98 protein-coding genes and 3 rRNA genes (2 of these 101 only partly in view) are annotated in these 113083 nt (G+C 64.9%); 56 read left to right on the forward strand and 45 right to left on the reverse strand.

Annotated features, from left to right (window positions below; all coding sequences use genetic code 11):
• The 3 genes from ACZK4H_RS01565 to rrf (ACZK4H_RS01575) form a co-directional block, all read left to right on the forward strand.
• Positions 1-2012 (forward strand): 23S ribosomal RNA (locus ACZK4H_RS01565); it begins 869 nt to the left of the window's first position.
• Between the two features lie 125 nt (positions 2013-2137).
• Positions 2138-2252, forward strand: a 5S ribosomal RNA gene (gene rrf / locus ACZK4H_RS01570).
• 133 nt (positions 2253-2385) lie between these two features.
• A 5S ribosomal RNA gene (rrf, locus tag ACZK4H_RS01575) occupies positions 2386-2500 on the forward strand.
• A gap of 358 nt (positions 2501-2858) precedes the next feature.
• Here the strand turns inward: rrf (ACZK4H_RS01575) and ACZK4H_RS01580 are convergent.
• Together ACZK4H_RS01580 and ACZK4H_RS01585 are read right to left on the reverse strand one after the other, a co-directional pair.
• On the reverse strand, positions 2859-4568 hold the full coding sequence (locus tag ACZK4H_RS01580) for a M28 family metallopeptidase (protein WP_099551648.1): 1710 nt from the start codon (positions 4566-4568) through the stop codon (positions 2859-2861).
• A gap of 86 nt (positions 4569-4654) precedes the next feature.
• Positions 4655-5317, reverse strand: coding sequence for a DUF4097 family beta strand repeat-containing protein (locus tag ACZK4H_RS01585; protein ID WP_099551647.1), 663 nt, complete (start codon positions 5315-5317; stop codon positions 4655-4657).
• A 95-nt stretch (positions 5318-5412) separates the two neighbouring features.
• On the opposite strand from ACZK4H_RS01585, the gene ACZK4H_RS01590 reads away from it, so the two are divergent.
• Together ACZK4H_RS01590 and ACZK4H_RS01595 are read left to right on the forward strand one after the other, a co-directional pair.
• Entirely contained in the window at positions 5413-6714 is a 1302-nt protein-coding gene (locus tag ACZK4H_RS01590; RefSeq protein WP_099551646.1) for a murein hydrolase activator EnvC family protein, read from the forward strand.
• Between the two features lie 108 nt (positions 6715-6822).
• On the forward strand, positions 6823-8307 hold the full coding sequence (locus tag ACZK4H_RS01595) for a S41 family peptidase (RefSeq protein ID WP_099551645.1): 1485 nt from the start codon (positions 6823-6825) through the stop codon (positions 8305-8307).
• A gap of 84 nt (positions 8308-8391) precedes the next feature.
• Here the strand turns inward: ACZK4H_RS01595 and ACZK4H_RS01600 are convergent, their stop codons facing one another.
• Positions 8392-9084: a rhomboid family intramembrane serine protease gene (locus ACZK4H_RS01600; RefSeq protein WP_099551644.1), complete on the reverse strand. Its 693-nt coding sequence runs from the start codon at positions 9082-9084 to the stop codon at positions 8392-8394.
• 225 nt (positions 9085-9309) lie between these two features.
• On the opposite strand from ACZK4H_RS01600, the gene ACZK4H_RS01605 reads away from it, so the two are divergent.
• Both ACZK4H_RS01605 and pnuC read left to right on the forward strand, forming a co-directional pair.
• Positions 9310-10662: an outer membrane protein transport protein gene (locus tag ACZK4H_RS01605; protein WP_049417761.1), complete on the forward strand. Its 1353-nt coding sequence runs from the start codon at positions 9310-9312 to the stop codon at positions 10660-10662.
• 142 nt (positions 10663-10804) lie between these two features.
• Positions 10805-11377, forward strand: coding sequence for a nicotinamide riboside transporter PnuC (gene pnuC, locus ACZK4H_RS01610; RefSeq protein ID WP_099551643.1), 573 nt, complete (start codon positions 10805-10807; stop codon positions 11375-11377).
• 116 nt (positions 11378-11493) lie between these two features.
• Here pnuC and putA read toward each other — a convergent pair whose 3' ends face one another.
• Positions 11494-14712: a bifunctional proline dehydrogenase/L-glutamate gamma-semialdehyde dehydrogenase PutA gene (gene putA, locus ACZK4H_RS01615; protein WP_099551642.1), complete on the reverse strand. Its 3219-nt coding sequence runs from the start codon at positions 14710-14712 to the stop codon at positions 11494-11496.
• Positions 14713-14986: 274 nt separating this feature from the next.
• On the opposite strand from putA, the gene ACZK4H_RS01620 reads away from it, so the two are divergent.
• Genes ACZK4H_RS01620 through ACZK4H_RS01645 form a run of 6 tightly spaced genes read left to right on the forward strand, consistent with a single transcriptional unit; the run spans position 14987 to position 19819 of the window.
• Entirely contained in the window at positions 14987-15463 is a 477-nt protein-coding gene (locus tag ACZK4H_RS01620; protein ID WP_004153894.1) for a DUF2244 domain-containing protein, read from the forward strand.
• An 11-nt stretch (positions 15464-15474) separates the two neighbouring features.
• Positions 15475-16431 (forward strand): cytochrome c oxidase subunit II, encoded by a 957-nt coding sequence (gene coxB, locus ACZK4H_RS01625; RefSeq protein WP_099551641.1) that lies wholly within the window; start codon positions 15475-15477, stop codon positions 16429-16431.
• Positions 16432-16490: 59 nt separating this feature from the next.
• Positions 16491-18098 (forward strand): cytochrome c oxidase subunit I, encoded by a 1608-nt coding sequence (gene ctaD, locus ACZK4H_RS01630; RefSeq protein WP_005407790.1) that lies wholly within the window; start codon positions 16491-16493, stop codon positions 18096-18098.
• An 8-nt stretch (positions 18099-18106) separates the two neighbouring features.
• Positions 18107-18343: a hypothetical protein gene (locus tag ACZK4H_RS01635; protein WP_099551640.1), complete on the forward strand. Its 237-nt coding sequence runs from the start codon at positions 18107-18109 to the stop codon at positions 18341-18343.
• Complete coding sequence (locus tag ACZK4H_RS01640; protein ID WP_099551639.1) at positions 18340-18930, forward strand: cytochrome c oxidase assembly protein; 591 nt, start codon at positions 18340-18342, stop codon at positions 18928-18930. The genes ACZK4H_RS01635 and ACZK4H_RS01640 overlap by 4 nt, the downstream gene beginning before the upstream one ends.
• Before the next feature lie 13 nt (positions 18931-18943).
• Positions 18944-19819 carry a cytochrome c oxidase subunit 3 gene (locus ACZK4H_RS01645; RefSeq protein ID WP_099551638.1) on the forward strand — a complete coding sequence of 292 codons (876 nt, stop codon included), beginning with the start codon at positions 18944-18946 and terminating at the stop codon, positions 19817-19819.
• 20 nt (positions 19820-19839) lie between these two features.
• On the opposite strand, the gene ACZK4H_RS01650 is transcribed toward ACZK4H_RS01645, so the two are convergent.
• Complete coding sequence (locus ACZK4H_RS01650) at positions 19840-20058, reverse strand: twin transmembrane helix small protein (RefSeq protein ID WP_099551637.1); 219 nt, start codon at positions 20056-20058, stop codon at positions 19840-19842.
• Positions 20059-20115: 57 nt separating this feature from the next.
• Between ACZK4H_RS01650 and ACZK4H_RS01655 the strand changes: the two genes are divergently transcribed.
• The 5 genes from ACZK4H_RS01655 to ACZK4H_RS01675 all read left to right on the forward strand — a co-directional run bounded on the left by ACZK4H_RS01655 (position 20116) and on the right by ACZK4H_RS01675 (position 24455).
• On the forward strand, positions 20116-20853 hold the full coding sequence (locus tag ACZK4H_RS01655) for an SURF1 family protein (protein WP_099551636.1): 738 nt from the start codon (positions 20116-20118) through the stop codon (positions 20851-20853).
• 13 nt (positions 20854-20866) lie between these two features.
• Entirely contained in the window at positions 20867-21436 is a 570-nt protein-coding gene (locus ACZK4H_RS01660; RefSeq protein WP_099551649.1) for a hypothetical protein, read from the forward strand.
• A gap of 10 nt (positions 21437-21446) precedes the next feature.
• A complete protein-coding gene (locus tag ACZK4H_RS01665; protein ID WP_099551635.1) occupies positions 21447-22610 on the forward strand; it encodes a COX15/CtaA family protein in 1164 nt (387 codons plus the stop codon).
• Between the two features lie 4 nt (positions 22611-22614).
• The gene (cyoE, locus tag ACZK4H_RS01670) at positions 22615-23508 is read left to right on the forward strand and encodes a heme o synthase (RefSeq protein WP_099551634.1); all 894 of its coding nucleotides are present in this window, start codon (positions 22615-22617) and stop codon (positions 23506-23508) included.
• A 137-nt stretch (positions 23509-23645) separates the two neighbouring features.
• Complete coding sequence (locus ACZK4H_RS01675) at positions 23646-24455, forward strand: TraB/GumN family protein (RefSeq protein ID WP_099551633.1); 810 nt, start codon at positions 23646-23648, stop codon at positions 24453-24455.
• A gap of 58 nt (positions 24456-24513) precedes the next feature.
• Here the strand turns inward: ACZK4H_RS01675 and ACZK4H_RS01680 are convergent, their stop codons facing one another.
• The 6 genes from ACZK4H_RS01680 to rpsU form a co-directional block, all read right to left on the reverse strand.
• On the reverse strand, positions 24514-25485 hold the full coding sequence (locus ACZK4H_RS01680; RefSeq protein WP_049457760.1) for a bile acid:sodium symporter family protein: 972 nt from the start codon (positions 25483-25485) through the stop codon (positions 24514-24516).
• Between the two features lie 28 nt (positions 25486-25513).
• Entirely contained in the window at positions 25514-26014 is a 501-nt protein-coding gene (locus ACZK4H_RS01685) for a protein tyrosine phosphatase family protein (protein WP_099551632.1), read from the reverse strand.
• 29 nt (positions 26015-26043) lie between these two features.
• Positions 26044-27783 (reverse strand): DNA primase, encoded by a 1740-nt coding sequence (dnaG, locus tag ACZK4H_RS01690; RefSeq protein ID WP_099551631.1) that lies wholly within the window; start codon positions 27781-27783, stop codon positions 26044-26046.
• A 60-nt stretch (positions 27784-27843) separates the two neighbouring features.
• On the reverse strand, positions 27844-28788 hold the full coding sequence (locus tag ACZK4H_RS01695; protein ID WP_099551630.1) for a YihY/virulence factor BrkB family protein: 945 nt from the start codon (positions 28786-28788) through the stop codon (positions 27844-27846).
• Positions 28789-28891: 103 nt separating this feature from the next.
• Positions 28892-29335 carry a GatB/YqeY domain-containing protein gene (locus ACZK4H_RS01700; protein ID WP_049426948.1) on the reverse strand — a complete coding sequence of 148 codons (444 nt, stop codon included), beginning with the start codon at positions 29333-29335 and terminating at the stop codon, positions 28892-28894.
• 133 nt (positions 29336-29468) lie between these two features.
• Positions 29469-29684 (reverse strand): 30S ribosomal protein S21, encoded by a 216-nt coding sequence (rpsU, locus tag ACZK4H_RS01705; protein ID WP_002808376.1) that lies wholly within the window; start codon positions 29682-29684, stop codon positions 29469-29471.
• A gap of 166 nt (positions 29685-29850) precedes the next feature.
• Here rpsU and tsaD point away from each other — a divergent pair, with 166 nt between their 5' ends.
• Positions 29851-30876, forward strand: coding sequence for a tRNA (adenosine(37)-N6)-threonylcarbamoyltransferase complex transferase subunit TsaD (gene tsaD, locus ACZK4H_RS01710; RefSeq protein ID WP_099551629.1), 1026 nt, complete (start codon positions 29851-29853; stop codon positions 30874-30876).
• A 33-nt stretch (positions 30877-30909) separates the two neighbouring features.
• Here tsaD and ACZK4H_RS01715 read toward each other — a convergent pair whose 3' ends face one another.
• Entirely contained in the window at positions 30910-31575 is a 666-nt protein-coding gene (locus tag ACZK4H_RS01715; RefSeq protein WP_099551628.1) for a hypothetical protein, read from the reverse strand.
• A gap of 359 nt (positions 31576-31934) precedes the next feature.
• Between ACZK4H_RS01715 and folB the strand changes: the two genes are divergently transcribed.
• The 4 genes from folB to ACZK4H_RS01735 all read left to right on the forward strand — a co-directional run bounded on the left by folB (position 31935) and on the right by ACZK4H_RS01735 (position 36631).
• Positions 31935-32288 (forward strand): dihydroneopterin aldolase, encoded by a 354-nt coding sequence (folB, locus tag ACZK4H_RS01720; protein WP_099551627.1) that lies wholly within the window; start codon positions 31935-31937, stop codon positions 32286-32288.
• Between the two features lie 91 nt (positions 32289-32379).
• A complete protein-coding gene (locus ACZK4H_RS01725; protein ID WP_099551626.1) occupies positions 32380-33651 on the forward strand; it encodes a mechanosensitive ion channel family protein in 1272 nt (423 codons plus the stop codon).
• A 128-nt stretch (positions 33652-33779) separates the two neighbouring features.
• The gene (locus tag ACZK4H_RS01730; RefSeq protein WP_099551625.1) at positions 33780-35954 is read left to right on the forward strand and encodes a glycoside hydrolase family 3 N-terminal domain-containing protein; all 2175 of its coding nucleotides are present in this window, start codon (positions 33780-33782) and stop codon (positions 35952-35954) included.
• A gap of 131 nt (positions 35955-36085) precedes the next feature.
• Positions 36086-36631 carry a hypothetical protein gene (locus tag ACZK4H_RS01735; protein ID WP_099551624.1) on the forward strand — a complete coding sequence of 182 codons (546 nt, stop codon included), beginning with the start codon at positions 36086-36088 and terminating at the stop codon, positions 36629-36631.
• Between the two features lie 66 nt (positions 36632-36697).
• Here ACZK4H_RS01735 and ACZK4H_RS01740 read toward each other — a convergent pair whose 3' ends face one another.
• Entirely contained in the window at positions 36698-37867 is a 1170-nt protein-coding gene (locus tag ACZK4H_RS01740; protein WP_099551623.1) for a PQQ-dependent sugar dehydrogenase, read from the reverse strand.
• 168 nt (positions 37868-38035) lie between these two features.
• Here ACZK4H_RS01740 and yiaA point away from each other — a divergent pair, with 168 nt between their 5' ends.
• Entirely contained in the window at positions 38036-38491 is a 456-nt protein-coding gene (yiaA, locus tag ACZK4H_RS01745) for an inner membrane protein YiaA (RefSeq protein ID WP_099551622.1), read from the forward strand.
• A gap of 44 nt (positions 38492-38535) precedes the next feature.
• Here yiaA and ACZK4H_RS01750 read toward each other — a convergent pair whose 3' ends face one another.
• The 6 genes from ACZK4H_RS01750 to ACZK4H_RS01775 form a co-directional block, all read right to left on the reverse strand.
• Entirely contained in the window at positions 38536-38859 is a 324-nt protein-coding gene (locus ACZK4H_RS01750; RefSeq protein ID WP_099551621.1) for a hypothetical protein, read from the reverse strand.
• A 110-nt stretch (positions 38860-38969) separates the two neighbouring features.
• The gene (locus tag ACZK4H_RS01755; protein WP_049444533.1) at positions 38970-40271 is read right to left on the reverse strand and encodes an APC family permease; all 1302 of its coding nucleotides are present in this window, start codon (positions 40269-40271) and stop codon (positions 38970-38972) included.
• On the reverse strand, positions 40268-41029 hold the full coding sequence (locus ACZK4H_RS01760; protein ID WP_099551620.1) for a L,D-transpeptidase family protein: 762 nt from the start codon (positions 41027-41029) through the stop codon (positions 40268-40270). The genes ACZK4H_RS01755 and ACZK4H_RS01760 overlap by 4 nt, the downstream gene beginning before the upstream one ends.
• Before the next feature lie 15 nt (positions 41030-41044).
• A complete protein-coding gene (locus ACZK4H_RS01765) occupies positions 41045-41893 on the reverse strand; it encodes a MurR/RpiR family transcriptional regulator (RefSeq protein WP_099551619.1) in 849 nt (282 codons plus the stop codon).
• A 520-nt stretch (positions 41894-42413) separates the two neighbouring features.
• Complete coding sequence (locus ACZK4H_RS01770) at positions 42414-43508, reverse strand: dipeptide epimerase (RefSeq protein ID WP_099551337.1); 1095 nt, start codon at positions 43506-43508, stop codon at positions 42414-42416.
• Positions 43505-44944 carry a C40 family peptidase gene (locus ACZK4H_RS01775; RefSeq protein WP_099551340.1) on the reverse strand — a complete coding sequence of 480 codons (1440 nt, stop codon included), beginning with the start codon at positions 44942-44944 and terminating at the stop codon, positions 43505-43507. The genes ACZK4H_RS01770 and ACZK4H_RS01775 overlap by 4 nt, the downstream gene beginning before the upstream one ends.
• Positions 44945-45076: 132 nt before the next feature.
• Here ACZK4H_RS01775 and ACZK4H_RS01780 point away from each other — a divergent pair, with 132 nt between their 5' ends.
• The 9 genes from ACZK4H_RS01780 to hglS all read left to right on the forward strand — a co-directional run bounded on the left by ACZK4H_RS01780 (position 45077) and on the right by hglS (position 56360).
• Positions 45077-46549, forward strand: coding sequence for a transglutaminase-like domain-containing protein (locus ACZK4H_RS01780; RefSeq protein WP_099551336.1), 1473 nt, complete (start codon positions 45077-45079; stop codon positions 46547-46549).
• Between the two features lie 51 nt (positions 46550-46600).
• A complete protein-coding gene (locus ACZK4H_RS01785) occupies positions 46601-49624 on the forward strand; it encodes a TonB-dependent receptor (protein WP_099551335.1) in 3024 nt (1007 codons plus the stop codon).
• Between the two features lie 55 nt (positions 49625-49679).
• Positions 49680-51233 carry a serine hydrolase domain-containing protein gene (locus tag ACZK4H_RS01790; protein ID WP_099551334.1) on the forward strand — a complete coding sequence of 518 codons (1554 nt, stop codon included), beginning with the start codon at positions 49680-49682 and terminating at the stop codon, positions 51231-51233.
• A complete protein-coding gene (locus ACZK4H_RS01795) occupies positions 51166-51879 on the forward strand; it encodes a M15 family metallopeptidase (protein ID WP_099551333.1) in 714 nt (237 codons plus the stop codon). Before ACZK4H_RS01790 ends, ACZK4H_RS01795 begins: the two co-directional genes overlap by 68 nt.
• Before the next feature lie 576 nt (positions 51880-52455).
• A complete protein-coding gene (locus ACZK4H_RS01800) occupies positions 52456-52827 on the forward strand; it encodes a hypothetical protein (protein WP_099551332.1) in 372 nt (123 codons plus the stop codon).
• 232 nt (positions 52828-53059) lie between these two features.
• Positions 53060-53476, forward strand: a complete 417-nt coding sequence (locus ACZK4H_RS01805) for an EF-hand domain-containing protein (protein ID WP_099551331.1) — start codon at positions 53060-53062, stop codon at positions 53474-53476.
• Positions 53477-53560: 84 nt separating this feature from the next.
• Entirely contained in the window at positions 53561-54313 is a 753-nt protein-coding gene (locus tag ACZK4H_RS01810; protein ID WP_049397778.1) for an HAD family hydrolase, read from the forward strand.
• A gap of 31 nt (positions 54314-54344) precedes the next feature.
• Positions 54345-54833 (forward strand): hypothetical protein, encoded by a 489-nt coding sequence (locus ACZK4H_RS01815; protein ID WP_099551330.1) that lies wholly within the window; start codon positions 54345-54347, stop codon positions 54831-54833.
• A 165-nt stretch (positions 54834-54998) separates the two neighbouring features.
• Positions 54999-56360, forward strand: a complete 1362-nt coding sequence (gene hglS / locus ACZK4H_RS01820) for a 2-oxoadipate dioxygenase/decarboxylase HglS (protein WP_099551329.1) — start codon at positions 54999-55001, stop codon at positions 56358-56360.
• Positions 56361-56446: 86 nt separating this feature from the next.
• Here the strand turns inward: hglS and ACZK4H_RS01825 are convergent, their stop codons facing one another.
• Positions 56447-57961 (reverse strand): acetyl-CoA hydrolase/transferase family protein, encoded by a 1515-nt coding sequence (locus tag ACZK4H_RS01825; RefSeq protein WP_099551328.1) that lies wholly within the window; start codon positions 57959-57961, stop codon positions 56447-56449.
• A gap of 427 nt (positions 57962-58388) precedes the next feature.
• On the opposite strand from ACZK4H_RS01825, the gene glnE reads away from it, so the two are divergent.
• The gene (glnE, locus tag ACZK4H_RS01830; RefSeq protein WP_099551327.1) at positions 58389-61184 is read left to right on the forward strand and encodes a bifunctional [glutamate--ammonia ligase]-adenylyl-L-tyrosine phosphorylase/[glutamate--ammonia-ligase] adenylyltransferase; all 2796 of its coding nucleotides are present in this window, start codon (positions 58389-58391) and stop codon (positions 61182-61184) included.
• A gap of 249 nt (positions 61185-61433) precedes the next feature.
• Here glnE and ACZK4H_RS01835 read toward each other — a convergent pair whose 3' ends face one another.
• The 6 genes from ACZK4H_RS01835 to ACZK4H_RS01860 all read right to left on the reverse strand — a co-directional run bounded on the left by ACZK4H_RS01835 (position 61434) and on the right by ACZK4H_RS01860 (position 65372).
• On the reverse strand, positions 61434-61994 hold the full coding sequence (locus ACZK4H_RS01835) for a queuosine precursor transporter (protein WP_099551326.1): 561 nt from the start codon (positions 61992-61994) through the stop codon (positions 61434-61436).
• Positions 61995-62069: 75 nt separating this feature from the next.
• On the reverse strand, positions 62070-62585 hold the full coding sequence (locus tag ACZK4H_RS01840; protein ID WP_099551325.1) for a hypothetical protein: 516 nt from the start codon (positions 62583-62585) through the stop codon (positions 62070-62072).
• Positions 62586-62617: 32 nt separating this feature from the next.
• Positions 62618-63112 (reverse strand): hypothetical protein, encoded by a 495-nt coding sequence (locus ACZK4H_RS01845; RefSeq protein WP_099551339.1) that lies wholly within the window; start codon positions 63110-63112, stop codon positions 62618-62620.
• Between the two features lie 19 nt (positions 63113-63131).
• The gene (locus tag ACZK4H_RS01850) at positions 63132-63983 is read right to left on the reverse strand and encodes a DUF2145 domain-containing protein (protein ID WP_099551324.1); all 852 of its coding nucleotides are present in this window, start codon (positions 63981-63983) and stop codon (positions 63132-63134) included.
• A 48-nt stretch (positions 63984-64031) separates the two neighbouring features.
• Complete coding sequence (locus tag ACZK4H_RS01855) at positions 64032-64262, reverse strand: hypothetical protein (RefSeq protein ID WP_099551323.1); 231 nt, start codon at positions 64260-64262, stop codon at positions 64032-64034.
• 150 nt (positions 64263-64412) lie between these two features.
• Positions 64413-65372 carry a mitochondrial fission ELM1 family protein gene (locus ACZK4H_RS01860; RefSeq protein ID WP_099551322.1) on the reverse strand — a complete coding sequence of 320 codons (960 nt, stop codon included), beginning with the start codon at positions 65370-65372 and terminating at the stop codon, positions 64413-64415.
• A gap of 126 nt (positions 65373-65498) precedes the next feature.
• Here ACZK4H_RS01860 and ACZK4H_RS01865 point away from each other — a divergent pair, with 126 nt between their 5' ends.
• Both ACZK4H_RS01865 and ACZK4H_RS01870 read left to right on the forward strand, forming a co-directional pair.
• Entirely contained in the window at positions 65499-66089 is a 591-nt protein-coding gene (locus ACZK4H_RS01865) for a malonic semialdehyde reductase (RefSeq protein WP_004139510.1), read from the forward strand.
• Positions 66090-66175: 86 nt separating this feature from the next.
• Positions 66176-66883: a YceI family protein gene (locus ACZK4H_RS01870; RefSeq protein ID WP_099551321.1), complete on the forward strand. Its 708-nt coding sequence runs from the start codon at positions 66176-66178 to the stop codon at positions 66881-66883.
• Positions 66884-67673: 790 nt separating this feature from the next.
• Here ACZK4H_RS01870 and ACZK4H_RS01875 read toward each other — a convergent pair.
• Positions 67674-68075, reverse strand: a complete 402-nt coding sequence (locus tag ACZK4H_RS01875; protein WP_099551320.1) for a hypothetical protein — start codon at positions 68073-68075, stop codon at positions 67674-67676.
• A gap of 209 nt (positions 68076-68284) precedes the next feature.
• Here ACZK4H_RS01875 and ACZK4H_RS01880 point away from each other — a divergent pair, with 209 nt between their 5' ends.
• On the forward strand, positions 68285-69106 hold the full coding sequence (locus ACZK4H_RS01880) for a hypothetical protein (protein ID WP_099551319.1): 822 nt from the start codon (positions 68285-68287) through the stop codon (positions 69104-69106).
• A 73-nt stretch (positions 69107-69179) separates the two neighbouring features.
• On the opposite strand, the gene ACZK4H_RS01885 is transcribed toward ACZK4H_RS01880, so the two are convergent.
• Entirely contained in the window at positions 69180-69977 is a 798-nt protein-coding gene (locus ACZK4H_RS01885) for a siderophore-interacting protein (protein WP_099551318.1), read from the reverse strand.
• A 59-nt stretch (positions 69978-70036) separates the two neighbouring features.
• Complete coding sequence (locus ACZK4H_RS01890; protein WP_099551317.1) at positions 70037-70597, reverse strand: PadR family transcriptional regulator; 561 nt, start codon at positions 70595-70597, stop codon at positions 70037-70039.
• Positions 70598-71144: 547 nt separating this feature from the next.
• Between ACZK4H_RS01890 and aceE the strand changes: the two genes are divergently transcribed.
• The 6 genes from aceE (at position 71145) to ACZK4H_RS01920 (ending at position 86715) form a co-directional block, all read left to right on the forward strand.
• Entirely contained in the window at positions 71145-73832 is a 2688-nt protein-coding gene (gene aceE, locus ACZK4H_RS01895) for a pyruvate dehydrogenase (acetyl-transferring), homodimeric type (RefSeq protein WP_099551316.1), read from the forward strand.
• A 257-nt stretch (positions 73833-74089) separates the two neighbouring features.
• A complete protein-coding gene (locus ACZK4H_RS01900; RefSeq protein WP_099551315.1) occupies positions 74090-74446 on the forward strand; it encodes a very short patch repair endonuclease in 357 nt (118 codons plus the stop codon).
• Positions 74447-74470: 24 nt separating this feature from the next.
• A complete protein-coding gene (locus ACZK4H_RS01905; RefSeq protein WP_099551314.1) occupies positions 74471-75778 on the forward strand; it encodes a DNA cytosine methyltransferase in 1308 nt (435 codons plus the stop codon).
• Positions 75779-75876: 98 nt separating this feature from the next.
• The gene (locus ACZK4H_RS01910) at positions 75877-78855 is read left to right on the forward strand and encodes a hypothetical protein (RefSeq protein ID WP_099551313.1); all 2979 of its coding nucleotides are present in this window, start codon (positions 75877-75879) and stop codon (positions 78853-78855) included.
• A 15-nt stretch (positions 78856-78870) separates the two neighbouring features.
• The gene (locus ACZK4H_RS01915) at positions 78871-85044 is read left to right on the forward strand and encodes a DEAD/DEAH box helicase (protein WP_099551312.1); all 6174 of its coding nucleotides are present in this window, start codon (positions 78871-78873) and stop codon (positions 85042-85044) included.
• Between the two features lie 3 nt (positions 85045-85047).
• Positions 85048-86715 carry a nuclease-related domain-containing DEAD/DEAH box helicase gene (locus ACZK4H_RS01920; RefSeq protein WP_099551311.1) on the forward strand — a complete coding sequence of 556 codons (1668 nt, stop codon included), beginning with the start codon at positions 85048-85050 and terminating at the stop codon, positions 86713-86715.
• Positions 86716-86764: 49 nt separating this feature from the next.
• Here ACZK4H_RS01920 and ACZK4H_RS01925 read toward each other — a convergent pair whose 3' ends face one another.
• The 4 genes from ACZK4H_RS01925 to ACZK4H_RS01940 form a co-directional block, all read right to left on the reverse strand.
• The gene (locus tag ACZK4H_RS01925; RefSeq protein WP_099551310.1) at positions 86765-87556 is read right to left on the reverse strand and encodes an HNH endonuclease; all 792 of its coding nucleotides are present in this window, start codon (positions 87554-87556) and stop codon (positions 86765-86767) included.
• Between the two features lie 398 nt (positions 87557-87954).
• Positions 87955-88323, reverse strand: a complete 369-nt coding sequence (locus tag ACZK4H_RS01930) for a hypothetical protein (protein WP_099551309.1) — start codon at positions 88321-88323, stop codon at positions 87955-87957.
• 453 nt (positions 88324-88776) lie between these two features.
• The gene (locus ACZK4H_RS01935) at positions 88777-89202 is read right to left on the reverse strand and encodes a TonB family protein (RefSeq protein ID WP_099551308.1); all 426 of its coding nucleotides are present in this window, start codon (positions 89200-89202) and stop codon (positions 88777-88779) included.
• 91 nt (positions 89203-89293) lie between these two features.
• Positions 89294-89503 (reverse strand): hypothetical protein, encoded by a 210-nt coding sequence (locus tag ACZK4H_RS01940; RefSeq protein ID WP_197577855.1) that lies wholly within the window; start codon positions 89501-89503, stop codon positions 89294-89296.
• A 134-nt stretch (positions 89504-89637) separates the two neighbouring features.
• Here ACZK4H_RS01940 and ACZK4H_RS01945 point away from each other — a divergent pair, with 134 nt between their 5' ends.
• Positions 89638-90300 carry a DUF6988 family protein gene (locus ACZK4H_RS01945; RefSeq protein ID WP_099551338.1) on the forward strand — a complete coding sequence of 221 codons (663 nt, stop codon included), beginning with the start codon at positions 89638-89640 and terminating at the stop codon, positions 90298-90300.
• Positions 90301-90518: 218 nt separating this feature from the next.
• Here the strand turns inward: ACZK4H_RS01945 and ACZK4H_RS01950 are convergent, their stop codons facing one another.
• Positions 90519-94331: an XVIPCD domain-containing protein gene (locus tag ACZK4H_RS01950; RefSeq protein WP_099551306.1), complete on the reverse strand. Its 3813-nt coding sequence runs from the start codon at positions 94329-94331 to the stop codon at positions 90519-90521.
• Position 94332: 1 nt separating this feature from the next.
• The gene (locus ACZK4H_RS01955) at positions 94333-94842 is read right to left on the reverse strand and encodes a hypothetical protein (protein WP_099551305.1); all 510 of its coding nucleotides are present in this window, start codon (positions 94840-94842) and stop codon (positions 94333-94335) included.
• Between the two features lie 503 nt (positions 94843-95345).
• On the opposite strand from ACZK4H_RS01955, the gene ACZK4H_RS01960 reads away from it, so the two are divergent.
• The 4 genes from ACZK4H_RS01960 (at position 95346) to ACZK4H_RS01975 (ending at position 99408) form a co-directional block, all read left to right on the forward strand.
• The gene (locus tag ACZK4H_RS01960; RefSeq protein WP_099551304.1) at positions 95346-96272 is read left to right on the forward strand and encodes an XVIPCD domain-containing protein; all 927 of its coding nucleotides are present in this window, start codon (positions 95346-95348) and stop codon (positions 96270-96272) included.
• A gap of 165 nt (positions 96273-96437) precedes the next feature.
• Positions 96438-97583 carry a YncE family protein gene (locus ACZK4H_RS01965; protein ID WP_099551303.1) on the forward strand — a complete coding sequence of 382 codons (1146 nt, stop codon included), beginning with the start codon at positions 96438-96440 and terminating at the stop codon, positions 97581-97583.
• Positions 97584-97727: 144 nt separating this feature from the next.
• Positions 97728-98303 carry a hypothetical protein gene (locus ACZK4H_RS01970; RefSeq protein ID WP_099551302.1) on the forward strand — a complete coding sequence of 192 codons (576 nt, stop codon included), beginning with the start codon at positions 97728-97730 and terminating at the stop codon, positions 98301-98303.
• 40 nt (positions 98304-98343) lie between these two features.
• Positions 98344-99408: an XVIPCD domain-containing protein gene (locus ACZK4H_RS01975; RefSeq protein ID WP_099551301.1), complete on the forward strand. Its 1065-nt coding sequence runs from the start codon at positions 98344-98346 to the stop codon at positions 99406-99408.
• Positions 99409-99470: 62 nt separating this feature from the next.
• On the opposite strand, the gene ACZK4H_RS01980 is transcribed toward ACZK4H_RS01975, so the two are convergent.
• Together ACZK4H_RS01980 and ACZK4H_RS01985 are read right to left on the reverse strand one after the other, a co-directional pair.
• Positions 99471-99887, reverse strand: a complete 417-nt coding sequence (locus ACZK4H_RS01980) for an XVIPCD domain-containing protein (protein WP_099551300.1) — start codon at positions 99885-99887, stop codon at positions 99471-99473.
• A 76-nt stretch (positions 99888-99963) separates the two neighbouring features.
• Complete coding sequence (locus ACZK4H_RS01985) at positions 99964-100443, reverse strand: DUF4440 domain-containing protein (RefSeq protein WP_099551299.1); 480 nt, start codon at positions 100441-100443, stop codon at positions 99964-99966.
• A 221-nt stretch (positions 100444-100664) separates the two neighbouring features.
• Here ACZK4H_RS01985 and ACZK4H_RS01990 point away from each other — a divergent pair, with 221 nt between their 5' ends.
• Positions 100665-101477 carry an alpha/beta fold hydrolase gene (locus ACZK4H_RS01990; RefSeq protein WP_099551298.1) on the forward strand — a complete coding sequence of 271 codons (813 nt, stop codon included), beginning with the start codon at positions 100665-100667 and terminating at the stop codon, positions 101475-101477.
• Between the two features lie 9 nt (positions 101478-101486).
• Positions 101487-101654, forward strand: a complete 168-nt coding sequence (locus ACZK4H_RS01995; RefSeq protein WP_099551297.1) for a hypothetical protein — start codon at positions 101487-101489, stop codon at positions 101652-101654.
• A gap of 139 nt (positions 101655-101793) precedes the next feature.
• Here the strand turns inward: ACZK4H_RS01995 and ACZK4H_RS02000 are convergent, their stop codons facing one another.
• On the reverse strand, positions 101794-102474 hold the full coding sequence (locus ACZK4H_RS02000; RefSeq protein ID WP_099551296.1) for a hypothetical protein: 681 nt from the start codon (positions 102472-102474) through the stop codon (positions 101794-101796).
• Between the two features lie 133 nt (positions 102475-102607).
• Here ACZK4H_RS02000 and ACZK4H_RS02005 point away from each other — a divergent pair, with 133 nt between their 5' ends.
• Positions 102608-103267: a hypothetical protein gene (locus ACZK4H_RS02005; RefSeq protein ID WP_197577856.1), complete on the forward strand. Its 660-nt coding sequence runs from the start codon at positions 102608-102610 to the stop codon at positions 103265-103267.
• A gap of 70 nt (positions 103268-103337) precedes the next feature.
• Complete coding sequence (locus ACZK4H_RS02010; RefSeq protein ID WP_099551294.1) at positions 103338-104306, forward strand: polysaccharide deacetylase family protein; 969 nt, start codon at positions 103338-103340, stop codon at positions 104304-104306.
• Positions 104307-104309: 3 nt separating this feature from the next.
• On the opposite strand, the gene ACZK4H_RS02015 is transcribed toward ACZK4H_RS02010, so the two are convergent.
• From ACZK4H_RS02015 to ACZK4H_RS02025, 3 genes are all read right to left on the reverse strand, one after another.
• A complete protein-coding gene (locus ACZK4H_RS02015) occupies positions 104310-105152 on the reverse strand; it encodes a class I SAM-dependent methyltransferase (protein WP_164145860.1) in 843 nt (280 codons plus the stop codon).
• 127 nt (positions 105153-105279) lie between these two features.
• On the reverse strand, positions 105280-105603 hold the full coding sequence (locus ACZK4H_RS02020) for a hypothetical protein (protein ID WP_099552531.1): 324 nt from the start codon (positions 105601-105603) through the stop codon (positions 105280-105282).
• Between the two features lie 69 nt (positions 105604-105672).
• Complete coding sequence (locus ACZK4H_RS02025; protein WP_099552532.1) at positions 105673-106089, reverse strand: hypothetical protein; 417 nt, start codon at positions 106087-106089, stop codon at positions 105673-105675.
• A gap of 91 nt (positions 106090-106180) precedes the next feature.
• Between ACZK4H_RS02025 and ACZK4H_RS02030 the strand changes: the two genes are divergently transcribed.
• On the forward strand, positions 106181-106465 hold the full coding sequence (locus ACZK4H_RS02030; RefSeq protein WP_099552533.1) for a hypothetical protein: 285 nt from the start codon (positions 106181-106183) through the stop codon (positions 106463-106465).
• 88 nt (positions 106466-106553) lie between these two features.
• On the opposite strand, the gene dmeF is transcribed toward ACZK4H_RS02030, so the two are convergent.
• Positions 106554-107528: a CDF family Co(II)/Ni(II) efflux transporter DmeF gene (dmeF, locus tag ACZK4H_RS02035; RefSeq protein ID WP_099604036.1), complete on the reverse strand. Its 975-nt coding sequence runs from the start codon at positions 107526-107528 to the stop codon at positions 106554-106556.
• A 50-nt stretch (positions 107529-107578) separates the two neighbouring features.
• On the opposite strand from dmeF, the gene ACZK4H_RS02040 reads away from it, so the two are divergent.
• On the forward strand, positions 107579-107863 hold the full coding sequence (locus ACZK4H_RS02040; protein WP_099485296.1) for a metal-sensing transcriptional repressor: 285 nt from the start codon (positions 107579-107581) through the stop codon (positions 107861-107863).
• Positions 107864-107940: 77 nt separating this feature from the next.
• Here the strand turns inward: ACZK4H_RS02040 and ACZK4H_RS02045 are convergent, their stop codons facing one another.
• Positions 107941-108312, reverse strand: coding sequence for a MerC domain-containing protein (locus tag ACZK4H_RS02045; protein WP_014645760.1), 372 nt, complete (start codon positions 108310-108312; stop codon positions 107941-107943).
• Between the two features lie 69 nt (positions 108313-108381).
• Here ACZK4H_RS02045 and ACZK4H_RS02050 point away from each other — a divergent pair, with 69 nt between their 5' ends.
• On the forward strand, positions 108382-109707 hold the full coding sequence (locus tag ACZK4H_RS02050; protein ID WP_099552536.1) for a GTP-binding protein: 1326 nt from the start codon (positions 108382-108384) through the stop codon (positions 109705-109707).
• 77 nt (positions 109708-109784) lie between these two features.
• Here the strand turns inward: ACZK4H_RS02050 and ACZK4H_RS02055 are convergent, their stop codons facing one another.
• Together ACZK4H_RS02055 and ACZK4H_RS02060 are read right to left on the reverse strand one after the other, a co-directional pair.
• On the reverse strand, positions 109785-111392 hold the full coding sequence (locus ACZK4H_RS02055; RefSeq protein WP_099552537.1) for an ATP-binding cassette domain-containing protein: 1608 nt from the start codon (positions 111390-111392) through the stop codon (positions 109785-109787).
• A gap of 248 nt (positions 111393-111640) precedes the next feature.
• Positions 111641-112540, reverse strand: a complete 900-nt coding sequence (locus ACZK4H_RS02060; protein ID WP_099552599.1) for a LysR family transcriptional regulator — start codon at positions 112538-112540, stop codon at positions 111641-111643.
• 227 nt (positions 112541-112767) lie between these two features.
• On the opposite strand from ACZK4H_RS02060, the gene ACZK4H_RS02065 reads away from it, so the two are divergent.
• Positions 112768-113083, forward strand: the beginning of a protein-coding gene (locus ACZK4H_RS02065) for a serine hydrolase domain-containing protein (RefSeq protein ID WP_099552538.1). It continues 863 nt past the right edge of the window; only the first 316 of its 1179 coding nucleotides appear in the window; its start codon is at positions 112768-112770; its stop codon lies beyond the right edge, outside the window.

Consider the following 113083-nt stretch of genomic DNA (forward strand, 5'->3'; position numbering starts at 1 on the left):
ATCGCGACTTACCAAACCATTGCAAACTCCGAATACCGAGACGGACTGTATGGGAGACACACGGCGGGTGCTAACGTCCGTCGTGAAAAAGGGAAACAACCCAGACCCACAGCTAAGGTCCCAAATTTTGTGCTAAGTGGAAAACCATGTGGAAAGGCACAGACAGCCAGGAGGTTGGCTTAGAAGCAGCCACCCTTTAAAGAAAGCGTAATAGCTCACTGGTCGAGTCGGTCTGCGGGGAAGATTTAACGGGGCTAAGCACAGAACCGAAGCTTGGGGTGCATAACTTTGTTATGCGCGGTAGAGGAGCGTTCCGTAAGCCGTTGAAGGTGGATTGAGAAGTCTGCTGGAGGTATCGGAAGTGCGAATGCTGACATGAGTAACGATAATGCGGGTGAAAAACCCGCACGCCGAAAGCCCAAGGTTTCCTTGCGCAACGTTAATCGGCGCAGGGTGAGTCGGCCCCTAAGGCGAGGACGAAAGTCGTAGTCGATGGGAAGCAGGTTAATATTCCTGCACCTCGCGTAAGTGCGATGGAGGGACGGAGAAGGTTAGGTGTACCAGGCGTTGGTTGTCTGCGGGAAAGGCGGTAGGTTTGGATCTTTGGCAAATCCGGGATCCTTTAAGACCGAGCACCGAGACGAGCCTTTATGGCGAAGTCACTGATACCACGCTTCCAGGAAAAGCTCCTAAGCTTCAGCTTACGCAGACCGTACCGTAAACCGACACAGGTGGGTAGGATGAGAATTCTCAGGCGCTTGAGAGAACTCGGGTGAAGGAACTAGGCAACATGGCACCGTAACTTCGGGAGAAGGTGCACCCTTTTTGGTGGCTCGTGCGAGCTATAGCTGAAGAGGGTCGCAGTAACCAGGCCGCTGCGACTGTTTATCAAAAACACAGCACTCTGCAAACACGAAAGTGGACGTATAGGGTGTGACGCCTGCCCGGTGCTGGAAGGTTAATTGATGGGGTCAGCCGCAAGGCGAAGCTCTTGATCGAAGCCCCAGTAAACGGCGGCCGTAACTATAACGGTCCTAAGGTAGCGAAATTCCTTGTCGGGTAAGTTCCGACCTGCACGAATGGCGTAACGACAGCGGCGCTGTCTCCACCCGAGACTCAGTGAAATTGAAATCGCTGTGAAGATGCAGCGTTCCCGTGGCAAGACGGAAAGACCCCGTGAACCTTTACTATAGCTTTACACTGAACGTTGAGTTCGTCTGTGTAGGATAGGTGGGAGGCTATGAAACTGTGGCGCTAGCTGCAGTGGAGCCATCCTTGAAATACCACCCTGTCGTGCTTGACGTTAGCCTGGAAGCCCATTATCTGGGTCGGGGACCGTGTATGGTGGGTAGTTTGACTGGGGCGGTCTCCTCCTAAAGAGTAACGGAGGAGCTCGAAGGTACGCTCAGCGCGGTCGGACATCGCGCACTGTGTGCAAAGGCATAAGCGTGCTTGACTGCAAGATCGACGGATCAAGCAGGTAGGAAACTAGGACTTAGTGATCCGGTGGTTCTGTATGGAAGGGCCATCGCTCAACGGATAAAAGGTACTCCGGGGATAACAGGCTGATACCGCCCAAGAGTTCATATCGACGGCGGTGTTTGGCACCTCGATGTCGGCTCATCACATCCTGGGGCTGTAGTCGGTCCCAAGGGTATGGCTGTTCGCCATTTAAAGTGGTACGCGAGCTGGGTTCAGAACGTCGTGAGACAGTTCGGTCCCTATCTGCCATGGGCGTTGGAGATTTGAGAGGGGCTGCTCCTAGTACGAGAGGACCGGAGTGGACGAACCTCTGGTGTTCCGGTTGTCACGCCAGTGGCATTGCCGGGTAGCTATGTTCGGAAGCGATAACCGCTGAAAGCATCTAAGCGGGAAGCGCGCCTCAAGATGAGATCTCCCGGGGCACAAGCCCCCTGAAGGAACCATGTAGACTACGTGGTTGATAGGTCAGGTGTGTAAGTACAGCAATGTATTGAGCTAACTGATACTAATGATCCGAGAGGCTTGACCATATAACCTCAAGTTGCCTTGGCTTTACGACAACGTCGTAAGAGCATCCAAGTGCACGCTACGTCACAAGAACTATGCGAGGCTGGCGCCTTGTCCCACAGGACGAGTGCGACTCTCCAAAAGCCTCCCTGGTGAAATTAGCGCTGTGGAACCACCCGATCCCATCCCGAACTCGGAAGTGAAACGCAGCTGCGCCGATGGTAGTGTGGCTCAAGCCATGCGAGAGTAGGTCATCGCCAGGGTTTACACCCAAAACCCCGCTGCTCACGCAGCGGGGTTTTTCTTATTAAGTGAAGGCACTGCATTTTCCGGGTGGCTTCCGCCCCAAGGGCAAGATCGCGAAGCTGGCGCTGCAAGCGCTGCTGCAACCGTCTCCCTGGTGAAATTAGCGCTGTGGAACCACCCGATCCCATCCCGAACTCGGAAGTGAAACGCAGCTGCGCCGATGGTAGTGTGGCTCAAGCCATGCGAGAGTAGGTCATCGCCAGGGTTTACACCCAAAACCCCGCTGCTCACGCAGCGGGGTTTTTCTTTGTGCGCAGTAAATGCGGGTAGTGCCGGCCGCTGGCCGGCAACCCGATGGCGTCACATCGCCCGGTAGATCCACGCCATGCGTGGATGCCCTCTGCGAGAAACCATGGCGCCAACCAAGGTTGGCCGCTACCAATCGTTTGCCGGCCAGCAGCCGGCACTACCCGTAGACCCACGCCATGCGTGGATGGGGCGCTCGCCGTGTAAAGAGGTGCCAACCAAGGTTGCCACCCACCAATGGCGGAGCGCACAAAAAAAGCGGCGCCCCGTGGGGCGCCGCTCTGCTCTCAACGATGTTCAGTCGAGAATGGCCCGGCTTACTTCGCCGAAGCCTTGTCCTTCATCATCGCGTCGCGGGCCGCCTTGAACGGGTTGCCCTCATACCAGTTAGGCCAACGATCGCCACCGGCCAGTTCCTTGCCGACGCCGTACATCAGCTGCAGGTCTTCGACGGTACCGTCAAGCTTCCAGGTGGACGCATCGAACTCGTCCTTCGGGCCGTGGTAACGGTTGGCACCGTAGTCCGCAGCGGCCTTGCGGCCGGCGTCCACGCCACCCTCGCGCAGATCCTCGCCACCATCGGCGTACAGGGCCGGCACGCCGGCCTTGGCGAAGTTGAAGTGATCCGAGCGGAAGTAGAAGCCGCTCTGCACCGAGGTCTCACCATGCAGGGTGCGGTCCTGGGCCGCAGCCAGCGGCTTGAGGATGTCTTCCAGCTCCGAGCTGCCGAAGCCGGTGACGGTCACGTCCTTGGCACGGCCGGCCACGGACATCGCGTCGATGTTGATCACACCGGCGATCTTGTCCAGCGGGAAGGTCGGGTGGGAGACGTAGTACTTCGAACCCAGCAGGCCGGATTCTTCCAGGGTCACCGCCAGGAACACCACCGAACGTTCCGGCTTCGGATCCTGGTGGGCCATTGCTTCGGCCACCTCAAGGATGCCGGCCACGCCGGTCGCGTTGTCGACCGCACCGTTGTAGATGTTGTCGCCGGTTTCACCCTCGTGCTTGCCCAGGTGGTCCCAGTGCGCCATGTACAGCACGGCCTCGTCGGCACGCTTGCTGCCCGGCAGCACGCCCACCACGTTGCGCGACTGCTTCTGCGCGATCTGGCTCTTCAGGTCGACCGCGGCGGTGGCCTTCAGTGGCACCGGCTTGAAGCCGCGCTTGCTCGCATCCTTGTAAGCCTGCGCCAGGTCCAGGCCGGCACCGGCAAACAGCGCCTTGGCCGCGTCGGCACTCAGCCAGCCCTGCACCGGAATACGGGCCTCCGGGTCATCCTTGGCCGGCAGGTCGTACTGGGGGCCAGCCCAGGAGTTCTTCACCACATCCCAGCCATAGGAAGCGCCGGCGGTGTCGTGCACGATCAGCGCGGCGGCGGCGCCCTTGCGCGCAGCCTCCTCGAACTTGTAGGTCCAGCGGCCGTAGTAGGTCATGCGCTTGCCGTCGAACAGCTTCGCGTCATCGACATGGAAGCCCGGGTCGTTGACGAACATGACGACCGTCTTGCCCTTCCAGTCCTGGCCGGCGTAGTCGTTCCACTTCTGCTCCGGTGCATCGACGCCGTAGCCGACGAACACCAGGTCGCTGGCATCGACCTTCACCTCGGCCTGGCCGGTACGGGTACCCACCACCATGTCGGTGCCGAACTTCAGTTCGGTGGTCTTGCCGCCCTGGGTGATCTTCAGCACGGTCGACGCGTCGGCCGTGGTCTCGGTCATCGGCACATCCTGGAACCAGCTGTCGCCGTTGCCGGGCTGCAGGCCGATGCGCTGCATCTGGTCGCGGATGTAGTTGACCGTCAGTTCCTCGCCCTTGCTGCCCGGGGCGCGTCCTTCGAATTCATCCGAAGCCAGTGTCTTCACCATCTCGGCGAAGTCGCCAGCGTTGATCTCGGGGGAGAACGCATGGGCCGCCGGCTTGGCAGCGGCGGTGTCGGTGGCCGGCGCGGGCGCCGGCGTGTCTTCGCCTTTGCAGGCACTGAGCGCGGCCGCAGCGGCCAGGCACAGGAGGAGTTTGCGGGGCATCGTCGATTCCTGGAAAACAAAGGGCGGCCGCACGTCGTGCACGGCCGGTATCAGCGAGTATCACCGAACCGGGCGGTCCGGTGCGCTCAGTCCGCCGGGGCGGTTTCGGTGTCGAACGGGATCGGCTCGGCGCCGGTGACCGGGCCGATACGGGCCGTGCGGTGCACGTACAGCACCACCTCGCGCTCGAACTGCAACGGGCCGTTGACCACGGCATTCGGGCCGACGATGACACGCGGCTTGCGGCTGGCGGTGAGCGAGACGCTGAAGTTCGGCTTGCGCACGTGCACACCGCCGTTGACCTGCGAACCGATGCCCACGGTGATGTCACCGTTGACGGTTTCCACGTCGTTGCCGACGCGGCTTTCGACCAGCCCGATGCCACCGTTCACGGTTTCAACGCCCCCTTCGATCTGGCTGCCGCGATCGCTGAAGATGCTGCCGTTTACGGTGCTGACGCTGCCGCGTGCAATCACCTCGCGGCCCAGGCGTACGCCGCCGTTGACCGTTTCAATCTTGCCGGTACGTGCACGGTCGGCCACCTTGACCCCGCCGTTGACGGTGTCGATGCTGCCGGTCTCGACGCCTTCACCAACCCGGATGCCGCCGTTGACGGTATCCAGCTTGCCGTAGCGCTGGCCGGGTTCGGCGCTGATGCTGCCGTTGACCTTGCTGATGTTTTCCTGTGCTGCCACCGGCGCGGTGACCAGCAGTACGCCCAACAGCAGCGGAATGGAGAGAGCTTTCATGGGGACCTCGATGGATGTGCGGCTGGCAGGCCGCGTGCGGAGATGTCACCATTCCCGGGTACCCCCTGCAACTGCCTGAAGTCACTGGAAAGCCCTTGCGCGACAACGCCTTCCCATCACGCCGACATCACATCGCCGCCGTCCGCGGCGGGCGCTGCCTGCTGTTGGGGCTGGCCATCGCCTTGGCGCTGCCGTTGCAGGGCGCCGCACAGACCACCCGCGAGACCGAGCGCAGGCTGCAGAAGCTGCGTACCGAGTTGAAGGGCGTGGCGCAGGAGCGCCGGCAGATCGAGGGCCAGCGCGGCCAGGCATCACAGCAACTGCGCGAGGCCGACGAGAAGGTCGCCCGCAGTGGCCGCGCGCTTGCGCAGACCGAAACCGCGCTGCGCGAGCAGAGCCGGTCGCTGGCCGAAGCCGAGCAGCGCCGCAGCACCCTGCAGGCCAACCTGGCCCAGCAGCACCGCGAGCTGGCCGGCCTGCTGCGCGCGGCCTATCAGCTGGGCAACCATGCACCGTTGAAGCTGCTGCTGTCGCAGGACACGGTGGCCGACGCCAACCGTGCCCTGGCCTACCATCGCTACCTGCAGCGCGAACGTGCGCAGCGCATCACTACGCTGACCGCGGACCTGAAGGAACTGGAAGTGCTGCAGGCGCAGATCGCCGAACGCCAGCAGAAGCTGCAGGGCGCACAGCGCGACCAGAAACAGCAGGCGGCCACGTTGGCCGCCGACCGCCGCGACCGCGCACAGACCGTGGCCTCACTGGACGAACGCTTCAAGGACCGGCGCGAGAAGGAACAGGCGCTGGGCCAGGACGCCAAGGCACTGGAAACGCTGCTGGCCAACCTGCGTGCCGCAGCGGCCCGGGCCGAAGCCGAGCGCCGCGCCGCCGCGCGTCGGGCAGCCGCTGAAAAGGCTGCTGCCGAGCGTGCCGCACGCCAGGCCGCCGCGCAGGGCCGCCCGCCACCGCCGCCCACCAAGGTCCCGCCTGCGGTGGCTTCCGCGCCGGCGCCGAAGGTGGGGGGCCTGGGCTGGCCGTTGTCGGGCAACCTGCTGGCCCGCTACGGCGGAAAGCTGCCCGACGGCCGCACCAGCAGCGGTGTGTTGATCGGCGCGCCCGCCGGCAGCACCGTCACCGCCGTGGCCGACGGCACCGTGGTGTTCTCCGATTGGATGACCGGCTACGGCATGATCCTGATCGTCGATCACGGCAACGGCTACATGAGCCTGTACGCGCACAACGACACCCTGCTGAAGGATGCGGGTGCCCGGGTCAGCCGCGGCGATGCGGTGGCCAAGGTCGGCAACTCGGGTGGGCAGGGCGTCACCGCGCTGTATTTCGAGCTGCGTCGTGGTGGGCAGCCGGTCAACCCGGACAGCTGGCTGCAGCGGCGCTGAATCCGGCATCGCCGCGTACGGGGCGGATTCAACGGGAATTTAGCTGTGCTTCGCGCATAATCGGTGCATGTGCCTTGGGCACGATGCCAACGTCGACAGGAGTGATCCATGCGCGCAGCCCGTACCGCCACCCTCTTGCTGGCCTTGTTGCCGGCGCTGTCCTGGGCGCAGCAGACTGCGCCCGCCCCGAGCCAGGAAACCAGCGGGCAGGCAGCGAACAGCGAGGAGGCGGTGACCTCGAAGGTGCCGCTGGAGGACATCCGCCGCTTCGTGGCCGTGTACAACGCGGTGCGTGCCGCTTATGTCGACCCGGTCGATGACAAGAAGCTGATGCAGTCGGCGGTGCGCGGCCTGTTGCTCGACCTCGACCCGCACAGCACCTATTTCAACAAGGAAGACGCGCAGGCCTTCGACGAGCAGGCCAACGGCGCCTACGAAGGCATCGGCGTGGAGCTGCAGCAGCAGCCCGACAACGCCAGCATGAAGGTGATCTCGCCGATCGACGACACGCCGGCAGCCAAGGCCGGCATCCTCGCCGGTGACCTGATCATCGCCATCGACGGCAAGCCGATCAGCGCAATTGATGCGAGCGAACCGTTGCGTGGCCCGGCCGGCAGCAAGGTGGTGCTGACCATCGTGCGTGCGGGCAAGCCGAAGCCGTTCGACGTCAGCCTCACCCGCCAGACCATCCGCGTGACCAGCGTGCGCAGCCGCCTGCTGGAGCCGGGCTATGGCTACATCCGCCTGAGCACCTTCCAGGCCGACACCGGGTCGGACTTCCAGAAGCACGTGCAGCAGCTGCAGAAGCAGTCCGGTGGCCAGCTCAAGGGCCTGGTGCTGGATCTGCGCAGCAACCCGGGTGGACTGCTGACCGCCGCCGTGCAGGTGGCCGACGACCTCCTCGAGAAGGGCAACATCGTCAGCACCCGCGGCCGCATCAGCATCAGCGATGCACGGTTCGATGCGACTCCGGGCGACCTGCTGAAGGGCGCGCCGGTGGTGGTGCTGGTCGATGCCGGTTCGGCCAGTGCCTCGGAAGTGCTGGCCGGTGCGCTGCGCGACAACAAGCGCGCGCGCGTGGTCGGCAGCCGCACCTTCGGCAAGGGCTCGGTGCAGACCGTGCTGCCGCTGGACAACGGTGACTCGGTGAAGCTGACCACCGCGCGTTATTACACGCCCAGCGGCAAGTCGATCCAGGCCACCGGCATCGTGCCGGAGGTCGAATTCAAGCCTGCCGCGCGCCCCGAAGATGACGCGTTGCCGGCCAGCCTGAGCGATTACAGCGAAGCGACGCTGCCGGGGCATCTGCGTGGCGACGATGAAGGCACCGAGGGCTACCACGCCGGCGCGGTGCTGCCGGGCGACGGCCCGATCAACGATGCGCTGGCCGAACTGAAGAATCCCGGTTCGGTGGCTGCACGGTTGAAGGCCGAAGCGGCGAAGGCAGATGCGGCCAAGGCCGCGAAGGCCGCTGCGGCGAAGCCGGAAGCCAAGGCCGAGTCGAAGCCGGAAGCAAAGCCGGAAGCAAAGCCGGAAGCAAAGCCGGAAGCAAAGCCGGAAGCAAAGCCCGCACCGGCCCCGGCCAAGCCGTGAGGTAGCGCCGGGCCATGCCCGGCGTCGGCTCAAGGGCGGAAGAAGAACACAAATGCCGGCCAGCGGCCGGCACTACCGGGGCGGTCAGAACCCGTGCCGCTTGCGCAGCCGGCGTGCGATCGCCGCACGAACGTAGACTCCGTACACCAGGCCAAACATGAAGCCGCCGATGTGGGCCCACCATGCCACCATGCCGAAGCTCGGGCCGATATGGGCGAACACCACCTGCAGCGCGGCCCACACGCCGATCAGCAGGTAGGCCGGGGCCCGCACGAACTCCAGGAACAGGCCGAGCGGGATCACCACGCCCAGCCGCGCCCCCGGGAACAGGGCCAGGTAGGCGCCGATCAGTGCCGAGACCGCGCCACTGGCACCGATGATGATCTGGTCCGGGCTGCCCATGGTGTAGATGGCCACCAGGTTGGACACCGCGCCGCCGACCAGGAACAGCAGCAGCAACCGCCACGGGCCCAGCACCCGCTCGGCGGGCAGGCCGAAGATCAGCAGGAAGACCAGGTTGCCCAGCAGATGCGACCAGTCCGCGTGCAGGAACAGGGCGGTGAACAGGCGCAGCACGCTGCCGTCCTGCAGCGTCGCCCACCAGTCGAGCGGGTGGGTCAGGCCGGTGGACAGGGCGCCCCAGTCCAGCCAGAGGCTGCCGCGGGCATCGTCCGGGCGCGAGATCGACCACAGGAACGCCAGCCACAGTGCCGCAAACAGCACGGGCGTGGCCCAGCGCAGGGCCGCCTTCTTGCGCGACGGGAGGGAGACGAACATGGCACTAGCCTAGCGTGCGGGCGCTTGCGACGGGGATTGTCCTGTTCAGCTTTTGAGACGAAAAAACCGCCTGCGCCGTTATTGTTTCATTAACGGCTCTGGGTAATACTCGCATACGGCGTCGTATGTCGGGAGGGGAATCCGGCGCGCTTCGACGGGCCCCCGGGCCTGGCGGGCGCAGGCGCACTCAGAGCACCATCACCGCTTACCGGAGAGAGAACTACGATGCAAACCGCTTCCACCATTGCCCGTCTGACCCTGCTGGCCGTCGGCGTTGCCGGTGCGCTGGCCGCCGCCGACGCCAACGCCGCTGCCTTCCAGCTGAAGGAAAACAGCGCCAAGGGCCTCGGCCGCGCGTTCGCCGGCTCCGGCAGCGCCGAAGGCGACGCCTCCATTATCGCCGTCAACCCGGCCGGCATGCGCCAGCTGGATGGCACCCTGATTCAGGGTGACCTGAGCGCCATCAGCTTCAAGGCCGAGTTCAAAGGCCAAGGCCGTAAGCCGACCGGCGCCGCGCAGACCGGCGGTGACGGCGGCGACGCAGGAATGATCGCCCCGGTTCCGGCCGCGTACTTCCATATGCCGGTCGGTGAGAAGGCCCACTTCGGTGTGTCGCTGACTGCTCCGTTTGGTTTCAAGACCCAGTACGACAATGGTTGGGTGGGTCGCTACAGCGGCCTGAAGACCGATTTGAAGGCCATCGATCTTGGCTTCGCCGCATCCTATGACGTGAACCCGTACGTCTCCTTTGGCGCGTCGGTGTTCGTCGAGCACCTGACTATCGAGCTGAGCAACAACATCGATTTCGGTACTGCGCTGGCCCAGGCCCGCGTGCCGGGTTACGCCCCGGGCAGTGCCGATGGCAAGCTGACCGTCGAAGGCGACAACAATGCAGTGGGCTGGACGGTCGGTGGTCTGTTCTCGATCGATGAGAACACCCACATCGGCCTGAGCTACCGCTCCAAGGTTACGCACAAGATCACCGGTGGCGATGCCACCTTCCTGATGCCGAACGACAATGGCCGCACCGCGACCATCCTGGGACAGACTCAGCCGGGCCAGTTCGTCAGCACCAGTGGCAAGGCAACCGTAAAGCTGCCGGCGTCGGCAACCCTCAGCGTGACCCACAAGGTCAACGACCGCTGGACCGTGATGGGTGACGTCACCCGCACCGCTTGGTCGACCGCATTCGACGCTGTCACCATCGACTATGCTTCGGCCCAGAAGGACTCTGTGCTGGACTTCGGCTATCGCGATACCACCTTCGTGTCGCTGGGTGCGGACTACAAGCTGAGCGATACCGTCACCCTGCGCGGTGGTGTCGCGCTGGACCAGACCCCGACTACCGACGCACATCGCGATGTCCGCGTGCCAGATACCAGCCGCAAGTGGCTGTCGCTGGGCGTGGGCTGGACCCCGTCTGCGAACACCGAATACAACTTTGGCTACACCCACCTGTTCACCAGCGACCCGAACGTGAACATCAAGCCGACTACCAACAACCAGGGCAACTCGCTGGCTGGCAAGTACAAGGTCCGTGGCGACGTACTGGCAGCTTCGTTCCAGTACAAGTTCTGATTCGGGCGACTGCCTGAAGCAGTACGAAGGAGGCCCCGCGCAAGCGGGGCCTTTTTTTGTGTGGGGATGGTTCGGGGCATCCACGCATGGCGTGGATCTACCGGGTTGTCCACGCAGCGCACGGATCCACGACAATGGCGCCATGAACCTGTCCGATCCGAACTTCCAGCTGGAGCTTGCCGCAAACATCGCCGTCGCCGGCTCGATCCTGCTGGCCGGCCGCAACAACGTGCACACCTGGTGGCTGGGCATTGTCGGCTGCGCACTGTTCGCGGCAGTGTTCGAGCGCTCGCATCTGTATGCGGACATGGTGCTGCAGTTCTTCTTCATTGCCATCAGCGTGCTGGGCTGGTGGCAATGGCTGCGCGGCGACCATGGTGCACCGCTGCCGATCACCGCGTTGCGACCACGCGCGTGGGCCTGGCTGGCGCCGCTGGCGGTGGTGGCGACCTTCGGCTACGGCTGGATGCTGACCCGCCTGACCAACGCCTACGCGCCCTACATCGATTCGGCGGTGCTGGTGCTCAGCGTGATCGCCCAGATCCTGATGATGCGGCGCAAGCTGGAATCGTGGTGGGTGTGGCTGCTGGTGAACACCGTGGCGGTGCCGCTGTACTACAGCCGAGGCCTGCACCTGACCTCGATCCTGTACGTGGGCTTCTGGATCAACGCACTGGTGGCGTTGCGTCACTGGCGCGGCCTGATGCGGGTGTAGCGCCGAGCCCACGCTCGGCTGCACCGTACAAGCCGAGCATGGCTCGGCACTACAGGAAGAAAGCACAAAAAACCCCGCTTTCGCGGGGTTTTTCGTTTACTGCATCAACCGGACGATCAGTCGCCCAGGGTCAGCAGCGAGGCGTTGCCGCCGGCGGCGGTGGTGTTCACCGTCACCGTCTTCTCGGTGGCGAAGCGCAGCAGGTAGTGCGGGCCGCCGGCCTTCGGGCCGGTGCCGGACAGGCCCTGGCCGCCGAACGGCTGCACGCCGACCACCGCGCCGATCTGGTTGCGGTTGACGTAGACGTTGCCGACGTGGACGCCGTTGCTGATGCGATCAACGGTCTCGTCGATGCGCGAATGCACGCCCAGGGTCAGGCCGTAGCCGGTGGCGTTGATCTGGTCGATCACCGCGTCGAGCTGGTCGCCCTTCCAGCGGATCACGTGCAGCACAGGACCGAACACTTCCTTCTGCAGCTGGCCCAGGTCCGTCAGTTCGTACGCGCGCGGTGCGAAGAAGGTGCCATTGGCGGCTTCGGTGGACAGTTCGGCCGCGGCGATCAGGCGCGCTTCGCGATCCATGCGCGCGGCGTGGTCCTGCAGGATCTTCAGCGCGTCAGCATCGATCACCGGGCCGACGTCGGTGGACAGCTGGCCGGGGTTGCCGACCTTCAGCTCCTTCATCGCACCGGCCAGCATGGTCATCACCTTGTCGGCGATGTCGTCCTGCACGAACAGCACGCGCGCGGCCGAGCAACGCTGGCCGGCGGAGGTGAAGGCCGAACCGATCGCGTCCTTGACCAGCTGTTCCGGCAGTGCCGAGGAGTCGGCGATGAAGGCGTTCTGACCACCGGTCTCGGCAATCAGCACGCCGATGGCGGCGTCACGTGCGGCCATCGCGCGGTTGATCGCACGCGCGGTGTCGGTGGAGCCGGTGAAGGCCACGCCGGCCACGCGCGGGTCGGCAGTGAGCGCGGCACCGACGGTGGCACCGTCGCCCGGCAGGAACTGCACCACCTCGGCCGGCACGCCGGCGTCGTGCAGCAGCTTCACGGCGTAGTAGCCGATCAGGTTGGTCTGCTCGGCCGGCTTGGCGATGACGCTGTTGCCGGCGGCCAGTGCTGCGGCCACCTGGCCCAGGAAGATCGCCAGCGGGAAGTTCCACGGGCTGATGCAGACGAACACGCCGCGGCCGTGCAGCTGCAGCTCGTTCGATTCACCGGTCGGGCTCGGCAGCTTTTCGGCGTGGCTGAACTGCTCGCGCGCCTGCTTGGCGTAGTAGCGCAGGAAATCCACGGCTTCGCGCACTTCGGCGATGCTGTCGGGCAGGCTCTTGCCGGCTTCCTTCACGCACAGCGCCATGAACTCCGGCATGCGCGCTTCCAGCTGGTCGGCGGCGTGCTCGAGGATGGCGGCGCGGCTGGCGGCCGGGGTGCGGTTCCAGGCCGGCTGCGCGGCCACGGCGTTGGCCAGCGCCTTCTGCACGGTGGCGGCATCGGCGGCCAGCCACTGGCCGACCACTTCGCGGGTATCGGCCGGGTTGGTCACCGGCAGCGCGGCGCCGGCCGGGTTGGCACCCGGCACCAGCGGAGCGGCCTGCCAAGGCTTCACAGCCGCGTTGATCTGCTCGGCCAGGGCGCGCAGTTCGTTGTCGTTGGCGAGGTTGGCGCCCATGGAGTTCTTCCTGTCGTGGTTCTGGCTGCGCAGCAGGTCAACCGGCAGCGGGATCTTGGGATGCGGAATCGAAGCGAACGAGGACACCATCTCGACCGGATCACGGATCAGGTCGGCGATCGGCACGCGCTCGTCGGTGATGCGGTTGACGAAGCTGGAGTTGGCACCGTTTTCCAGCAGGCGACGCACCAGGTACGGCAGCAGGTCTTCATGCGAACCGACCGGCGCGTACACGCGGCAGGGCAGGCCTAGGCGGTCGGCCGGCACCACTTCGGCGTACAGGTCGTCGCCCATGCCGTGCAGCTTCTGGTGCTCGTACACGCCGCCGTTGGCGATGCTGCGCACTGCCGCGATGGTGTGCGCGTTGTGCGTGGCGAACATCGGGTAGATCGCGTCGGCATGGGTGAACAGGCGCTTGGCGCACGCGAGGTAGGACACGTCGGTGTTCTGCTTGCGGGTGAACACCGGGTAGCCCGGATAGCCTTCGATCTGCGCGCGCTTGATCTCGGCGTCCCAGTACGCGCCCTTGACCAGGCGCACCTGCAGGCGGCGACCGGCGCGGCGTGCCATGTCGGCCAGGTGGTCGATCGTGTACGGGGTGCGCTTCTGGTAGGCCTGCACCACCACGCCGAAGCCATCCCAGCCGGCCAGCGAGGCGTCGGAGAACACCTGCTCGATGATGTCCAGCGACAGCTCCAGGCGGTCGGATTCTTCGGCGTCGACGGTGCAACCGATGCCGTAGCTCCTGGCCAGCTGCGCCAGTTCCAGCACGCCCGGCACCAGGTCGGTCAGCACGCGCTCGCGCTTGGCGTGCTCGTAGCGCGGGTACAGCGCCGACAGCTTGATGGAGATGCCCGGCGCGTTGTTGACGTCGCCGTCCGGACGGCCGCCGCGTGCCTTGTGATCGCCGCCGATGGCGTGGATCGCACGACGGTAGTCTTCCAGGTAGCGCAGCGCGTCCTTCATGGTCAGCGCGCCTTCGCCCAGCATGTCGAAGGAATAGCGGTAGCTGGCGTTGTCGCCCTTGTGCGAGCGCGACAGCGCTTCGCTGATGGTGCGGCCCATGACGAACTGGTGGCCCATGATCTTCATCGCCTGGCGCACGGCCAGGCGCACCACCGGCTCACCCACGCGGCCGACCAGACGCTTGAACGCGCTGGGCGCATCGGCGCGGGTAGCGTCGTTCATCTGCACCAACTTGCCGGTCAGCATCAGGCCCCAGGTGGAGGCGTTGACCAGCACCGAGTCGCTGCCGCCCAGATGCTTTTCCCAGTCGGCATCGGCCAGCTTGTCGCGGATCAGCTTGTCGGCGGTGTCCTGGTCCGGAATGCGCAGCAGCGCCTCGGCCACGCACATCAGCAGCACGCCTTCCTCGCTGCCCAGGTCGTACTGGCGCATGAAGGCTTCGATCGCGCCCTGGTCCTTGGCACGCACGCGCACGCGGCCGACCAGGTCGGCCGCCAGCGCCTGCACCTTGGCCTGCTCATCGGCGGGCAGGCGGGCCTGCGCCAGCAGCTCGCGCACGTGGCTGGCCTCGTCCTTCAACCAGGCATCGGTGATGGCCTGGCGGAACGGGTTGGGGGGCGCCGGCAGTTCCGGCGACAGCAGCGCGCCGGGACGCGGAGCGTCGTGGGCGGCAGGGGAGGAGGAAGGTGCGTTCATGCCGGTCCGGCCAGTGGAAAACTTGGCGATTTTAAACATTTTTGCGGCCTTCGGAAGTGCCGCACAGACACCTTCATGAAGGGCTGATAGCCCCTAACGGTGGTGGATTCGGCGTGTTCATAAAACCCGTCCATATTTGTGCCGAATTCGTCATTCGCGCCGCCGACCGCATGCTGTGTTGCAGCATGGGAAAAAGTGTGAATGCACCCTTGCTACCGGCGAGACGGCGGGGCTACCATCGAGACGTTTCCCGCGGCAGGAACGCGGTTGCGACATGATCGAGGTGCTTCCAGCTCCGGATGGGTCAGGTACGCAGCTGCGGCTGCGTCCCCCACGGGCGCTCGATGCCCGGCAGTTCGTCCTGTTGTTCACCGTGTTGTCGGGTGCGATGTGGCTGGTGTCCGCCCTCGGGTGGTTGGCCGGCAATGCATTCGCCCCCCTGTTCGCGCTGCTGTACAGCCTGGTGCTGGCGGCGGCGCTGCGTGCCTTGTGGCGCAGCGGTGAACGGCAGGAGGAGATCCGGGTAGTGCCGGCGTACGTGGAGGTCATCCCCGTACCCGGTGGATCGCCGGTGTTCCGGGCCCATCCCCACTGGGTGCGCCTGCTCACCGACGATGAGAGGGTCCGGCTGGCATCCAGCGGCCGGCAGGTGGAGGTGGGGAGTTTCCTCGCGCCGGCCGAACGTCAGACGCTCGCAGAGACACTTGAAAGCTTGCTCGCCGCCAGCGATGGCGGCAACCGACGACGCTAAGGGTCTAGGCAATGAAGCAAAGCAGCAGGTGGGGCACGAAGTGCGTGAACGCGGTTGCCGCAGTGCTGGCGACCGGGGGACTGATGCCGGCGTTGGCCTGGGCCCAGGCGGCCGATCCGAAGCCGTGGCAGCTGAACATGGGCAAGGGGGTGACCCAGACCTCGCGCCTGGCCTGGGAATCGAACAACCTCTCGTTGATCATCTGCACGGTGATCGGCGTCATCGTGTTCGGGGCGATGGCCTACGCCATCTTCAAGTTCCGCAAATCCAAGGGCGCGGTCGCGGCCACCTTCAGCCACAACACCAAGGCCGAGATCATCTGGACGGTGATCCCGGTGATCATCCTGATCGTGATGGCATGGCCGGCCACGGCCAACCTGATCAAGATGTACGACACCCGCGATGCCGAGATGACGGTCAAGGTCACCGGCTACCAGTGGATGTGGAAGTACGAATACCTCGGCGAGAACGTCACCTTCACCAGCCGCCTGGACCGCGAGTCCGACCGGGTGCGGCAGAGCGGTATCGTGCCGACCCGCGAAAGCCATCCGCACTACCTGCTGGATGTCGACAACCGCCTGGTGCTGCCGGTCGATACCAAGGTGCGCTTCGTCATCACTTCCGACGACGTGATCCACGCCTGGTGGGTGCCGGCGCTGGGCTGGAAGCAGGACGCCATTCCCGGTTTCATCAATGAAGCCTGGACCAGCATCGAACAGCCTGGCGTGTACCGCGGCCAGTGTGCCGAGCTGTGCGGCAAGGACCACGGCTTCATGCCGATCGTGGTCGAGGCGGTGTCCAAGGAAGACTTCAAGCAGTGGTTGGCGCAGCGCAAGCCGGCGCCGCCCACCGAGCCGGCAACGCCGGCGGCACCTGCAGAACCGGCTGCTCCTGCGAGCGAGGCACCGGCAGCACCTGCTGCTGCCGAAGCCGGCAGCGCACCTGCCACCGCAGCCAGCGGCGCGTGATGTAAAGCCCGCGGCCGCCAGCGGCCGTGGTGACAACCGATTCTGAGAGGTGTTTTGCAATGGCGCACTCGGCAGTTGGGCACGACGATCACCATCACCACCAGAGCTTCTTCGAGCGTTGGTTCTTCTCGACCAACCACAAGGACATCGGCACGCTGTACCTCGGTTTCAGCTTCATCATGTTCATCATCGGTGCGGCGATGAGCGTGGTGATCCGGGCCGAGCTGGCGCAGCCGGGCCTGCAGTTCGTCAAGCCCGAGTTCTTCAACCAGATGACCACCGTGCATGCGCTGGTGATGATCTTCGGCGGCGTGATGCCGGCCTTTGTCGGCCTCGCCAACTGGATGATCCCACTGCAGATCGGCGCGCCGGACATGGCGCTGCCGCGCATGAACAACTGGTCGTTCTGGCTGCTGCCGGTGGCCTTCAGCCTGCTGCTGCTGACCCTGTTCCTGCCTGGTGGCGCGCCGGCCGGTGGCTGGACGCTGTACCCGCCGCTGTCGCTGCAGGGCGGTTACAACGTCGCCTTCAGCGTGTTCGCCATCCACGTGGCCGGTATCAGCTCGATCATGGGCGCGATCAACATCATCGCCACCGTGCTGAACATGCGCGCGCCGGGCATCGACCTGCTGAAGATGCCGATCTTCTGCTGGGCCTGGCTGATCACCGCATTCCTGCTGATCGCGGTGATGCCGGTGCTGGCCGGTGCGGTGACCATGCTGCTGACCGACAAGTTCTTCGGCACCAGCTTCTTCAACGCCGCCGGTGGCGGTGACCCGGTGATGTACCAGCACATTTTCTGGTTCTTCGGGCACCCCGAGGTCTACATCATGATCCTGCCCGCCTTCGGCGTGGTCAGCGAGATCATCCCGACGTTCAGCCGCAAGCCGCTGTTCGGCTACCAGGCGATGGTGTACGCCACCGCCGCGATCGCGTTCCTGTCGTTCATCGTCTGGGCCCACCACATGTTCACCGTGGGCATGCCGCTGGGTGGCGAGATCTACTTCATGTTCGCCACCATGCTGATCTCGATCCCAACTGGCGTAAAGGTGTTCAACTGGGTCAGCACCATGTGGCGTGGCTCGCTGACGTTCGAGGCGCCGATGCTGTGGTCGGTGGCCTTCGTCATCCTGTTCACCATCGGCGGCTTCTCCGGCCTGATGCTGGCGATCGTGGCGGCAGATTTCCAATACCACGACACCTACTTCGTGGTCGCCCACTTCCACTACGTGCTGGTGACCGGTGCGGTGTTCGCGTTGATCGCCGCGGTGTACTACTGGTGGCCCAAGTGGACCGGGCGCATGTACAGCGAGAAATGGGCCAAGGTGCACTTCTGGTGGTCGATCGTGTTCGTCAACCTGCTGTTCTTCCCGCAGCACTTCCTCGGCCTGGCCGGCATGCCGCGCCGCATTCCCGATTACAGCGTGGCGTTTGCCGACTGGAACCTGATCAGCTCGATCGGTGCGTTCGGCATGTTCGTCACCCCGTTCATGATGGCCGCGATCCTGCTGTCGTCGCTGCGCAACGGCGAGAAGGCCGAAGCGCGCAGCTGGGAAGGCGCGCGTGGCCTGGAATGGACGCTGCCGTCGCCGGCACCGGCTCACACCTTCACCACGCCGCCGACCATCCGCCCGGGGGATCTGGCGCATGACGACATCACGCATTGAGGTGGCGCATGCATAACGAGAGCCCGCTGCAGACCTGTAGAGCCGAGCCATGCTCGGCTGACGAGAAGCAGCCGACCAGCGGTCGGCTCTACAACAACGAAGAGCAGCCGACCAGCGGTCGGCCCTACCAGGGCGGAAGCATCGAGCAGCAGCGCCAGCGCGCCAGGCGCACGGCGATGTGGGTCGGCGCCATCGCCGTGCTGGTCTACGTCGGCTTCATCCTCAGCGGGGTGATCGGCCGATGAGCGAGGCGCCAGCCAGCACACCGTCACGCAGTGCGGGGCTGCCGCGCCTGATCGGTGTGGCGGTGGCGGTGTTCCTGCTCACGTTCTCGCTGGTGCCGCTGTACCGCATCGCTTGCGAGAAGGTGTTCGGTGTTCGCCTGGAGCGCGGCCCCGGTGGCGAAGCCAGTGCGGGTGCTGCAGCTGGCAAGCGCACCGTGCGCGTGGAGTTCGATGGCGGCGTCAATTCGCGCCTGCCCTGGTCGTTCCATCCCGAGCAGTTGACCATGGACGTGGTGCCCGGCGAACTCAACGAAGCGCTGTACTTCGCCCGCAACGACAGCCAGCAGGCGGTGGTCGGCAGTGCGGTGCCTTCGGTGGCGCCGGCACGTGCCTCGGGCTTCTTCAGCAAGACCGAGTGCTTCTGCTTCACCGCGCAGACGCTGCAGGCTGGCGAGAAGCGCGACATGCCGGTGCGTTTCATCGTCGATCCGGACCTGCCGCCGGAGATCAGGACGATCACCTTGTCCTACACCTTCTACCGCAACGACGCGCTGTCCGATCGGCTGGCCCCGGCCGCCACCTCGGAAGGCGCGCACGCCGCCCCCTGACCCGGATACCGACATGGCCCAGACACCGACCGACGCCAACGTGTACTTCGTCCCGGCCCAGAGCAAATGGCCGTTCGTGGGTTCCATCGCGATGATGGTGACCATGGTGGGCGTGGCCAGCTGGCTCAACGATGCCAGCTGGGGGCGCTGGACGTTCTACATCGGCATCGCGATGCTGGTGCTGACCCTGTTCTGGTGGTTCAGCGACGTCGTGCGCGAATCGCAGGCGGGCAACTACAACCACCAGGTCGATGGATCATTCCGGATGGGGATGATCTGGTTCATCTTCTCCGAAGTGATGTTCTTCGGCGCCTTCTTCGGTGCGCTGTTCTACACCCGCAACCTGGGCCTTTCGTGGCTCAGCGGCGAAGGCCGCGGGGTGATGACCAATGAGTTGCTGTGGCAGGGTTACTCCGCAGGTTGGCCGACCAACGGGCCGGCCGCCATCGGCGGTGCGTTCCAGACCATCCCGGCCTGGGGCCTGCCGCTGATCAACACGCTGATCCTGCTGACCTCCGGCGTGACCCTGACCATCGCCCACCATGCGTTGAAGGCCGGCAACCGCCGCCAGCTGCTGGTCTGGCTGGGCGTGACCGTGCTGCTCGGCCTGGGCTTCCTCACCCTGCAGGCGGAGGAGTACATCCACGCCTACAAGGAGCTGAACCTGACCCTGGGTTCGGGCATCTACGGTTCGACGTTCTTCATGCTGACCGGCTTCCACGGCGCGCATGTGCTGCTGGGCACGATCATGCTGATCGTGATGTGGCTGCGCTCGGCCAAGGGCCATTTCACCCGCGACAACCACTTCGCGTTCGAAGCCGCCGCGTGGTACTGGCACTTCGTCGACGTGGTGTGGCTGATGCTGTTCCTGTTCGTCTACGTGCTTTGACCGCGCACGCATCGGTGGCTTCAGCCGCCGATGCCGTGCGGCTTGATCCAGCCCATGTAGATGCTCACGATCACCAGTACGATCAGGGCCACCGACACCGCGATGCGGCGCGTCAGTGCGTTGACCGTGCGCTTGGTCTGGCCGCGGTCGACCACCAGGTAATACAGGCCGGCGCCCAGATTCCAGACGATGACGATCAGAAACGCGATTACCAGCAGGGTCTTCAGCGAATCACTCATGCGCGGCTCGAGGGCAGGGTGGATGCGCCTATCTGACCGCGTTTGCGCGGACTTGTCATGATGCGCCAGCACACGCGCGTGATCGGATGGCTGCTGGCGGTGCTGGCAATGGCTGCTTTCACCGCATTGGGGCTGTGGCAGCTGCAGCGCATGCATGCCAAACAGGCAATGTTGGATGCACAAGGTCCAGCCGCAGCGCAGGCACTGTCGTTGGCACGGGCGCTCGCGGCGCCCGGTGCGTTGCATGGCGTGGCCGATCACGGTCGCTTCCTGCCCGGCGTGGTGCTGCTGGACAACCAGACCCGGCACGGCCGCGCGGGCGTGAAGATCTACCGCCCGTTCCGCAGTGACGAGGGCAGCGTGCTGCTGGTCGATCTGGGTTGGCGCGCGCTGCCGCCGGATCGCACCCTGCCGGAGCTGCCGGCACCCCCTTCGCCGGTGGCCGTGCGTGGGCTGCTGGCGCCGCCGCCGTCGGCCGGATTGGCACTGGGCCCTGCGTTCTCCGCTACCGACGAGGCCGGGCGTTGGCTGGCCAGCCGCTTGCCCGCAGAGGGCCTCGCGGCGGCGCTTGGCCTGCCGGCATTGCCCGAGCGGGTCCTTCGACTGGACCCGACGCTGCCGTTCGGCGACGAACGCGACCTGGACCTGCTGCCGAACACGCTGCCACCGCAGCGCCACCTGGGCTACGCCGTGCAGTGGTTCGGGCTGGCCCTGACCGTGCTGGTGGTGGCGCTGGTGCTGGAATGGCGCAGGCGACGCGCCGTGGCCCGACCGGCATCCCTTACCCAACCATGAGAAAATGCACCGCATGAACACTGCTACGTCCCCGCAGGCGCGCGGCTCCGGCCGCCGGACCCTGGTGCTGCTGTTTGCCGTGTTCTTCGGGGCGATGGCGCTGGCTGCGGTATTGCGCTTCACCGGCTGGCAGCCGACCGGGCACCGCAATGCCGGCCAGCTGCTGAAGCCGCCGGTGGACCTGCGCCAGCAGGCGCCGACCCTGGCCAATGGCCAGGCCTACCCGTGGAACCCCGAAGCCCGTACCTGGCGCCTGCTGGTGGCGCCGGCCGGAGCCTGCGACGCGCAGTGCGTCACTTTGTCGCAGGGACTGGGCAAGGTGTGGCAGCTGTTCGGCCATAACGCCGATAATGTCGAAATCCTGTGGCTGGGAACGCCACCGGCGTCGATCGCCTCGCTGCCCGCGCTGCGGCCGCTGGCTCCGTCGCCAGCACTGCGCGCGGCCCTGCCCGGCGTCGACGATCCGGCTGGCCTGCCGGTCTACGTGATCGATCCGAACGGCTTCGTGATCATGCGTCATGCCCCGGGCACCGACCTGGGTGGCCTGCGCAAGGACATGGCCACGTTGCTGAAACTGAAGTGAGTCCCGTTTGATGAGCCTTTCCGCGCGTCCGGCGCTGCACCGCAATTTCCACCGCCTGGCGTGGTTCGCCATGATCATGACCGCGAGCACGATCATGTTCGGCGCCTTCGTGCGCCTGTCCGATGCCGGCCTGAGCTGCCCGGACTGGCCGACCTGTTATGGCCAGGCCACCTGGCCGCAGCACGTGGAAGAGACCATCGGCCACCCGGCGGCGGAGATCCGTCCGCTGGAGACCCACAAGGCCTGGCGTGAGCAGGTGCACCGCTTCCTGGCCGGCGCGCTGGGCATCGAGATCCTGACCCTGGCGCTGCTGGCCACGCGCAAGCGGCGATTCGGAAGCACGGCGGTGGTGACCGCCTGCGTTCTGGTGGCCGCCGGCATACCGCTGTACATGATGGGCTGGCATGGCACGGCCAGCGTGCTGGCGCTGATCGGCGAGGCGATCCTGCTGATCGCCGCGCTGCGCTGGAGCAACATCGACCTGGCGCGCGCTGCACTGCTGACCCTGGCGGTGGTGATCTTCCAGGCCCTGCTGGGCATGTGGACGGTGACCCTGCTGCTCAAACCCATCGTGGTGATGGGCCATCTGCTGGGCGGCATGCTGATGTTCGGCCTGCTGGTGTGGATGGCCTGGCGCGCAACGCACATGCCGATCACCCTGGCCGAAGCGCCGAAGCTGAAGTGGCTGCTGCGCATCGGCGTGGCGGTGCTGGTCACCCAGATCGCACTGGGGGGCTGGGTCAGTGCCAACTACGCGGCGCTGGCCTGCGGCGGCGGCAGCGCCTCGCTGGACAACTTCCCGCGCTGCGCCAACCAGTGGTGGCCGCAGCACAATTTCGTCGAGGGTTTCACCCTGTGGCGCGGCATCGGCGTGGACTACGAAGGGGGCGTGCTGGATGGCGCCTCGCGTATCGCCATCCAGATGGCGCACCGCATGTTCGCGGTGGTGGTGGCGGTCTACCTGCTGTGGCTGGGCGTACGCCTGTTCCGGTTGCCGAGCATGCGTGGCTGGGCCAGTGCGCTGATCGCACTGCTGGTGCTGCAGGTCACCCTCGGCATCCTCAATGTGAAGCTGGCGCTGCCGCTGGAAGTGGCGGTGGCCCACAACGGCGTGGCCGTTGCCCTGTTGTTCGTGCTGGTCAGCCTGCTGGCCCGCCTGCGTGCCCCGGACTGATTCCATGTTTTCCAATTATCGCCAGTACTGGGACCTGACCAAGCCCAAGGTCGTCGCCCTCATTGTTTTCACTGCCCTGGTCGGCATGGTTCTGGCCATTCCGGGCGTGCCCAGCTGGGAGCAGGTGCGCGCCGGCGTGCTCGGTTTCCTCGGCATCTGGCTGGCGGCCTCGGCCGCAGCTGCGATCAACCAGCTGCTGGATGCGCACATCGATGCGCAGATGGCGCGCACTTCGTGGCGTCCGCTGGTGGTGGGCAAGGTCAAACCCTGGCAGGTGCTGGTGTTCGCCGGCGTGCTGATCGTGTTGTCGATGGTCATCCTGGTGCTGTGGGTGAACCTGATCACCGCGGTGCTGACCTTCGCCTCGCTGATCGGCTACGCGGTGATCTACACCGTGTACCTCAAGCGTGCGACCTCGCAGAACATCGTCATCGGTGGCCTGGCCGGCGCGATGCCGCCGATGCTGGGCTGGGCGGCGGTGACCGGCATGCAGGGTTCGTCGGACTGGGCGTACTCGTCGCTGCTGGTGCTGATCATCTTCATCTGGACCCCGCCGCACTTCTGGGCGCTGGCGATCTTCCGCCGCGAGGACTACGCCAAGGCGGAGATCCCGATGCTGCCGGTGACCCACGGCGTGGTGCACACCCGCAAGCAGATCATGGTGTATTCGGTGGTGCTGGCGCTGGTCTGCCTGCTGCCGTACCTGGTGGGCATGAGCGGCGCGTTCTACCTGGGCGGCGCGATCGTGCTCAATGCGGTGTTCCTCTGGTACGCCTGGCGCATGCTCAATCCGCCGGACGAGCTGTTCTCGATGAATATGTTCTATTACTCCATCGTCTACCTGATGGCGTTGTTCGCCTTCCTGCTGGTGGACCACTGGATCCTGCCTTGGCTGTGACCTCGGGGTCGGATCCACGAAGGGGCTCTGACCCCACCTGATCGCGCGGACATCCACGCATGGCGTGGATCTACTTGAACCGCGGTTGCTGCGTCGCCATTGCTGTTCCTGACCCCCAAGGAAAGGAAGGCGCAGGGATGCATTCGATCTTCCGCTGGACCTCCGCGCTGCTGCTGGCGCTGGGCATGGCCGTGACCGCGCATGCCGACGACGCTACCGCGCAGATCCGCCAATACGCCGCTGACCATCGCATGCTGGTGCTGGGCGAATTCCACGGCACACGCGAGACGCCACTGCTGGTGCGGCAGCTGGTGGACGACTACAGCCGCGATGGCGCGCCGGTACTGCTGGCGCTGGAATTGCCGCGTGCCGAGAACCCCACGCTGCGCGACTATCTGCAGTCCGATGGCGGGGCCGCGGCACGCCAGCACCTGCACGGCCGCGCGTTCTGGACCGTGCGCGACGACCAGCACGATGGTCGCCGCAGTCGCGACATGCTGGCGATGATCGAAGGCCTGCGCGCGCTGAAGGCGCAGGGCCGCGCGATCGAGGTGGTTGGCTACGACGTCAATCACAGTGACGGCGGCAGCCAGGCCCGTGATGACCGCATGGCCGCCGAACTACGGCGCCTGTACCGGCGCCTGCCCGATGGCGCACGCATGGTCGTGCTGACCGGCAATGTCCACGCCATGCTGCAGCGCCCCGCCGATGCTCCGCCGGACATGCAGACCCAGCCGATGGCATCGGCACTGCGCGACCTGGATATCTACAGCGTGCGGCTGGAAGCGTTGCGCGGCCACTTCTGGGGATGCATGGACCGCTGCAAGGCGCTGGCCCTGCTCGAACGGCCAGCCCGTGCGCCGGAGGTCAACACCCATGCCAGCCGCGAATACGACCTATGGGTGTGGATGCCGGAGCTGAGCGTCGGCACGCTGGTGGAGCCGTGAATCCACGCATGGCGTGGATCTACTGTAGTTCGAGGCCACGCGTTGATGGATTTCCAGGTCAGGGCTTGCGCCGCGCATACCGCTGCGCGATCACGCCGCAGACGATCAGCTGGATCTGGTGATAGATCATCACGGGCAGCACGATGGCGCCTAGGCTGCCGCCGGCGAACAGCACCTTGGCGATCGGCACGCCGGTGGCCAGGCTCTTCTTCGAGCCGCAGAACACGATGGCGATCTCGTCCTCGCGGTTGAAGCGCAGGCGGCGGGCGATGAAGGTGATCAGCGGCATGGCGATGCCCAGCAGCACGGCGGCCACGACGGCCACGGCCAGCAGTGACAGCAGCGGCGTCTTGCTCCACAGGCCCTCGGTGACGGCTTCGCCGAAGGCCGAGTACACCACCAGCAGGATGGTCGCCTGGTCGGTGTAGCGCAGCAGCGCGCGCTGCTTCTCCACCCAGCCAGCGATCCACGGCCGCAGCAGGTGGCCGGCCACGAACGGCACCAGCAGCTGCAGCATGATGCCGCCGATCGCATGCAGCGGATCGTGGATGCCGCCGGAGGTACCGGCCAGCGCGGTCAGCAGCAGCGGGGTCAGGAACACGCCGAGGATGCTCGACAGCGAGGCACTGCACACCGCTGCCGGTACATTGCCGCGCGCCATCGAGGTGAACGCGATGGACGACTGCACGGTGGATGGCAGGGTGCACAGGAACAGCACGCCCAGGTACAGCTCCGGGGTCAGCAGCCAGCCCGACAGCGGCTTGAACATCAGCCCCAGCAGCGGGAACAGGATGAAGGTGCAGGCCAGGATGGTCAGGTGCAGCCGCCAGTGCAGCATGCCGCCGATGATCGACTCGCGCGGCAGGCGCGCACCATGCAGGAAGAACAGCGCGGCGATGGCGACGGTGGTGACATCGTCGAGGACGATGGCGGCGGCGCCCTTCATCGGCAGCAGCGAGGCCAGGCCGACGGTGCACAGCAGGGCGAGGGTGAAGTTGTCCGGTCGCAGGCGCGACCACCAGCGGGTCATGGTGGGCAGAGTCCTTGGTGCGGTGGAGTCAGGGCGAAGTGGATGGCGTGGCCAGGCGCTGGCGGGTGGCGGCTTCCAGCGACTTCAGGCCAGCACGCTGGCCGAGCTGAAGGGCCTGTTCCGGGCTGGCATGTTCGTAGCGTGCATTGACCAGACCGAGCACGGCACCGGCGCGGTTGCCGGACGCGCAGTGCAGCAGCACCGGCCCCTGGCTCTGCTGCAGGGCCTGATGCACGGCGTGCACATTGGCCGCATCCAGCCCCTCGGCACCGGCCACCGGAATGCGCACATAGCGCAGGCCCAGCGATTCGGCCACGCGGGTTTCATCGAAACCGCGGTCCTCGCCGGGCTGGCGCAGGTCGATCACGGTGCGTACGCCCTGCGCGGCCAAGGCCTGCAGCTGTGCGGCGCTGGGTTGGCCACCGGCATACAGGCCAGGGCGGACTTCGTTGAGGGACGCTTCTTCGGCCAGGGCCGTCAGCGGCAGGCAGAGCGACAACAACAGCAGGCAGGTCAGGCGCAGCAGCATGGTCCTCTCCGTGAAAGCGTTCTGCCCCTCTACAGGCGCAGCCCGGCGCGGGCCTTCAGCAGCTCGCGCAGTTCGTATTTGTCAGTATCGTCCAGACCCTGCTGGCGCTGCTTTGCCAACAACTCCTCCAGACGTTGCACCAGCAGCTGTTTCTCCAGTTGGGCCACCGCGTCGTGCAGTTCCTGGGTCCAGCTGGCTTCGGTGCCGGGCAGCGTCTGTGCCGCCAGTGTATGCAGCGAGGCCTGTTCCTCGCGGCCGTCGAAGTGTTCCAGCAGGGCGCCAGTGCTGATGTCCGGGCGCTGTTCGACCAGCCCCAACAGCTCCAGCAGCAGTTCCACGCCGGGCAGGCGCAGGCCCTGGAAGTGGTGCTGGCCGCCCAGGGTCAGCGCCAGTGAGGGCTGCTGCAGCAGCACGGCGATCGCGCCGCGCACCAGGCTGCGCTTGGCCACTGGCTGGATCGTGCGCGCGGGCTGGCGCTGCGGCATTGATGCGCGCGCGGACGCGGCATTGCCGCCGAGGCCGGTCAGCTGCGCCAGCTGCTGCTTCATCAGGTCGCCGAAGGCACCGTCGGGAATCTGCGCCAGCATCGGCTTGGCGCGCTCGGCCAGGCGCGCCTTGCCGTCCAGCGTGCCCAGGTTGATCTCGCGGGTGAGTTCGTCAAAGAAGAACTGCGACAGTGGCGTGGCCTGCTTCAGGCGCTCGTTGAACGCCTCGGCGCCTTCCTTGCGCACGATGGTGTCCGGGTCCTCGCCATCGGGCAGGAACAGGAAGAAGGCCTGGCGGCCATCCTTCATGCGCGGCAGCACCGACTCCAGCGCCTTCCAGCCGGCGCGGCGGCCGGCGGCGTCGCCATCGAAGCAGAAGAACACGTCCGGCGCGTTGCGGAACAGCAGTTCGGCGTGGTCCGGCGTGGTGGCCGTGCCCAGCGTCGCCACCGCCTGGGTGACCCCGAACTGGAACAGCGAGACCACGTCCATGTAGCCCTCGACCACGATCAGCCGCTCGATCTTCTGGTTGGCCTGGCGCACCTGCCACAGGCCGTACAGTTCGCGGCCCTTGTGGAACAGCGCGGTCTCGGGCGAGTTGAGGTACTTGGGGCCGTCGTCCTTCTCGAACACGCGGCCGCCGAAGGCGATCACCCGGCCACGGCGGTCGAAGATCGGGAACATCACCCGGTCGCGGAACTTGTCGTAGACGTGGCCGCGGTCGTTCTTGGAGAACAGCCCGGCGCGGTCGAGCAGCTTCATGCGCCGCTCGTCCTTGCCCAGCGCATCGCGCAGGCCGCTGTAGCCATCCGGCGCGTAGCCGATCTGGAAGCGTGCGCGGTTCTCTTCGTCCACGCCGCGGCCATCCAGGTAGCTGCGTGCCTTGTCGCTGCCTTCCAGGTTGTTCTGGAAGAACTTGGTGGCCGCCTCCAGCGCCGAATACAGCTCGCGGCTGTCGTCCTGCTGCTGCGGGCTGCGCGGGTTCTCGTTGCGCGGCACTTCCATGCCGGCGCGCTTGGCCAGTTCATCCACCGCGTCGAGGAATTCGAGGCGGTCGTAGTTCATCAGGAAGCTGATCGCGGTGCCGTGCGCGCCACAACCGAAGCAGTGATAGAACTGCTTGGTGGGCGAGACCGTGAACGAGGCCGAGCGTTCGTCATGGAACGGGCAGCGCGCTGCGTACTCCTTGCCCTGGCGCTTCAACGGCACGCGGCTGCCCACCACCTCGACAATGTCGGTGCGGGCGAGCAGGTCGTCGATGAAGGCGTCGGGGATACGGGCCATGGGCAACAGAACGGGGCGCGGCCGCCAGGGCGCGCAGCAGGGGCGGCAGGTTCCCCTAGTTTACTCGCTGGCGACGTCGGGGCTGGCCTGTTCCGCATCGACCCCGGCCCTGGCCAGCTGCGCCCGCGCATGCAGGCGCTCGTCGATCACTGCGGTCATCAGCGCACCGACGAAGAACACGGCGGTGGCGTAGTAGATCCAGACCAGCGCGATCACCAGCGCACCCATCGAGCCGTAGGCGCTGCCCGGGGCCACGGTGGCGATATAGACGCCGATACCGTAGCGGCCCAGGGTGAACAGCACCGAGGTGATGGCACCGCCGATGAAGGCCTGGCGCCAGGCCACGCGGCGGTCGGGCAGGTAGTGGTAGAGGAAGGCGAAGGCCAGCGTGTAGAGCAGCAGCGAGGTCAGGTAGCCGATCGCCGGCAGCACCGAGGGCAGCTGCGCGAACACCACCTGCAGTGCAGTGGTGGCGGTCATCGAGAGGATCAGCAGGAAGCCCAGTGCCAGCACCACGCCGAACGAGAACACGCGCTTGCGCAGCCACGCCTTTACGCCCTCCAGGCGCTGCCCGCTGGTGTGGAAGATGCGGTTCAGCGCGTTCTGCAGCTGGGCGAACACGGCGGTGGCACCAACGAACAGCAGCAACGTGCTCCACAGTCCGGCCAGCGAACCGACGCTGGGCTGACTGTTGGCGTTGTGCAGCACGGTGTCGGCGACGCTGGCTACGCTGCTGCCGGCCACCGAACCGATCTGGCTGATCAGCGTCTGTTGTGCAGGCGGGTACAGCGAGGCGGTCAGCCACAGCAGCAGCACCAGCAGCGGTGCCATCGACAGCAGGGCGTAGAAGGAGACCGAGGCGGCCTGGGTCAGCACGTCGATTTCGACGAAGCGCTTGGCGACGGCCATCGGAAAGCTGTCCTGCAGGCGGTCAGCGTAGTGGCGAAGCCGTGCGGGGATGCCGTGGGGACGCGTGTCGGCGGGGGAGTGCGGTTGCTCGACCATGAGGGTGTTGTAACAGCCGGGGGTCGAAGGTGCGGTGAAGCGGGTGCATCAATGGGGTCGGAGCCCTTCCGCGATGCGAAAGGGATCCGACCCCGGCATTGGCTTATGCCAGCAGCTGCTTGACCAGCTTGGACACCAGGCCCATGTCGGCCTGGCCGGCGAGCTTGGGCTTCAGTGCGCCCATCAGCTTGCCCATGTCGGCCGGGCCGGAAGCACCGGTCTCGGCGATGGCGGCCTGGATGGCGGCCACGATCTCGGCTTCGCCCATCTTGGCCGGCAGGTAGGCTTCGATGACCACGATCTCGGCGCGCTCGATCTCGGCCAGGTCTTCACGGTTGGCAGCTTCGAACTGGCTGACCGAGTCCTTGCGCTGCTTGACCATCTTGTCGAGCACGGCGATCACGGCGGTGTCGTCCAGCTCGATGCGCTCGTCCACTTCGCGCTGCTTGATGGCGGCGTTGATCAGGCGGATCACGCCCAGCTTGTGCTTCTCGCCCGCCTTCATGGCGGCCTTCATGTCGTCGGTGAGCTGCTGCTTCATGCTCATGAGGAACCTCGTGGTGGTAGGTGGGGCGGGGCGGATGCCCGAACCCGGAAACGCAAAAAGCCGGCGACGCTCGCGCGTGCCGGCTTCGGCTCCATCGCGACAGGCAAGCCTGCCGCAATGAAGATGCGTCCGATCAGTACAGGCGCTGACGCTTGGTGACGTCGCGCGACGAGCGGCGCAGCTGACGCTTCACAGCAGCGGCGGCCTTGCGCTTGCGCTCCTGGGTCGGCTTTTCGTAGAACTCGCGCTTGCGGGTTTCGGCCAGCACACCGGCCTTTTCGCAAGTGCGCTTGAAGCGGCGAAGAGCAAACTCGAAGGGCTCGTTCTCGCGGACTTTGACGCTGGGCATGGAATCTCCGGGACACAGTAGAACCGGGTCACGCCCGGCGAGCCGCACATTATAGCGGCGAATAGACAAACTGCAAGCGGCCAACCCTGAATACGGGTCGGAAGTTCGAAAGCAGTGAGATCTGCACATCCCCCGAGGGGGCGGCAGGGGCGTCATAATAGCAGGCATGCGAGTCCTTGGCATCGAATCTTCCTGTGATGAGACCGGCGTGGCGGTGTATGACACCGACCTGTCCGGCAGCGCGGCCCTGCGCGCCCATGCGGTCTACAGCCAGATCGCCCTGCACGCCGAATACGGCGGTGTGGTGCCCGAGCTGGCCAGCCGCGACCACGTCCGCAAGCTGCTGCCGCTGGTGCGCCAGACCCTGGCCGAAGCCGGTCTGGGTGTAGGCGACATCGATGGGGTGGCCTACACGGCCGGTCCCGGCCTGGTCGGCGCACTGCTGGTGGGCGCCGGCGTGGCCCGGTCGCTGGCCTGGGCGCTGGAGGTACCGGCGGTGGGCGTACACCATATGGAAGGCCACCTGCTGGCCCCGCTGATGGAAGACGACCCGCCGGAAGCGCCGTTCGTGGCGCTGCTGGTGTCCGGTGGCCATACCCAGCTGGTGGCAGTGGACGCCATCGGCCAGTACCGCCTGCTGGGCGAGACCCTGGACGATGCTGCCGGTGAGGCCTTCGACAAGACCGCCAAGCTGATGGGCCTGCCCTATCCGGGCGGGCCGCAGCTGGCCAGGCTGGCCGAGCAGGGCACGCCGGGTGTCTACCGCTTCGCGCGGCCGATGACCGACCGCCCGGGGCTGGATTTCAGCTTCTCCGGCCTGAAGACCCAGGTCCTGATGGCCTGGCGCGACAGCGACCAGAGCGAGCAGACCCGTGCCGATATCGCCCGTGGCTTTGAAGATGCGGTGGTCGAGACCCTGTCGATCAAGTGCGAGCGCGCGCTGGAAGCGGCCGGGACCAACGTGATCGTGGTGGCTGGCGGCGTTGGCGCCAACAAGCGCCTGCGCGCCCGCCTGCAGCAGATGGCCGAGCGCCTCGGCGGCCGCGCCTGCTTCCCGCGGCCGGCACTGTGCACCGACAACGGCGCGATGATCGCCTTCGCCGGCGCGCTGCGCCTGCAGGCCGGCCAGCACAGCCCGCCGAAGGTGGACGTGACCCCGCGTTGGGACATGGCGACCCTGCCGGCGGTGTGAACCGGTAGCGCCGGGCCATGCCCGGCGAACGCATTACAGACGCCCTGCCAATGGCGATGCTGCCAACACCGTCGTCGCCCGCTCATGGCGCTGCAGCCAGCCCAGCGTATATGGGCAGCGGGCATGGATCAGCCGCCCGATAGCCGCCAGGTCGGCGCCGATGTCGCGCTCCAGGATGGGTTCGTGGTGCGCGACGCGGTTGCGCAGGTGGCGGATGCGGCCAATATCCGCGTGGATGGCTTTCCGGATGACACTGGGGTGGGCGCAAGGCGCATGCCGCAGGACTCCGCTGAGTGCCGGTATCCACAGCGTGGAATCGAAGCGACATGTGAATAGCTGCTGCCAGAACACCATAGGCAGGTTGGCGACGATTTCAGGTGTATCGCTTACGCGACTGGCAAGTTGTTCCAGTGCCGTGCGTGGAGAAGTACTGGACGAAGTTGGCAGCCTGCGTCTAAAGGCATCATTCCAGGGCCAACGTGGACCGTGCTGCCGAACAAGAACCATAGCCGCGGCGTTGCGGATGACCACCTCGCACAGATGGACCGGCATCATCAGTGCACCGCACAGCCGCATGTTCCAGAGGTAGAGGGATTCGGCTGTGACGTCGGGGCTGCAGGTCGATGCGATTCTCTCGTAAGTAGACAGACGCTCCGCTGACAACGCGCGCCGCAGTACATCGTATGGAGCCATCATCATGTGCGGTGGTGAAGGAGGGATCGATGTTCGCGAGAGTGGGCGGCGACTACCATCAGGGAACGTCGTTGTCCGCGCGGCTGATTTTCTGCGTTTTGCCTCGGACGAACACCTGACCCGCTCTGTCGGAACTGGCCTTGACCGGCGATCTGGTCCTTGCCTAATCTGCGTGCCTGCGCCACCGGGACTCGCGGCTGGATTCCAGCTCCCCCCGGGGACAAACGGTAGTACCAAAGGGCCCTGCTAGCGGGGCCCTTTGTCTTTTCTGGAGCCGCGTCCCTGCCGGCTACCCACCGCCTGTTCCGGGCAGGCTCACCGCCGTGCCGTTACCATGGCCGCCTGTATTCGGGCTGGTAAGCGCAATGGACAAGGTTTTCATCGAAGGGCTGACGATCGACGCCCTGATCGGCATCTACGATTGGGAACGACGGATCCGCCAGGACCTGGTGTTCGACCTGGAGATGGGCTTCGACAACCGTCGCCCTGCGGCTACCGATGACATCACCCACACCCTGAACTACAAGGCGGTGAGCAAGCGCCTGGAACAGTTCGTGCGCGAATCGGAGTTCGGCCTGGTCGAAACCCTGGCCGAGCGCTGCGCGCAGATCGTGCTGGACGAATTCGACGTGAAGTGGCTGCGCCTGAAGCTGAGCAAGCCGGGCGCGGTGCGCGGCGCGCGCGCGGTGGGCGTGATCATCGAACGCACGCGGGACTGACCCGGTCGTGCCGGCTGTTGGCCGACAACCCCGGTAGTGCCGGCCGCTGGCCGGCAACCTCAACATCAATGAAGGAAGAAGGAGACAACTGATGGTGGACGCGGTGGTGGCGGTACAGTGGCTGGAAAAGCTGCAGAACACACTGGAACCCTATCCTGGCGCCTACCTGGCGTTGATGATCTCGGCGCTGCTGATCGCAGCCGGCCTCGCCAACTGGGTGACCAAGCGCATCCTGGTGCGCGGCCTGCGGCGCCTGCTGCAGCGCCTGCCGGGCGCCGAGTCCGGGCGCGGCAGCCACGTGATGCGGGTGATTTCGCGCCTGTCCAACGTGGTGCCCAGCCAGGTGATCGCCTCGGGCGTCACCCTCATCCCCGATCTGCCGGAAGGCCTGGTCAAGGTCATCATCAAGCTGTGCATCGTGTGGGCCGTGTTGACGGTGTCGATGGCGTTCTCGCATGCGCTGGACGCGGCCAACAGCCTGTACGAGCGCAAGCCCGATGCGCGCAACAAGCCGATCAAGGGCTACCTGCAGGTGGTCAAGATCGTGGTGTTCGTGGCCGCCGGCCTGTCGATCGTCGCCACCCTGCTGGGCGTAGCGCTGGGCCCGCTGGTGACCGGCCTCGGTGCTGCTACGGCAGTGCTGATGCTGATCTTCCAGGACACCATCCTGTCGCTGGTGGCCAGCGTGCAGATCAGTGGCGATGGCCGCGTACGCATCGGCGACTGGATCGAGATGCCCAGCCAGAACGCCGACGGTGATGTGATCGACATCGCCCTGCACACCATCACCGTGCAGAACTTCGACAAGACCATCACCACCATCCCGACCAAGAAGCTGGTGACCGAGTCATTCAAGAACTGGCGGGGCATGCAGGAGGCTGGCGGCCGCCGGATCAAGCGCGCGCTGTACCTGGACCAGCACAGTGTCGGTTTCCTGGATGAGGGTGATCTGGCTTTCCTCGGCGAATTTGCGCTGCTGCGCGACTACCTGCAGGCCAAGGAGCAGGAGCTGGGGCAGTGGAACGGGCGCCTGCGCGAGCAGGGCGTGGCCGAGGTCAACAGCCGCCGGGTGACCAACCTGGGTACCTTCCGGGCCTATGTGGAGCGCTACCTGCGCAGCCACCCGGGCATCCATACCGATATGACCCTGCTGGTACGTCAGCTGCAGCCGACGACCGAAGGCCTGCCGCTGGAGCTGTACTGCTTCACCCGCAGCACTGCCTGGGGCGAGTACGAGGCAGTGCAGTCGGACATCTTCGACCACCTGCTGGCGATCCTGCCGGCCTTCGGCCTGCGGGTGTTCCAGGCCTCCAGCGACGCCATGTTGATGGCCGGGCAGCGCCAGTTGGCTGGCTCGGAGTAAGCTGCGGTGCCCCCGGCGGGGCCATACGGACCCCGCTGGTGGCTGAAACTGAATGAAGAAACCTCTCGCCAAACGGCTCGGGATCGCTAGAATGCCGGGCTTGTAAACGTTTTCATCAAGGACTGCCGGTGGCCTCCGATCGCATCGAATCCCTCATTGCCCAGATGACCGTCGAGGAAAAGGTCGGCCAGCTGGGTGTCTTCGCGGACATGGTCCGCCCGTTCGCCCCGGACGTGAACCCGGAAGCCAACGTGCGCAATGCCGACCAGGTGCTGCAGCAGGTGCGCGAGGGCAAGGTCGGGTCCCTGTTCAATGGTGTGGGCGCCGAACTGGGCCGCCGCATCCAGCAGGTCGCCACCGAGGAGAGCCGCCTGGGCATCCCGGTGATCCTGGCTGCCGACGTCATCCACGGCATGCGCACCGTGTTCCCGATCCCGCTGGGCGAGGCCGCCAGCTTCGAGCCGGAGCTGGCCGAGCGCACCGCGCGCGCCACCGCCATCGAAGCCACCGCTGCCGGCCTGCACTGGACCTATGCTCCGGCCGTGGACATCGCGCGCGACCAGCGCTGGGGCCGTGGCGCCGAAGGTGCCGGTGAGGACGTGGTGCTGGGCTGTGCGTTCGCCGCCGCCCGCGTGCGCGGCTTCCAGGGCAGCGACCTGCGCGCCGCCGATTCGCTGCTGGCCACGCCGAAGCACTTCGCTGCCTATGGCGCGGTGATGGCCGGCATGGAATACAACATGGTGGACATCTCGCCGCAGACCCTGCGCGACGTGCACCTGCCGCCGTTCAAGGCCGCCTTCGACGCCGGCGCGATCACCGTGATGTCCTCGTTCAACGACATCAACGGCGTGCCGGCCAGTGCCAATGCCGAACTGCTGACCGACATCCTGCGCGGTGAATGGAAGTTCCCGGGCGTGGTGATCTCCGACTACACCGCCGACATGGAACTGGTCGCGCACGGCTATGCCGCCGATGACCGCGATGCCACTGCCAAGGCGTTCACCGCCGGCCTGGACCTGAGCATGCAGAGCGGCTTCTACGCCGAGCACCTGCCGGGCCTGGTCGAGAGCGGCGACGTGCCGATGGCGGTGCTGGATGAAGGCGTGCGCCGCATCCTGTGGCTGAAGGAAACCATCGGCCTGTTCGACGATCCGTACCGTTCGCTGGATCCGGCGCGCGAAGCCGACACCTCGCACCTCGCCGCGCATGACGAGCTGTCGCGCGATGCCGCACGCCGTTCGATCGTGCTGCTGAACAACCGCGACAACGTCCTGCCGCTGCAGAAGACCGGGCAGAAGATCGCGCTGATCGGCCCGTTCGTGCAGGACCGCGAGAACATCGAAGGCTGCTGGACGCTGTTTGGCGACAAGCAGCGCTACGTGGACCTGGAAACCGGCGTGCGTGCCGCCATCGGCGACGAAGCGCTGCTGGAGATCGTGCCGGGCTGCGAACTGGAAGTGGCGATCCCCGGTGGCACCGAAGCGGCCGTGGCCGCCGCACTGCGCGCCGACGTGGTGGTGCTGGCGCTGGGCGAGCCGCAGCGCTACAGCGGTGAAGCGCAGTCGCGCGTGGAAATCACCCTGCCGCCGGCCCAGCAGGCGCTGGCCGAGGCCGTGGCGATGACCGGCAAGCCGCTGGTGGTGCTGCTGCGCAATGGCCGCGCGCTGGCACTGCAGGGCGCGGTGCGCAATGCACAGGCCGTGGCGGTGACCTGGTACCTGGGCACGCAGACCGGCCATGCCGTGGCCGACGTACTGTTCGGCGACTACAGCCCGTCCGGCCGCCTGCCGGTCAGCTTCCCGCAGGTGTCCGGCCAGCAGCCGTACTTCTATAACCACCCGCGCACCGGCCGTCCGGAACTGCCGACCATGTCGGAGTTCAAGGCCCGTTGGCGCGAGATTCCGAACGAGCCGCTGTACCCGTTCGGCCACGGCATCGGCTACACCAGCTTCGCCTACGGCGTGCCGCAGTTGAGTGCGGCGCAGCTCGGCTGGGAGGACACCCTGACCATCACCACCACGCTGACCAACAGCGGTGATGTGGCCGGCGAGGAAGTGGTGCAGCTGTACATCCACGACCGCGTGGCCAGCCGCGTGCGTCCGGTGCGCGAACTGAAGGACTTCCGCAAGGTGGCGCTGCAGCCGGGTGAGTCGACCGAAGTGGTGTTCACCCTCACCCGCGAGCAGCTGGCCTTCACCGGCCGCGACGGCGTGCTGCGCGCGGAGCCTGGCCAGTTCGACCTGTGGGTCTGCGCCTCGTCGGCCGCCGGTGAAGCGGTGCAGTTCGAGCTGCTGAAGGCCTGATCGAAGAAAAGGGGACGGAGGGGATTAAGTCGTTAGTGGCACAAACGACTTAATCCCCTCCGTCCCCTTTTTTGTTGTCCTCACTGGTGTGGCGCTACCATCGGCATTCTTGGACCGATGGATGCCCGCGCATGCGTACGATCGCCGTGTTGATTCCCGCCCTGCTGTTGGCGGCCTGTTCGCAGCCGGCGGCGCCGCCGGCCGCGCCTGCGGTGGATGCGCCGCCGCCGATGGAGGCCAGCGCTGCAGCGACGCCTGCGGCTGAACCGGCGACGCCGGCTGCCGAACCTGCCGCAACCGCACCGGCGGATGCGCCTGCGGAAGACGCGCGTGCGCGCATCGAGAGCGTGCTTGGTGATGCCGCGCAGTACGAAAAGGTCTTCAACGCGTTCAAGACCGCCGTGGTCGGTGGTGATCGCGCTGCCGTGGTGGAGGAAGTGCGCTTTCCGCTGAACATCGCGGATGGAAAGAAGATCACCGGCCCCGGTGAGTTCCAGCGCAACTACGAGACGATCATCACCCCGGCGGTGGTCAAGGCGGTGTCCGAGCAGGACTTCGGCAAGGTCTTCGTCAACCAGCAGGGCGTGATGGTCGGCGATGGACAGGTCTGGTTGACCGGCGAGTGCCTGGACAAAGCCTGTGCGCGTTCCGAGGTGAAGGTCGGCACCATCCAGTAAACAAGAACGGCCCCGCATGCGGGGCCGTTGGGCAGGGGGCGATGCCGGCCAGCGGCCGGCATTACTTCAGGCCTTTGGGGTGAGCTTCAGCAGGCGCGCCTTGCTGCCGTCTTCCAGCAGCCACAGTGCGCCGTCCGGACCCTGTTCCACTTCGCGGATACGCTCGCCCATGTTGAAGCGTTCGGCTTCGCGCGGGCTGTCGCCATCAAAGGCCACGCGCACCAGCGAGGTCGACGACAGGCCACCGATGAAGCCGCTGCCCTTCCACTGCGGGAACAGGTTGCCGCTGTAGATCACGAAGCCGGCCGGCGAGATCACCGGCGTCCAGGTCACCTTGGGCGCGGCGAATTCCGGGCGCGTGTCGTGGTCGGGAATGGGGCGGCCGTCGTAGTGGTCGCCGTTGGAGACGATCGGATAGCCATAGTTGGCACCGCGCACGATCAGGTTCAGTTCGTCGCCGCCAGCCGGGCCCATTTCATGCGCCCACAGCTTGCCGTTGGCATCGAAGGCCATGCCGAGGATGTTGCGGTGGCCCAGCGACCACACCTGCGCGGCCACGCCGCCCTGCGAAGCAAACGGATTGTCTGCGGGCAGGCTGCCATCGTCGTTGAGACGGATGATCTTGCCGAGATTGCTGCCCATGTCCTGCGCCGGATCGAACTTCTGCCGCTCGCTGGAACTGATCCACAGCTTGCCGTCCGGGCCGAAGGCAAGGCGATGGCCGTAGTGGCCTTCACCACTGACCTTCGGGCTCTGCCGCCAGATCACCTTCAGGTCCTTCAGCTGGCCGGCACCGTTGGCGTCCAGCGCCAGCGTGGCACGGGCCACGGCGGCACCGCGGGTGTCCAGCGTGCCTTCCTCGGCATAGCTGAGGTACACAACGTGATTACGGGCGAAATCGGGATGCAGGATGATGTCGCCGAAACCACCCTGGCCACCGTAGGCGACCTTGGGAACGCCGGTGATCTCGTGCTTCTGGCCGCTGGCCAGGTCCAGGTGCTGCAGCGTGCCGCGCTTCTCGGTGACCAGCAGGCTGCCATCGGGCAGGAAGGTCATGGCCCACGGCTGATCGAAGCGGCTGACTTCGGTCGCGGTGAACGGGCGCTGGTCGGCAGCGGTGGAGGCTGCGGGTGCCGCGGTCGGGGCGCCGTTGGCGGCCGGGTCGGCGGCATTGCAGGCGGAGGTGGCAAGGATCGGCACCAGGCCGAGGGCGAGCAGCAGGGGCATGCGGGTCATGGGTATCTCCAGGGCGGGGATGCGGATGGCCGGGCTGTCCCTTGTATACCACTGCAGCCGTGACCGTCGTGGCCCGAAGGTCCTGCAACCCCTGTGCGAGGGCGGCGGGATCGTCTAGGGTGGGCACGCCCGGGCAAAGCGTGCCCGTCTGCCTGCCAAGGATCTGCAATGAACACTGCCATGCCCCACAAGCCGTCCACCGCCTTCATCGCCGCCTCGTGGGTGGCCCTGCTGCTGGGCGCCGCGGCCTACCTTGTCGGCCTGTTCAACGCCGCCACGATGGCGCTCAACGAGAAGGGCTACTACCTGACCCTGCTGCTGTTTGGCCTGTTCGCGGCGGTGTCGCTGCAGAAGAGCGTGCGTGACCGCGTCGAGGGCATTCCGGTGAGCGCGCTGTACTACGCGCTGTGCTGGTTCGCGCTGCTGTCGGCGCTGATGCTGCTGCTGGTGGGCCTGTGGAATGCCACCCTGGCATCGAGCGAGAAGGGTTTCTACGGCATGGCGTATGCGCTGTCGCTGTTCGGTGCGGTGGCGGTGCAGAAGAACACCCGCGACCTGATCGCCGCCGGTGGTGGCGAGAGCAAGCGCGGCGCGATCGTGCCACCGCTGCCGGAACAGGAGTGAGTGTGTAGAGCCGAGCCCGCGCTCGGCTCTACAACAGCCTGGCGCTATCGTGCCAGCTGCGGATCCGCCAGCTGTGCATCTTCCCAGCCACGGCGCGCCGCATTGCGTGCCTGCGCCCATTCCAGCCGGCTGCGGCCACGCTCGCTGGCCCAGCGCGACTCCAGTTCAGCTTCGACCTGTTCGTAGGCGCGGATCACGTCCTGCGCACGCGCGGCGTGGCCGATGCGGTAGGCCGGCTCGTAGTCCTCGAAGAACAACTGGTCATCGTAATAGGGCTCGGCCGTGTAGCGTTCGCGCCAGTAGTTGCTGACCGCGTCGCGCGGCGTGCTGTCGTCCGGTACGCGGCCGGGGATCTGGTACTCGGTCATGGAAGGCTCCGTTGAGGACGAAGCCTGATCGTGCCTGCGTGGCGGTTAACAGCCCGGTCCGGCAGTGTGATCGCCAGATCAATCCGCCGGGCATGGCCCGGCGCTGCCGGTCACCCGGCGTCGGCATCCTTGCGCGGCAACTTGTAGATCACCGCGCCGATGGCGAACGCGACCAGTGCAGCGGCAATGTTCTGCCAGCTGGCACTGGCGAACAGCGCCAGGCACAGCAGCAGCGCCAGCACCGGAATCAGCGGGCCGCCCGGCAGCTTCAACGCGCCGGGGCGGTCGGCATAGCGCTTGGCCAGCACCAGTACCGCAGCGGCCGTTCCGATGTAGGCGAACAGGCGCGTGGTCATCGACAGCAGCGCCAGCTGCACGAACGAGCCGGACAGCGCCAGACCGAGTGCGATCAAACCCTGGCACAGGATCGATGCGGCCGGGGTGTGGAAGCGTGGATGCACCTGCGCCAGGATCTTCGGACCGTAACCATCGCGGGCCAGCGCGAACAGGAAGCGCGGGCCCATCATCATCGTGTTGCTGTTGGTGCCGAGGATGGAGATGGTGGCACCGATGGTCAGGATCAGCGCCAGTGCTTCGCCACCGAAGCCGGCGGCGGCATCGGCCAGCGGCGTGGCCGAGCTGGACAGGCCGGCCAGCGTGCCTTGTGCCACCACCTGCACCGCGCCGTAGATGACGGTGACGGTGATGATCATGGTGATCAGCGCGAACGGAATGTCGCGGCGCGGATTGCGGTACTCGCCGGCCGCGGCCGGAATGTTCTCGAAGCCGGCGTAGGCGTACAGCAGCAGCAAGGCGGCTTCGCCCATGCGCTGCAGGTCGTGCGGGTCAGGGCGTTGTCCGGAGAAGGCCAGCTGCGGGTCGATGTAGAACGCACCGATGGCCACGAACAGCAGCAGCGGCAGCATCTTGCCGATCACCAGCACCACGCCGGTACGCGCGGCCGAGCGCACGCCAATGATGTTGACACCGGTCAGGAAGCCCAGCGACACCACGATCACCGCGATGCGGCCCATGCCGGCACCGGCCCACGGCCAGAAGCGCGCGACGGCATCGGCCAGCGCATTGCTCAATGCGGCCGCCGAGCTGATGCGGGTCAGCCAGATCATCCAGCCGATCTCGAACCCGGCGAAGCGGCCGAACGCCTCGCGGGCGTACAGGTAGCTGCCACCGGGTTCATCGAAGTAGCTGGCGGCCTGCGCGTAGCACAGCACCAGCAGCGCGACCACGATGCCAGCAGCGACCACGCCCCACAGGCTGAAGGGGCCGAGCAGGGCGACGGTGGCGGCCGGCAGCAGGTAGATGCCGCTGCCGATCACATCGTTGATCGACAGGCCGACGATCTGCCAGCGGCTGACCGCGCGCTGCAGCTGCGGTTCGTCCTGCGCGCTCAACGGGCGTCTCCGCTCAGTGCGGGCAGCTGCCACTGCGCCTGCAGGCGCTTGTACTCGGCACGCGGCAGCAGGACGAAGCGCGGCGCGTCCTGCGGGCGCAGCCAGTTCATCAGCGCCTGCATGCGTTCCTGTGGCATGGCCGTACAGCCGGCGGTGGCCTCACCGGGCGTGCGCCACAGGTGGGCGAAGATGCAGCTGCCCTTGCCGGGCTGGTTGTCCGGGTTGTGGGCGATCACGAAGCCTTCCTGGTAGCGCACGTCGCCCTTGTTGTGCAGGTCCAGCCGCATCGGCTCGGTGGAGCCCTTGACCGCCGCACTGCCGACCTTCTTTTCATCAACGATGCGGTTGTAGAACGGCGAACCGGGTACGTCCATGCAGTAGCTGCTGTCCAGCATCGGCTGGTAGGGCATCGCGGTGCCGGGGCGGGTGACGGCATAGCCGAACGCACTGCCGAGCGCGAATATGCCGGCCGGGCTGCGACCGTCTCCTTCCTGCTTCTGCGGGCCATCGGCCTGTGCCGGATGCAGGCCCAGTCCCCAGGCGCTGCCGGTACGGCCGAGCGCGACCGGGAACGCCTGTCCGTGCGTGTGCCAGCCCCTGCCATCGCGCACATAGGCCTGCAGCTGGCCCTGGGTACTGTCCCAGCCTTCGCTGGTGACCACGATCAGCTGCCGCGCGCCATCCAGCGGCGCCGCGTGAACGGATACCGCCGCAGCAAGCAGCAGTGCAGTGGTGGCAAGGCGGACCAGCGATCTCATCAACGTGCGCTCCGGTCAGGAATCCAGCAGGTGGTCGATCCGCTCCAGGTTCACCGCAAGCTGCTGCTGACGATCCGGATTGGTGTGGCAGAGCAGCACGAACAGGAAATCGAGCAGGGCGTGCATGGCGCTACGGTACAGCAGCTGCGCGACCTGCGGCGTGCGATCGTGCGCACACACCACCAGTGCTGCATCAGCATGCGCGCGCAGCGGGTTGGCGGTGTGGCGGGTGATGGAGATCACCTTGCCACCCATGTCCTGGAACTGGCGCGACAGCTGCGAAAGCTGTGGCAGGTTGCCGAATTCGGAGAACACCAGCAGCGCATCGCCGGGGCGCGCGGCCGACAGGTTGGCCAGCATCAGGATCGGGTCGGTATGCGGTACCACCAGCAGGCCGAGCAGCGACAGCCGCATGGCGAACTCGCGCGCGAACAGGCCGTCGTCCCCCAGGCCGTACACGAACAGCTTGGGTGCGCCGTCGAGCAGCTGCACGATGCGCTCGATCTCTTCACGCGGGTTGGCCTGGCGGGTTTCTTCTTCGGCCTGCGCCTTGCTGCGGCGCAGGGCGTCGCCCAGGCGCAGGTAGTCATCGCCGCTGTCAGGTTCGCTGGGGGCCTGTTGTGGATCGGCACCGGCGCGAGCCACATCCTGGCCGATCGAGTACTTCAGGTCCGGGTAGCCCTTGAAGCCGAGCTTCTGGCTGAACTTCACCACGCTGGACTGGCTGATGCCGAGCGCACTGGCCAGCTGCTGGGACGAGTAGTCGCGCAGCAGGTGGGCGTTGTCGAGGATGAAGTCGGCAATGCGGCGCTCGATGGCCGACATCTGCCCGCGCTCGGTGCGGATTTTCAGCAGGGGCGGCATACGGGACGTCCGGGTGTCTGCAAAGGCGTTGCGGTTGGCAGCGTAGAGCGTGTCATGGAATGGGGCGGGCGGGTGGGGTTTGCAGGGGACGCCGTGAATCCGTCCATGGAGGCTTGGCCGCGCCATCCATGGCGCGGACACCCCTGCAAACCCCACCCGCCCAACCCCGGACAGATCGCGCGCGTGCCAGCCGCGAAGAGGATACGAGGTAGAGCAGAAGCAGGAGCATCCACGCATGGCGTGGATCTACCCGGAGCTGCCGTTGAGTCCGCCTTCAAGCGAGCCGAGCACCGCAGGTCCGGCGAGGGCGAAGAGGCGCGGGTGTCTGAGCGCAGCGAGTTCCGCGCCGTCCCTCGGCGGGCCGAGGAGCGCAGGGCACCGGCGTGCGCAGCGCGTCGGCTTGCAGCCGGCGGAGCGTTTCTTTTGGTTACTTTTCTTTTCGCGAAAAGAAAAGTAACGCCCGACCAAGCGTCAGTCACCCGTGGCCGCTGTAGAGTCGAGCCATGCTCGACTGCGCGGTTCAACCCAGCATCTCCAGCCCGCGCACTTCGGTGATGCCCAGCCCCGGCACGTCGCTGATGCTGATCTCCGATTCGTTGAAATGCACGCCGCCGCGGACCGGGTCGAACTGGCCCAGTGACGGGCCGTCCAGGTCGACCTTGGTGATCACATCGCTCTTGGCAACCGCCAGGTGCACGGCGGCAGCCACGCTGATGCTCGATTCGATCATGCAGCCGATCATGCATGGCACGCCGTAGATGCCGGCGATATCGGCGATGCGGATCGCGTTGGACAGGCCGCCGGTCTTCATCAGCTTGATGTTGATGATGTCCGCGGCGCGCTGCTGGATCAGGTCCATCACCTGGCTGGGGCTGAACACGCTTTCGTCGGCCATCACCGGCGTGTTGACGCGGTCGGTGACGTACTTCAGGCCGCTGATGTCAGCCGCCTTCACCGGTTGCTCCAGCAGCTCCAGCACTACGCCGGCTTCCTCCAGGGTGCGCATCGCATGCACCGCCTGCTTGGCAGTCCAGCCCTGGTTGGCGTCCAGACGCAGCAGGGCGCGGCCTTCGACGGCGGCGTGGATCGCCTTGACCCGTTCGATGTCCAGGCCGATGTCCTTGCCGACCTTGATCTTCAGCGACTCGAAGCCGCGGTCGATCGCCGACAGCGAGTCGGCCACCATCTTGTCGATGTAGTCCACGCTGATGGTGATGTCGGTGGTGATCACCGGGTCGCCGCCGCCGAGCATCTGGTACAGCGGCGCACCGTGCAGCTGCGCCCACAGGTCGTACAGCGCGATCTCCACCGCGGCCTTGGCGCTGGTGTTGCGCTCCATCGCGGTCTGCACCAGCCCGCACAGTCGGTTGAGGTTGACCACGTCCTGGCCGATCAGGCGCGGGGCAATGAAGTGGCGGATCGCTTCGATGATCGAGCCGTGCGTATCGCCGGTGATCACGGCGGTGGCCGGGGCTTCACCGTAGCCGGTGTTGCCGGTGTCGGTGCGGATCAGCACCACCACGTCTTCCACGGTCTCCACCGTGCGCAGGGCGGTCTTGAACGGTGTCTTCAACGGCACGCGCAGCATGCCCAGTTCGATGGCGGTGATCTTCATTCAGGAGTCTTGGCCCGCAGGCGCTGGATGTTGGTGATGCGGTCGATGTAGCGGACGGTATCGCTGGCCATCATCGGCTCCAGCGGCGTGACCGAAACACCATTGAGATGGGCCTGCACGCGCGTGCCGTCGGCACCGAACCAGCTGCCGCCCGCCGTATCGTGGATGACCCAGGTGCGGCCGTCGACGTGGCCGATGGCCATCATCACGTGGCCGGGGATGTAGACCAGATCGCCCACCTGCAGGTCGGCGACGGCACGGTCGCGTAATGCCTTGCCGTCCTTGCTGGTGAACGGCAGGCGATCCAGTGCGGGGCTGACCGCCTGTGCACTGGTATTGCGTGGCAGCAGCACGCCGAAGCTGCGGTAGATCTCGGATACGAACCCGCTGCAGTCGCGGGTGTCGTAGTCGTGGCCCCAGCCGTAGCGTTCGCCGAGGAACTTGAAGGCCTGCTGCAGCAGCAGGCGCGGGGTCAGCGGCAGGTAGTCGGCGGCGGTGTCCTGCGAGCGCGGCAGCAGGGCCGGTACCAGCTTCAGGCGGCCGTCGGTTTCGCGCACCGGCAGCTGCACTACCCACGAGGCATGCGCCTGCTGGCCGTTCACCGGTTCGGCGGCGGGCCAGTCGGCCAGCACCGGCAGGCGCACGCCCATGTCCAGCTGCAGGCGCGAGACGCGCGGTTCCTCTGGGGTGTAGGCGGTCTGTGCGGTGGCGCCGGTGATGATCCGGTACGGTCCCTGCGCGCCGTAGCCGAGCACCGTGGCCTTGTCGCCGCTGGCAATGGCATCGGCCTCGATCCATGCGCTGTAGCGCTCGCTGTGCACGAACAGCCAGCGGCCGTCGGCACTGCGATGGACCACGGCGACCTTGTCACCGGGGAACAGTGCCGATTCCTGGAAGCGGTCGATGTCAGTGTCACCGACGGTGCTGAAGACGCGCTCGCGGGTGGGGAAGGTGCGCAGTGCGGCACGCTTCACCACCAGCCCGTAAGCCGGTGCTACCTGGGTGGGAATCGCATCGAGGCCGAGGTTGGCTTCGATGCCGCTGCGTAGCGCGGGGGCGATGGCCTGGCCCTTGTCGTCATAGAGGGCGCGGGTGGGCCAGCTCGACAGCGCGGTGATGCTGGCACGCACCGCCGCCGCGTCAAGCTGGGCGGGCAGTGCGGCGATGTCCTGGATGTGGCTGTCCTGCGCCCGCATCCGTGCGTTCTGTGCCTCGATCTGTGCGCGATCCAGGATCGGCGCATCGGCGTTGTCCAGGCGCGCGGCCCAGTATTGCGGGGTCAGGTAGGCCTCGTGCAGGCCGATCACATAGGGCAGCGGCGCACCCTGATCGGGCGGTGGTGCCGCCTGCGCAAAGGCCGGTGCGGCCAGCAGGCACAGGGCCAGGGTCAACCGGCGCGGCCAATGCCGGTGCCGTTCGCGGGAAGCCAGGATCATGCGCAGCACACCCTCCTCGAATGCCTTTTGGAATATTTATTCCTTTTGGCATAGAAAGCAAGAATAAATTATTGACCGGCATCCCGGCCCGTGTTACACAGCCATTACCACCCGCGCTGGGGAAGTGTCGCTGTGGATCCTGCCGTTCGCAAACCGCGTCTGCCTGCCGCCGCCGGCCTGTGTGCCGCGCTGCTGCTGTGGGCGTCTGCCGCGCAGGCAACGGATGGGCATGGCAGCCAGCAGGGGGCGCGCCAGGCGCAGGTGATCGACCTGATCGACAGCGGTCGCTTCAGCGATGCCGAAGCGTTGCTGGCAACGGCAGGCGATAGCGCCGAAGGGGCCTTCCAGCGCGAGCGCATGCGCCGCATCCGCTTGGATTTCAGCCTCGACCAGGCTGCCGCCAAGGCGGCCGTGCGCCGTTGGATTCCCGACCTCACCGACGAGGAGTTCGCGCGGTGGGATCAGCTCGGCCTGATCGAGCATCTCGACATCGATGGCGAGCGTTGGTACTTCAAGCGCGCACCGTCGAACCTGTTCCTGCTCAGCGACGAAGCACGCGCACGCCGCCGCGCGGATGCACCGATGTCACCGCCGGGCCCGAACGAGGTGCTCAACGCACACCACGCGCGCGTGCTTGCCGCGGCCGAACAGAGTGGCCAGGCGTCGGTGCTGCCGCAGCGCATTGAATTCACCCAGTCGCTCACGGTGAAAGCCGATGCCGTCCCGGCCGGCGAAACCGTTCGCGCCTGGATTCCCTACCCGCGCGAGATTCCCGGCCAGCAGGAGCAGGTGCAGTGGCTGGGCAGCACACCGGGCAAGGCGCGCGTGGCCCCGGCCAGTACCCTTCAGCGCACCGCCTACCTGGAAGCCAAAGCAGTAGCCGGCAAGCCGACCCGGTTCGAGATCCGCTACGCGGTGACGGTCTTCGCGCGGCACACCGCGATCGATCCGGCGAAGGTGCAGGCCGCGCCGAATGATCCCGCATTGAAGCCTTACCTGGCCGAACAGCTGCCGCATGTGCGCTTCACTCCGGCGCTGAAGCTGTTCTCCGACCAGGTGCTGCAGGGCGAAACACGCCCCTATGAAGTGGTGCGCAGGCTGTTCGCTGCGGTCGATCGTATTCCGTGGGCCGGTGCACGCGAATACTCCACGCTCAGCAACATCAGCGATCATGCGCTGCGCGCCGGCCATGCCGACTGCGGCCAGCAGACCCTGCTGCTGATTGCGCTGCTGCGCCTGAATGGCATTCCCGCGCGCTGGCAGTCGGGCATGGTGTTCTCCGACGACGGCAGCGGCTACAACAACCTGCACGACTGGGGGCAGGTCTACCTGGCGCCGTACGGCTGGCTGCCAATGGACGTGACCACCGGCGCGCTGGTCAGCGACGTGCCGGCGCTGCGCGACTTCTACCTGGGTGGCCTCGATGGCTACCGCATCGCCTTCAACGACGATTTCGGCCAGCCCTTCGTGCCGGCCAAGCAGCACTTCCGCTCGGAAACGGTCGACTCGCAGCGCGGCGAGGCCGAGTGGGCAGGCGGCAACCTGTACTTCGACCAATGGAGCTACGACTTCCAGTGGCGGGTACTGCCGGCCAGGCAACGCTAGCGCGACACATCACATTCCACACCATTCAATTCTTGCAGGAGAGAGCAGGGGATGAAGGCTTACAGCATCAAGCGGGCGGCGTTGTGCGTCGCCCTCGGGGCGTGTCTGGGCGTCGTGCTGCCCGGCATCGCGATGGCACAGAACGTGAGCGGCGCAGTCGCCGGCCGTGCAACCGCCGGTGACCAGGTGACCGTGGTCAGCAGCAGCACCGGCCTGACCCGTACCGTCACCGTTGGCGCCGATGGCAGTTACCGCCTCGGCCAGTTGCCGGTGGGTGACTATCAGCTGCAGCTCAGCCGCGATGGCCAGAAGCTCGGCGATCAGGTGTCGGTAAGCGTTGCCGTCGGTGGTACCACCACGGTCAACCTGGCCAGCGGCGGCGGTGTCACCAACCTGGATGCATTGCAGGTGCTCGGCACCCGCGTGATCAACCGCGTGGATGTCTACTCCACCGAAACCTCGTTCAACATCAACCGCCAGGAGATCTCGCGGTTGCCGGTGGCTCAGGACCTGTCTGCGGTCGCGCTGATGGCGCCTGGCGTGGTCGGTGGCAACTCCTCATTCGGTGGCCTGTCGTTCGCCGGTTCATCGGTGGCCGAGAATGCGGTCTTCATCAACGGCCTGAATGTCACCGACATGTATACCCGTCGTGGCTTCAGCACCGCGCCGTTCGCGTTCTTCAACGAGTTCCAGGTCAAGACCGGTGGCTACTCGGTCGAGTTCGGCCGCTCCACCGGTGGCGTGATCAATGCCGTGACCCGTTCGGGCAGCAACGAATTCGAGGGCGGTGTTGAAGTCACCGCCGAGCCCAGTGCGTGGCGCGCCAGTGGCGGCGATCATTTCCACCGCGACGGCACCCCACATTCCTACGGCAGCCGCGACAACAACTCCTTCCTGAAGACCAACGTCTGGGGCTCGGGGCCGATCATCAAGGACAAGCTGTTCCTGTTCGCAATGTACGAGGACCGCAGCGACAAGGGCCACAACACCTCGTCCGATGGCAGTACCTGGTTCAAGAACGATTCCGGCAACGGCTTCTGGGGCACCAAGCTGGACTGGAACATCAACGACAACCACAGCCTGGCGCTGCTGGCGTTCTCCGACGAGGGCGACGTCACCAATGCCTCGTACGGCTACAACTGGAATGCTGATCGGATCGGTTCCTGGGGCGGCGACTCGGTCACCGAGACCGGCGGGCGCAACTGGTCGGCCACCTACACCGGCCACTTCGGCCAGAACTTCACCGCGCGCGCCATGGTCGGCCAGAACAAGCAGCGTGCCTTCACCAACTCGTCGCTGGACCAGGCCTGCAGCCCGGTGTTCACCGACAGCACCTACGGCCCGCGGCTGGGCAAGCTGCAGGGGCTGCGCGCCGGCTGCCACCCGACCGGCGCGGCGGTGGCCGAACGTGATGACACCCGCGATGTCGCGCGCCTGGACTTCGAATGGCAGCTCGGCGATCACCTGCTGCGCTTCGGTGTCGACCGCGAACTGATGACCACCAAGCAGTCCACCCGTTATCCAGGGCCGACCGAGCTGAGCTACACCGCCTACGTGGCGCGGCCCGGCGATGAAGTGTGGGATGGCGCCAACGCCTATGTACCGGCCGGCGTCACCGAGATGCTGCGTGCACGCAACCGCCGTTCGGGCGGTACTTTCGAGACCGAGGCCAATGCCTTCTATCTGGAAGACATCTGGAACATCACCCCGAACCTGATGCTGAACCTCGGCGTGCGCTGGGACCGCTTCGAGAACCGGACCGCAGCCGGCAAGGCGTTCATCAAGATGGACGACCTGATCGCGCCACGCGTCGGCTTCTCGTGGGACATGCGCGGTGATGGCAGCACCAAGCTGTTCGGCAACGCCGGCCGCTATTACCTGCCGGTCACCAACAACATCAACGTGAATTTCGCTGGTGGCCTGACCGACGAATACAGCTATTACGTGCTCAACGGCTGGGAGCAGAAGACCTCGCCGACCGGCTCGCCGTACATGGCACCGATCGTCGGCCAGCAGATCGGGCCGACCGACACCCGCATGAACACCGGCGGTGCCGACCTGCGCCAGAGCGTGGACCGCGACCTCAAGGCGGTTTACCAGGACGAGTACATCCTGGGTTTCCAGAACATGATCAACCAGGCCTGGTCGTGGGGTGTCAACGCCACCTACCGGCGCATGACCCGCGCGCTGGATGACATCCGCATCAACTACACCCCGTGCGGCCCGACCCCCAGCACGTTGTGGCCGATCGCCAACCCGGGCGAGAGCCTGACGATCTGGGGCGACAAGAGCATCGGCTGTGCCAACGAAGGCTGGATCACCATCGACACCGCCAACAGCGGCTATCGAAAGGGCGGCAGTGGCGAGGTGATCGGCTACTCCAAGCCCAAGCGTACCTACAAGGCGCTGGAGTTCCAGATCGACCGTGCCTGGGACGAAAAGTGGATGTTCAACGCGTCCTACCTGTGGTCGAAGAGCGAAGGCAACTTCGAAGGCCCGGTGAACTCCGATACCAATTACGGTGACACCGGCATGGTGCAGTTCTGGGACCACCCGGCCACCAATGAACGCTATGGTGTTCTGTTCAACGATTTCCGCCATCAGTTCAAGCTGCGTGCCGCGTATGCGCTGAACAAGCAGTGGTCGTTCGGCACCACGCTGCAGGTGCAGTCCGGTGGCCCGATCACCGCCTACGGCGTGATGTGGCCGAACGACTCCATCGCCGGTGGCAGCACGTCCAGTGAAGGCAGTGGTGGTGGCACCGGCTGGCTGTGCGTCGCCAACTGTTCGGGCCCGTACAACCAGCGCCAGTTCGAGTACAGCCCGCGCGGCGCATTTGGCCGCCTGCCGTGGACCTGGACCATGGGCGCCAACGTGACCTGGCGCCTGCCGGTGGAGGGTATCGACCTCAGCGCCCGGTTGTCGGTGTACAACCTGTTCAACAACCAGAAGACCATCAACGTGCACCAGCGCTACGAGGCGCAGCCCGGCCAGTACCGCGAGGCGACGTTCGCTACCGGCACGCGCTGGCAGGCACCGCGCTATACCCAGCTGGTGGTGACCTGGAACTTCTGAGGCCACGCTCCGCGCCGTCCATCGTGACGGCGCGGGCAATGGAGGGGCCGCCCGCATGCACCACCTGCTGATCCTCGCGGCGGCACTGGCCGCACCGTCCGCTTCGTCGGTCGACAACGCAGCCATCGAGGCCGACGTCGCCGCCGTGATCCGGGCCGAGCATCTGCCCGGGCTGGCGATGGCGGTGGTCGAAAACGGACAGGTGGTCCATCGCCATGCAGAAGGCACGCGCGGCGATGGCGGCCGCATCGATGAGGACACGCTGTTCAAGATCGCGTCCAACAGCAAGGCGATGACCGCTGCGCTGCTGGCGCGACTGGTGCAGCAGGGCAGGCTGCACTGGGATGATCCGGTGCAGCGGCATCTGCCGGGTTTCCGCATGCACGATGCGTGGGTGGGCGAGCAGATGCAGGTGCGTGACCTGTTGATCCACAACAGCGGCCTCGGCCTGGGCGCCGGTGACCTGATGCTGTGGCCGGAGCCGAACGCGTTCACCCGTGCCGACATCATCGCCGGCTTGGCGCATCTCAAGCCGGTCAGCAGTTTCCGCAGCCGCTATGCGTACGACAACCTGATGTACGTGGTGGCCGGCGAAGTGGCGGCGGCGGCCGGTGGCAAACCGTATGACCAGCTGATGCGCGAGCAGGTATTCGAGCCGCTGGGCATGACGCGCTGCCAGGTGGGTACGTGGTCGGTGAAACGCGTGGGCAACGTGGCGCAGCCTCATGCCTGGCGCGGTGATCGCAATGAGGTCGTGAACGCCGATGCTGCGATCAGCCCGGACCTGCCGTCGATGGCGGCCGGCGGCATCCGCTGTTCGCTGCGCGACATGACACGCTGGATGCAGGTGCTGCTGGATCCCGCGCTGGTGCCGGACTGGCTGGGCAGCGAGCAGCGGCGCACGCTGTGGACCCTGCACATGCCGATGCCGCTGGGTGAACGCCAGCGGCGCTGGGACAACGCGCATTTCTACGGCTACGGCTATGGCTGGCGCGTGTCGGACATGGACGGGCAGTGGAAGGTGGCGCATACCGGCACGCTGTCAGGCATGTACTCATCGCTGGCGTTGCTGCCCGACCGCAGGGTGGGCGTGGTGATGCTGATCAACGGTGAAGGCGAGGATGCACGCGCGGCGTTGATGCAGGCGATGCTGAAGCGCTTCACCGCACCAGGCGATACGCGCCCGGCGATGGAGTACCTGGCCGAACTGAAGGCTGACCAGGCAGCGCAGGCAGCATCTGGCCACCAACGGCCAGCGACCGCAGCCGCACAGCCGGCACGCGGAGACGACCTGCCGCGTTGGCAGGGTCGCTACAGCGATCCCTGGCTGGGGCCCGCATCGCTGTGCCCGGGCAAGGACGGCCTGCGCTTCAGCGTGGAAAGATCGCCGCGCCTGCACGGTGCCGTGCTGCAACTGCAGGAGCGCTGGCTGCTGCGCTGGGATACGCTGGGCGATGACGCGCAGGCGTGGCTGCAGCCAGGTGAAGGCCCGGCACCGACACTGGACCTGCGTGCAATCGATCCCGACATCGACTTCAGCTATGACTTCCAGGACCTGCATTTCACTCGCACTGGCGACTGCCCTGGCGGCGACCGCCAACGCCGCTGAACCACCGCGCGTTTCGCCTGCCACCGATGCGGCCGATGCAGGGCTGGTGGAGATCCGGTCGGTGGCGCCGCGTATCGACATGGATATCCGTTACGCCGGTGCCAACAACTTCACTGGTGCGCGCGTGCCTGGCTACGAGGCGCCGTCCTGCTACCTGTTGGCGCCGGTGGCGAAAGCGCTGGCGCAGGTGGAACAGGATCTGCGAGCGCAAGGCTTTGGCTTGCGCCTCTACGATTGCTATCGGCCGGTGCGCTCGGTGCAGGCCTTCATGGCCTGGGTGAACGATCCGGGCGAACTCACGCGCAAGGCGCTGCAGTACCCGGACCTGGACAAGCCGCGCCTGCTGGTCGATGGCTACATCGCCGAGCGTTCGGGCCACAGCCGTGGTGCGACGGTTGATCTGGGCCTGCTGGATTGCCGCAGCGGTACATGTGTGCCGTTGGACATGGGCACCGACTTCGATTTCTTTGGCCCGCGCGCGCATACCCAGACCAGCGGGCTGAGTGAGGCGCAGCAGGCGAACCGGCGGCAACTGGTGCAGGCGATGGCGCGCCGTGGTTTCGTCAACTATCCGCAGGAGTGGTGGCACTACACCCTGCAACCCGAGCCGGATCCCGGCACCGCGTACGACGTGCCGGTGCTTTAGGGGTTATCGGCAGGGCTGCGCCCTGCACCCGCTACAAGCCAGAGCAACAGCAACAGCAACAGCAACAGCGTGCATTCCGTGGGATGGCGGGGTGGGTCCGGTGGCGGGAGACGCCGTAAACCCATCCCTGGGGGCTTGGCCGCGGCATCCATGCCGCGGACACTCCCGCCACCGGACCCACCTCGCCTTCGACAGTGGGTCGCTGCTGTTGGTAGGTGTCGACCTTGGTCAACACGGCCGATCCACGCCATGCGTGGATGCTCTTCGTTCAATTCTCGAAATATTCGATTTCGATTGAGATTCATCCACGCATGGCGTGGATCTACCACCAACCGTCATCAGGAATCTGTCGGAGGTGGGGCGGTGTGGGTGGGCAGGACCGTTGGCGCCATGGATGGCGCCATCGAGCCCCCAGGGATGGGTTTACGGCGTGTCCTGCCCACCCACATCGTCCCGCCAAACCATCAACAGTCCAGAGTCGCTTTGGCTTTGGCCGTTGCCTGAAGCCTCTGCGGGTGCAGGGTGCAACCCTGCCGATACCCTTACACTGGCCGCATTCCCACCGCTGCGTACCCGATGAACCTTCCCTTGCACTTCGGCCTGCTCGGCACCCTGGAAGCCGGCGCCATCGCCCTGCTGGTCGGCCTGCTGGTGTACTTCCTGTGGTCGCGGTTGTGCCGGCTGCTGCACTGGTCGATGGGGCATGCCATCGGCTGGGCCTGCGTCATTTCGGTGGTGGCTTCGGCCGGCATCGATGCGTGGAAGCTGTTCTACATGGGCATCGTGCGGTTGGAGTCACCGCTGTACGCGCGCCTGTTCCTGTCCACCATCCATGATCCGAACGAACTCGGCAGCCGCGTGGTGCTGGAAATCGCCGGCGCGCTCGCCGGTGTTGCGCTGGGATGGGTGATGTTCAGTTCGCGGTCATCGGCCCAGACCGCGAACTGACGCAGGTTTTTCGTTCGTTGCCGGTTAAATTCCAGCGCGCTGAATGCGCAGCTTATGAGCCACTCACTCCGCGCTAACCACCGTGCTAAAGCATGCGCGGTGGCGAGTGGTTAATCGTGCGTGGTGATGCCGGTCGCGGCGCAAAATCGATTCAGAAAGGCGGTGGCAGGGTAGGTGCCGTGCGGAGACAACACGCCGCGCAACACCACCCAATCGGTAGGAGACACCCCTGATGACTATTCGCAACCGCAAGCCCCTGATCGCCCTGATCGTCGCCGCCGGCAGCGTGCTGGCCATTCCGGCGATGGCGCAGTCGGCCAAGCAGCAGGCGGCGCATGCGCAGAACGAGGCCGCGCAGGCCCAGCAGGCGGCTGCACAGGCCGGCCAGGCTGCTGACCAGGCGACCAATGCGGCCGCAGCGGCGTCGGCGCAGGCCAGTGGCGGTGGCCAGACCTGGGCCAGCATCGATACCGATGGCAACGGCACCATCAGCAAGTCCGAGGCACAGGTGAACGCGGGCCTGGCTCAGGTGTTCGACCAGGCCGACACCAACAAGGACGGCGAGCTCAGCGCCGATGAGTACAAGGCCTACGTGGCCGCCCAGCAGGCCGGCGCCGGCGGCGCAGCGCAGGGTGCGCAGGGCCGGTAAGGCCTGCATCGGGGCGTATGGGAACCCGGGCGGCTTCGGCCGCCCGGGTTTTTTTCGTCACCATGGCCCCTGTATCCTTGCGCAATGAACACCTCCACGCCTGCGCCGTCGCGCGCCATCGGCCTGGTCGGTTTTGACGGTGACGACACGCTGTGGAAGAGCGAGGACTACTACCGGAAGGCCGAGCAGGATTACCTTGACCTGCTGTCGCGCTACGTCGACGTGCATGACACCCAGACCGCGCGCCACCTGCTGGAAGTGCAGCAGCGCCACCTGGGCACCTTCGGCTACGGCGTGAAGAGCATGACGCTGTCGATGATCGAAGCGGCCATCGACATCACCGGCCAGCGCATCGAGGCGAAGGACATCCAGCGCATCCTGGACATCGGCCATGACACCCTGCGTCACCCGGTCGAGCTGATCGACGGCGTGCGCGAGGCGGTGGCGGCGATCGCCGAGCACTATCCGGTGGTGCTGATCACCAAGGGCGACCTGTTCCACCAGGAAGCGAAGATCAAGGTCGCCAACCTGGCCGAGCTGTTCCCGCGCATCGAGATCGTCTCGGAGAAGGATCCGGAAACCTACGCCCGCGTGCTGGCCGAGTTCGACCTGCCGATGCAGCGCTTCGTAATGGTCGGCAACTCGCTGCGTTCGGACATCGAGCCGGTGGTGACTCTGGGCGGCTGGGGCGTGCATACGCCGTACGCAGTGACCTGGGCCCACGAGACCCAGCACGGCGTGGCCGACGACGAACCGCGCATGGTCACTGCCGATACGGCCCACGACTGGCCGGCCGCACTGGCCGCGATCGAGGCCAAGGCCGCCGCGGCGGCCTGACAGGACCCGGCGGCTGCGGCAGAATCGGTGCATGAACGTCCGACTGCGCGCGCTGTTGTTGTCCCTGCTGCTGGCGCCGGCTACCGTGCTGGCCCAGCAGACCGCCGAGCGTTCGGCTGCGTATGAGGTGGAAACCGGTGACAGCTGGATCGATGCCCAGCTGCAGGACATCAATCACTACGCCGAGCGCTACCCCGATGCCTTCCTCGATGAGGTGTCGCGCTATGCCGACGTGCCGCGTGGTTACGTCAGTGCGCTGTTCACCACTCACGGCTGGCAGGCCGGGGACATCTACTTCGCCTGTTTCTGGGCCAAGGCCAGCGGCCAGACCTGCCGCGACAGCGTACGCGCCTTCAGCCAGGACCCGGAGGGCGGCTGGGAAGCGGTGGTGAAGCGCATGTCCGCCAAGCCGGACAACCTGCACTACCGCGTCGTGCGCCATGCCATCGTGGCCAGCTACGGGCATTGGGACCGGCCGATCACCCTGGATGCCACCCTGAAGCGCCAGCTCAAGCGGTAGTGCCGGCCGCTGGCCGGCAACTGCATCATTCCAGGCATCCGGAGATTGCCGGCCATCGGCCGGCGCTACCGATTTCCGTCATGTTGCTCTGCATATCGCCGCCGCGCCGCGCTCCGGCGACAATACGTGTCCGAGCTGTTCCCCGTTCCCGTAATCGAGTGACTGATGAGCGCCTCTTTCGTTTCGCCTGATGTGATCCGCCGCCTGTTCGCACAGGCCATGTCCCGCATGTACCGCACCGAAGTGCCGCTGTACGGCACGCTGGTGGAGCTGGTGGAGCGGATCAACGCGCAGGTGCTTGCCCAGGACCCGGCGTTGGCCGCGCAGCTGCAGCGCAACGACGAGCGTGCACGCCTGGACGAAGAGCGCCATGGCGCGATCCGCGTTGGCACCGTGCAGGAACTGGCCACGCTGCGCCGCCTGTTCGCGGTGATGGGCATGTTCCCGGTGGGCTACTACGACCTGTCGGTGGCCGGCGTGCCGGTGCACTCCACCGCATTCCGCCCGCTCACCGGCGCCGCGCTGGCACAGAATCCGTTCCGCGTGTTCACCTCGCTGCTCCGCCTGGAACTGATTGAAGACGAAGCGCTGCGTGCCGAATCGGCGAAGATCCTTGCGCGCCGCCGTATCTTCACCGAGGGCGCACTGGCGCTGATCGACCAGGCCGAGCGTGACGGTGGCCTGTCGCAGGCCGACGCCGAGCGCTTCGTCGGCGAAGCGCTGGAAACCTTCCGCTGGCACGGTGATGCCACGGTCGATCTGCCGACCTACCACGCGCTGCACAACGCGCACCGCCTGGTGGCCGACGTGGTCAGTTTCCGTGGCCCGCACATCAATCACCTGACACCGCGCACGCTGGACATCGACGCTGCGCAGGCGGCGATGATCGAACACGGCATGGCGGCCAAGGCGGTGATCGAAGGCCCGCCGCGCCGTGCCTGCCCGATCCTGCTGCGCCAGACCAGCTTCAAGGCGCTGGAAGAAGCCGTGCATTTCCCGGACAGCGAGGGCGGCGATGCCGGCACCCATACCGCGCGCTTCGGCGAGATCGAGCAACGCGGGCTTGCGCTGACCCCGAAGGGCCGCGCGCTGTACGACCAGTTGTTGTCGCAGGCACGCGACGCCGGTGGCGAAGGCAGTACCGGAGGCGACTACGGCCAGCGCCTGCAGGCGGTGTTCACCAGCTTCCCGGATGACCACGACACCCTGCGCCAGGAAGGCCTGGGCTACTACCGTTACCAGCTGACCGACGCCGGCCGTGCCGCGCCGGAGCGCGTGGCCGATCTGCCGGCCGAAGTGCTGGTGGCCACAGGCCTGGCCACCGCCGACCCGATCGTCTACGAGGATTTCCTGCCGGTCAGCGCCGCGGGCATCTTCCAGTCGAACCTTGGCGGCGAAGAACAGCGTGCCTATGCCGCGCATGCCAACCGCGAGGCCTTCGAACAGGCGCTGGGCGTGGCGGTGAACGACGAGTTCGAAATCTACGAGCGCCTGCAGGCCGAATCGCTGGCGGCGCTGCGCGGGTAAACCGGGACATCCGCCGGGCATGGCCCGGCGCTACCAAGGTGTGATGCGGCGGTAGCGCCGGGCCATGCCCGGCGAACCGGTGGCAATCAGCCCTTCATCGTGCCGGTATCCAGCCAACGCTGGTGCCACGACAGCGCTTCCGGCAGCAGGTGCGGGGTGTGCTTGCCGTAGCTCTCGCGGCTGGCGCGGTCGAAGTAATCCTGCAGCTGCGGACGGAAATCCGGGTGTGCGCAGTTGTCGATCAGCACCTGCGCGCGCTTGCGCGGGGTCAGGCCACGCAGGTCGGCCAGGCCCTGTTCGGTCACGATCACCGACACGTCGTGCTCGGTGTGATCGACGTGGCTGGCCATCGGCACGATCGCCGAGATGGTGCCGTTCTTCGCGGTTGACGGGCTCAGGAACGCCGACAGGAAGCCGTTGCGGGCAAAGTCACCCGAACCGCCGATGCCGTTCATGATGCGCGTGCCCATCACGTGCGTCGAATTGACGTTGCCGTAGATGTCCACCTCGATCATGCCGTTCATGCCGATGCAGCCAAGGCGGCGCACCAGTTCCGGGTGGTTGGAGATCTCCTGCGTGCGCATGATGATGCGCTCGCGGTAGAAATCGATGTTCTCCTTGAACGTCTCGTTGGCCTGCGGGCTCAGCGCGAAGCCGGTGCACGAGGCGTAGCTCAGCACGCCGTCGCGCAGCAGGTCCAGCATGCCGTCCTGGATCACTTCGGTGAACGCGGCCAGATCGCGGAAGCCGCTCTTGGCCAGGCCGGCCAGCACCGCATTGGGAATGTTGCCCACGCCCGACTGCAGCGGCAGCAGGTTCGGCGGCAGGCGCCCCTTCTTCACTTCGTGCTGCAGGAACTCGATCAGGTGCGAAGCGATCTGTTCGCTGGTGGCATCGATCGGGCTGAACGGGCTGTTGCGGTCCGGGCCATTGGTACGCACCACGGCCACGATCTTGTCCGGGTCGCAGCGCAGCGCGGTGTCACCGATGCGGTCGTTGGCATTCACCAGCGGAATCGGCTTGCGGTGCGGCGGCAGCGCGGTGCCGTAGTAGATGTCATGCATGCCGTCGACGCCGGCCGGCTGCCATTCGTTGACCTCGACGATCACCTTCTTGGCCAGGTCCAGCCAGGTCTTGTTGTTGCCGACCGAAGTGGACGGCACCAGCGAGCCATCCTCGCGGATGGCCGAGACCTCGATCACGGCGGTATCGATCTCGCCGTAGAAGCCGAACCACACGTGCTGGGCAACGTGGCTGAGGTGGATGTCGATGTAATCCAGCTTGCCCTCGTTGATGCGGTTGCGCGCATCCGGGTCGCTCTGGAACGGCATGCGCATGGCGATGCCATCGGCCTTGGCCAGCGCGCCATCGAGTTCCGGTGCAGTGGAGGCGCCGGTCATCAGGCTGATCTGGAAGGGCTGGCCCTGGGCGTGCACCGCTTCGATGCGGCGGGCCAGTTCGACGGGAACGGCCTTGGGATACCCGGAGCCGGTAAAGCCGCTCATGGCCACGGTTTCACCGGGCTGGATCAGCGCGGCTGCGGCCTCTGCGGAGACCACGCGGTCACGGAGACGCGCGTTGGCGATGCGATCAACAGACATGACGACACGTGTTGCTGGGGGGAATCCCGATTATCGGCCATCCTCATCCGTACGGGGGGTTCTACCTTCGTGGAATGGCTTTTCCCGCAGGGGTCACCCAAACCCGCCGGTTCTGTTTTGCAGTGCAGCGTGCAAAGTGCTTTCGGAGCCCGCACGATGGCCCTGCATCCCGACGTGGGGGAGGGAGCAGAGCCCGCTGGCAGTTCGCTGCAAGCGGGCTTTTTTATTGCCTGTCGCCCAGTATGAATACGCGGTTCCCATTATCGGTAGTGTCGGCCGCTGGCCGGCAACCCCGGTAACCTTCGGCATCATCGGATTTGCCGGCCAGCGACCGGCACTACCAGGTCATCGGATCTGCCGGCCAGCGGCCGGCACTACCGGGTCCGTTGCGTCCCGACCGGGTCGACCGGGTCGATACAATCAGGGGATGACCCTCGCCCCCGCCGAACTGTCCGCCGCCCTCCAGCCCGTTGTCGACCGCGCCCTGTCGCGATTGGCCCAGGTGCTGCCTGAGCCCACCCCGGCTGAGCTGCAGCCGCTGCTGACCCGGCTGGCGGTGGCCAGCGACTTCGCCCTGGATACCCTGGTGCGGCAACCGGCGCTGCTGGCGCAGCTGGCCGCCCCCGGTTGCCCGCCGATCCCGGCGCCGGTGCTCGACCCGCTGCAGCCCAGCGACTGGCCGGCGCAGCTGCGGCGCTGGCGCACCGCGATGTCGACGCGGCTGATCTGGCGCGACCTGGCCGGGCTGGACGATGTGGCACAGACCCTGGCCGGCGCCACCACCCTGGCCGAGGATTGCCTGCGGCTGGCGCTGGACGCCCTGCAGCAGGAATTCGCCCAGCGCCACGGCGTGGTCCGTGATGGCGAAGGCGCCCCCCAGCAGCTGGTGGTGTTCGGCCTCGGCAAGCTCGGCGGTGGCGAACTCAACTTCAGTTCCGATATCGATCTGGTCTACGCCTACCCGCACGGCGGCGAATCCGACGGCCCGCGCGCGCTGGCCGCCGAAGAGTATTTCGCCCGCCTCGGCCAGCGCCTGGCCAAGCTGCTGGATGAAACCACTGTCGATGGCTTCAGCCACCGTGTCGACCTGCGCCTGCGCCCGTTCGGCAGCGCCGGCCGCGTCGCGCTCTCGTTCGCGGCGATGGACCAGTATTTCCAGCGCGAGGGCCGCGATTGGGAGCGCTATGCGTGGCTGAAGGCACGCGCGGTGGCCGGCGACATCGAGGCCGGTGAAGCGTGGCTGCAGACTCTGCGCCCGTTCGTGTACCGCCGCTACCTGGATTTCACCGCGCTCGACGGCCTGCGCGAGATGAAGGCGGCCATCACCGCCGAAGTCGCGCGCCGTGAACTGCATGAAGACATCAAGCGCGGCGCCGGTGGCATCCGCGAAATCGAATTCCTGTGTCAGGCGCTGCAGCTGATCCGGGGTGGCCGTGAGCCGGCACTGCGCGAACGTCGCCTGTTGGTGGCGCTGGACGCACTGGTGGCTGCCGGGCAGATCGCGCCCGAGGATGGCAGCGCGTTGCGCGAGGCTTACCTGTTCCTGCGCCGGCTGGAAAACCGCCTGCAGATGCTGCGCGACGCGCAGACCCACGTGCTGCCCAGCGACGCGCTTGACCGTGCGCGCATCGCCGTCGGCCTGGGCTACCCGGACTGGGACGTGCTGCGCGCGGCACTCGCCGAGCAGCAGGAACGGGTCAGCACCGAGTTCGCCGCGCTGCTGGCACCGCGCAAGGGCCAGGCCGCGCCCGACGCGCTGGCCAACTACTGGCGCAGCCTGCCCGAGGGCAGCAACGCGCCGCTGCTGGCCGAAGCCGGGTTCCTCGATGCCAACGGCGCTGACCAGTCGCTGCGCGATTTCGCACAAGGCACCGGTGTGAAGTCCTTGTCCGATGCCGCGCGTGCACGCCTGGATCGCGTGCTGCCTGCGCTGCTGCATGCCGCCACGCGTTCGCCGCAGCCGGATGCCGCGCTCAAGCGCGTGCTCGGCCTGCTGCAGGCGGTGCTGCGCCGGACCAGCTATCTCGCGCTGCTGGACGAACAGCCCAGCGCGTTGGCGCGGCTGGTCGATGTGCTGGCGCGCAGCGCGCTGCTGGCCGAGCGCCTGGCGGCGTATCCGCTGCTGTTGGACGAACTGCTGGACGTACGCGTGTCCGGGCCGATGCCCGATGCCGCTGGCATGCTTGCCGAGTGCCAGCAGGTGCTGGCGGTGGAAGATCCCGAATCCGCGCTGCGCTGGCTCAATGAAACGCGGCTGGCACTCAGCTTCCGCATGGCGATGGCCACGTTGGACGGGCGCCAGGGCGCGGTGGACAGCACCCGGCAACTGGCCGAGCTGGCGCAGGCGGTGGTGATCACCGTGCTGGCAATGGCCGAGGCGGACATGCGCGCCGCGCACGGCGAAATCCCCGGTGGCCGCTTCGCGATCATCGGCTACGGCAGCCTCGGTGGGCTTGAACTGGGCTTCGGTTCCGACCTGGACCTGGTGTTCCTGCACGACAATCCGGCCGGCGTGGACGCCAGCGATGGTGCACGTCCGCTGGAGCCGGGGCGCTGGTATGCGCGCCTGGCGCAGAAGGTGATGGCACTGCTCGGCGCGGTCACCGCTGCCGGGCGCCTGTACGACATCGACGTGCGCCTGCGCCCGGATGGCGGCAAGGGGTCGCTGGTGTCTTCGTTGGCCAGTTACACCGAGTACCAGCGTGAGCGCGCATGGACCTGGGAACACCAGGCGTTGGTGCGTGCACGCGGCGTGGCCGGTGATGCCAGCCTGCTGGGTGACTTCGAACAGGTGCGTACACAGACGCTGGGGCGTGAGCGCGACACGGGTGTGCTGTATGCCGATGTGCTGAAGATGCGCGGCCGCATGCGCACCGAACTGGACCGCAGCGATGCCGCGCGGCTGGACCTGAAGCAGGGTGCCGGTGGCGTAGTGGACCTGGAGTTCCTGCTGCAGACCGGCGTGCTGGCGCGCAGTGCACAGCATGCGGCGCTGCTGCAGCCGCGCGATACGCCCTCGTTGATCGATGCGCTGGCGGTTGCCGGCTTCCTGCCGGAAGACACGGCGCAGGCGTTGCATGGAGCACATGCCACGTTGCTGGAGGTGGGCCTGGCCTGCACGCTGGATCGACGTCCGCGACTGGCGCCGACCACGCCCGCGATTGAAGAGGCGTGTGCCGCGATTACGGCAGCGTGCAGAGCCGCGGAGTTGCCGTTCGCCTGAGTGGCGGATGGCGGAGGTCTGCAGTTGGTACCTACCGGATCAATGATCTGACCGTTGGCCTGCTGTTGGTAGGTGCCAACCTTGGTTGGCATGAGTGCCAAGCGCCAACCAAGGTTGGCGACTACCGGATCAATGGCCCGGCGATGCCCGCTCGTGGTGGGTGCCGACCGATGGTCGGCACGCTGTCAGCGGTGATGAACTCCGATGGAGCGTGCCAACCAAGGTTGGCACCTACCAGAGCATGTGCGGTCAGCTGGTCGCGCGCAGCGGCGCCATCTTCCACAGCAACGCGCGGAACGGGGCCAGCAGGCACACGCCGATCGCCAGCTTCACCGCCAGGTCGCCTGCGGCCCAGCTCATCCACGGCAGGGCGGAACCGGCAAACGCGATCGACCAGAAAATGGTGGTATCTACCGTCGCGCTGCAGGTGGTGGCCACCATCGGTGCGCGCCACCAGCTGCCACGGCGCAGGCGGTCGAACACGGTGATGTCCAACAGCTGGGCCACGATGAAGGCCGAGCACGAGGCAATGGCGATGCGCGGCGTGGCCACCCAGATCGACAGCAGCACCGCCACCAGGAAGCCGATCCACGCCACGCGGCGCGCCGGGCCCGGGCCGAAGCGGCGGTTGATCAGGTTGCTGACCAGGAACGCCACCGGATAGCTGAAGGCACCCCAGGTCAGCCAATCGTTGATCGGGTACTGCACCAGTACGTTGGACAGCAGCACCACCGCACCCATCGCCAGCACCGCCAGCACCAGGGCGCGCGGGGTCAGCGGGGCAAACACAGGGGCAGGACGCACGGACATGGCGAGCCAGGGGGACAAAGGGGATCGCCCATTATCCGCCCGGCCCACCGCAAAGCCAAAACCGGTTGTTCAGCTTTACAGCGCTTCGCTCATCACGTCGCCAGCGGCGTAGGCGGTCGGCACATAGGCCAGCGCCTGGCCCTGCGCGCTCTTCACGGTCCAGCCGGCACCGGCCTCGGTCGGGTCGAAGCGCACCTGCTGGCCAACGACGAAGCCGACGATCGGGTCATCGCCTGCAGCCGCCGGCCATTGCAGCGTTGCGGTCTGGTCGGCCTTGCCGGGCACCTGCAGGTGCACCTGGCGATCACCGGCTGGCGTGGTAGCGACCTGCTTCACCTCCATCGGCGGCAGCGGCACCGCCGGCGTGCGTGCTGCGACCTTGCCGTTGCGCTCGCTGGCCTTGAACGGGGCCTTGGACAGTTCGGCCAATCCCATCGACGTGGCCAACGGAATCGACAGCACGATCAGCGACGTGACCAGCACGCTGGTCTGGCCGCTGTTCAACTGCGGCGCGGCGCCGGCATGGGCGGTGGGCACCAGCAGTGCCGAGAGCAGCAGGGCGGACGCGGGAACGCGCAGGCAACGGAACATGGAGACCTCCTGGTCAGGGTGGGGACGGCGGCTCAGCGCCGGGTATCGAAAATGTCGCGCGGGCCGGTGGCCTCGGGCAGGTATTCCAGCGGGCGGCCCTGGTTGTCCTTCACCTGCCAGCCCTGGTCGGTGCCGGTCGGCTCGAAGTTCACGGTCTGTCCCACGGTGAACTGCACGGCGGGATCGCCGGGGCGCTTCGGCCACTGCATCGACGCGGTGTTCTGCGGGTTGTTGGCATCACGCAGCAGCACTTCGCGGCGGCCGTCAACGGTGGTGGCGATGGCGCTCACCTGCATCTGCGGCAGCTTCACCGATGCGCCATGGCCGGGCGGCAGCCCCGCATCCTGGGCTTCCCTGGCAGCGGCGGCGCGCGCCGAAGCCACCAGGGGCGCGGACATTTCCAGGCTCGGCCCCTGCGGACCCGGGTCCTGCAGGATGATGATGCGGCGTTCGGCATGGGCGGTGCTCGCGCCGAACAGGCCGGCAACAATCACCATCGGCATCAGGGAAACCAGCAGCGGACGCATGTCGTTCTCCTTGCGGGATTCAGGGTGTGGCGGCAGCAGCACCGGCCACCGGCACATGGGGGATCACCAGTTCCTGCTGCAGCTGGCTGCGCTGGTGCAGGAAGTCGAACACCGATTCCACCGTCACCACCGAATAGTTGCCGGAGATGCGTTCGCCGGCCGGATGGTCGGTGGTGGTGGCGTTGGCTACGAACAGGCGCGCACCCACGCGCTTGCCCAGGCCGATATGCAGCACGCTGGGCTGGTACTTCTGCTGGCGCAGCCACTGCTGCGCCTGTTCGCGCTTGACGATGACCGGGGCGCCGTCGGCCTGCGCCATCGCCGCCGCCAGCACTTCCAGTACCCACTGGTTGGAGTTCTGGTAGTCGGTGGCGAAGGGGTAGGCGACCACGTTGTACCTGGTCTCGTGCAGCGCCTTGGGCTGGATCGAGGGCGACACCAGCATCGCCTTCAACGCCGCGCGCAGTGGAGCCGAGGGCACGCCGATGCGCAGGTCGGTATGCCCGCCGCTCTCGCCGACGAAGTTGCCGAGGCCTTCGTGGTACAGCTGCGAGCTGTCGGTCTTGCAGCGGTTGAGCAGGTGCATCGCGCGCCAGCGGCCATCATCCTCGCGCACCAGGAACGCCAGGTGGCTGTGACGCAGGCCGTAGCGGCTCAGGTCCTGGCCACCGCGTGCGGCGACCACCACGTCCACATCGGGCAGCGCATCCAGACGCTCGGCGGTGGTCCAGGCTACGTCCAGCATCGCTGCCTGCGAGGCGACGCTGGGGTAGCGCTCGCGGCATTCGGTGCTGTTGGCCCATGCAGGTGCGGTCGCCAGCAGGCTGGCGGTCAGCAGGGCGGCGCGGGGCAGGCGGGAGAAACAATCCATGTCGGTACCTTCAACGGCGGGCAGGCCCGCGCGCCGATCATACGCCGCTCAGCGCAGCGGGCGGTCCAGGCCCTTGCGCTGGAGTTCCTTGTCGCAGGCCTCGCTGATCGGCGCGATCGGCAGCGGCGGGCGCTCGCCCGTCTTCGGATCGCGCAGGGCCGGCTGTTCGCGGTATGCGTCCAGCTGCTGCTGGCATTGATACGAGATCGGATCCAGCTCGGTGGGCGTGGTGGAGCAGGCAGCGAGCAGGGCCAGCGGCAGCAGGAGCAGGGTGCGCATGAAGACGTTCAGCGTGATGGGGGGAAGCTGGACTCTAACCGTGCAGCCGGATCGAAATGTTCAGAAATCGCTGCGCACCCGGGCAGTGCCGGCCGCTGGCCGGCAACGGTGTTCGGTAATGCGTGCCGTGTTGCCGGCCAGCGGCCGGCACTACCCCAATGCCAGGCGCTGCTTCACCTCTGCCGCCACCCGCGCGGTCTCGCGCAGCGGCTCGATGCGGTCGTACTGCCAGTCCAGCCAGTGCGCCTGCAGCCGCCCGCGCTCGCGCAGCTGCTGCTGGAAGCGTGCCAGGCGGCCCTGCACGGTATCGGCCAGCGCCACCATCACCGGCATGCGCGTGGCGCAGGCTTCAGAGAGCAGGTTCACCGAATCGGGCGAGACCACCACGCGGTTGGCCCAGCCGAGCAACCCGCCATAAGGGTTCACACCGTCGCCGCCGTCGCCCCAGATCACGTGCGGCAGGTCGGCGAACGTCGCGCGCAGGATCTCGGCCAAGGCCGGCGGCGTGCGTCGCGAGGTGGTGGCCAGCAGGCTGCCGCCTTCGCTGCGGATCTGATCGGCCAGCACCCGGAACACGCCGACCATCCGCGCCTCGTCCCAGGGCGCCAGCGGGGTTGGCCCACCCACCAGCAGCGCGGTGCGCGGGCCGGGCAGGGTGCTGAAGCCGGCGAAGGCAGCGCGGCCCCACGCCAGCCAGTCATCGTCCACCGGGTTGAGGCTGCCGAGCAGGGTCAACACATTGCTGCCGCGCAGGGCGTCGTGTTCGGGCACCACCACCACATCCCAGTGGCGGGCGTTGATGCGCGGGTCGAGGATCTGCACCACCTGGCTGCCACGGGCGCGCAGCACACGCAGCGCGCCGGCGGCCTGGCGGCCACAGCCGATCGCCAGCGGCGGGGCCTCGGCGGCCAGTGTCGCGAAGGCCTCGCCGTAGCCATTCACATCGCCCGGCAGGCGCCGTGGTGAGACCCAGCGCCAGGGGGCGCGGGGCTGCAGCACCAGCGGCCGATGGGTGCCCTGGCGCAGCGCCGAGGCCAGCGCGACCGCCTGGCGGACATTGCCCGCGCGGCCGTCGGTGACCGTCCAGGGCGCACTCGATCGTTTCACCATTGGCATTAATTCGTTTCAGCCCTGCTGGGTGTTGCAACAGTCGCGACACTCTACACTGCGGCTCGTCGTTTCGCCCCGCGCCGCCCGCGGGCACTGACTTCCCTTAGCCGCCCTGGAGATCCACCGATGTCCCACGCGCTCGACGCTGCTGCCCTCGACCAGCTGTTCCGTACTGCCCGCACCCAGAACGCCTTCCTCGACAAGCCGGTCCCGGCCAGCCTGCTGCAGGAGCTGTACGACCTGGTGAAGTGGGGCCCGACCGCCGCCAACACCACGCCGGCCCGCTTCGTCTTCGTCACCTCGAAGGAAGCCAAGGCAAAGCTGGCCCCGGCCCTGTCCGAAGGCAACCACGACAAGACCATGGCCGCCCCGGTCACCGTCATCATCGGCTTCGACCTGGACTTCCACGAGAAGCTGCCGTACCTGTTCCCGCACACCGATGCCAAGGCCTGGTTCGACGGCCCGCAGGAAGGCCGCCACGAAGCCGCCATCCGCAACGGCAGCCTGCAGGGCGCTTACCTGATCCTGGCCGCACGCGCGCTGGGCCTGGACGCCGGCCCGATGTCGGGCTTCGATGCGGCCAAGGTGGATGAAGCCTTCTTTGCCGGCACCTCCATCAAGTCGAATTTCCTGGTCAACCTGGGTTACGGTGACTCGGCGGGCCTGTTCCCGCGTCTGCCGCGCCTGTCGTTCGACGAAGCGGCGCGCATCGCGTAAGTCGTTGTATCGGTTTCGGGCCTGCCGTCCCGTGGCAGGCTCTTGCTGCACCGTGTACCCACCCTACGATCCGGAGAGTTCCTGAGATGAGCGCCACCCGTAAACTGCTGCTGCCGCTGGCCCTGACCCTGGCCATCGCCGCCTGCTCCAAGCCGGCCGACACCGCTGCCCCGGCTGCCGATGCCGCCGCCCCGGCCACCACCGAGCAGGCCGCCACCCCGGCTGCCGATGCCGCTGCTGCCGCCCCGGCCGCCGAAGCGATCAAGATCGCCTCGGGCACCTACAAGCTGGACCCGACCCACACCGACGTGCTGGCCCAGTGGAGCCACTTCGGCTTCTCCAACCCGAGCGCGCACTTCGGCAACGTTGAAGGCACCCTGGTGTACGACGCCGCCGACGTGACCAAGTCCACCGTGGAAGTGAAGCTGCCGCTGAGCGGCCTGAACAGCTTCACCGCCAAGTTCGACGAGCACCTGAAGAGCGCCGACTTCTTCGACGCCGCCAAGTTCGCCGATGCCACCTTCAAGAGCACCAAGGTGGAAGCGGCTGGCACCAACAAGCTGACCGTCACCGGTGACCTGACCATCAAGGGCATCACCAAGCCGGTCACCCTGGACGTCACCGTCAACGGCGGCGGCGAGCACCCGATGGCCAAGGTTCCGGCCGCCGGCTTCGATGCCACCACCACCCTGAAGCGCAGCGATTTCGGTGTCGGCGCGTATGCCCCGAACGTCAGCGATGAAGTGAAGATCCGCATCACCACCGAAGCCACCGGCGAAAAGCCGGCTGCTTGATGCACCCCGCTCACTCGTCGTGAGAAGGCAGAAGGCCCGCTGAAAAGCGGGCCTTCTTTTTGGGTTCCGGGGAACACGCGTTGGTAGATGCCAACCTTGGTTGGCACACGGGCACTCCGCAGGCCAACCAAGGTTGGCCACTACCGGTTCATGCGGGGCCGGAGAGTGCTTTGGTAGATGCCAACCTTGGTTGGCACACGGGCACTCCGCAGGCCAACCAAGGTTGGCCACTACCGGTTCAATGCGGGGCCGGAGAGTGCTTTGGTAGATGCCAACCTTGGTTGGCACACGGGCACTCCGCAGGCCAACCAAGGTTGGCCACTACCGGTTCAATGCGGGGCCGGAGAGTGCTTTGGTAGATGCCAACCTTGGTTGGCACACAGGCACTCCGCAGGCCAACCAAGGTTGGCCACTACCGGTTCAATGCGGGGCCGGAGAGTGCTTTGGTAGGTGCCAACCTTGGTTGGCACACGGGCACTCCGCAGGCCAACCAAGGTTGGCCACTACCGGTTCATGCGGGGCCGGAGAGTGCTTTGGTAGATGCCAACCTTGGTTGGCACACGGGAATTCCGCAGGCCAACCAAGGTTGGCCACTACCGGTTCATGCGGGGCCGGAGAGTGCTTTGGTGGATGCCAACCTTGGTTGGCACACGGGCACTCCGCAGGCCAACCAAGGTTGGCCACTACCGGTTCATGCGGGGCCGGAGAGTGCCTTGGTAGATGCCAACCTTGGTTGGCACACGGGTAGTCCGCAGGCCAACCAAGGTTGGCCACTACCGAGTACGATCGCTCAGCGCAGCGCGCCCAACCATGCCACGCACGCTTCGCTCGGGCTCTGCTTGGCCTTCACCGTCATCCCGCTTACGCGCACGAAGGTCTGCGCGGCCTGCGCCACCACCTGGCGTGCGATCAGCGCCGCCTGCTTGGTCGCGGCCTGCTGCTTGCGCAACTGCACGATGTTGATCGAAGGCCGGCCCACCGGCGCGTACTTCTGGTCGCGGCGCAGCACATCGGCCACCTGCGCCACTTCGAACTCGGCCTGCAGGTAGCGGTGCTGTGCCTCCACCAGCTCACGCAGCGGCGTGCGCAGTGCAGCGGTGTCGGCGAACGCGGCCAGTGCCGCATCGCAGGCGGCGTCATCGGCAAAGCGGGTACGCAGCGCGTCCAGGCTGGCCAGGGTCAGTTTGGCCATGTGGGCCTCGTTGCTGCAGGAAAGGAGCGCGATTGTCGCATTGCTTGCCGGGTAATGCGTTGAACCGGGTGTCGGAATCCCTGTAGAGCCGAGCCCATGCTCGGCTCATCGCGCGCAGCGCGAGGGTTCTCCGATGGCGGAACGAAGAGCAGCCGAGCGTGGGCTCGGCTCTACAATGGCCCGCTGTATCACCCACGGAAGGAAGACCCATGCAGGACGCGCAGTACTGGTTGAACGAATTCTGGTCGGGCCTGAGCGTGCTCGATCTGGTGGGCGGCAGCGTGCTCGGTACGCTGCTTGGCCTGGTGCTGGGCATCGTCGCCTGGCGCGGGCTGCACCGCCGTGGTTGGTTGCAGCGGCGCAAGCGCTGGCATCGCTGGCTGCTGGCCAGCTACGTGGTGCTGCTGCCGTTGGCCACCGCCTTCTTCGGCCTGCAGCTGGGCTTCACTGCTGGTGCGCATCGCGCGCTGTTCAAGCAGCTCGATCATTTCCAGCCGCACCTGCAGACCCTGGTGGAAGGCTGGAGCGAAGGTTTCACCGATTCGCTGGACGACCCGCGCATGCGCGAGGCGTTGCGCAGCCAGGGCACGGTGGGCGACGTCGCCGACACCATTGCCTCTGCCTATCTGAGCGAACATCCGTTGCCCGGCCTGGATCGTCTTGGCAACGGCCCGTTGGCGCGCGGCACCGGCTGGGTGATCGGCAAGGTGCGCGAAGGCCTGCTGCGCGGCCTGGTGGAAGACACGCTGGTGGATAAGGCCGGCACCGTGGGCCTGGAGCCCAAGGTGGTGCGTGAGGCGCTGACCATGCATGTGGATGAGCTGCTGCACACCCGTGGTGTGCTGCGGCTGGTGAAGGCCCAGATCAACGGCATGATGCCCGGCGTGTACTTCGGGCTGTTGTTGCCGTTGTTGATCATCGCGCTGCTGGTGGCGCTGGAGATCTGGGCCGCGCAGCGGTTCGGGTGGACGCGGCAGGGGGTAGTGCCGGCCGCTGGCCGGCAGTTGCAGGTTCCTGCCGAGGGTTCATGAGGGTGCCGGCCAGCGGCCGGCACTACCAGTTGCAGGGCGTGCGGACCAATGGTCCGCACCCACCGTCTTTGGATCAATCGCCGTCGGTTTCGTCCGGGTGGGCCTTCCAGTAGCCGGTCGAGCGGATCCAGTCGCGCGGCACGCCCAGGTGGCCTTCGATGAACTTGCGCATCATCCGTGCGCGGCGCGATTCGGTGGCGATCCAGTAGAAGGCATCGCCGTCCGGTGCCTCGAAGTCGGTCAGCATGTCTTCCAGCAGCGTGCTGCTGGCCGCCGGGAAGCCATTGCGCTCCAGCCAGTGGATACGCACGTTCTCGTACTGCGGCAGGTCCTGGCGTTCGGCTTCGTCGCTCACTTCGATGAAGGCCTGCACCTCGGCACCGTCCGGCAGCACGTCCAGCCAGCGGGCGATGGCCGGCAGCGCGGTTTCATCGCCAATCAGCACATAGGCATCAAAGCTGTCGGCCACCACGAACGAACCGCGCGGGCCGCCGATCACCAGCGTGTCGCCGGCCTTGGCCTGTTCGGCCCACGGCCCGGCAATGCCCTGGTCGTGCAGCACGAAGTCGATGGCCAGCTCGCCGGTCTCGTGGTCCCACCAGCGCGGGGTGTAGTCGCGGGCCGGCGACGGCTCCTTGCCGGCCGGATAGCTGCGGCCTTCGGCGGTGACCACCGGCAGCACCATCTCGCCGCTGGCATTGGGGAAGAACAGCTTGATGTGGTCGTCGGCGCCGGGCGAATCAAAACCGGCCAGCTCGGCGCCACCCAGCACGATGCGGCGCATGTGCGGGGTGACCTCTTCGGAGCGCAGCACGGTCAGTTCACGGAAGCGCACATCCAGGCGCAGGCGCGTGTTGTTGTGTTCGGTCATGGGGTTACCTGCAAAGGTGTCGCGCGGGGGCGCGCGGCGTAGGGGAGACCTGGCTGGAGTCAGTCTGGCTGGGTCATTGAAATGGGTGGGCTCTCGCTACCGGCCGTACCGTTGAGCAGGGCAGACGCCCGCGTCAGCAGCGCTGCTACTTCTTCCGCTTCGCCCTCGGCCCAGCGGCCGTGGTGATGCACCAGCGCCCGCTTGAACTCGCGCAGGGCACCGGCCAGCGGCGGCGGCAGCGAGGCCTTGGTGATCTCGCGGGCACGGTCGAAGGCGCGCCGCTGCGCCAGGCGCACCTGGGTGCGCTGCACCTTCAGCTCGAACTCGCCGGCGGCGGTGATGCGGAAGATCCGCTTGCCGTCCACTTCCTCGGCCTCGATCCAGCCGGCCTGCTCGAAGCTGGCCAGCAGCGGGTACATGGTGCCGGCGCTGGGCGTGTAGGCCTGCATGAACTGGTTGCTGATCAGTTGCATCAGCTCGTAGCCATGGCGGGGTTGCTCGCCGATCAGGGCCAGCACCAGCAGGCGCAGGTCGCCGCGGCTGAGCACGCGCGGCTGGCCGTTGCGGCGCGGCACTTCCGGATGGGTGGAACGGGCTCTGGGAGAAGCGGTACGGCTCATTTCGATATATCGGTAAACGAGTGTGCAAACGATATATCGATATATCGAAGACGACAATCATCGATCCGGCCACAAGCGGGTCAGTTTTGGGCCATGGCCGGCCGCGGGCCCACAGCAAAAGGGGCGCCCTTTGCAGGGCGCCCCGGCGGTACTGTGGAAGGGAGCAGGGCCGACAGGCCCATCACTCGCGGCCCACGCTGGACCCGCTGCCGGCACCGATCCAGAGGCAGGTGCGACACGTTGTCGCCGGTTCAGTACCGCCGCCCGAACCGCCCCCATAGCGGTGCCGGAGTTGCCCTACAACCGTCATCGGCAGCGGTAACACTGCGTCCTGCACATGGGCGCAGCGGCCCGCAAGCGACAGCCCGCGCAGCCACCAAGGCCCGCCGCAGGGCCTTCAGCGGGCCCGGCAAGCCCCTTGCGGACACTGGCCGGTTGCATCCATACGCCTGCGTAGCCAAGTGACGAAAGCCCTTGGTGCGCTACACTTTGCGGTCTAGAAATCTATACAACAGTCGCGCGCGTGCGTGCGGTTATGGGAGCGCTAATGAACTGGTTGAACGAGGTGCTGAACAACGACCCGAATCCTGTGGAAACCCAGGAGTGGATCGAGTCGTTGAAGGCCGTTATTGATGTCGAGGGCTCCGAGCGCGCGCATCAGCTGCTGGAAGGCATGGTGGAACTGACCCGTCGTTCGGGCGCCTACCTGCCGTTCTCTCCCACCACCGAGTACGTCAACACCATCGAGCCGCAGCTCGAGGCCAAGAGCCCGGGCAATGCCGAGCTGGAATGGCGCATCCGTTCGATCATCCGCTGGAACGCGATGGCCACGGTGGTCCGCGCCAACCGCAAGCCGGGTGACCTGGGCGGCCACATCGCCTCGTTCGCCTCCGGCGCCACCCTGTACGACGTGGGCTTCAACCACTTCTGGCGCGCCCCGAGCGAAAACCACCCGGGCGACCTGCTGTTCATCCAGGGCCACAGCGCTCCGGGCATCTACGCGCGTTCCTTCCTGGAAGGCCGCATCAGCGAAGAGCAGCTGGACAAGTTCCGCATGGAAGTGGACGGCGGTGGCCTGTCCTCGTACCCGCACCCGTGGCTGATGCCGGAATACTGGCAGACCCCGACCGTGTCGATGGGCCTGGGCCCGCTGGCCGCCATCTACCAGGCGCAGTTCATGCGCTACCTGGAAAACCGTGGCCTGATCGAGAAGTCCGACCGCAAGGTGTGGTGCTTCATCGGCGACGGCGAGAGCGACGAGCCGGAAACCCTGGGTGCCATCGCCCTGGCCGGCCGTGAAGGCCTGGACAACCTGATCTTCGTGGTGAACTGCAACCTGCAGCGCCTGGACGGCCCGGTGCGCGGCAACGGCAAGATCATCCAGGAACTGGAAGGCGTGTTCCGTGGCGGCGGCTGGAACGTGATCAAGCTGCTGTGGGGCGGTTACTGGGATGCCCTGCTGGCCAAGGACAGCGACGGCGTCCTGAAGAAGCTGATGATGGAAACCGTCGACGGCGAATACCAGAACTGCAAGGCCTTCGGCGGCGCGTATACCCGCGAGCATTTCTTCGGCAAGTACCCGGAAACCGCTGCGATGGTCGCCGGCCTCAGCGACGACGACATCTGGCGCCTGAACCGTGGTGGCCACGACCCGCACAAGGTGTACGCCGCCTACCACCAGGCCGTGAACACCAAGGGCATGCCGACCGTCATCCTGGCCAAGACCGTGAAGGGTTACGGCATGGGCAGCGCCGGTGAAGCGCTGAACCCGACCCACCAGACCAAGAAGCTGGACGACGAAGCGGTGCGCCACTTCCGCGACCGCTTCAACATTCCGGTGACCGACGCGCAGCTGGCCGACGGCCAGGTGCCGTTCTACCACCCGGGCCCGGATTCGCCGGAAGTGCAGTACCTGCAGGAACGCCGTGCCGCGCTGGGCGGTTACCTGCCGCAGCGCCGCCGCAAGGCCGACAAGACCTTCGTGGCGCCGAAGCTGGAAGCCTACGAGCGCCTGCTGAAGAGCAGCGGCGAGCGCAGCTACTCCACCACCATGGCGTTCGTGCAGAGCCTGAACATCACCCTGCGCGACAAGGAACTGGGCCCGCACATCGTGCCGATCGTGGCCGACGAAGCGCGTACCTTCGGCATGGAAGGCCTGTTCCGTCAGATCGGCATCTACGCGCCGTTCGGCCAGAAGTACAAGCCGGTCGATGCCGACCAGCTGATGTTCTACCGCGAAGACCAGAGCGGCCAGGTGCTGCAGCAGGGCATCAGCGAGCCGGGCGCGATCAGCTCGTGGATGGCCGCCGGTACCAGCTACTCGGTCAGCAACGTGCCGATGCTGCCGTTCTACATCTACTACTCGATGTTCGGCTTCCAGCGCGTGGGCGACATCGCCTGGCAGGCCGCCGACATGCGTACCCGCGGCTTCCTGCTGGGTGGTACCGCCGGCCGCACCACGCTGAACGGTGAAGGCCTGCAGCACGAAGATGGCTTCAGCCATCTGGTGGCCGGTGGCATCCCGAACGTGCGCAGCTACGACCCGACCTTCGGCTTCGAAGTGACGGTGATCCTGCAGCACGGCACCAAGGCGATGATGGAAGATCAGATTGACGAGTATTACTACGTCACCCTGATGAACGAGAACTACACCCACCCGGAAATGCCGGAAGGCGCGGCCGAAGGCATCGTCAAGGGCATGTACCTGCTGACCGACGCCGGCAAGCCGAAGAAGGGCGAGCTGCGCGTGCAACTGCTGGGCTCGGGCACCATCCTGCGCGAAGCCATTGCCGCGGCCGAGCTGCTGGACAAGGACTTCGGCGTGACCGCCGATATCTGGAGCTGCCCGAGCTTCAACGAACTGCGTCGCGATGGTTTCGACGTGGAACGTGCCAACCGCCTGCATCCGGAAGGCGAGCAGCGCAAGGCCTACGTGACCGAGCTGCTGGAAGGCCGCCAGGGCCCGGCGATTGCCGCCACCGACTACGTGCGTGCGTATGCGGACCAGATCCGTGCGTTCGTGCCGATGTCGTACACCGTGCTGGGTACCGATGGTTTCGGCCGTTCGGATACGCGTGCGAACCTGCGTAGGTTCTTCGAGGTTGACCGGTACTACATCGCGCATGCCGCGATTGCGGCGCTGGCGAAGGAAGGGAAGATGACCGCGAAGGATGTGGCCCGGGCGATCAAGCAGTACAAGATTGATCCGGAGAAGGCTAATCCTGTTGGGGTTTGATTAGGTTTTGCATGCGAGGGCGGCCAAGTGGTCGCCCTCTCTCTATTGCAGGCCGTTATAGCCCGAGGGGTTCCACACGGAACTCAAATGCCTGTACTGTTTTCTGATGCGAGCCCCCCTATGTGATAGCAGAGTGTTCCACTGGGAGGTTCAGCTAAGGGGGGCGCTGAAGAGAACACAGTAATGTCTGACATCATTACGCCCGCACTGCGGAGCGAAAGAACGTTGCGCATCCGCAGCCGAGATGCGAGCCTGGGATGGTGGTCCGGCGTTTTCTACATGGGAAGGGATCCAGATTTCGCTTGCACGTTCGAGAACTGCCTGGCAGACCAAATCTGGCTCTGCCAAAATACGATTTGGTAGTTTTCGTGGAGGGTTGCTTTGGGTGCGGTCACTCGTGCCAGAAGAGGCGGATGCCTCACATAAATCCGGCCTTCTGGCAGTTCAAGGCGGACGTTAATAAGGATTGCGATGAGCGAATTCATTGCTCATTGAGGCGGTGGGGTTCGCGGGTCATCTGTATATGGGGGTGCCAGTCCACTAGAAATGGGACGCGGAATGTGGTCTTTGCTAGGCTGGTTCCGCGAATTATGGCTTGCGCGATTCGTGGCTAGGAATTGATACCCTGGGGGATTTGCTTGCGTAAGAACTTCTTGAGCGTCGTAGATTTGTTTGCGGGTTGCGGCGGCTTTGGCCTTGGGTTGGAACAGGCGGGCTTTACTCCGATATTCGTCAATGAAATAAACGTCGACGCGCGCGGCACGTATGTCTTCAACAGAAAAGATCGACATCCACACTTCGCTCGCGGGCTGGATGAAGAAAAATGGATAAATCCATTTTGTTCGACCGATGCGAGGAAGATGACGAAGAAGGGCTACCTTGAAAGACTCGAAAGTAGCTTCAAGTCCGAGTTCGGGATTTCCCACGGTGAGATTGACCTCGTAGTCGGAGGGCCGCCGTGTCAGGGCTTCTCAGGCATTGGACATCGGCGCTCGTATTCTGTAGCCAAAGAAGACTTGCCATCGAATCATCTGTTCAAAGATATGGCGCGTATCATCAGTCACCTCCGGCCACGAGCCTTCGTTTTTGAGAACGTCCGTGGCCTGTTGACTGGGCGTTGGACTTTTGATGGTGAAAATGGAGAGATTTGGAAGGATGTAAAGAAGGCGTTCGTCAATATAGGTGGATATAGGCTCGCTGCGGAGTTGGTTTACGCCAAGAACTATGGCGTTGCGCAAAATAGGCCTAGGATCATGCTCGTTGGAATTCGCGAGGACATAGCAGGGTCCGTTACGCGAAAGGATGAAATCGACTTGATCGATGGAACTGGCATATCAAGTGGCTTCCTGCCGGCCGGACGCCCTGGGTCGTGGCCGTCAATCGCTGAGCTATTGGGGGACCTCGTCGATCCAAACCATCAAGAAAGTGGCGGGAAGACGACCGAGTATCCCTCAAGAGTCATATGCGAAACGCAGCGAAAGTTTAGAACGTCTGCCGATGGTAAGAGTGTGGCCGGAAAAGGGGCGCCGGTAACCGAGCACGAATACAGCAAACACCACCCTAAGGTGGTCAAGAAGTTCAAAGCCATGATCGATGGCATGGATTTCGAGGCGACAAGGAAGTTCTCACAACGTGTGCTTCCGCGAGAGTGGGGAGCGACAGGTCCGTCGATCACGGCAACTTCGTTACCGGATGATTACGTGCATTACGAACAGCCCCGCACATTGACTGTTCGGGAATGGGCTCGCCTGCAAGGGTTTCCTGACTGGTACCAATTTAAGGGCAAGCGAACTACGGGCGGGCTTCGTCGCGCAGGTAATCCGATTGAAGGAATCCATTTTCGGGAACTGCCTAAGTACACGCAGATTGGGAACGCCGTTCCCGTGCCGATGGGGCGCGCAATCGGTGAACATCTAGCCAAGATTCTACGTGGAAATAGATCGTAGGTAGCCAAGTGGTGCGGATATGGATCCGCTTGTTTGGTTGTTTCGCCCAGAGATGCGAGGCGATGTTTCGCAATCTGGGGAGGGGGGATTGCTAAATCATGGATATAAATGCATTCGAAGCTTGGAACCTGCGGCTTTTGGAGTACTTCTTCTGGCCGGGGCAGATAGGCAAAGAAATCTTCATTAGTACGCCGCCTGACGTGCTGGATGAAATAGGTGATGGCTTGGGCGGCGATGTGGGATTCCTTGAGGCAGTCAAGGCAGGGCCGGATTGGAGGTGGAAGCATAAGCTGCCGACAATTGAGTCAAGATTGCGGGAGCTTGTGGAGCGACGCAAAAGGAGCGCGCCTCGAGCGTTGGGATACACGGACCCGGGCAAGCGCAATTGCGAGTTCATGCCAGGTGGGGCGATTGAAAAATCCGCCCCAACCTATCTGCCGTATCTTGCAGCACTAGCAAGAGGTGCTGCTGTCGCCGACGTAGCTGGCTACTACGCGTGTTTGCGCAAAGACCTAGGGTTGCCTCCGAACTGGGGCTCTAGCCAGATGAGCCGCACCGAAGTTGCTTGGGCAGACCTGGAGAAGTGGACAAAAGACACCGGCGAACGTTACGGAAAGTTCACTTTCCGTAGTTTAGGAGCGCACCAGTTCGTTGGTCTGGCCAAGTCCCAGATCATGATTGCCGCACGTGACATTCTGGTGTTGCACGAAATGTTCGAACGACTTGGGCTGGAGGTTGGGCGGGGGAAAGCTGTTACCAGACTCGGGGATGTTCTTGAAGAGGTTCGCGCAGATGGCTCGGGTGTATCGAGGGGGCTGCGCCAGGCGGCATCTGATCCTGACTACAAGGACGTACTCGAGGCGCGGCTGGTTGATGTCCATGGTGAGTGGAAAGGGCCCGAGATTAGTCCCGACGAAGCAAGGAGAAGTCGGGCAGGCAGGCGCACTGAGAAGAGGAGTGGAGTGAGATTTGGGCTCACGCTCGGCCCCGGTGAGTCACTTCCATGGCGGGTCATTATCGGTATTGAAGACGAGGCAATCGATCTTGCCGAGGTTGAAGACTCCCAGTCATTGGGAGAGCCGGGCGACAACGCCACACCGACGGGCTTGTCGATGCGGCGTCACCGGCTAGGTGGATGGGCCTTGCCGCTTTCCGTCGAAGAGTCGAAATCCTTCCTAATGCAGGATTCGTGGACTCTGAAGACTCTGCGCGGATCGTTTTCTGTCGAGCGGGCCGGGAAAGCCAGAGTACTCACGGAGAACGGCGACGAGAACTACGAGTTGTGGGATAGCGGATGGCCCGAGTATGGCGCGGCGGTTGTTTTGTTTCCGGACCCGAGCGATGAGGCGCATGCACTGTTCATTTCTACTTGCCCCGACGCTAGTCGGTACAAGCCTGACGAGATGGAAGGTTTGCCATCTCGCTGGGCGATGTATTACGTGGAAGCTTGCGAGCGCCTTACGGAAGAGCAGCGCGCGATCGTGGAGCCTAGTGAGAGGCGAGTCAGGTTGCTGGTGCTGCAGGGTGGGAGCAGGGGCGAGGGGGGATACTTGCACTACGACCTACCCAATGTTGTCTATAGAGGGCCACCTGAGTGGCGGGTTGGAGTTGTAGGGCGTGACGATCTTGAGTTGGAGCAAGATTCCTACACACCCCTAACAAGAGCCGGGCCGTCAGGACGTCGCGGGAATGCTGTCGTTACCAGATGCTACGGACTTCCGCCTGCGTTTGAGAGAGGCGGGGAATTCAGGTTTTTCGTACTGGATGAAACAGGCAAGGAGAGAGGCAGCTGCTCGTTGGGTGTCCGCAGTCAAGCTGCTGCATCTACAGCGGAGAGTGGCGAAATTTGCATGGATCGATTCGGAAGGATCGTGAAGGGAGTAGAGGGACTGCGTGGTGGGCTACCAGAACATCTCGTACGCGTGCACGAGAGGGGGCGAGGTAACGAAGTAATGGCGAGTTCAAGGTCGCGTCTGGATGTAGGGAAGCCGGTGACCTTTGAAGAAGTTAGGAACAACCCAGCTGTGCGGTTCCTGGATTCACTCGCCAGCACGGGCGGCTATTCATACGGGCGTGCCAAGTCAAAGCTCAACAGGCTTTTAGCAAGGGCGGGGAGCAGCCAGGCACCGTGGAAGGTGCTTCTCGATCTTTGGGGACGTGGCTATGTTGAACTTGAACGTGGCAAGGACGGCGGCATCGAGTATGTACATTCCGTGCCCGCAAGAGCCTACCTAATACCACTGAAGGTCGATGGATGGGATGTCCTGGGACTACTTGGTACGTTGAACCTAAGCCAATGGGGGGGGCTCTGCGAGGAATCTCTGGCTTGGGAAATTCTCAAGAACGATTTCGGCCTGAGTGAAGAGGGCACACTCCCGGTCTTAAGGCTGAGGAGCAAGATGGCGGCGACCTTGCTAAAGCAACGGCTGGATCCGATCGGCCTGGGGGTGTTGCCAATGCAAGGCTTAGCCATTGCTGATTGGGCTGCCACGGAACGCGACGTCCGCTCCGCGATGCTGGCTGAGACCAAGGAGCTCCGTGAATCTATCCAATTCATGGGGCTCAGGCGGTTCGATCCACTTGCCATTCGCTACATAGATATCAAGTCCGGGCATCCTTCACCTTCTGAGGGCCGAGAGGAGGCTGTTCTTTACAAGTTCGAGGATGCGCGGCGCAAGGGATGGCACAGAAGTATGTTTGTCTCGCGGCAAGGGGCGTCATTCGCACTTGACGAACAATGGTCGAAATGGATCGCGTTGGGTTATGTCGCGCGAGGCTTTGGTCGCGCCCCTATCTTCCATGATCAAGAAAAGAGGTGCTTGTATGTGCCAGCCAAGTTGCGACTTCCCATCGTGATCGATCGCGCGCTTCTGCTGTGCAGTGGCTCCCCTCCCGTCGAATATCGCCTAGATGCCTGGGAAGACGGAAAGGACATCAAGTTCGGAATAAAGCACGCTGACACGGTGCTCTTTCAGTTTGACGAACGCCTTTGTCAGGGCGTTGGAGATGGAGTCTGGTTGTGTTATGACAACGTGCCGACTGCCGTCATGAAGGCAATTTATTCGAAAGGCAAATAAGACAAGGACAATGCAATGGACAATCCAGTCAAGGCATACGAGAGAATCAAGGAAGGCATTCGCCTTTATATCCAGAGCGCGTTCAAGACCAATTCTCGAAGCTTCGAGGCGGATCGCGAGAAACTGCTTAAGAAGAGTGGCGTCCTGTTTCAGGACGCCTATTTAGAACCCGTCCCCGCATATGCCTCCGGAAAGAGTCTGAAGGATCTTGAGGCTGGAGATCTTCCGGGCATGGACGAAGCAGGTGTCGATGCATTCAAGCGTATCGTCGGTGCCGGGCTCTTCGACAGTAATTTTCCATTGTACAAACACCAGCAGCGCATGCTCATGGAATCCATGAAGGGAAAGCACTGCGTGGTGGTGACGGGTACTGGCTCGGGTAAGACCGAATCCTTCCTGTTGCCAGTGCTGGGCACGATCATTCGGGAGGGGATCGACATTTGGGCTGATTGTAAATCATTTGCCAGTCCATGGCCGGAAAGAAGTCTGCGGCATCAGGTACAAAGAAATTGCCTGCGCCGCGAGTCCCGCGCAGCTGCCGTGCGAGCACTTGTGCTGTACCCAATGAACGCATTGGTAGAGGATCAAGTGTCCAGGTTGCGAAAAGCTCTGGACTCTTCACCGGTCCGCGCGGCATTGGACGAGGTTTTGGGAGGCAACCGGATACGTTTTGGTCGATATAACGGAAATACACCGGTTTCCGGTCATCCAATCGACACAAGCGGAAAGAGGAATAGAAGCAAGATCGACGAGTGCAACGGCGCCATAGACAAGGCGATTGAGGAAAGCGAGGCGATCGATGTCTTGGTCGCCCGAAGGAAGGCCGAATATGAATCGTTGGCCGAGAAGCTGGGTGCACTCCCCGTTGGTCATCAAGACAGGCCTGCTGAGGATGAGGTGAAGGAGGCCAAGTCCAAATACGAGAAGGCACTCCAAGCTCGCTTATTTGTGCCGAACCTCTCGATCGATTCCGGGGAGATGTTCCACCGCTGGGAGATGCAGCAGAACCCTCCGGATATCCTTGTCACAAACACCAGCATGCTTTCCATCATGCTGATGCGCCATAAGCATCCGGAGTATGCCAACGATACGGCCGACGCAGATATTTTCGATAAGACCAAAGCCTGGCTCGCCGCGGACGAGCGACACGTATTCCAACTCGTCGTCGACGAACTCCATTTGTATCGTGAATCCGCGGGCACGGAGGTGGCGTATTTAGTTAGGTTGCTATTGGGTAGGCTGGGGCTGTCGCCCGGCCATAAGCAACTGCGCATTCTTGCGTCTAGTGCATCACTTGAAGGCGAGGAGGCTTACGATTTTCTCGGGCAGTTCTTCGGTATTGGTCGCGGCAATGACGCTAAAGCAGCCTTTCACATCGAAAAGGGGGAGGCCAAGTTTGATCCTGGTAGCTCGGCTGATCTTGGTGACGAAGTCGCACGGGAATTGATTGGCCTTGTATCCGCATACGACGCTGGGCAATGGAAGGAACCAGCGCTTGCTGCCAGTGCATTGCTTAAAGATTGGGAATGGCAAGAGCGATTGCTTGCCCCGTTTTCTCACGGCAACAGGCTGATAGCGACTTCGTTGGTCAACGTGGCGGGATTCTGGTTTCCGCGCTTGGGGGAGGAGGACAGATCGAAGGCCGCTGAGGGTCTTTTCCTGATGCTGGCCGAGGTTTCGCAGAAGAACACTTTCAAAAGCGCCTTGCCGCGCTTCCGGTTCCATTGGATGGCGCGCAACATCGACGGGCTGTGGGCAACGATCAGGCCAGTAGGCACCCCGGAGGACCCGCGTCGGTTAGTCGGCACGCTTTCCCCGGAGCCAAGCCTGAACGCCGGCAGCCAAGGAATGGGCCGGGTACTAGAGGTCCTGTACTGCGAGTGCTGCGGAACCCAGCTGCTTTGCGGAAACAAGACCGAATTCCGGGAGACAACGAAAGGCCCGGCGAGGAAAACCAGGACGCGATTCGAGCTAACGGCGTTGCCCTCGGACATTGATGACCTACCGGAACGCTCTACTGATGGGCGTACCGATGCCAAAGCGTATGACTCCCTAGGAGTTGTATGGATGGGCAAGGATGGCTCAGGTATCGATGGGGCTTGGGATCAAGTCGGCTTCGAAAGAGGCTCCGGGATCAAGCGGAAGGCGGAATGGAGGATGGCTAGAATCCAGCAGGATTCTGGCGTCGTCACTCTGGATGGAGGCGAGGCAGAAGGGTTGCCTTGCTATTGGCTTGACATGAAGGCTGGGGATCACGATCTCATTCCTGCCATGCCGCAGCGATGTCCAAATTGCGGCATCGACTATTCCGAGAAACGTGGCGGACGCTTGGCTCCGATTCGTGCGTTCGCGACTGGCTTGTCGAAGGTCTCGCACATGTTGGCGACTTCGCTGGTTGGCCAGCTTCCGGCAGGGGATAGGCGGAAGCTAGTGGCATTTTCGGATAGCCGTGAATCAGCAGCGAAGTTGGCCTTGGACGTAGAGACAGAGCATTGGGGCCACTTGCTCCGCAGCATGTTGCACTCCGAGTTGAGGCAAAAATCATCCTTGAGCTTGGATCTTCTAAAAAAGAAATTCTGGGATTTGATTGACGAGGGCCATGCTGAAAGGGCTGACGAAATCCTCGCGGAACTGGAAGTTCCGCAGGATGTTCGAAGCTCGCTTGACAACTTCATTGCGATTGCTGGGCGGAAGAAGAGTCGGGGCATTGACCCCGCATTCCAGTTGGAGTTAAACGGTTTGGCAAGTGCGAAGCCGGGTTGGGTACCTCTCGATTTCTTGTTCGCGCAGCCAAATCGCGATGAGATATTGCCTGTTCTGTGGAAAGTCTTCGCGGGACTTGGGACAAATCCAGGAGGCGCCTCATATCACGATCGCATCGTTGGGGACAGGAACAAGCCGCGTGATTGGACGACTGTCTTTGATATGGCCGGTAATGTACGCCGTATCGGAGGATCGCAAACCCAGGAGGAAGAGGCGAAGGAGTTGAATCGCCGACTCAAGAAGCGGGCTTGGGGTGCATTGTCAGGTCGCTTGCTTTACGACTTGGAAGCGCGTGGCATTGGCCATTTGGGCCTGAGGCCTGACGTTGGAAGCAAGGCACCTTCCGGGATGAAGGCCGAGACCTTCGCTCAGGCGTGTCATTCCGTACTTCGTATTCTGACTGAGCAGTACAAAATCGACCCCAACCCTTGGGGTAACCAGCCTGACGAGGAGTGGAAAGAAGACTCTCCGAATGACAAGTCTTGGGGTGCGGCGAAGAAGCGGGTTCGCGCCTATCTTGAAGCTGTCTCCAGGAAGTCTGGGGCTGGATTCGAGACCATCCGGGGCGCGGTACGTGCGGCACTCCAGAGTACCGGTCATCAGTGGGGCGTCGTCAACTTGATGTCGACGTACGTTAAGGTTGTCGGCGGTGATGATGGTAGTTGGCAGTGCGAGCGCTGCATGCAGATCCATTGGCACGCGTCTGCCGGCATTTGCTCCCGCTGTTGCCATGACCTGGCAGCGGAGGCGAAAGGACCAATCAGCAACGAAGTTCGGTCGGGCCACTACTACGGTGGCGAGGGTGAGCTTTTCCGTCTACACGCGGAAGAGTTGACTGGTCAAACACAAGACCAGGCCCAGCGCCAGCGGCATTTCCGTGGCATCTTTCTTGATTGCGAAAAGGTCCGCGATATTGGCGAGCGCGATGTCATGCCACTGGTGGATGAGATCGACTTCTTGTCGGTGACTACGACAATGGAAGTCGGCGTGGATATCGGCTCTCTACAAGCAGTGCTGCAAGCGAATATGCCTCCAGAGCGTTTCAATTACCAGCAGCGTGCTGGTCGCGCTGGTCGTGCAGGTCAGCCCTTTGCCGTGGTGCTGACCTATTCTCGTGGACAGACGCACGATCGCCTGCATTTCGATCATCCAGGGGAGATGACGGGGGGCGTGCCGCCGCAGCCCGGTCTAGCGATGACCAAGGGACAGCAGGTTCTAGCTGACCGCCTGATGGCCAAGGAACTGTTGCGGCAATTTTTCCTCGACGAGGATAGGGCCGCTTGGGTAGATACGGCTGAAGACCCGGATACGCATGGCGAGATGGGCATGGTTCCCGATGATCCGTCTGCTTTGGTGCAAGAGATCGCGGTCTGGATGAGCAAGGAGATGGAGCGAATCCAGAGCATTGCGAGCGTATTGAGCGCCGCAAGCGATATCAGCTCGGAAGACTTGTCAAGGCGCGTACTGGATTTGCCAGATAGGATTGGCAAGGCATGCAAGGATCCGGTCTTCACGGCAACAACTTTGGCGGCACGCCTGGCCGAGGCAGGCATCCTTCCCATGTTTGGTATGCCAACAACCGTCAAGCCCTTGTATTTTGATCTGGACCGGGCCAGCGAGAAGGCCATGGCCTTGGATAGGCAGGCTGATCAAGCCGTGGCTGATTTTGCTCCGGGCTCCGAGCGCACTTGGGACAAAAGGACCCTGCGGCCACTGGCGCTTGTTGGAGATATTCAGAAACGAGGCAGGGATTGGAAGACTGTCAATCAGGCCATACTCGGCGTATATGAGTACGTTCATTGCGAGAAGTGCAAGGTTTTGTTCGTTGAGCGCATCCGGGATGATCTGCAAGGAAACCTAAATCCTGGCCAAGTTGATTGTCAAAACTCCGCATGTGGTGGAGTTGCGTGGCGATATGCCGCCGTGGTGCCAAGGGCGTATGCCACCGACCTGAAATTCCATGAGCCAAGGAAAGGAGATTTCTCCGGTCGATCTGGCAGAACCACGATAGCGTCACCTGCGCTCTCAGATCCCAAGACAGAGAAAGTTGCTGGAGCGTACATTTCGTTCGGGTCACAGCAGCAAGTCATGCGCATCAACACGAACGGGAAGAGCAAGGCGAGCGGGAATCGACTTTTTTCCTTTGAGTTGGCTAGAGGTATCCCGTCATCCAGAGGCGAGTGGTTGAATCGAGCTGATGATGTGGAATCCATCCTCAAGCTTGATGAGTCTGGGAGTTCTGGTGGGTACAGGGTGGCCTTGTCATCGCCGAAGATCACGGACATCTTGGCGATTAGCTCGAAAGCACGTGATGGCATCGAGTTCTTTAATTGGAATTTGGACATGCCTCATGCTTCGACACGCCATCGCGCGGCTTGGTACTCCGCTGCGACGATTCTGCAGCGGGCTATTGCCCTGAAGCTTGACGTGGATTCCATGGACATCGAGATCGCGTCTATTCATGGTTTGCAGCCAGGCGATGGCGAGCTATATCTTGCCGATGCCCATGCCAATGGTGCTGGCATCGTTGCTTGGGCTAGAGAACACTGGATGGAATTGCTGGATGATTGCTTGGGCGAGGCTGGTGAATTCGGTCGCCGAGTCGTAGAGGAGAGGAAGGCGAATGAGTCTGGTGACAGTTGGCGATCACCGGACCGATTACTGAAGGGCTTCCGCAATCGGCACATACACGGATTGTTGGATTGCGAGCTTGGTCTGGATTTGCTCCGCTGCTTGAAGAACGAAAATCATGCTCCTGGCATGGAATCTGCATTTATGACGCAAGCTTTGGCATTGGCGCGTAGCTATTGCAGCGCGTTCCCGGATGCGCGACTTGAAGAAGAGGGCAAGATTGCAGGATGGACTACGGGTGACATGTTCGTTGGCATCATACATCCGCTGTGGGCGAGCCTCCCAGGGCGGCTGAATGGCGTGGCCGAACTCATCGCTGCGGCCGGTGTTAAGGGAAGCAAGCAGGTTTGCCTGGTGGACACCTTCAACCTGTCGAGGCGCATGGCATGGGTGCGCTCGCAGCTTTTGGGCGAGAGGCCCCCGTTTCTGGTCGATACGGCATTTGGCTTGACTGATGCATCTTCAACGACGGCGAGGGTGGCCAAGCCTGCCGTGCCCACGCAGGCGCGCAGGACTTTCGAAGAAATCATGGCCTTGGCACCCGGCGATGCTTTTCAATGGGGAGGCATGTCGTGGGAGAAAACAGGTCCGCAGGACGTCAATTCAGTTAGCGGTGAAACCGGTACTTGGTTGGCTACCCAGGAAGGTTATGGTGGCGTCTATCGCCTGCAGGTGACGGTTGCCGGCTCGAACCGCCGGATCAAGCGCATTGGCGTGGATGACGGACATTTGAAGTTGGTCGAAGCGGCTGTCCATGGCATTGCCGTCGTCGCTAGAAAGAAAGATGGGAGCTAACGAGTGGCAAAGGTATTTGGCAAGTTGCCCTTGAATTTCGCCGAGAAGGAAGTCGTAGTCGCCTTAAAGGGGCAGGCTCCGGCAGATTGGTTGGTTATACCCGGTGTTCGGTGGGCCAAACGCAGGGGAAATGGCCCAGTCATGGACGGGGAGGCTGACGTCGTCGTTCTGGTACCTAACCTCGGCATGCTAGTTGTTGAGGTGAAAGGATCGCGCGAGATAAGGGTGACCGAGTCGGGTTGGCAACGCCTTGAAGCTGGGCGATGGCTGGACCTTGGGCGTTCGCCGGTGGAGCAAGCAACTTCGAATGCACATGAGCTCAAGCGCCTACTTTGTGATGCCAATGGATGGAAGGACTCATTCCCTGGCTTGTTTGGTTGGCTAGTGATTTATCCCAATGGCCACGCCAACGTCGTGCCGGGTTTGGTTGACGCCACTACGCTAGCCACGAGGCAAGACATGGGGCGGCTTCAGGCTAAGGTTAAGAGTGCCTTGCTTGCCAAGGGAAGCGAGTGCATTGGCGAGAACTTCACCGTAGGCGTACAAGAAATCGCGGCTAAGGTGCTGACCAGCTCGGAGTTCCGTATAGTGCCCGCCGATGGCGCCAAGGAGGTAAGCGAAGACAAGGATGCCATCGAGCGCTTGACCCACCAGCAGTTCAGCGCCCTGAAGGGACTATTTGAGTTGCCTTCCGTCGCCGTGGTTGGACCCGCGGGATCCGGGAAGACCATTCTGGCCATGTGGCACCTGCAGTCGGTAATCGATGCTGGCGGGAGAGGGTTTTACGCCTGTTACAACAAAAACCTAGCCGAATCATTGCGGCTGAAGAATCCAGGCCTCAAGGAGCATATCCAGAGTGTCGATAGCTTTTTCGGCAAGACCTGCCCAGGTGTTGCTAGAGGGAGTGGGTCTCTAAGCGAGTTCTTCCGCACGATACTTCCGAATGCAGTATTCGATCAGGTTTCGGCATGGGACGACGATGAAAAATTCGATGTCGTGATTGTGGACGAGGCGCAGGATCTCAGTGAGGATCAGCTTATTGCCCTTCAGGCCTTCAAGAAGAATAAGGGAGGGTGGGCGGCATTTATGGATAAACAGCAGGATTTGTACAAGCGGAATGCGGAAGAGCATGTTGATGCCGATGTCTTGTACAGGCTGTCGCACAATTGCCGGAATACCGTGGCCATCAACAAGGCCACGAATGCCTGCGTCGGAAGTGAAGTTGCATCGATGCCCGGCATGCCGAACGGAGTCGCGGTTGTCGTGGAGAAGATCGGAAAGCAACAAATGGCCAATCGCGCTTTCCGGTTCGCAAAGGAGTGGAAGGAGAGTTCCAATAACAGCGTTGCTATCCTTAGCCCAAGAGTGATGGCAGATTCGGCGATGTCTGGTAGTTGGATCGGCCACGGTATCGGCTTGACTGAGGACATAGGGGAGCTTCAGCACCCCCATAAAGTACTTTTCTCCACGGTCAAGGGGTTCAAGGGAATTGAGGCCGACTGCGTGGTTGTCATGGACGCTATTTCGCCGGAAGTAGGTGAAATATACTTCACATTAGAAGATCTTTATGTTGCGTGTACGAGGGCAAGAACACGTCTGGTGATACTTGTGTCCGATGAACAGTCATTCGCGTACTTCGAACAGAAGCTGGGGAAGGCTCGGTTAAGCTGAGGCGCACATGGTGCAGTTCTTGCCTCTCAAGCCACTGAGGGTACTGCCCCTAAACCCACGAGCACTGCGAATGATGCCAAGCCAGACAGTCCGGGTTGGCGGTCTGGCCTACCGACGCCGGGATAGCTAGCGCTTTGCCCTCAAGCTCGCCATAGCTCGACCGTCGTAACTCGGGGGCCAGACACATCCGGAGTGAGGCCGGATCTACCGAAATGAGATATAGATCAAACAGCGTGTGGACGTCAGCGCGCAGTAATAGCCCGTTGCTCACCATGTTACTAGATTGGCCAGAATAGGGTCGAATATGGGCCGCCTCGAGTGCATCCGCCACATCACAACCTGTCATTGCGCAGCGACTGCCGTACGCGGCCAGCAAAGACTTGCGGAACGATGGCTGACCACGTCGCTGTATGATTGCCGCGAGCACCCGGCGCCGTTCGTCGGCCTCATCCGCTGTAGCGAATTCGCCTGCACCTTCGACATCCCTGGCCGTCCTTTGCAACAGATCTTTCGTGGGGCCGGCCACGGCTGTAGTCCCATCACCAGAAATCGCAAGCAGCTTCGCCAGCTGCAGCTCAACCTTTGTCCCAACGTTCGCAGCGGGACGAAGACCCGGCAACCAGGGCTCACCAGCTTGATCCAGTACATGGGAGATGTTCTGCATCCGGTACTCCCACGCCTTGACTGAGCGCCCAAATCGGGTAGCCAATTCTCGATAGACCTTGGCCTTACCAATGTCTGATCCGCTGGCAAGACGCTCTTCCATGCCGCGATAGGCCTCAACAGCGGCGGCCAGCTCGTCCTCGGTCCATCCAATCACAGCGTCCCCCTGACCGTTCATGATGTCTCGGGGAAAGTGTGCCGTAAACGACGTGCGGAGTCATTAACGGCCTGGCTCGTGGATGTGTTGTACCGTCAGCGCCTCCTGCAGGACGTCATGAAATGGGGCGGTTTATATGTTCAGGAACGCCGCCCAAGGGCTTCTTGTCAGGAAGACCTAGGCCGGACAAGTGGCAGACCGCAGTAAGCTAGACGGAACGCGCGCACATCTGCGAACTCAGTGCTGGGGACCTCCCTGTAAATTCGAAGATCGAGCGCCGTACTTGGCGCGCGGGGATGTACAGGCATTGTGGGCATTCACGCTAGAACGGGGGGCGATGACGAACGGAGAAGTGCTGTTAGCCGCGATGCTCCATCAACAGCGCTCCTAATTGCGATTGGTGCTGCGAACCGCCAGCGCTACTCCCGCACGTGCAACCGCTCAGTCACCTGCGCAGTCAACGCCACACAAGCCATCTTCAACCCTTCCATCACCCGATCCCCCACGTACTCCTCGGGCGCACCATTCTGCCGAGTCCGCTCCGCCGCCAGCATCAGCTCCGCCACCAGGCGCAATCCGGCCAACGCGCAATCCGCATCCGCCAGCTGAAGGCAACGCCCAGGCAGTTGATGCCGCTCCGGCCAAGGCTGGCCATCCGCAGCCGCACCGGTTCCGATGCGGTGCAGCGTGGCGACGAAGGCGTTGGGATCGACAGGCGGTTCGCGCTCGGGTTCGGCGTTGTCCGGATCGTACTGCGCGTGCAGGGAACGGAAGTCCGATGTGTTCATGGCAATGCTCCGTACAGGACAGACAGCAGCGCCACCAGTAAAGGCGGCGGACGATGCGTGGCTCGAAAACCGATCAGAGTCAGTCGGCGGACCCGAAGGCCCCCACGCACCGCCCGCCATGGAACGCGAACGGATTGCCAGCCGGCGCCACACAGAGGTGACGCCGGCTGACAAGCGTAAACACTTGACTCTGAAAAACGGGTTTTCGACGCCCGCGCCACCCTTTTCCGGTGGCACGCCAAGAGATACCCGCGCAGCAGCCAAATGCCAAGAAACTGCAGAACCGGCGACTGCCAGCCCTGACGCTTTCGGCATTGTCGCACACGGTGTTAAGCCGGCAAGCGATTGCGCCGCAATGGTCTTGAAGCGCTTGGCGTTTTTGACCTCAAGCACAGAAATGCCCGCAGCCAAGGCCGCGGTGTAGAGCCAGTTACGACAGACTGAGCCAGCGGCTCAGCCAGGAGGCGCCTCTGCCGAAGGCGCGAAGGTCAGACGTACCCGAACCCGCGCATGCAGCGCGACGCCCTCAACCACGACCGGATCAAAGCGCCACTGGCGCACTGAGGTAAGGGCCGCACGATCCATCTCCCGCAGTCCGCTGGACCGCGCCACCATCACGTTGGAAACGTGGCCCAGCTCATCCAGCTGAGCAACCAGCAGCACCTGCATGGGAGCCTGCAGGAAGGTATCGGGCGGCGTGGCAGGGGCCGTTGAATACTCAATGGCAGGCGCCTGCTGCAGCTCGAAGGTGGGGTTGTCACCGCGCTCCACGAACACTTCAGTGGAAACCTGCGGGTCTGCCGCCATGGCCATGGCGGGTGTAGCGCCCAGCAGCATCAGAGCGAGGTTCAGTGCCAGGGCGGTGTTGAAGCGGGGCATACGTGGTTTCCATTCCCGTGCGCTGCCAGCATAGCGGCCATCCTCTGGCATCGCTTGCCTTGAATGCCGCCGTGCCGGACGGCTGCGCGGTTCACACAGACACGCCCGGCCGAGGCCACAGCGCATCGTCGCGCTCCAGGTCGTAGTCGCTGCCGAACGCCAGTGCAGCCTCACGTGGCGGGAGGTCTGCGTAGCAGCCCAGCAAGTACTCATCCATGCCGGCATCGCTATGGTCGATGGCGAACATGTGGAGGAGCTCCTTGTCGAAGGCTTCCAGCCATGTGGGGTCGATCTTGGTCATGGGCATCCTCCAGTGGGGGGGAGGGGAGGATGGTCTGGAGCTGTCTCACAGCGTGGGATCAGTTCCGCATGGACTCTGGCGGACAGCTCCCTCCGCTGGATATGCTCCACCCGCCGATACCAGGAGTCATCGTCATGGAAGACCTGCTCAATCGATCCGCGCTGCTTCGCCAGGCGATCCTCTCTACGGTGGATCATCCGCTGGCGGATGACTCGCCCAGATTGTTGGCGTCACTGGACGCAGCATTGCTGAGCCTTGAACACGCAGAGGCCCTTCGCACGCTGCTGCAGGCCCGCATGGCGTCCTCAGCAATGGCATTGATGCGCTGCCAGTACGAGGCCTTCACGCGGTCCGTCTGGATCCTGCACTGCGCAGCCGACGAGCAGGTTGAACTGCTGTCCCTGCCACCGGAAGCTGGAATGAGCGAAAAGGGGCTGCCGATGCTGTCGAAGATGCTGGAGGCATTTGCGGAAGTATCGGAGCTTGGCAATCTGCTCCCGCACCTTGTTGAGCTGAAGGTGCATGCATGGTCTCCGTTGAACTCATTCGTACACGCAGGGGTGCACGCAATGAGCCGGAGTCGCGATGGCTTCCCCGCGCCATTGGCGGTCAACGTCATCCGGATGAGCAACAACCTATCGATGATGGCGGGGCAGCGCCTCGCCATCCTTACCGATGTCCCGGATCTGCAGAAGGAAGTGCTGCGGCTCGATGAAACCTTTGCCGAGTGTCTTCTCTTCGATGAAGAAAAGCGCCGGGCCATCGAGGGGAGGGCACCGGTGGAACAGTCGAGCTAGCTGAGGCCAGTAGCCTACATCGACGGCGCTGAAACCCGCTGCTGTTGCTCCTGCGTGGCTGCATGTCTGCCTGCTCGCGCGCCTGGCGGTGGCCGATTGCATCCACTTGGTTCAGGCTCTCCTGCACTGGCCGCTGGGCGGCCTCTGCAGTTGCCATGTGATCGCGAAGGGCCAGCGGTGGTCCAACAGCTGATCGCCGTGCCGGCGGATCCTCGCGACTACCACGCGTTTGCTGCCCGCACCTGGATGTCCTGCTGTGCTCGCTCGTCCTGCAGTTGCTGCTCCTGCTGATTGGCCAGTGCGCGCTGCTGTGCCTCCCTGCTGACCGAATCGAACTGCAGCAGTGAATCCTCCACAGGCGTCTGCGCTGCCTCTGCCGTTGGCATGGAAGCGCGCAGATGGGCAGGATCGTTCGCCTCGCCCTGAACCACGAAGAGGGTATGGCCGGCAGGATGCGTTGCAGTGGCGTTGCTTACGACTACATGATCAACGTGGGACAGATCATTGTCCTTGGCCAGAACCAGCAGGCTGGTGGTCATTCTCTCGCTGGTCGCATCGAAGCTTCGGCCGTGTTTGGCGTCCAGCTCCGCCACGCTCTCGCGGATCTGCTGATAGAGCGCGTGATCGGGGTGATCGGGCTGCATTGGATTGCTTTGAGCCAGAGCGGCTGGCTGCGGCTCTACACGCTCAGGGAGGTCGCGCTCCTCATCTGAAGGGGAAGAGGGAAGCGCTGCCTGATGGGTAGCCTCCCCACCAACGTCAGCCGTTCTGGGGCGAGCAGGTTCCAGCTCTGGATTGTCCCGGGCCGGTGGTGGCGGAACTGGGGGATCCAACGGGACTTCCTGCACGGTCCTTGAGGCCTGCTCGTTCTGAGAAGGTTGCTCCTCTGCTTTGTCTCGAGCTGTAGCGATGGCTGGCTGCGTCGGCAGTGCATCCGTAAGCTTCTGCGGCTCAGCACTGCCCTGGTGCGCGGGATCCTCAGCCTTGTGCTCCTTCATGTGAACTGGCTGGGTTGAACCTGCACTGGCCGCAGTGCTTACGACCGAGGCATTCCGCTCCTCACGGGCCACCTCTACAGTCGGTTCATGCTGCGAGGCACTTTGAGGGCCCACTGCTGGTGCAGTCGGTGCCGGCTCCTCCTTCCGAACGTCCTGCCGGGCGGCATCCTCTGCACGCTGCGCCGAGTCGGCTTGTCGTCCAGGGCGACTCTCCACTGGCTGCTCACTCTCACGCGAGGGACGCGTGCGCTCTGGCTCAACAATCGACACCGAGGGCGCCGCGACGACAGGAGCGGGCGCCGGAGTGGGCTCGCGAGCGGGTTCAACGGCAGCACTGGTTGCCGCACCCCGTTGCGGGTCAGTGTCGACCTTCAGCGCCTCAACAGGGTCAATCGTCACCCCTCGTGTCTCCAGTACGGCTGCAGACGCTGCCTGCTGCGCATCCACCGCCGCACTGCCTTGACGATTGGCCTCCTGCAGCGCTTGCCGATGTGCGTCCTGCTCCTTTGCAGTCAACGCAGCAATGCGTAGCTCGGGCACGTCGGGCGTCGTTGCCTGATCTGCAGGTGTAGCGCCTTGGGCAGCCAGTGAGGCCTCAGGCCGAAGCTGCGACTGAGCCCGCGTAATGTCCTCAATGGTGGTGGTGCCGGTGAGCATCATCCGGTTGCCGCCCGCATCACCGAACGTGGCGATGGCACTTTCTGCGCTGGGCGCGTGGGTACGGGGGTCTGGCATCAGTTCCAGAACCACGTCGCCCGTTCTGCCCTGCAGATTCAGCGTCTGCTCCACAGCGACGGCCGTAGCCGCAAGCTGCTGCTCGGTGCGCTCGATGCCGTGCCGCACATACAGCGCATCCACCTGGCCGCGAATACCCTCGGGTGCAAGCTGCGCGGTGTCTTTGAGCTGCTTGGCGATGTCATGCAGTCCGGCGACACCTTCATTCTGGCTTTGCCAGGTGATCTCCAGCTCGTCGCTGAGGTTCCGGTTGGCGATGCTGTCAAAGATCATGCCCTTGCTGACCCATTGGCCGTCCGCCTGCCGTGTATAGGCGCTGCCGTCGCTCGCGTTCAGCGTGTTGGCGCTAGCTTCCGCATCCTGGATGGCGCGGGGAATGGATGGATTGTTGGCGTCGCCGAAGTCGCTCCATCGCCCCTGCGCGTGGGCAACCATGTAGCGCGCAGCCATCGCGGCTTTGGTGTTTGAGGCATTCTGGGCGATGACCGTGCGTGACTGTTCATCCAGTGCCAGTGCCTGCTCCGCAGAGACCGGCAAGTGGCGGCTGTTGGGCACTCGCCCATCCACCATTTCCTTGATTTCCAGTTCCCATTGCCCTGAGCTGGCATCGCGTACAAAGGCGCGATCGGTTTCGAAGGCACCTCGCGCGGGCTCGGCCAAGCCATTGGCGTTCAGCCGGTAGGGATTCTGTGGTGGCGGCGGGTTCGACAGGCCCAACTCATACGAGGCCCGAGCCGCCTGCCAGTTCAACTGGCGCTCCAAGGTGCCGGTGGCAACGTAGCTGGTGCGGAAGGTGACGTCGTCACCCTGTGTCGTCTGCACCGGACGGACTTCGACGCCGGTGCCCAGGTCGCTGCTCTGGACCTGCTGCTGTTCACCGGCTCGCAGCCATCGCCCATTGGGGTCGGCCGGGTCGCGTGTCCAGGTGCGCCCCATCAGGTCAACCTGGGAGTAGACGCGTTCGATGTCTTTCTGCTCGGCCCAGCGTTCGCCGAGATAGGCTCCCAGGACGCCGCCACCGATACCCGTTGCAATGGCGCCGGGGCCCGTCCACGAGCCCGAAGCAAGGCCGACACCGGCGCCGCCAAGAAAGCCGCCCACTGCACCGCCGACGTTGCGGCCAGCGAAGTGTGCAGCGGTGGAATCTGCGCCTGCGGCATTGCCCTGCGAGTTCAGCTCAATCCACTTGTGTCCGGAGGTGGCGAAGTCGTGCGCAAGCAGTGCGACGCCCGCGACGCCGGCAACCTTGATGGCGGGATTGATTCCGGCATGTACGCCATGCGGTGCAACGTCGGCCACTGTCTCGGCAATGGTTGCCGCATGCGGAGGGCCGCGGGGAGCGCCCGGCTGCAGGGGCGCGTGCGATGGTGGTTCGGGCAGGTCAGCGAACAGGCGCGGTCCTGTGCCCAGGCTGGCATGCGCGGCGACCCAGTTCGCGCGGGTGGTCGACATCTCGCTCAGGTTCAACGCGCTGTAGTCGTGCAGGGGTCGTTCGAAGAGCGTCTTGCTGACAGCGTCATAGCCATCGATGGGCTTGAGATGCAGGCGCACCTGCGCGACGTCGACGGGGTGCGCGCTGTTGGTGGTGGCATGCTGCGCGAGGCTGCGCTCAAGCGCCTGGTACTCGGCGGCGGACTGGCTTGCGAAGGCCAGCGGCTCGGGCCCGAAGGCGCTTATGGGGTAGCCGTTGATGCGGACGGTGGGGTGGTCGAGGGCGGTGGCTAGCTCAAATTTGTGGAAGCCACGCTCGAGTTTGGCATTCTCCACAAATGCCACCAAGGGCTTGCCTGTGGCGATGGCGTTCTCGAAAAACTTGGGGCTGCCAGCGTTCCACATCATGTCCTGGAGCGCGCCAACGCCGTTGCCCATCGGCTTGAAGCCCCGGGCATCCATGAATGCCTGGAACTTGTCGGCAACCGAATGAAAGTCCGGATGGGCTTCAGGTTTGTCTACAATCTCTTCAATGTACTTTCCCCACGGGGTATCCCCGATGATACCTGTCCTTCCCTGTAAATTCTTACCGTAGTCCGTTGCATTGAAATAGTTTCCCTTGTCGAAGCTGTCAGTACCCGAGAACGCTACATAGTCAACGCCGGGCGGAAGTTCAGCGGGGAAGGTGCGCAGCTTTGAGTTGACGAACTCTTCGTAGCTCGTTACTCCGTCGGGCCCGGAGCCTGGGGATTTCAGGTAGCTGACCACCTCTGCCTTCTGCTGGTCGGTAAGCAGTGCCCCACTGGCCGCATCTGTGGCAGGCGTCAGGGTCGTCAGTGCGAAATTTTCAAATGAGAACTGGGGCATATCACCCTGCCTCAGCCTGCTTCTGCGGAACAAACAAGCTGCCTAGAACTACTTCTTCGTTCTGTAGCTGAATTCTGTCCGCTGGCATTGCGATGCCAAGTTGAAGCAATGAATTAATCCGAGCGACTGCGATGTAGCGAATGCTCTCAAAAATGCTGGGTTGATTGGAAAATACATTAACCAGTCCCTGCGCGACGGCGCGGATGAATGCAGAAGCTTCATCGGGATTTCCTATTTCCTCTTTGAAATCGATGATCGATTTCAGTACTTCACTGGTACTAAGGTCCAACGTGTAAATTCGCTCACGGCCGTTCTCGTCAATCGCAAGCGTTTCTGTTCCAAAGATGCCAAGCGACGCTACCCGCTCACCGTCACGACGGAAAGTGTATTGATACTCAGTGACTTCGCGTCCATCGGACAGCGTGGCAGGTAGAACCCGCGGGTAAGAAATTCTCACCGCGCTGGGTGCATCGAATGCAGAGTTGGAGTCGGGCCTGAATTCAATGGGCATCGTCTTTTCCTGGGATTGGTACTGATTGGTGCTGGTGATGAATTTGGCGCGCCTGCGCGCTGCTAGTTTCCGCCTACAGGCGCTGTAGCTGCGCAGTGCCAGGAATCACGACATGCGCCCATACACGAACTCCGGCCGAAACCGTTGCAAGGAGGTGGAGTAGGTGTCGCGTCTGTGGCCAAGGTTTGTACCCACAAAGATCCTCCTGACCACACACGACAGAGCGCATTCTGCCCGCTATCCCGTTGGGGGGCTCATCATGCTCAGATTGCGGCACGCGGACTTGCAAAGATGTGTTCATCGGCAATTCCATTGCTCTGTTTCTGAAGAATATACGACTCCCTTCCGCCGCACTTCACATCCTCGGCCTTACGCTGCCGGAATGCACGCTGGTTCACACATTCAGAAAGCCGATCCCGCAGCTTGGGCCTCTCCACCTGCCTCCCATCCCACCTATGCCATCATCCGGCCAGGACCGCAGCACCCATCAAGGCTGAACAGGCATGGAGCAGGCAACACGCTACACCGCAACGCTGTACCTGGCCGCACCCGGCACCCCGCTGAAAAGTGGGGGCATCTCGCCGCGCGGCCACATGTACCTGCAGGTGGCCGCGGGCGACGAGGCCCACAGCTACGGCTTCGCGCCACCGCGCCAGGTGCCGGGCGAAACCCGCACCGGCGTGGAGTACGCGCAGGTGCGCCACGACGATGCCGATGAGCATCTGGACCCGTATTACAGCCGCACCCTGGAAATTACCGAGGAGCACTACGGCTGCCTGCGTGATTTCGCCGAGGAACCGGCCGAGTTCGAGTTCGATGTGGATCGCCCGGCCACCATCAACCGCTGCAGTGATTTCGTATGGGCCGCGCTGCACTATGCCGGCCTGCATCCGCTGCCGGCGCCGCTGGATGGCGGCAGCAACCTGGGTGAGTTCGCGGTGTTGTTCAACCTGCCGGAAATCCAGTGTATTGCCGCGCCGTTCCCTGGTAGCGATCTGAATGCAGAAACCCACCATGCGATGCCCGAGCGCGAGGCCGAACATCATCGCCAGGGCGACCGCGCCAGCGATGAGCCGCCGCCGACGCCGATTGAAGTGGCCGGCACGCTGTTGGACCCCTCGCACCCGGACCATCGCCTGTTCTCGCAGCTGATCCAGAAAGTGGCCGAACTGGACGCCGCGCATGGCCGCCCGTTCGATGCTGCCAGCCAGCGCATCAGCGCCAGCCTGTTGGTGCTGGCCAAGCAGAACAATCTCTCGCGGGTGGATCACGTGCTGCTCAGCCAGCCGACCCAAAGCAGCCATGCCGCCGAGAGCATCTTCATCGTGCAGGGCGATCGCAATGACCCGGGGCACCGCCGCGCCAGCATCGCCACCGAGGTGGCGGCCACGACCGATGTGGCCGATTCGCTGCGCTTGAAAGAGCAGTAATCCGCGCGCCTGCCATACGCGCGCAGACGCACGCCACGTCCCCCACCTGCTACCATTCCCCCGCTACCCAGCCAGCCCACCCCGCGCAGACAGATGCAGGTCGGGCCGTCGTAGAACGGCCCAGCGAGCCAGGACACTCTCCCGTGCCCATTCAAGGACGCTCGCATGTTCCGTAATCCTCTCTTCCGCTCGGCCGCCCTGGCCGTTGCCGTTTCGCTCAGCCTCGGCGTGCCCTCCGCATTCGCCGACAACGCACCCGCCGCCAGCGCCGTCGCCGCCGTACAGCGCCAGGCCGTGGCCAAGGGCCTGTACGAGCTGGCCTACAGCCCGAAGCAGAACGCCGTGTTCGTGGCCTCCTCCGGCGGTTTCGGCGATGACGCCGGACCGGCCCAGGTGCTGCGCCTGAACCCGGCCACGCTGGCCGTGGAAACCCGCATCCCGCTGGAGCGCAAAGCCTTCGGCGTGGTGCTGGATGACGCCCACAATCGCCTGTACGTGGGCAACACCGTCGACCTGTCGGTGACGGTGGTCGACACCGCGCAGAACAAGGCCCTCGGCACCATCCAGTTGATGGAAAAGAAGACCGGCAAGGACGGCAAGGCCGCCTACACCCATGACCTGCGCGAGCTGGTGGTCGACAGCGCCGCCAACCGCCTGTATGTGACCGGCCACAGCAGCCAGCCGGACGTGAGCAGCGTGCTGTTCGTGATCGATACGAACACGCTGAAGGTGATCAACACCATTGACGGCCTGGGCAATGCGAAGGCACCGGGCCTGGCGCTGGATGCGGCCAACAAGCGCGTCTACACCAGCAACCTGCTGGCCGACCTGGTGGTGGTGGGTACCGATTCGAACAAGGTGGTGGCGCAGCACAAGATCGCCGCCGAGCAGCCGATGAACATCGCGCTGGACCCGGCCGGCAAGCGCCTGTTCGTGACCGACCAGGGCTCGGAGTTCCTGCGTGGCTACCAGGCCAAGAGCAGCGGCCTGGTCAGCAAGCACCCGGGCCAGCGCGTGCTGGTGCTCGACCGCAGCACCGGCAAGGAACTGGCCAGCATCCCGACCGATGCCGGCCCGCTGGGCATCCTGCTGGATGCGCCGCGCAAGCGCCTGTACGTGACCAACCGCGAAGCCGGTACGGTGACCGCGTACAACAGTGACAGCTACCAGAAGGTGGCCACCTACACGGTGCCGACCCACCCGAACAGCCTGGCGCTGGATGCGAAGAACAACGTGCTGTTCGTGAGCATCAAGAACGGCGAGAAGGATGACAAGGGCGCTGACGAGAGCGTGGCGCGGATTCAGCTCTGATGCGATGACGCCGGGCCACTCCCGGAGGTTTACCGCGTGAAGAAGGCAGGGTGCAGGCCCTGCCTTTTTCATTGCCCGGTTGCAGTGCCCAACGCCAACCCGCTAGGGTTGAACCCCATGGCAGGGAGCCAAAGGATCTGAATCATGCTGGGTATCCACGGCTGGCTACGTGCCGGCCTGATCTTCACGCTGGCGAGCGCACTCGGCGCCTGCAGCAGCCGCGTACCGGATGCGCCGGAGCCGCTGGATCTGGTCAAGCCGATCAACCTTGCCGAGTCCGGGCAAGCGGTGCGGTTCGAGTTCGAGACGAATGCCCGCAACTTCTATTCGGGTCGACCCTATGTGCTGGATCTCGAGGTTCAGCGACATGGGCCCGGGCCTGGCAGTGAGCCTGACATGGACAATGTCCATGTTCCCTTCCAGCTGTCCCTGCAGCGCTGGGTCGCAGATGCCTGGCAGGACGTTGCAACTTCTGATGTCTATCAGGCAAGGGCGCGCAATCTGGGGGAGCCGCTCCCCGAATGGCATGCATCGGCGAATTGGCGCTACGCGCATGAGGTATCGATGGACACCAGCCGATACAGGTTGAGCATCGTCGCCCTGCCGATGGAAACCGATGCCCGCTACCGCCTGGATGTGCGCACGGTGAAGCCCACCGCTGCGCTCCAGCATTACCCGGCGCAGCTGCGGGTTCATGCCGACCCGCTCTCTGGAAAATAGTCGCCATCCCACTGCTGGAAGGAACTGAAGGATTTCTCTTATGGATAAGCCGCGCTACACCGTAGAAATCGTCATTGCCGCACCTGGAACGCCGTTGGTGGACGAGAGAGGGGTACAGAAAATTGTGGACGGGGTTCCGCAGACATCCGGGCCCGGGCACATGTTCTACGTGCTGCATGGGCCGGACAAGACGACGCGGAGTTTCGGCTTCGCGCCTTCCGAGCATGGAAGCACGAACGGGCCGGGCGAGGTCATGAAGACCGATGCGGGCGAGTACAAGAACCCCCATTACAGCCGCACCCTCGAGATCAGCGAGCAACAGTACAGAAAACTCGAAGCCTTCGGCTCGCACCCGGACAAGTACGGTTTCGATCTTCAATACAAGGATGTGCGCCACAACTGCGTGGACTTCACTTGGGAAGCGCTGAACCACGCGGGCATCGAGCGGAAAAGAAGCATCGACGTGAACGCGCTGGGCGGCGGTATTGGCCAATTGCTTCCCGATGTCCGCATTCCCTTGGAGAGCAAGGGCGCAGGCAAGGATGGCTTCCGGCCGCTGCGCAACATCCACGGCGTGGACAGCATTGATCCGCCGTTTCCAGACAGCGAACTCAATCAGAAGAAAACCAACCCCATGCCCGCGCGCAGCTTCCAGCAGCGCATCCTGAGCGACGCCGAGGGCACCGGCGAGCGTAGCGGTGATCATCTGGCCCGGCACAGCAATGACCCGCTGCTCTCGCAGATCCATCAGGGCGTGGCTCAGCTCGATGCAGAGCGTGGCCGTGCCTTCGACGCCACCAGCGAGAACATCAGTGCCAGCCTGTACGCGCTGGCCAAGGCCAACGGTCTGACCCAGGTCAACCATGTGCTGTTGAGCGATCGCACAGCGCAGGCGGATGTGGCGCAGAGCATCTTCATCGTCCAGGGGGAGCGCAACGACCCGGCACAGTTGCGGGCCAGCATGCTAACGGCGGTAGCCGCGCAGACACCCGCAGAAATCTCCTTCGAGCGCGCTGAGCAGCTGTCGCAGTCTGGGCAGGCGCGCTCGCAGGATGAGCTGCAGCAGCGCCAGGTGCAGGAGCAGTCCGGGCCTCGCATGGCGTAGGGCGGCAAGCGTACGGCGAGCCGACGTTCTCGCGCTGGGCCGCCAGTAACACTGGAGCCGGCTCAGCCCAGGCGGTGTGCCGGGTTCTGCTGCTGCTCCTGCTCACGGGCCTGTTGTTCGGGCAGCTGCCCCATGGCGGGCTGCTGCGGGGCAATGCCCAGCGTCTGCATCGATTCCTCGACCGGCGTCTGTGCGGCCACTGCGGTCGGCATCATCGCCCGCAGATGCGCCGGATTGGCCGGGTCGCCCTGTACCACGAAGATGTTGTGTCCCGCCGGCTGGTTGGCCGTGGCATGGCTGACCAGCACGTGGTCGACCTGCTGCAGGCCCTGTTCGCGCGCGAGCACGGTCAAGCTGGCAGTCAGACGTTCGCTGGTCTGGTCGAACGGGCGGCCATGTTGCGCGTCCAGAGCGGCCACCCCCTGGCGGATCTGCTGGTTGAGGCCGTATTCGGGATGGTTGGGGGTGATCTCTGCCATGGGTCGATCTGCAGCGGTGGGTGGTGATGGACCTGGGCAGTATAGAACCGGCCCGTGAACCACCGCTTCGCGGCGCTCAGTCCGCCGGCCGATGGTCGTAGCTGATCACCCGCTCGGTCAGCCAGCGCCCGTCCACGCGGCGCCAGACCTGGATGAAGCGCGCCTGGCCGGTCCAGTGCTCGACACCCTTTGCATCGCGCTCGTGGAAGCGGTGGTCGCCGATCTCCAGGGCGCGATCGTCGTGCAGCGGAAACACCTGCAGCGAGGTCTCCACCAGTTCGCGGCGCAGGTGGGTGTGGTTGGCGCGCGTGCTCTCGCACAGGGCGGCCACGCTGCGGCGGAAGTCGTCGCGCTTGCTGGCGGACTTGCCCGCCTTGTCATGGAAGAACTCCAAGTCTTCAGTGGTCATGGCCGCGGCCTTGTCGGCGTCACAGTCGTCGAACGCGGCGGCGAACAGCTGCGCGTCGGCCTGACGGATCTGCTCACGCAGTGTTTCGGCAGCATTCGGCGTGGCGGCCAGACCGACAACAAGCAGGGGCAGGGTGAGCAGCAGCATGGCGAGGCTCCAGGGCGGGATTCGCGCAGGCTCGCACGCCGCTCTGGGGGCCGCAGCCGCTCTGCGACGAAACGGGATTTCCAGGGAGTGAATGCCCGCATTGGTGGATCGGCCGGGTGGCGTGGGCTGTGCAGAGGGTGTCATGGCCGCCGGCGATTCCATCACGACCGCGATAGGGCCCGGTCTCTAGCCTGAAATCCTCCCCTTCCACAGGAGCTCCCATGCCCGCCTCCCGCATCCGCCTGCACGTTGAAGATACCGGTGGCGACGGCCGCCCGGTGATCCTGATCCATGGTTGGCCGTTGTCTGCCGATGCGTGGAAACAACAGGTGTCGATCCTGCGCGACGCCCAGCACCGGGTGATCAGCTACGACCGCCGCGGCTTCGGTCGTTCCGACAAGCCGGCCGACGGCTATGACTACGACACGCTGGCGGCGGATCTGGCCGGGCTGATCGAGGAACGTGATCTGCGCGATGTCACCCTGGTCGGGTTCTCGATGGGCGGCGGTGAGGTGGCGCGCTACGTGGCCAACCACGGCCAGGACCGTCTGCACAGCGTGGTGTTCGCTGCGGCGGTGCCACCGTTCCTGATGCGTAGTGACGACAACCCGGACGGCCCGCTGACCGCCGAAAAGGCCGACGAAATGCGCAGTGGCCTGGAGAAGGACCGCGAAGCGTTCTTCGACGGCTTCACCCGCGATTTCTTCAGCGCCGATGGCAAGCTGATGGTGACCGAGGACGAGCGCCAGGCGGCGATCGCGCTGTGCCATCAATCCGACCAGACGGCGGCGCTGGGTTGCATGCAGGCGTTTGCCACTACCGACTTCCGCGAAGACCTGAAGAAGATCACGGTGCCAACCTTGATCCTGCACGGTGACAGCGACGCGATCGTGCCGTTCGAAGGTTCCGGGCAGCGGACGCATCAGGCGATTGCGGGCAGCGAGGTGGTGATTCTGGAAGGCGCGCCGCATGGCTGCAACACGAGCCATGCAGACCACTTCAATCTGGCGCTGCTGAACTTCCTGAAGCGGTAAGCTGCGGCCATGCGCCAGACCAGGACACCCCCGTGGAAGAAGCCCAACCCCAAGGGCCAGACTTCGCAGCCGTTGTCGCCTGCGCAGAAGGCGGCGGCACGGCAGCGTGCGGAAGAGAACGGGCGACGCTACCCGAACCTGGTGGACAACATGTGGGCGGCGAAGCTGCCGCGGTGATCCTGATCTGTAGAGCCGAGCCATGCTCGGCTCCGCACTGCGTCCATCCACGCATGGCGTGGATCTACTGCAACAGCAGCCTGGCCTGGTTCCGGTGCTGCGTGTAGTGCCGAGCCATGCTCGGCTTGCGCGCTCGGCTTTACCGTTCGGCCAGCGGCTTCCAGCCGGGTTCCCGCCAGGGTGAGATCTCGCTCTGGCGGACGGTGATTGCCTCCGTCGGCAGCCCAGCCAGGCGCGTAAGCTCCGCACGCATCACGTCGCCGTCCACAGGCACGGCCGTAGCCACCTGCAGCCGATCACCCTGATGTCTAACCTGTACCGGTAGCGTGGCGTGCGCGTCATGCTCGCCGCCGGTGCGACCGATCGGGTAGCGCATCGTTACCGGCTGTGAGAGCTGCACCAGCGTGGGCTGCCAGGCCTGCAGCACAAGCGTTTGCCTTGCTGCGGGAACATGTACTTCAGCAATGGTGGCCGGGTAGCCGGTGATGCTCTCGACCATGACCTGGAAACGCGCGCCATCTGGCATGACAAGTACGGCGGCAACCAGCGCGCAGAGCGAAACGAACACCGCCGCGAGGTTCCAGCTGCGCGGCGCGGTGGCCGGGCGAGTTGCGGTGCGCAGGCTGGGTTTGCGCCGCAGCTTGCGCGCGTAGATGCGCCGGTCCTTCCTGCGTGGGCTGCTGCTGTGTTCCGGCAGGTTCAAAGGAACCCGTGGAAGGCGCGCCACGCGGGCCTTGATCAGGCGCGACAGCAGCATCCACGCGATCACGAACGCCAGCAGCGGGAGCAGCGTTCGCACCCACAGATACAGCGTGACCATCCACAACACCTCTACATACGGCCATCCATGCTTATCCACATCCTACCGGGACCACGCGGCGGTTGTCGTATCCGCCAGCCGACAAGCACAGGGCGCTTGGTTAGGATGGTCCTTTGTTGTCATGGATGAACCGATGGCCTCTGCTGCTACCCGCTTCTGCCGTATCTGTGGTCCTGGCCCGATCCTGCTGGTACTGCAGGTGGTGGCACTGCTGGCGGTGACGCTGGCCGCCGGCTTCTTCCACTACCGCGTGGGACTGCTGCTGGAGCCGGTGGATGAAGCCTGTGGTGGCCCCGATCCTGCCGCGCGCATGCAGGTGGCCGAACAGCTGCTGGCGCGTTCCACGGCCTTGGCGCCGTGGCAGCCGCTGCAGTGGATTCCGATGGCGGGCGTGGTACTGGCGCTGCTGGGCGCGATGTCGATCTGCGTCTACCGGCTGGGGCGCCTGTCGGAGCGCCTGCGACGCGCCAATTGGGGGTTGATGGCGCTGCACGCCGCGATCCTGGCGCTGGCCCTCAGGGCATTGCACCTGTACGACATGGCGTGGACCAGCGTAGCCAAGCTGTCCCCGGCGGCATGCCTGGTGGAACTGGGTGAGCAGGGCCGGCTGCCGCTGGCACAGGCACAGCAGGTGGTGTTCGAGATCCTCACCCATGAGCACGCGCCGCTGCTGCGTAATCCCGATGACTTGGCGCTGGTGCTGGCCGCGTTGATGCTGATGGCGATGGCCGCGGGATTCATGCTGTGGCGGGCGATCGTGCGCGAGCGCCGGGCGCAGTCGTCCAGCCCATAGTGGGTGTGTGACCGGCCACGCATCCGCAATCGCGCTAAAGTCCGCACTTCGCCCCTGCAAGGAAGTGCTGATGCGTTGGTTGCTTCGCGCTGTACCGCTACTGCTGTGCTCGTTGGCGGTACACGCCGCCGAGGTGGACCGCCGGATTGCGGTGACCATCGACGACCTGCCATGGGCGCGGGTGGACGAGATCGTGCCGCCGGACCTGCAGGCACGACATGAGGCATTGATGGGCCAGCTGCGCCAGGCGGGCGTGCCGGTGGTCGGCTTCGTCAACGAGAACAAGCTTGAAATCGACGGGCAGGTGCAGCCGGCGCGGGTGCAGATGCTGCGCGATTGGCTGGACGCCGGCTATGAGCTGGGCAACCACACGTATTCGCACATGGATCTGAACGCCAAGGGTGTGCCTGCATTCCAGCAGGATTTCCTGCGCGGTGAGACGGTGCTGCGGCCGCTGCTGGCCGAGCGCGGTCTGAAACCGCAGTGGATGCGCCATCCCTACCTGCGGGCTGGGCGCACGCCGGAAGAGCGCGCGCAGATGGACGTGTTCTTCAAGGAGCACGGCTACCGCGTGGCGCCGGTGACCGTCGACAACGGCGAGTGGGTCTGGGCGTTCGCCTACGCCAACGTCATGAACGAGCAGCCCGATTCTCCGGTGCGTGAGGCGACGCTGGCACAGCTGCGAAAGGGCTATGTGCCCTACATGCTGAACAAGCTGGACTACTACGAGAAGCAGTCGCAGGCACTGCTGGGCCATGCGCTGCCGCAGGTCTGGCTGATGCACGCGAACGAACTCAATGCAGCGACGTTTGCCGAACTGGTTGCGGCGACGAAGCGCCGGGGTTATCGCTTCATTTCGTTGGACGAGGCGATGCGTGACCCAGCCTATGCACGTGGGGCCGAGGGCTACAACGGTCGCTACGGCCCGAGCTGGCTGCACCGCTGGGCGATGGCGGAGAAGAAACCGAAGGACTTCTATGCCGGTGAGCCGGTGGTGCCGGCGTGGGTGATGAAGCTGGCGAAAGTGGACTCGGAATGAAGCTCAGCGCTTGACGGCCAGCACGCCGTCAAGCGCCAGCTCGGCCTTGAAGCCGGCCTTTTCCAGGCGCTTGGCCACTTCGCGCGGCACGTCGCGGCCGCTGGTCAGCTTGTTCGGCGCGCCGGTGTAATGGAACAGGCGCCCGCCCTTGCGGATGACGCGGGCGAGGTGGTCGTAGAACACCTGCGAGTACAGTTCGCCGGCGATGCCGAAGCGCGGCGGGTCGTGCAGGATCGCGTCGACACTGTTGCTGGCCACCTGTTCGATCTGTTGCGAGACGTCGCCGTGGCTGAACTGCAGGCGGCCACCGGCCGCGGCCGAGTCCGGATCCGGCGACCACGGGTTGAGCGTGCGCAGCCACATCACGTCGGCATTCTTCTCGAACGATCGGATCTGGCCGACACCGGCCTCCAGTGCGCAGGCGGCGAAGTAGCCCAGGCCGCCGCAGGTATCGAGGATGACCTTGCCGGCCGGGGCGACCAGCTCCACCTTGCGGCGTGCATCCTCGAACGGTGACAGTCTGGAGGTCGGCAGCATCTTGATGCCGTCGATCTCGAAGGTCGGAGCGCCCCATTCGGTGGGCACCAGCTTGATCAGGGAGCCGCTGTAGCGCGAGATCGGCGCGAACTCCTCGCCGTCCCAGTAGTACAGCGTGCGGTCCTTCAGCTTGCCCGGCCACGGGTAGGCCTGGCCACGGAAGTGGAAGCCGTCGCCATCCAGCGCCACGCTGTCCTCGCTGCGGCCGAGGTCGAGCGAGCCCTGCCAGTCGGCAGCGCCCTTGTCATGGGCACGGCGCAGGGTGTCGGCGCTGTCGCGGGTCAGCAGGGGGCCGGTGTAATGGGGCACGGCGGGTACCGGGGCGGTTCGGGGGAGGGCATGGTACCGCAGCTGTTGCAGGGGCCACGTGTGGCTGCTGCAGTAGATCCACGCCATGCGTGGATGTAGACGGGAGGAGCCGAGCGTGGGCTCGACGCTATCGCTGGCGGGTGCAGCTGAAGCCGTGCGTGGTTCCTTCCCCCGAGAGCATGCCGACGCCACGCGACGGCTGCATGCCTACGCGGGCGCACGACCGACGATGGACGTCCTGGGTTTCCGGTGGCTGCCGATCAAAGTCGTAGCGCAGGCTGCCGTCTTCCTGCAGCAGCCAATGCACGGTAACGCGCTCGTGGCGACCATCACCGAGATCCCAGTCCAGGGTGCGCATGATCAGGGTCTGGTCATCGGGCAGCTGCCGGACTTCGTCATAGGCACCCTGGGTCTTCGGTGCGCTTACCGCAAGCAGCAGAAACAGCAGCATTGGCATCGCTCCTCAAAGAAGACAGGATGCGCCCATAGTGCCCTGAGCCGCCATCAGAATCATGTCGTCTTACGGGCACTTCACCGCATACACCGGCCCGGCCCCGATCAGCATCAACGCCATGTAGTCACTGTCGCTGGCCTTGCCCTTCAGCGATGCGCCCCTGTTGAAGTGGAAGATGCCGAAGCCACCGGCCATGCGGACCAGCGCGCTGTCGATCTGCTCGGCGTCATCGCGGAAATAGCGGCTGATCTCGCTGCGGGAGGCCTTGTGCAGGGCATTGGGTTCGCGCTGCCACTGGTCGCCGCGACTGAAGGAAACGAAGTACTGGCCACCTTCCTTGTCGATGCGGAAGTCGGCCGGCTTGCGCGCGCTGGTGGCGAAACAGCCCTGCAGCGGATCGGCGGAGAACGGGAGCCCGGCGTCACCCCCACAGGCGGTGAGCAGCAGGAGGGCACCGGGCAGCAGCAGGCGGAGCGTGCGCATGGGATGTCCCTACAGGGGCAGGTGCGGCTAGTGTAGGCAGCATGCGGGCACAGCCCGTACAGAAATTCGGCAAGAACAAAGGGGTTTTCGGATGGCGCAGGGCAAGGCACCGTGGTGCGGCGTGGCCAGTTGGCTGGGGATCGCTGTGGGTTGGGGGGCTGGCACATTGGCGGCGCAGGCCGCGGTGGCCGCAGGCGGCAATGGCATGGCCGCAGGGCTGGGCGTGGGCGTGCTGGGTGCGGCACTGGTTGGCGGCGGCCTGGCGGTGGCCTCGCGCGTGCGGGGTGAGCGTTGGCCGGGGATCGGCATTGCTGGCGCAGTGATCAGCGCGCTGCCGCTGCTGATGTACCTGCTGCGGATGATGCTGAAGCTCTAGCGGTAGTGCCGGCCGCTGGCCGGCACCGCTGGATTGTTTCCGGAGCCCATGAGGTTGCCGGCCAGCGGCCGGCACTACCCGGCGTGGATCACGCGCTGCGGTGGATTTCCACGGTGACATGTACCAGCTCCTCATGGATCGCCAGCGCCTTGCGCACGGTATCCGCATCCAGGCGGGCGTCGCTGGTAACCACGCTGGCGCTGACCGCGTACTTGCCGCGACCGACCTGCCAGACGTGCAGGTCGGCCAGGCGCGCCGGCCAGGGGCCCTGTTCGATCACTTCGCGAACTTCGGCCACCACCGGTGCGTCCATCTGCGCGTCGAGCAGGATGCGGCCACTGTCGCGCAGCAGGCCCACCGCCCACACCGTCACCAGCACGGCGCCGACCAGGCCCATCACCGGGTCCAGCCAGGTCAGGCCCAGCAGCTTGCCGCCGAGCAGGGCGACGATGGCCAGCACCGAGGTGGCGGCGTCGGCCAGCACGTGCACGTAGGCCGAGCGCAGATTGAGGTCGTGACCGTGCGCATGGCCGTGATCGTGGTGTTCGTGGTCATGCCCGTGATGATGGCCATGGTCATGCCCGTGGTGGTGATGCGCGTGGCCCGGGCTGTCGTGCAGCCACCATGCGCAGAGCAGGTTCACGCCCAGGCCGACCGCAGCGATGGCGATGGCTTCGTTGTAGTGGATCGGCGCCGGTACCCACAGCCGTTGCAGTGACTGCACGGCCATCAGCGCGGCGACGCCGAGCAGGGCGATGGCGCTGGTGTAGCCGGCCAGGATCTCGATCTTCCAGGTGCCGAAGGCGAAGCGCGGGTCGTGCGCGTAGCGGCGCGCGCAGCGGTAGGCGAACACCGCCAGGCCCAGCGCCAGCGCGTGCGAACTCATGTGCCAACCGTCGGCGAGCACGGCCATGGAGTTGAACCACCAGCCGCCGACGATCTCCACCAGCATCATGCCGACGGTGAGCCACAGCGCGCGGCGGGTATTGCGTTCGGCAAGCGGGTTGCCGTCGTCGAAGCGGTGTTCGTGGCGGCGGGCGGCGGCGAGGGCGTCCAGATGCATGGGCAGACCATGGGATGGAAAGATACCCCCGTAGGGTATACGATCCCGCCATGGCCCATGTACACAAGAATCGAAAGCAGCTGCTGACCCGGGTACGCCGTATCGGCGGCCAGGTGGCGGCGTTGGAACAGGCGCTGGACAAGCCCGAGGGCGAAGCGGGCGACTGCGCGGACGTGCTGGTGCAGGTCGCGGCGGTGCGCGGTGCCGCACACAGCCTGCTGATGGAGCTGCTGCACGAGCACCTGCAGGAGCACGTGGTGGGTGCCGATGACCCGCAGCAGCGGGCGGACGAGGCCGCGGTGCTGGTCGAGCTGCTGCGCCGCTACGGCAAATAGCAAGGGTAGTGCCGGCCGCTGGCCGGCAACCCCATGAATTCCGCAATCAACCTGCAGTTGCCGGCCAGCGGCCGGCACTACCCGTGCCGGTGCCGCGCATTCCAGATATGCGTCGCCGCCAGCAGCAGGCTGCCGGTGACGGTCATCGGCGTTTCCCAGTCATGCGAAGGTAGCGCCAGCGCGCCGGCCAGCAGCAGCCCGAGTCCGGCGCCAGCGGTGGCCCAGGCCAGCACGGGCAGCGGATGACGGCGCTCGGCCCGCCACAGCGCATAGCCGGTCAGCGGCAGGGCGATGGCCACGAACAGCAGGTGGACCCATTCCGCTTCGGCCCAGGTGCCGAACAGGGGGAGCGCAGCGGCCAGCAGTGGCAGCGCCAGGCAGTGCAGCAGGCACAGGCTGGACAGGGCGACTGCGCCGGCATCAAGCAGGGCGGCAGAAGGCGACTTCATCGGGGGAGGTTCCTTGCACAACAAGTGTTATACAGTAACATTTCTGTTCCGCAGCCAACCCGCTCCGACATGAACACTGTTTCCCGCGCCGACCGTCGCCTTCCGGTCACCGTGCTGTCCGGCTTCCTCGGGGCCGGCAAGACCACCCTGCTCAACCAGATCCTGCGTAACCGCGAGGGCCTGCGCGTGGCGGTCATCGTCAACGACATGAGCGAGGTCAACATCGACGCACAGCTGGTGCGTGAAGGCGGCGCCGAACTGCGCCGCACCGAAGAGACGCTGGTGGAGTTCAGCAACGGCTGCATCTGCTGCACGCTGCGCGATGACCTGCTGCAGGAAGTGCGGCGCCTGGCCGATGCGGGTCGCTATGACTACCTGCTGATCGAATCGACAGGCATCGGCGAACCGATGCCGGTGGCGGCCACGTTCGCGGTGCGCGACGAGCAGGGCTTCAGCCTGAGTGACATCGCGCGCTTGGACACGATGGTGACCGTGGTCGATGGCAGCGCCTTCCTTGCCGATTTCGGTTCGACGCTGCGCCTGGCCGAGCGCGGCCAGCAGGCTGGCCCGGAGGACGATCGCGGTGTGGTCGACCTGCTGTGCGAGCAGGTCGAGTTCGCCGACGTGATCGTGGTCAGCAAGGTGGACCAGGTGGACGACGAAGTGTTGCAGGACACGCTGGCCGTGCTGCGCGGGTTGAACCGCGACGCGAAGCTGCTGCTGTCCAGCTTCGGTGATGTGCCGCTGGCCGAGCTGCTGGATACCGGTCGCTTCGACATGGAGCGTGCGCAACGTGCGCCGGGGTGGGTGAAGGAACTGCGCGGCGAGCACACACCGGAGACCGAGGAGTACGGCATCGGTAGCTTCGTCTACCGCTCGCGACGTCCGTTCCATCCCGCGCGATTCGCGCGCGCGCTGCAGTCGGGCATGCCAGGCGTGATCCGCAGCAAGGGCTGGTTCTGGCTGGCCAACCGCATGGACTGGGTGGGTGAGCTGAACACGGTGGGCGCAGCGACGCGCACGCAGGCGGCAGGCTTCTGGTACGCCGCGCGCGATCGTGTGCGTGCGGGCATCGAGGACACCACACCGCTGCTGCCGCCCACGCCGCTGCCCTACAGCGACCTGGGCTGGGCCCGGCAGCAGGCCGACTGCTGGAGCGCGCCGTTGCCGGGGCTTGAGGAATTTCCGGACTCGGCCGCACACACGGCGATGCAGCGGCTGTGGCACCCGTTGTGGGGCGATCGGCGCCAGGAGCTGGTGGTGATTGGCGTGCACATGGATGAGCGCGCCGTGCGTGCGGAGCTGGATGCCTGCCTGCTCAACGACCAGGAGCTGCGTGCGGGGCCATTGCTGTGGCAGCAGTTGCCGCAGGCGTTCCCGGTGTGGAAGCGCTGAGCGGGCGCTGAGGGTTCGAGGTGTGCCGGCCAGCGGCCGGCACACCTGCCCTGCATCGATCCACGCATGGCGTGGATCTACAAGGCGTCACGCCACTGCCAGCCCCCGGTGCTCACCTGCAGCACGTGGGTCGGTTGCAACGCCTGCAGCAGGTGCCGGTCGTGGCTGACCATCATCAGTGCACCCGGCCACGCCGCAAGCAGTTCCTCCAATGCCTGCAACGCGCTCAGATCCAGCGCATTGCCCGGCTCGTCCAGCAGCAACAGCTGGGGTGCGGGATCGGCATACAGGACGCTGGCCAGCGCACCCTTTACGCGTTCGCCATCGCTGAGGCTGTGGGCTGCCCGCTGGATGCGCTGTGCGTCCAGCCCGAGCAGCGCAAGCCGCGTGCGCAGATCGCCCGCATCGGCACCCGGGTTTGCCGCCTGCACGGTCTCCAGGATGCTGCGCCCGCCGGACAATCCCAGTAGTTGCTGGTCAAGCAGTGCCAATGGCGCATGCCGTTGCACAGTGCCACTGCGTGCAGGCAGCTGCCCTGCCAGCACACGCAGCAAGGTAGATTTTCCAGCACCATTGTCACCGACCACAGCGATGCGCTGCCCCCGGCGGATCTCCAGCTGCAAGGGGGCGGCGCAGCCGTGCGGCAGCACCAGCGACTCTGCCTGCAGCAGGCGCGCGCTGCCGCGTTCGCCTTCGACGGCAAACAGCGCCAGTTCCGGCGCAGCGTGAACCGCTGATGCCGCAGCGCGCAGCTGGTCGGCGCTGACCTGCAGGCGCTCGGCCTGGACCTGCTGCGATCGACCATGGCTGGCCTCGGCGCGCTGCTTCTGCCGGCCCAGCAGGATCGGCGCCTGGTTGGCCTGCTTCGCATCGCGGTTGCCGCGCGACTGGCGTTGCTGCTGCCGTTCGTGCTGTTCACGCGCGCTGCGCTGCTGCTGCCGGTGCTGGGTGCGGGCGTGGTCGAGCTGGGCAACGGCGGCTTCACGCTCGGCCGCGCGCGCGTCGGCGTAGTGTTGCCATGGCCCGCCATAGCGATGCAGTCCGCGCGCGTCCAGTTCGACGATCTGCTGCATGTGCCCAAGCAGCCCGCGATCATGGCTGATCGCCAGCAGGCCGCCACGCCACTGCTGCAGCTGTTCGTACAGCTGCTGTCGATGCCGCACGTCGAGATGGTTGCTGGGTTCGTCCAGGATCAGCCAATCAGCGCCGCTGGCCCAGGCGCCGGACAGCGCCACCTGCATCGCCTGGCCACCGCTGAGACGCGCGGCAGGCTGGGCGGGATCGAGATCATCGGGCAGGCGCAATGCCTGCCATTGCTGTTGCAGGCGATCACGCAGATCCCAATGGTCGCCGACGCAGACAAAGTCGGCCTCGTCCACACTGCCGGCTTCGATGCGTTGCAGCGCGGCCAGTTCCGCGCCGACGCCGGCCAGTTCACCGACCGTGCCGGCAGGTGGATAGCCGGGCGTGGGCAACAGGAATACGCGGCGGCTGCCGCGTACCTGGCCGCTGTCGGGTGGCAGGCGGCCGGCCAACAGGCGTGCCAGCACGCTTTTGCCGGCGCCGTTGGCACCGACCAGGCCGGTGGCGACCGGATCGAAGGAAAACGACAGATCGGAAAACAGCGGGCGGCCGTCGGCCAGCCGATACGTCACGCGATCGAGCGTGAGGGAATGTGTGGTCATGCGACCTCCATGGATGCCGGGTTCTCCCCTACGCGCAGGGGCGGGAAGAGTCAGGCCGTCTATCGGGAAGACGGCGGCATCAATGGCGCATTGGTCGCGAGCCTCTGGGAGGAATGAGCGGCCAGTATAGCGGGGTTGGCTGAATGGTCGGGTTGGCAACGGGTGACTCGAGCGTGGCTCGACTCTACACGGGCATCCACGCATGGCGTGGATCTACTGTGGGGCGGGCATGGCGCGGAGTGGTTGGCCTACGGTACGGTTTCCAGGCGTTCGCTGACGAAGTCGATGAATACCCGCAGCTTCGGAAGCACGTGGCGGCCCGAGGGCCACAGCAGGTGGAAGATGCCGCAGGAGTGCACGTGATCGTCGAGCACGGTCACCAGCCGGCCGTCAGCCAGTGCATCGCGCACCGAGTGCACCGGCACGAAGGCCAGGCCGATATCGCGCAGCGCCAGTGCCACCCGCGCTTCGATGGTGTTGGCCACCATGTGCACCGGAAGCTCCTGCGGTGTTTCATGGTCGGGCCAGTGGATCGGCCACAGTTCCAGCTTGCCGGTGCTGGGGAAGCGGTAGTGCAACAGCGTGTGCTGCAACAGCTCCGCTGGCGTGCGCGGAATGCCGCGGCGCTGCAGGTAGGCGGGCGAGGCGACGATGCGGCGCGGGAACACGCCCAGCCGCCGTGCGTTCATGCGCGAGTCGCTGGGCTCACCGACGCGCAGCACCGCATCGAAACCTTCCTCGATGACATCGACCAGGCGGTCGCTGAAATCCAGGTCGAGGCGGATGTCTGGATACGCCGCCATGAATTCGGCCATCAACGGCAGGGTGAGGTCGCCGACCAGGGGCAGGCTGATGCGCAGCGTGCCCTTGGGTGAGGCATGTGGCTGCGCCAGTTCGGTGCGGGCGGCGTCGCGCTCGTCGAGGATGCGGCGGCAGCGCGCCAGGAACAGCTGGCCCTCGGCGGTGAGGGTGATGCTGCGCGTGCTGCGATGGAACAGGCGCACGCCCAGTGCGTGCTCCAGCCGCGCTACACACTTGCCCGCTGCCGAGGCGGAAATGCCCTGCAGGCGCCCGGTCTCGACAAAGCTGCGGGTGTCGGCGGCATGCACGAAGGTCTGCAGGTTGGCGAGGTTGTCCAGGACTGACATGGGCGTGCGGGTGGTGAAAGCGGCAGGGTAGGTCGGCGCGACCGCTGCGGGTGGCTCCGCCATCGCAACACTGTGGTGCGGGCGGAGCGGGGACCGTTGCGGCCTTGAAGGTCCGGTCATCATGCCGATTGCGGACTACGGGGTCCATGATGCCCGGAGCGGCAACCGGCTTTTTGCGCGGACGCCCGCTGCCTAACGTGGCGGCTTCTCCCCCACGGATCACCGCGATGAATGCCACTCCTTCCTTCGAACCTGAGCCGACACTGCCGTCGGTGCAGCGGCTGCTGCAGCAGGTCCACCCGCAGCGTCTGGTCGGTGCGGTGGTGCTGGTGCGCGAGCACGGCGTGCTGCGCCATGCCAGCGCCACGGGCCTGGCGGATCGCGGGTCGGCCACGCCGATGCAACGCGACCAGCTGTTCCGGCTGGCCTCGGTGAGCAAGCCGCTGCTGACCACGGTGATCCTGCGCCTGGTGGCCCAGGGCGTGCTCGACCTCGATACGCCGGTACAGCGCTGGCTGCCGGACTTCCGCCCGGCGATGGCCG

The organism is Stenotrophomonas sp. 78350_Sma (assembly GCF_056482105.1).

What these genes read in the sequence shown, in the direction of transcription:
- ACZK4H_RS01580 (WP_099551648.1), bottom strand. Translation starts at nt 4,568, where the DNA reads ATGCCCCGCAAACTCCTCCTGTGCCTGGCCGCTGCGGCCGCGCTCAGT.
- ACZK4H_RS01585 (WP_099551647.1), bottom strand. Translation starts at nt 5,317, where the DNA reads ATGAAAGCTCTCTCCATTCCGCTGCTGTTGGGCGTACTGCTGGTCACC.
- ACZK4H_RS01595 (WP_099551645.1), top strand. Translation starts at nt 6,823, where the DNA reads ATGCGCGCAGCCCGTACCGCCACCCTCTTGCTGGCCTTGTTGCCGGCG.
- ACZK4H_RS01600 (WP_099551644.1), bottom strand. Translation starts at nt 9,084, where the DNA reads ATGTTCGTCTCCCTCCCGTCGCGCAAGAAGGCGGCCCTGCGCTGGGCC.
- ACZK4H_RS01605 (WP_049417761.1), top strand. Translation starts at nt 9,310, where the DNA reads ATGCAAACCGCTTCCACCATTGCCCGTCTGACCCTGCTGGCCGTCGGC.
- pnuC (WP_099551643.1), top strand. Translation starts at nt 10,805, where the DNA reads ATGAACCTGTCCGATCCGAACTTCCAGCTGGAGCTTGCCGCAAACATC.
- putA (WP_099551642.1), bottom strand. Translation starts at nt 14,712, where the DNA reads ATGAACGCACCTTCCTCCTCCCCTGCCGCCCACGACGCTCCGCGTCCC.
- ACZK4H_RS01620 (WP_004153894.1), top strand. Translation starts at nt 14,987, where the DNA reads ATGATCGAGGTGCTTCCAGCTCCGGATGGGTCAGGTACGCAGCTGCGG.
- coxB (WP_099551641.1), top strand. Translation starts at nt 15,475, where the DNA reads ATGAAGCAAAGCAGCAGGTGGGGCACGAAGTGCGTGAACGCGGTTGCC.
- ctaD (WP_005407790.1), top strand. Translation starts at nt 16,491, where the DNA reads ATGGCGCACTCGGCAGTTGGGCACGACGATCACCATCACCACCAGAGC.
- ACZK4H_RS01635 (WP_099551640.1), top strand. Translation starts at nt 18,107, where the DNA reads ATGCATAACGAGAGCCCGCTGCAGACCTGTAGAGCCGAGCCATGCTCG.
- ACZK4H_RS01640 (WP_099551639.1), top strand. Translation starts at nt 18,340, where the DNA reads ATGAGCGAGGCGCCAGCCAGCACACCGTCACGCAGTGCGGGGCTGCCG.
- ACZK4H_RS01645 (WP_099551638.1), top strand. Translation starts at nt 18,944, where the DNA reads ATGGCCCAGACACCGACCGACGCCAACGTGTACTTCGTCCCGGCCCAG.
- ACZK4H_RS01650 (WP_099551637.1), bottom strand. Translation starts at nt 20,058, where the DNA reads ATGAGTGATTCGCTGAAGACCCTGCTGGTAATCGCGTTTCTGATCGTC.
- ACZK4H_RS01655 (WP_099551636.1), top strand. Translation starts at nt 20,116, where the DNA reads ATGATGCGCCAGCACACGCGCGTGATCGGATGGCTGCTGGCGGTGCTG.
- ACZK4H_RS01660 (WP_099551649.1), top strand. Translation starts at nt 20,867, where the DNA reads ATGAACACTGCTACGTCCCCGCAGGCGCGCGGCTCCGGCCGCCGGACC.
- ACZK4H_RS01665 (WP_099551635.1), top strand. Translation starts at nt 21,447, where the DNA reads ATGAGCCTTTCCGCGCGTCCGGCGCTGCACCGCAATTTCCACCGCCTG.
- cyoE (WP_099551634.1), top strand. Translation starts at nt 22,615, where the DNA reads ATGTTTTCCAATTATCGCCAGTACTGGGACCTGACCAAGCCCAAGGTC.
- ACZK4H_RS01675 (WP_099551633.1), top strand. Translation starts at nt 23,646, where the DNA reads ATGCATTCGATCTTCCGCTGGACCTCCGCGCTGCTGCTGGCGCTGGGC.
- ACZK4H_RS01680 (WP_049457760.1), bottom strand. Translation starts at nt 25,485, where the DNA reads ATGACCCGCTGGTGGTCGCGCCTGCGACCGGACAACTTCACCCTCGCC.
- ACZK4H_RS01685 (WP_099551632.1), bottom strand. Translation starts at nt 26,014, where the DNA reads ATGCTGCTGCGCCTGACCTGCCTGCTGTTGTTGTCGCTCTGCCTGCCG.
- dnaG (WP_099551631.1), bottom strand. Translation starts at nt 27,783, where the DNA reads ATGGCCCGTATCCCCGACGCCTTCATCGACGACCTGCTCGCCCGCACC.
- ACZK4H_RS01695 (WP_099551630.1), bottom strand. Translation starts at nt 28,788, where the DNA reads ATGGTCGAGCAACCGCACTCCCCCGCCGACACGCGTCCCCACGGCATC.
- ACZK4H_RS01700 (WP_049426948.1), bottom strand. Translation starts at nt 29,335, where the DNA reads ATGAGCATGAAGCAGCAGCTCACCGACGACATGAAGGCCGCCATGAAG.
- rpsU (WP_002808376.1), bottom strand. Translation starts at nt 29,684, where the DNA reads ATGCCCAGCGTCAAAGTCCGCGAGAACGAGCCCTTCGAGTTTGCTCTT.
- tsaD (WP_099551629.1), top strand. Translation starts at nt 29,851, where the DNA reads ATGCGAGTCCTTGGCATCGAATCTTCCTGTGATGAGACCGGCGTGGCG.
- ACZK4H_RS01715 (WP_099551628.1), bottom strand. Translation starts at nt 31,575, where the DNA reads ATGATGATGGCTCCATACGATGTACTGCGGCGCGCGTTGTCAGCGGAG.
- folB (WP_099551627.1), top strand. Translation starts at nt 31,935, where the DNA reads ATGGACAAGGTTTTCATCGAAGGGCTGACGATCGACGCCCTGATCGGC.
- ACZK4H_RS01725 (WP_099551626.1), top strand. Translation starts at nt 32,380, where the DNA reads ATGGTGGACGCGGTGGTGGCGGTACAGTGGCTGGAAAAGCTGCAGAAC.
- ACZK4H_RS01735 (WP_099551624.1), top strand. Translation starts at nt 36,086, where the DNA reads ATGCGTACGATCGCCGTGTTGATTCCCGCCCTGCTGTTGGCGGCCTGT.
- ACZK4H_RS01740 (WP_099551623.1), bottom strand. Translation starts at nt 37,867, where the DNA reads ATGACCCGCATGCCCCTGCTGCTCGCCCTCGGCCTGGTGCCGATCCTT.
- yiaA (WP_099551622.1), top strand. Translation starts at nt 38,036, where the DNA reads ATGAACACTGCCATGCCCCACAAGCCGTCCACCGCCTTCATCGCCGCC.
- ACZK4H_RS01750 (WP_099551621.1), bottom strand. Translation starts at nt 38,859, where the DNA reads ATGACCGAGTACCAGATCCCCGGCCGCGTACCGGACGACAGCACGCCG.
- ACZK4H_RS01760 (WP_099551620.1), bottom strand. Translation starts at nt 41,029, where the DNA reads ATGAGATCGCTGGTCCGCCTTGCCACCACTGCACTGCTGCTTGCTGCG.
- ACZK4H_RS01765 (WP_099551619.1), bottom strand. Translation starts at nt 41,893, where the DNA reads ATGCCGCCCCTGCTGAAAATCCGCACCGAGCGCGGGCAGATGTCGGCC.
- ACZK4H_RS01770 (WP_099551337.1), bottom strand. Translation starts at nt 43,508, where the DNA reads ATGAAGATCACCGCCATCGAACTGGGCATGCTGCGCGTGCCGTTGAAG.
- ACZK4H_RS01775 (WP_099551340.1), bottom strand. Translation starts at nt 44,944, where the DNA reads ATGATCCTGGCTTCCCGCGAACGGCACCGGCATTGGCCGCGCCGGTTG.
- ACZK4H_RS01785 (WP_099551335.1), top strand. Translation starts at nt 46,601, where the DNA reads ATGAAGGCTTACAGCATCAAGCGGGCGGCGTTGTGCGTCGCCCTCGGG.
- ACZK4H_RS01790 (WP_099551334.1), top strand. Translation starts at nt 49,680, where the DNA reads ATGCACCACCTGCTGATCCTCGCGGCGGCACTGGCCGCACCGTCCGCT.
- ACZK4H_RS01795 (WP_099551333.1), top strand. Translation starts at nt 51,166, where the DNA reads ATGACTTCCAGGACCTGCATTTCACTCGCACTGGCGACTGCCCTGGCG.
- ACZK4H_RS01800 (WP_099551332.1), top strand. Translation starts at nt 52,456, where the DNA reads ATGAACCTTCCCTTGCACTTCGGCCTGCTCGGCACCCTGGAAGCCGGC.
- ACZK4H_RS01805 (WP_099551331.1), top strand. Translation starts at nt 53,060, where the DNA reads ATGACTATTCGCAACCGCAAGCCCCTGATCGCCCTGATCGTCGCCGCC.
- ACZK4H_RS01810 (WP_049397778.1), top strand. Translation starts at nt 53,561, where the DNA reads ATGAACACCTCCACGCCTGCGCCGTCGCGCGCCATCGGCCTGGTCGGT.
- ACZK4H_RS01815 (WP_099551330.1), top strand. Translation starts at nt 54,345, where the DNA reads ATGAACGTCCGACTGCGCGCGCTGTTGTTGTCCCTGCTGCTGGCGCCG.
- hglS (WP_099551329.1), top strand. Translation starts at nt 54,999, where the DNA reads ATGAGCGCCTCTTTCGTTTCGCCTGATGTGATCCGCCGCCTGTTCGCA.
- ACZK4H_RS01825 (WP_099551328.1), bottom strand. Translation starts at nt 57,961, where the DNA reads ATGTCTGTTGATCGCATCGCCAACGCGCGTCTCCGTGACCGCGTGGTC.
- glnE (WP_099551327.1), top strand. Translation starts at nt 58,389, where the DNA reads ATGACCCTCGCCCCCGCCGAACTGTCCGCCGCCCTCCAGCCCGTTGTC.
- ACZK4H_RS01835 (WP_099551326.1), bottom strand. Translation starts at nt 61,994, where the DNA reads ATGTCCGTGCGTCCTGCCCCTGTGTTTGCCCCGCTGACCCCGCGCGCC.
- ACZK4H_RS01840 (WP_099551325.1), bottom strand. Translation starts at nt 62,585, where the DNA reads ATGTTCCGTTGCCTGCGCGTTCCCGCGTCCGCCCTGCTGCTCTCGGCA.
- ACZK4H_RS01845 (WP_099551339.1), bottom strand. Translation starts at nt 63,112, where the DNA reads ATGCGTCCGCTGCTGGTTTCCCTGATGCCGATGGTGATTGTTGCCGGC.
- ACZK4H_RS01850 (WP_099551324.1), bottom strand. Translation starts at nt 63,983, where the DNA reads ATGGATTGTTTCTCCCGCCTGCCCCGCGCCGCCCTGCTGACCGCCAGC.
- ACZK4H_RS01855 (WP_099551323.1), bottom strand. Translation starts at nt 64,262, where the DNA reads ATGCGCACCCTGCTCCTGCTGCCGCTGGCCCTGCTCGCTGCCTGCTCC.
- ACZK4H_RS01860 (WP_099551322.1), bottom strand. Translation starts at nt 65,372, where the DNA reads ATGGTGAAACGATCGAGTGCGCCCTGGACGGTCACCGACGGCCGCGCG.
- ACZK4H_RS01865 (WP_004139510.1), top strand. Translation starts at nt 65,499, where the DNA reads ATGTCCCACGCGCTCGACGCTGCTGCCCTCGACCAGCTGTTCCGTACT.
- ACZK4H_RS01870 (WP_099551321.1), top strand. Translation starts at nt 66,176, where the DNA reads ATGAGCGCCACCCGTAAACTGCTGCTGCCGCTGGCCCTGACCCTGGCC.
- ACZK4H_RS01875 (WP_099551320.1), bottom strand. Translation starts at nt 68,075, where the DNA reads ATGGCCAAACTGACCCTGGCCAGCCTGGACGCGCTGCGTACCCGCTTT.
- ACZK4H_RS01880 (WP_099551319.1), top strand. Translation starts at nt 68,285, where the DNA reads ATGCAGGACGCGCAGTACTGGTTGAACGAATTCTGGTCGGGCCTGAGC.
- ACZK4H_RS01885 (WP_099551318.1), bottom strand. Translation starts at nt 69,977, where the DNA reads ATGACCGAACACAACAACACGCGCCTGCGCCTGGATGTGCGCTTCCGT.
- ACZK4H_RS01890 (WP_099551317.1), bottom strand. Translation starts at nt 70,597, where the DNA reads ATGAGCCGTACCGCTTCTCCCAGAGCCCGTTCCACCCATCCGGAAGTG.
- aceE (WP_099551316.1), top strand. Translation starts at nt 71,145, where the DNA reads ATGAACTGGTTGAACGAGGTGCTGAACAACGACCCGAATCCTGTGGAA.
- ACZK4H_RS01900 (WP_099551315.1), top strand. Translation starts at nt 74,090, where the DNA reads ATGGTGGTCCGGCGTTTTCTACATGGGAAGGGATCCAGATTTCGCTTG.
- ACZK4H_RS01910 (WP_099551313.1), top strand. Translation starts at nt 75,877, where the DNA reads ATGGATATAAATGCATTCGAAGCTTGGAACCTGCGGCTTTTGGAGTAC.
- ACZK4H_RS01915 (WP_099551312.1), top strand. Translation starts at nt 78,871, where the DNA reads ATGGACAATCCAGTCAAGGCATACGAGAGAATCAAGGAAGGCATTCGC.
- ACZK4H_RS01925 (WP_099551310.1), bottom strand. Translation starts at nt 87,556, where the DNA reads ATGAACGGTCAGGGGGACGCTGTGATTGGATGGACCGAGGACGAGCTG.
- ACZK4H_RS01930 (WP_099551309.1), bottom strand. Translation starts at nt 88,323, where the DNA reads ATGAACACATCGGACTTCCGTTCCCTGCACGCGCAGTACGATCCGGAC.
- ACZK4H_RS01935 (WP_099551308.1), bottom strand. Translation starts at nt 89,202, where the DNA reads ATGCCCCGCTTCAACACCGCCCTGGCACTGAACCTCGCTCTGATGCTG.
- ACZK4H_RS01940 (WP_197577855.1), bottom strand. Translation starts at nt 89,503, where the DNA reads ATGACCAAGATCGACCCCACATGGCTGGAAGCCTTCGACAAGGAGCTC.
- ACZK4H_RS01945 (WP_099551338.1), top strand. Translation starts at nt 89,638, where the DNA reads ATGGAAGACCTGCTCAATCGATCCGCGCTGCTTCGCCAGGCGATCCTC.
- ACZK4H_RS01950 (WP_099551306.1), bottom strand. Translation starts at nt 94,331, where the DNA reads ATGCCCCAGTTCTCATTTGAAAATTTCGCACTGACGACCCTGACGCCT.
- ACZK4H_RS01955 (WP_099551305.1), bottom strand. Translation starts at nt 94,842, where the DNA reads ATGCCCATTGAATTCAGGCCCGACTCCAACTCTGCATTCGATGCACCC.
- ACZK4H_RS01960 (WP_099551304.1), top strand. Translation starts at nt 95,346, where the DNA reads ATGGAGCAGGCAACACGCTACACCGCAACGCTGTACCTGGCCGCACCC.
- ACZK4H_RS01965 (WP_099551303.1), top strand. Translation starts at nt 96,438, where the DNA reads ATGTTCCGTAATCCTCTCTTCCGCTCGGCCGCCCTGGCCGTTGCCGTT.
- ACZK4H_RS01970 (WP_099551302.1), top strand. Translation starts at nt 97,728, where the DNA reads ATGCTGGGTATCCACGGCTGGCTACGTGCCGGCCTGATCTTCACGCTG.
- ACZK4H_RS01975 (WP_099551301.1), top strand. Translation starts at nt 98,344, where the DNA reads ATGGATAAGCCGCGCTACACCGTAGAAATCGTCATTGCCGCACCTGGA.
- ACZK4H_RS01980 (WP_099551300.1), bottom strand. Translation starts at nt 99,887, where the DNA reads ATGGCAGAGATCACCCCCAACCATCCCGAATACGGCCTCAACCAGCAG.
- ACZK4H_RS01985 (WP_099551299.1), bottom strand. Translation starts at nt 100,443, where the DNA reads ATGCTGCTGCTCACCCTGCCCCTGCTTGTTGTCGGTCTGGCCGCCACG.
- ACZK4H_RS01990 (WP_099551298.1), top strand. Translation starts at nt 100,665, where the DNA reads ATGCCCGCCTCCCGCATCCGCCTGCACGTTGAAGATACCGGTGGCGAC.
- ACZK4H_RS01995 (WP_099551297.1), top strand. Translation starts at nt 101,487, where the DNA reads ATGCGCCAGACCAGGACACCCCCGTGGAAGAAGCCCAACCCCAAGGGC.
- ACZK4H_RS02000 (WP_099551296.1), bottom strand. Translation starts at nt 102,474, where the DNA reads ATGGTCACGCTGTATCTGTGGGTGCGAACGCTGCTCCCGCTGCTGGCG.
- ACZK4H_RS02005 (WP_197577856.1), top strand. Translation starts at nt 102,608, where the DNA reads ATGGCCTCTGCTGCTACCCGCTTCTGCCGTATCTGTGGTCCTGGCCCG.
- ACZK4H_RS02010 (WP_099551294.1), top strand. Translation starts at nt 103,338, where the DNA reads ATGCGTTGGTTGCTTCGCGCTGTACCGCTACTGCTGTGCTCGTTGGCG.
- ACZK4H_RS02020 (WP_099552531.1), bottom strand. Translation starts at nt 105,603, where the DNA reads ATGCTGCTGTTTCTGCTGCTTGCGGTAAGCGCACCGAAGACCCAGGGT.
- ACZK4H_RS02025 (WP_099552532.1), bottom strand. Translation starts at nt 106,089, where the DNA reads ATGCGCACGCTCCGCCTGCTGCTGCCCGGTGCCCTCCTGCTGCTCACC.
- ACZK4H_RS02030 (WP_099552533.1), top strand. Translation starts at nt 106,181, where the DNA reads ATGGCGCAGGGCAAGGCACCGTGGTGCGGCGTGGCCAGTTGGCTGGGG.
- dmeF (WP_099604036.1), bottom strand. Translation starts at nt 107,528, where the DNA reads ATGCATCTGGACGCCCTCGCCGCCGCCCGCCGCCACGAACACCGCTTC.
- ACZK4H_RS02040 (WP_099485296.1), top strand. Translation starts at nt 107,579, where the DNA reads ATGGCCCATGTACACAAGAATCGAAAGCAGCTGCTGACCCGGGTACGC.
- ACZK4H_RS02045 (WP_014645760.1), bottom strand. Translation starts at nt 108,312, where the DNA reads ATGAAGTCGCCTTCTGCCGCCCTGCTTGATGCCGGCGCAGTCGCCCTG.
- ACZK4H_RS02050 (WP_099552536.1), top strand. Translation starts at nt 108,382, where the DNA reads ATGAACACTGTTTCCCGCGCCGACCGTCGCCTTCCGGTCACCGTGCTG.
- ACZK4H_RS02055 (WP_099552537.1), bottom strand. Translation starts at nt 111,392, where the DNA reads ATGACCACACATTCCCTCACGCTCGATCGCGTGACGTATCGGCTGGCC.
- ACZK4H_RS02060 (WP_099552599.1), bottom strand. Translation starts at nt 112,540, where the DNA reads ATGTCAGTCCTGGACAACCTCGCCAACCTGCAGACCTTCGTGCATGCC.